Genomic DNA, 115,343 nt, shown 5'->3' with positions numbered 1-115,343 from the left:
CAAGATCGCGGTGGTCGGACTGCTGTCGCTCGCGGTCGGTCTGGCCACGAGCGCGGCCTGCTTCGCGCTGGGCCAGACGCTCCTCGGCGACGACGGCGTGGGCATCGGCGCACCCGGGGCGCTGCGGGCGGTTGTCGGGTGCGGGCTCTATCTGGCGCTGATCACCCTGCTCGCCGCCGGGCTCGCCGCTCTGCTGCGCAGTGCCCCGGCGGTCATGGGCATCCTCATCCCGTTCCTGCTGATGCTGTCGTTCGTCCTCGGTGACGTGTCGCAGGGCGGCGGCTGGGTCGACTTCCTGCCCGACAGGGCCGGGCAGCAGATCCTCCTCCAGGAGCCGGACGGCCCGCTGGGCCCCTGGACCGGTACCGGCGTCCTGGTGCTGTGGGTGGCGGCGGCCCTGTGGGCGGGCGGCCGGCGGCTGATGCGCCGGGACGCGTGAGGCGCTGGCCGATCACTCCAGCAGTGCGCCGTGAGCGGCCGTGTACGCGGCCATCCGCAGGCGGTACCCCTCGTCGAACCTGTCCGGCTCCCCGTCCGAGAGGAAGCCGGGCAGTTCTCCCTTGGGCGGGAGGCAGTCCGGTATGGCCCGGAACAGCTCGTCGGCCGCCGCGCCGTGCGCGCGTCCCCGGCGCCGGGCCCGGACCAGGTGGTCACCCGCCTCGCCCAGCATGCCCGGCAGCCACTTCAGCGGGCTGGTCCACACCTTGTCGTTCGGCCGCAACTCCTCCAGCTTCCGGTGGGCGGCGCCGAGAGCCTCCAGCGCCCGGAGGGTCGCGTACAGCTGGCCGCTGAGATGACCACGGCTCGGCGGAGCGTCGGGCATGTCCCCTCCCTCGCAAGGGCCCGGGCGATGCCCGCCGGGCGCCGTCAGTGACTACCCACGGCTGTGTCCGGCGAACCGGTGCCTGCCTGCGGGCCCAGTCCCTCCGGCAGACGCGGCGGGGTCCCCCGCGTCCACACGACGCGCAGGGCCGTCGCCGAGATGCGCCAGCCCTCCGCCGTCCTGACCAGCTCCGTCTCGGAGAGGCCGGCGGAGACGAAGACGTCCTCCGAGCCGTCCGCCAGGACGTGGGTGCTCAACTGCGGGCCGCGGGCCGTGGCCCGGTCGCCGTCGATCTCGATCACGGGGCTGCCGCCCAGGTGCACCGTCCGGTCGAACAGGGCCATGGCGCGGGCGACCGTCGCCCGCACGGCGTCGCGTCCGTGGACCGTGCCCACAGGCATCTCGGCGGTGACGTCCTCGGTGTGGAAGGCGCGGGCCCACTCCTCGTCGAGGACGTCCTCGTCCAGGGAGCGGAGGTAGCGGGCGAGGAGGTCGGTGATCTCGGCCCGGTCGGTCAGCGCGCGCAGCTCGAGCCGCATCTGGGTGATGTCCATGACCGCGATCCTGGTACCTCGAGCATGATTGAGGTCAAGGCCGGAGCCGGTGCTCTTCGTGGCGTGGGCGCGCCCGTCCCGCGTCCGGGCGGTCCTAGGACCAGGGACGGGGATTTGTTGCGGAGGGATGAAATCCGTTCCGGTCCGCGTTGGTGCCTTCCGGAAGATCAGATCGTCGGGATCAGCGAGATCCGAGTATGCGGACGGGGAGGCCCAGGTGGCTGCGGCGGCTCGAAAAGAGGACGGCTGGGCGCGGCGTCTGGCCGGTTACGCCTGGCGTTACCGGCGCAACGTGGTGCTCGCGCTCGGGTCCTCGCTCGGCGGCATGGCCGTCATGGCGCTCGTACCGCTCATCATCAAGGTCGTCATCGACGACGTCATCGGGGCGAAGTCCCTCCCTCAGACTTCGTCCGGGGGTGCCCCCAGACTCGCCGTGTGGACCGGTCTGCTGATCGCCGCGGCCCTCGCGGTATACGTCCTCACCTACATCCGCCGCTACTACGGCGGCCGGCTCGCGCTCGACGTCCAGCACGACCTGCGCACCGAGATGTACGGCACGATCACCCGGCTCGACGGGCGGCGCCAGGACGAGCTGTCGACCGGCCAGGTCGTCGGACGGGCGACCAGCGACCTCCAGCTCATCCAGGGCCTGCTCTTCATGCTGCCGATGACCATCGGCAACTTCCTGCTCTTCGCGATCTCCCTGGCCATCATGGCGTGGCTGTCCCTGCCGCTCACCCTGATCGCCCTCGCCGTCGCCCCCGCCCTGTGGATCATTGCCAAGCGCAGCCGTACCCGGCTCCATCCGGCCACCTGGTACGCGCAGAGCCAGGCCGGGGCCGTCGCCGGAGTCGTCGACGGGGCGGTGTCGGGCGTGCGGGTCGTGAAGGGGTTCGGGCAGGAGGAGCAGGAGACCGGGAAGCTGCGCGAGGCGAGCCGGAAGCTGTTCGCGGGCAGGCTGCGGACGATCCGGCTCAACGCGCGGTACACGCCCGCCCTGCAGGCCGTCCCGGCGCTCGGCCAGGTGGCCATGCTCGCGGTCGGCGGGTGGCTGGCGACGAAGGGCGAGATCACGCTCGGCACGTTCGTCGCCTTCTCGACGTACCTCGCGCAGCTCGTCGGACCGGTCCGGATGCTGGCCATGGTGCTCACCTTCGGTCAGCAGGCACGGGCCGGTGTGGAGCGGGTGCTGGAGCTCATCGACACCCGGCCGTCCCTCAGTGAGGGCACGAAGGAGCTGCCGGCGGACGCCGAGGCGAGCGTCGAGTTCGACGACGTGAGCTTCGCCTACGCGGACGGCAGGCCGGTCCTGGACGGCTTCTCGCTGGAGATCCGGCCCGGCGAGACCGTCGCGGTCGTCGGGGCGTCCGGCAGCGGCAAGTCCACCGTCTCGCTCCTGCTGCCGCGCTTCTACGACGTCACGCGCGGCGCCGTCCTCGTCGGTGGCCACGACGTGCGGGAGCTGACCTTCGACTCGCTGCGGTCCGCCATCGGAATCGTGCCCGAGGACAGCTTCCTGTTCTCCGACACCGTCCGCGCGAACATCGCGTACGGGAGGCCGGGCGCGACGCAGGACGAGATCGACCGGGCCGCCCGCGCCGCCCAGGCCGACCGGTTCATCGCCGAGCTGCCCGACGGCTACGACACCAAGGTCGGTGAGCACGGACTGACCCTCTCGGGCGGCCAGCGCCAGCGCGTCGCGCTGGCCCGCGCGATCCTCACCGACCCGCGCCTGCTCCTCCTGGACGACGCCACCTCCGCCGTCGACGCCCGCGTGGAGCACGAGATCCACGAAGCGCTGCGGCAGGTCATGGCGGGCCGGACGACCCTGCTCATCGCCCACCGCCGCTCCACTCTGGGCCTCGCCGACCGGATCGCCGTCCTGGACGGGGGCCGGCTCGCCGACATCGGCACGCACGAGGAGCTCCAGGAGCGCTCCGCGCTCTACCGCCGGCTGCTGACCGACCCCGACGAGCTCGGCGGCGTCTCGCCCGGCCACGTGCTTCCGCAGGCCCCGCCCGAGCCGGACGAGGACCGCACCGTGCGGGAGGAACTGGACGCGGAGTTCGACGCCGAGCGTGGCATCACCCGCCGGCTGTGGGTGCGCGACGAACGAGCCGAGGAGGCAAGGGAGGCCAAGGAGGACGCGAGCGCCACTCCCGAACTGCTCGCCCAGGTCGAGGCGCTTCCCCCGGCCACGGACACCCCCGACATCGACGAGGCACGGGCCGTACGGGCCGAACCGGCCGGCGACCGTGCGGGGGAGGGCGGCCGGCTCCGATCGCTCCTGCGCGGCTTCGGCCTGCCCCTGCTGGTCAGCCTGCTGCTCGTCGCCGTCGACGCGGGCATGGGCCTGCTGCTGCCCGTGCTGATCCGGCAGGGCATCGACGAGGGCGTCGAACAGCTCGCGCTCGGCGCGGTGTGGACGGCGTCCCTCCTCGCGCTCGGCACCGTCGTCGTCCAGTGGGCCGCCCAGACCGGCGAGATCCGCAAGACGGGACGCACCGGCGAGCGGGTCCTGTACGCCCTGCGCCTGAAGATCTTCGCCCAGCTCCAGCGGCTCGGCCTCGACTACTACGAGCGGGAGCTGACCGGCCGGATCATGACCCGGATGACGACGGACGTGGACGCGCTGTCCACGTTCCTGCAGACGGGACTGGTCACCGCGTTCGTCTCGGTGGTCACCTTCTTCGGCATCATGGTCGCGCTCGTCGTCATCGACGTGCAGCTGGCCCTCGTCGTGTTCGCCACCCTGCCGGTCCTGATCGTCGGCACGTACTTCTTCCGCAGGAAGAGCGTGAAGGCCTATGAGCTGGCCCGTGAGCGCATCAGCGTCGTCAACGCCGATCTCCAGGAGTCCGTCTCCGGGCTGCGGATCGTGCAGGCGTTCCGGCGCGAGCGCGACGGCGTGGCCGACTTCACGGCGCGCAGCGACAGCTACCGCGAGGCCCGTGTCCGCGGCCAGTGGCTGATCTCCGTCTACTTCCCCTTCGTCCAGCTGCTGTCGTCGGTGGCGGCCGCGGCCGTGCTGATCGTCGGCGCGGGGCGGGTGGAGGCCGGGACCCTCACCACGGGTGCGCTCGTCGCCTACCTCCTGTACATCGACCTCTTCTTCGCGCCCGTGCAGCAGCTCTCGCAGGTCTTCGACGGCTACCAGCAGGCCTCCGTGTCGCTGGGCCGGGTGCAGGAACTGCTGCGGGAGCCGACGTCGACGGCCACCGCGGAACGGCCGCGCGAGGTGCGCAAGCTGCGCGGCGACATCGCCTTCGAGAACGTGTCGTTCGCCTACGGTTCCGGCGGCGACGAGGAGGAGGCGCTGACCGGCATCGACCTGCGCATCCCGGCCGGGCAGACCGTCGCGTTCGTCGGGGAGACCGGTGCCGGCAAGTCCACGCTGGTCAAGCTCGTGGCCCGATTCTACGACCCGACCGACGGCCGCATCTCGGTCACTCTCGACGACTCCTCCCCGGGCGACCGGGGTGACGGCCCCGGGGGAGGCCACGACCTGCGCGAGCTGGACCTGACCGCCTACCGGCACCGGCTGGGCGTCGTCCCCCAGGAGGCGTACCTCTTCTCCGGCACGGTCCGCGACGCCATCGCCTACGGCCGGCCCGGAGCGAGCGACGCCGAGGTGGAGGCCGCGGCCAGGGCCGTCGGCGCGCACGACATGATCGCCACCCTCGACGGCGGCTACCTGCACGAGGTCTCCGAGCGCGGGCGCAATCTCTCGGCCGGACAGCGCCAGCTGATCGCCCTCGCCCGCGCCGAACTGGTCGACCCCGACGTGCTGCTGCTCGACGAGGCGACCGCCGCCCTGGACCTGGCGACCGAGGCACAGGTCACCCAGGCCACGGACCGGCTGACCGGCCGCCGCACCACGCTGGTGGTCGCGCACCGGCTCACCACCGCGGCCCGTGCGGACCGGGTCGTGGTGATGGACCACGGGCGGGTCGCCGAGGACGGCACGCACGACGAACTCCTCGCGCGCGACGGCCACTACGCCGCCCTGTGGCGCACCTTCATAGGGGAGGACGAGCCCGCGACCGTGTGACGGGCGGGTGCCGGGCACGTACAACCTTTCGGTACGGGCGGCTGTCTTGCGTACCGAACGCGTTCAACGGTGCGTTCGCGTCCGTTCACCGTCTTGTGCAGAGGGACCTCATGCCCACATCTCGTGCCCGCCGCCGTGCCGGCCTCGGCGCGGCGAGCGCCGTAGCCCTGATCGCCCTCGGTTCCGTGCCCGCCGCCGCGCAGGACGGCGAAGGACTCGTCCTGGGGCCGATCGCGCCCGTCGAGGGGGTGAAGCCCGGCAGCGGCTTCGAGCTGCCGGTCACCTTCCGGAACGAGGGCACCGAAGCGCTGGACAAGGTCTGGCTCACGTACGCCGTCACCCAGGGCCTCGCCCACACCGAGCTGCCCTCCAACTGCGTGCGCTACGACATCCCTTCGGCCGACGAGTCGCCGCGTAACTCCATGGCGCAGTGCGAGTACGTGCAGCCGATCGAGGCGGGTGCGGTGTACGCGCCCGAGAAGCCGCTCGCGCTGAACGCCCAGGACTGGGCGCTGCACGACGTGGTGCACGTGTCCGTCGCGCGCTACGGCGAGGGGCCCGGCGACAGCGGCGCCCAGCCCGTGCGGGGCACGGGACCGGCGCAGAAACTCGTCAAGCAGACCTCCGACGGGGCCGGCTTCTCGCAGCGCTTGGTCACCGTGCCGGTGAACGCGGACAGCACGGCCGACTTCCAGGTGACGGGTGCGCGGCTGAAGGCACGCGCGGGGGACACGGTCTCCGCCGAGCTGTCGTTCCGCAATGCCGGGCCCGGCTGGGTGCTGAGTGAGGCGGGCATCCCCGCGCACGAGGTCACCGTCACCCTCCCGGCCGGCACGAAGGCCGCGAGGGTCGCCGACCTGTGCAACGCCACCGACGATCCGCGGCGCTTCACCTGCGGCAGCTGGAACCACTGGGTGGAGGAGGACCGCGTCGAGCGGCTCACCTTCCGGCTGAAGGTGGAGAAGCTGATGCCCGGGGCCAAGGGCACGGTGGCGCTCACCGGCGGACCGCGGCCGTTCGACAAGAGCGCGGCGAACGACACGGCCGAGATCGTCGTCGAGGCGGCGGACGGGACGTCGGGCGGCGGATCGGCCACCGGCGGATCGGCCACGGGCGGCTCCGGCGGCAGCGGCGGCTCCGAGTCGGGCGGCGGCTCCGCGACGGGCGGCTCCGGCGGCGCGGGCGGTTCCTCCTCCTCGACGGGTGGCAGCACCGGATCGGCCTCGGCGGGCGGTTCCTCCTCGTCGACGGGCGGCGGCACCGGATCGGCCACGACCGGCGGCAACCTGGCCTCCACCGGCTCCGGTTCGGCCCTGCCGGTCGCGGCCGGCGCGGCAGCGGCTGTGGTCGCGGGCACCGGCGTCGTCGTCGCCATGCGCCGCCGCGCGGCCCGCACGCAGTAGCCCGCGCGAGGCCCGACGCGGCCCATCGCAACCAATCCCGCCATGTGTGCGTCGTACGCCTGTACGGAGCAGTGGCAGTGGGGAGCGGACGTGGTCGGTCGGGTGGGGAACGGGAACAAGCACGTACGGCGGGCCGCCCGGGCGCTCGCCGTGCTGACGGCCGCGTCCGCCATGGCGCTGGCGGGCCCAGGTCTCCAGACCGCCCAGGCGGCGGCGCCGTGCGCCGGACGCCTGGCGAAGTCCCTCTCCTTCGCCACCGGGGAGCTGAGGGTCTACCAGAACAGGCAGCAGGTCTGCGCCGTCACCCTCGCCAGGAACCCCGGCGCCAGGCGGCCCATGTCCGTCTCCCTCCAGGTGCGCGGCGACCGTGCGGAGACGGACAGCGGGAGCTTCAGGCGCCAGGCCGGGCCGGTCACCGTGCCGGCACGCGGCCGCTGCGTGAAGGCCACCGGTTCCGTCTCCGGCACCTCTCGCTCGACCGGCTGGATCCTGTGCTGAGCGCTCCTTGGTCAGCCACCCCGCGGCCAACTGGGGGTGGCGGGCCCGGTGTTGGCACCGCTAGGTTCACCGCGACCGTTTGATCTCAAGGGGAGATCTTCAGGGGAGGGTGAATGCGCAAGGCGTTCAGATGGCTGCTGTCGCTGGTGGTGCTCATAGGCACCGTGAGCGCGGCCGGAGCGACGGCCGGTGCGGCGACCGCCGCCGAGCCGACGGCCGGCACGGACATCAAGGACCGGATCCTGGCGATTCCGGGCATGAGTCTCATCGAGGAGAAGCCGTACCCGGGTTACCGGTTCTTCGTCCTCAACTACACACAGCCGGTCGACCACCGGCGCCCGGACAAGGGCACCTTCAAGCAGCGGATCACCCTGCTGCACAAGGACACCAATCGCCCCACCGTCTTCTTCACCTCCGGCTACAACGTGTCCACCACGCCGCGCCGCAGTGAGCCGACGACCATCATCGACGGCAACCAGGTCTCCCTGGAGTACCGTTTCTTCACGCCGTCGCGGCCCGCTCCCGCGGACTGGTCGACGCTGGACATCCGGCAGGCCGCCAGCGACCAGCACCGGGTCTTCGCAGAGCTGAAGAAGATCTACACCAAGAAGTGGCTGTCCACCGGCGGCTCCAAGGGCGGCATGACCGCCACGTACTACGAGCGCCACTACCCGCGCGACATGGACGGTGTCGTCGCCTACGTCGCACCCAACGACGTCGTCAACAACGAGGACAGCGCCTACGACCGCTTCTTCGAGAACGTCGGCACCAAGGAGTGCCGCGACAGGCTGAACGCGGTGCAGCGCGAGGCCCTCGTGCGCCGTGAGCCGCTGGAGGCCGTGTACGAGAAGTACGCGGCGGACAACAAGCTCACGTTCGACACCGTCGGCGGCCTGGACCGCGCCTTCGAGGCCGTCGTCCTCGACTACGTGTGGGCGTTCTGGCAGTACAGCCTGCTCGCCGACTGCGACACGATCCCGGCCGCGGCCACCGCCACGAACCAGGAGATCTGGGACAGCATCGACGCGATCTCGGGCTTCTCCGCCTACGCGGACCAGGGTCTTTCGACCTACACGCCGTACTACTACCAGGCGGGCACCGAGCTGGGCTCCCCCGACATCGAGCAGCCGCACCTCGACGGCCTGAGCCGCTACGGCTACCAGCCGCCGCGGAACTTCGTGCCGCGTGACATCCCGATGCGGTTCAAGCCGTGGGTCATGAAGGACGTCGACACCTGGGTGCGCCACAACGCCACCCGGATGATGTTCGTCAACGGCCAGAACGACCCGTGGAGCGCCGAACCGTTCCGTCTCGGTGCGGGCGCGCGCGACAGCTACGTCTACACCGCGCCGGGCGCCAACCACGGCGCAAGTGTCGCCCGTCTCGCCGCTGACGAGAAGGCGAAGGCCACCGCCACGATCCTGACATGGGCGGGCGTCGCCTCGGCCGCCGTCCAGGAGGACCCGGCGAAGGCCAGGCCGCTCGCGAAGGCGGATGCCAAGCTCGACAAGCGGGACACGGAGCGCACGCTGCGTCCGTGACCGCCGCGCGACGGGAGGGGCTGTGTCCGCGGTACGGCGGACACAGCCCCTTCGCGCGTCAGCTGTACGACAGCCCGTGGCCGATCGGGAACAGCACCCGCGACGGGTCGTCGGCGCGCTGTACCGGGACCGGCAGCCGGCCCTGCGGTACGGCCGCGCCCGCGACGACCCGGGCGGCGGCGCGGAGTTCGACGTCGGTCCACGAGTAGCTCGTGAGCGCCGCCTTCACCCCGCTGAGCCGGGCGATGTCGTACGGATTGCGGATCGCGAGCGCGACGACCGGCACCCCCGTGGCGACCAGCCGGTCCACCAGCGTGCGCTGCGAACTGGTCGCCGAGACGTTGTAGGTGCCCACGACGACGACGTCCTTGCCCTGTGCGGCGGCCACCGCCTCGGCGATCCTGGCGCTGCTGGGTGCGGTGCCCGTGGACAGAGCGCTCGCCCGGAAGCCCAGCTCGGTGAAGGCGTTGGCCAGCACGGTCGTCGGCGGGCCCGTCGTGCCGCTGGGGGACGCCGGGTCGGCGCCGACGACCAGCAGGTTCGGCCCGCTGCGGCGGCTGAGCGGCAGCAGCCCGTCCGGGTTGGTCAGCAGGGTGGTGGTGCCCTCGGCGATCCGGTCGGCGGCCGCCAGGTGCGGGGCCGTGCCGACGGCGAGGTCCACACCCCGGTGGGTGACGAACGGGTCGCGGAACAGCCCGAGCTTCTCCTTGAGCAGCAGGATCCGCAGGATCGATTCCTCGATGCGGGCGACGCCGAGCTCGCCGCTCCTGACCGCGCCCATCACGCCGTGCCAGGCGACCGCCAGGTCCGGCGGGTTGAGGAGCTGGTCCACGCCCGCGAGCAGTGCGAGCACCGGCACCCGGTGGTCGCCGTACTTGTCCCGCACGCCCTGCATGTTGAGCGCGTCCGTCACGACGACGCCGTCGTAGCCGAGCTCCTCGCGCAGGATGCCGGTGAGGATCGGGCGGGAGAGCGTGGCCGGATCGTTGCTCGGGTCCAGCGCGGGGAACTGGATGTGCGCCGTCATGATCGAGTCGATACCGGCGTCGATCGCCGCCCGGAAGGGCGGTGCGTCGATCCTCTCCCACTCCTCACGGGTGTGGGTGATGACCGGGATGCCGGTGTGGCTGTCCACGGTGGTGTCCCCGTGGCCCGGGAAGTGCTTGGCCGTCGCGGCGATGCCCGCTGCCTGATAGCCCGTCACCTGTGCGGCGGCCATCCGGGCGACGGCGGCCGGATCGGCGCCGAACGACCGTACGCCGATGACCGGGTTGGCCGGGTTCACGTTCACGTCGGCGTCGGGCGCGTAGTTCTGCACGATGCCCATGGCGGCGAGCTCGGTCCCGGCGATGTGCGCGGCGGTACGGGCCGCCGACCGCGAGCCGCCGGCCCCCAGCGCCATCGCGCCCGGCATCAGCGTGGCCGGCTTGCCGACGCGGGCGACGATCCCGTGCTCCTGGTCGGTGGAGATCAGCAGCGGCACGGGCGTGGGCTGGGCGAGCCCGGCCCGCTGGATCCCGTTCGACAGGTCCGCGATCTGGTGCGGGTCACGGGTGTTGTGCGCCCAGGCGAAGTAGATGATGCCGCCGACGTGGTAACGGGCGACGAGCTCGGCGGCCGTGCGGACACCGATCTCCTTGAGGTTCGCGTCGATGTCGGCCTGGTCGGGCGCGGTGGCGGAGTGCCCGTAGACGCGCATCACGAAGAGCTGGCCGACCTTCTCCTCCAGGCTCATCCGGGAGATGAGGCGCTTGAGGCGGTCTCGGGTGCCGGGGGCGGCGGGCGACGCGACGGCGGGCGACGCCACCGCCACCGTCCCGGCGGCGACCGCGGTCGCGGTGAGAAGGGTGCGTCTGGAGAGGTTCCGGTCGTGCACTGGTGCTCCTTCCGGCCTTGCTCGACAAGGGAGTTGCACAAGGGAGGTTGAAGGAAACTGCCAAGGTGCCACGGATATCCGGAAAGTAACTGCCAGGTCAAGGCCCCGCGCAGAACCGGCACGAATGGCGCCTTGGGCCGCGGCTGCACCGCCGGCGGCGGATCGCGCGGCTCCCGCCGCCCGGCCGGCTGATCACCCCTGGGCGGCGACCTGCGGCCACAACCGCTGCAACGTGCGGACCGTCTCCGTGATCGCGGGCCGCCTCGCCGCCCCCGCACGCCACAGCGCGCACAGCCGGCGTCTCGGCACCGGTTCCAGCCGTACGGCCGCCACCTGGGGCGTAAGCGGCCCGCGGCCGAGCCGTGGCACCAGTGCGATGCCGAGCCCGGCGGCCACCAGGGCGACCTGGGTGTGGTTCTCCTCTGCCTGATGGGCGATCAACGGCTCATGGCCCGCTGCCCGCAGGGTGCGCATCAGCCAGTCGTGGCAGACCGTGCCGGGCGGCTGGATGATCCACCGTTCGTCCGCGAGATCCGCACGGCGTACGGACTCCTCGGCGGCCAGCGGATGGCCCGCCGGGACGAGCACGTCGCACAGGTCGTCACCGATCAGGGCCTGCTCCACGCCGGGCGGGGCCGGCATCGGGGCGATGTCCCAGTCGTGCGCCACGGCCAGGTCGATGGCGCCGCGGGAGACGAGGTCGACCGACAGGTGCGGATCGAGCTCCTGCAGCCGCGCGTCCAGGGCGGGGTGACGGCGGGCGAGATCGGCGAGCGCGAGGGGCATCAGGCCCCGCGCCGCGCTGGCGAAACAGGCGACGGCGAGCCGCCCGGACGGCATGCCGCGCTGCTCCTCGAGGCGTACCTCGGCCTCCTCGACGAGGGACAGCAACTGCTGTGCCGTAGCGGCCAGTTGCTGTGCCTCGTCGGTCAGTCGCACGCCGCGGCCCTGCCGCTCCAGCAGCGTCGTACGGGTCTCCCGCTCCAGTTTGGCGATCTGCTGGGAGACCGCCGACGGCGTGTAGCCGAGCGCTGCCGCGGCAGCGCCGACCGAGCCGTGGACGGAGACGGCGTGCAGGGCGCGCAGTCGGCCGAGATCGAGCACAGCGCCTCCTCTCGTAAGCAGTGCTTCATCCAACCATGAAGAAATCCGCGCTGGTCCTGCACGGTCCCCGGCAGCGATGCTCGATGCCATGCCTCCCGCTCGGGTCATGCCTCCCGCCCACATCGCCCTCGCCGCCCTGGTCGCCGCCGTCTGGGGCGTCAACTTCGTCGTCATCGAGATCGGCCTCGACCACTTCCCGCCGCTCCTCTTCTCCGCGCTGCGCTTCCTCGCGGCGGCCCTGCCCGCGGTCTTCTTCGTCGGCCGGCCCAAGGTCGCCTGGAAGTGGATCATCGGCGTGGGACTGGTGCTGGGCGTGGCCAAGTTCGGCCTGCTCTTCACGGGCATGGATCAGGGAGCGCCGGCCGGTCTGTCGTCGCTGATCCTGCAGGTGCAGGCGGTCTTCACGGCCCTGTTCGCCTCTCTGGCCCTCGGCGAACGGCCGGGCCCCGTACGGACCGTCGGCATGGCCGTCGCTCTCGGCGGCATCGCGGTCGCGGCGGTCGACGAGGGCGCGTCGGGCCCGCTGCTGGGCTTCCTGCTCTGCATCGCCGCCGCCGCCTGCTGGGGCGTCTCCAACGTCATGACCCGCAAGGCGTCCCCGCCCGATGCCCTCAACTTCATGGTGTGGGTGAGCATCGTCCCGATCCTCCCGCTGCTCGGGCTCTCCCTGCTCATGGAGGGCGTGGAACGCGACATGGCGGCCCTCCGCTCCCTGGACTGGACCGGCGCCGGCGTCGTGATCTACGTCGCCTGGATCACCACGATCTTCGGCTTCGGCGCCTGGGGTTACCTGATGCGCCATCACCCGGCCTCCTCGGTCGCTCCGTTCTCCTTGCTGGTCCCGGTGTTCGGCATGTCGTCGGCGGCGCTGATCCTCGACGAGTCGGTCAGCCCGTTGCGCTGGTGCGCGGCGGCGCTGCTGGTGGGCGGTGTGGCCCTGACGTCGCTGTCCGGCGGCCGCAGGGCCGTGCAGTCGAGTCGGCAGGGGGAGGCGGAGCCGGATCCGGTCGCGGCCGGGCGGAGCTGAGGTTCTAAGGTGTCCTCCGGCTGACCAACCGGGGGAGTTCATCGTGTCCATGCCGCCGCCCCGCCATCAGGGCTTCGTCCAGCCGGGAGGAACCGGACCGGACGGCTGGCTCGCGCCCACGGACGTCGAACGCAGGCTGTACGAGGCGAAGATGCGGGGCGACTGGGCCGCGTTCTTCGACGTGCTCGCCGGGACGTATCTCTACTGGCCCGTGTCCCGTGCCGAGGCCGAGGCGGGCAGGACGCCGCACGCTCCGTTCCGCAGCCCGGTGACCGGCACCTGGTGCTTCGCCTACTACACCGAGGGCGTCCTGCCGGTACCGCAGCCCGACCCCGTGTTCGAGCCCCGGAGCTTCTCGTACGTGGTGCGCACCTGGGGCAACGACAACCGCTGGCTCGCCATCAACCCCGGTACACCGGGCGAGGCGTACTTCCCCGCGAACCCGCAGACGCTCCACCTGTGGCGGCAGCACGCGGAGCGCATTTCACCCGCCGAATGCGGCACGCTCCGGACCCTGCGGGTCGGCGGACCGCTCCAGGGGGCGGTTGCGCACGGACTGGGCTGCGGAGCCCTCTTCGCGGTGAAGAACGGCGAACTGTGGAATGCCTTGGCCTTCCACGGCTCCGGCTTCGTCGACGAGCGGAACTCGCTCGAGAAGTGGTGGGGGGTGAAGAGCCCCGAAGAGTGGCGGGAGACCCTGCACTCCCTCCTGAACGCGGAGTACGTCAGCCGGGTCTGGGAGTTCGCCCTGTCCGTCCGCCGGTCCCTCGCGCGGCAGTACGGCGGGACGGTCGACACCGCCCTGTGGCGGGAGGCCGCGGCCCACGTCATGCGCCGCAACGCGGAACCCGAGACGGTGCCCCAGTCGGCCCTCAACGGTGTGCAGCAGCTGATCGGCCGCATCACCCGCTACGAAGCCCGCTTCCGCGCGGACGGCCTGCTGCCGGAGGGCCGTCATGTCCGTTCCGTCCTGGCCTGGGACTACGGCCGGGCGGTCAGCATGGCCCGGTGGGGAGTGGCCGCCCGCTTCGGCGACGTGGCGGAGGCGGAAGCCGCCGTCCTGCGCGCCGGCCAGGCCGCCCAGGTCGCGTACCGCTCCTGGGAGGACTTCGGCGCCGGGTTCGTGCTGGGCAGATGCCTCCACTTCGACGAGGAGGAGTTCGGCCCCTGGTACAGGGAGGTCGCGGAGGGCTGCAAGGTGCTCACCTCCGACCCGGAGAGCCCCTGGCTCACGCTCCCGTGGCGATAGCCGACCCGGCACGCGGGTAACGCGCCCGCATCGCGTCGATGCACACGTCACGCGAGGTGGGGCCGCCGAAGCGGAGGCGGTCGTAGCCCGTGAACGCCGGCTCCAGCGTGTCCAGTTCGTCGATGAGCGCGTGCAGCCGGGCCGTCCACCCGGCCGAGCCCGCGTCCGGCGCGGACGGGGCCGCCGTGATGGCCGCCGTCAGACGTTCCTTGCGCCGGATCGTGGCCGGGCTCACCTCGTGCAGGCACACGTACTGCCCGCTCAGGTACGCCTCCCACTCCCGCCGTCCCGTCGCCCTGTCCGCCCAGTGCGCTGTGAACCACGCCTCCAGCCGCTCCGGTCCGCCGGCCCGCTCCGTCAGAGCGAACAGGTCCCGGGGGACCATCTGCGCGCCGTCGGAGCGCAGGTAGCCGGGCAGCGGCAGCAGCCCCGCCAGCATCGTCAGGCGTACGGTTCCCAGATCGCGGCCCTCGGTCGCGCACAGCTCGTCCAGCACGGCGAACTGCGCGGTGACATACGCGTCGTCCGCGGGTGTCATCGGATGGTCGCCGTTGATCCGCCGGAATCGGTCGGCTACTTCCTGCTCGTACATGGGACCTCGTTCCTCGGTGAGACGCCGTCCCCCACATGCTGGGCGCTCATCCCTTCGGCCCCGGCCGAACCGTCCTCGCGCCCCCTCGGATGAGTCCCTGCAGATGCTCCCGGCCCGCCGCGAGCAGCCCCGGCAGCTCGGCCGCCCCCTCGTACCAGCGCTTCTCGTACTCCCAGCACACCCAGCCGTCCGGGTCGGCCAAGGACAGGCACTCGGCGAGCGGAAGCAGACCGGCGCCGAGCGGGAGCGGGGTGAGGTCGCCGCGCGAGGCCACGTCCTTGACCTGGAGGTAGCCGAGGAACGGGCTCAGGCCGGCGTGCGTCGTCCGGGGATCCTCGCCGCCGAGCCACGGGTGCATCACGTCCCACAGCGCGCCCGCGTGCTTGTGGCCGACAGTGCCGAGGACGCGCGAGACATCGGCGCCCGTGCGGTGCGAGTCGTGCGTCTCCAGCAGGATCCGCACCCCCGCGCTCGCCGCGGTCTCCGCGGCCGCTCCCAGCCGACGCGCCGCGATCGCGTCGGCCTCCGACGGGTCCTGGTCGCCGCCGCCCGGGAACACCCGGACGAACGGGGCCCCCAGGTCGCCGGCCAGGCGGACCAACTGGTCCAGCTCCTGCAGGACGGGACCGTCGTCACCGGCCGCCGCGACCCGCGCATACCCGGCGACGGTCAGGATCTCGACACCCGCTTGCCCGAACTCCTTCACCACCGCCTGCCGTTCGGGCGTGGTGAGGCCCAGGTGCACCGGCTCCTCGGGGTGCGTGCGCAGCTCCACGCCCTGGTATCCGGTCGCGGCGGCGAGCGCGGCCACGTCCGCGACGGGCATACCGGGAACGCCGAGGGTCGAGAAAGCGAACTTCATGGGGTCTGTCCTTCCTGCAGGGGCGGTTCGCGCAGGGGCAGCCGCCAGTCCTGGCCGACCAGCTCCGCCCCGTACGAGCGATGCGGTTTCTCCGCGACGAGCGTGAAGCCCGCCCGCTGGTATATCCGGCGGGCGCTGTGCAGCACGTCGTTCGTCCACAACACCATGTCCCGATAACCGGCCCCCCGCGCGAAATCCACGGCTGTGCGCACGAGCCGGTCGCCCAGGCCGTGCTCGCGGGCCTCCGGCTCGACGAGCAGCAGGCGCAGCCGCGCGGTGTACGGGGCGTCGTCCCGTACACACATCACGGAACCCACCGGACGGCCGTCCAGCTCCGCTATCCACACCCGCTCCCGGCTCGGGTCACGGCCCTGCGCGAAGTCGGCGACGATCTTCGCGACGAGGCCCTCGAACTCGGTGTTCCACCCGTACTCCGCCGCGTACAGCGCGCCGTGACGCTGCACGATCCAGCCGAGATCGCCGGGGCCGGGATCGCGCAGCACGGGCTCTGGGACGCCGTCGGGCCGGGTGTCGGACAGCACCTCGCGGACCGTGCGCATCGCCTCGGCCAGCCGCTTGCGCTCCGGCTCCGGCACCCCGTCCAGCAGCGTCCCGACGGCCCGGCGCGACCGCTCGTCCAGCAGGGCCGCGGCCTCCCGTCCGCGCGGGGTGAGCGTGATCCGCTGCCGCCGCGGATCGGCCTCGGACGGCGCCCGCTCGACGAGCTCGTCGCGCTCGAACTTGCCGAGCAGCCGGCTCAGATATCCCGCGTCGAGCGACAGCTCCGCCCGCAGGTCGGCGGCGTCGGTGCGAGGGCTGTGGGCGAGCTCGTAGAGCACGCGGGACTCGGTGAGGGTGTACGGCGTGTAGAGGTGCTTGCCGTAGTCGAGGGCGCCGATGAGGTTCGTGTAGAAGCGGTTGAAGGCGCGGATTTCGTGGACGGACATGGCGGCCTCCGGAGGCATACCTTTGACTGAGTCAAAGCTATGTCCGTGCCGTGGCCGGCTGCAAGAGCCTGCGGGGGGTGCGGACGGGGCGCGCGAGTCACGGGGGCGGCTTGCGCTCGCCGCATGTGCGCGCCCCCCTGTGGCGCTGTTCCGGACGTGCAGGCATCCCCTGGGCCCCGATCCCGCCCCGGAACCTCCGTCCGCGCCTCACCCCGGGCCGCGGCCCTCACCCGCCGCCCCGCCTGAGTCCCCGGCCGGGGTGGGCCCGACTCGCCCGCCGTCAGCCCTCGCCCGTCGTCCGCCCCAGGCCCCCGCCCGGGCGGGCCGTCGACGCGCGCACCATCAGCTCCGCCGCGATCGTCGCGATGCCTCCCGGCGGCGGCGCCTCGTTCCCCATCGCCAGCCGCCCCGCGCGCGCCCCAGCCTCGAACAGCGGCAGCCGCACCGTCGTCAGCGCCGGCACCGCGTCGATCGAGAACGGCAGGTCGTCGAAGCCCGCCACCGAGATGTCGTCCGGGATGCGCAGCCCCTGGTCGCGCAGCGCCGCGCAGGCGCCCAGCGCCACCGTGTCGTTCGCGGCCACCACGGCCGTCAACGCGGGCTCCCGCCGTAGCAGTTCGAGCGTCGCCTCGTATCCCGAGCGCCGGTCGTACGGTCCGTGCACCGTCAGCCGGTCCTGTTCGGCCTCCCCGCCGGCCGGCCCCGCCGCGGCCATCGCCGCACGGTGCCCCTCCAGCCGGTGCCGGGTCGTCGTGCGCTCCACGGGCCCGGCGACGTATCCGATCCGCCGGTGCCCGAGCGAGATCAGGTGCTCGGTGAGGCGCCGCCCGCCGCCTCGGTTGTCGAAGGCGAGGGCCGCGAGGACCGCGTCGCTCCCGGGCAACGGGGGCCGCCCGCAGAGCACCACGCGCGTCCCGGCGTCCGCCAGCTTCGTCAGCTTGGCGCTCATCGCCGCGATGTGCTCCGGGTCCTCGATCGCCCCGCCGGTCAGGATCACCGCCGCGGCCCGCTGGCGCTGGAGAAGGGTCAGGTAGGTCAGTTCCCGCTCCGGGGAGCCGCCGGTGTTGCACACCACGGCCAGCTTCTCGCCGCCGGCCCGGCCCGAGCCCTCCTGTCCGCCGATCTCGGTCTGGGCCGCCCCGGCCATGATCCCGAAGAAGGGGTCGGCGATGTCGTTGACGAGGATGCCGACCAGGTCGGACGTCGCGGCGGCGAGCGAGCTCGCCGGGCCGTTCAGCACGTAGTCCAGTTCGTCGACGGCGCGCAGGACCCGCTCCCGGGTCGACGCCGCGACCGGGTAGTTGCCGTTCAACACGCGGGAGACGGTCGCCGGGGACACCCGGGCGCGCGCCGCCACATCCGCCAGGGTGACTGTCATCGCTTCCTCCGCAGGGATGAACCGGCCCCCCTTGTCCGGGCCGCTGTCGGCAGGCTAGCTTCATACCGCGTAGAAAGCGCTTGCTACGCTCAAATCGGGGATCTCGGGAAAACCGAGCGGAACATGGAGGTACCTTCGTGACACGCAGGACAGTGCGGATCGCCATGAACGGCGTCACCGGACGGATGGGCTACCGCCAGCACCTGGTCCGGTCCCTCCTCGCGATCCGCGAACAGGGCGGTCTCGACCTCGGGGACGGCGACGTCCTGTGGCCCGAGCCCGTCCTCGTCGGCCGCCGCGAGCACGCGCTGCGCGCCATCGCCGACCGGCACGGACTGACGGAGATCTCCACCGACCTCGACGCCGTACTCGCCGACGACACGATCGACGTCTACTTCGACGCCCAGGTCACCTCCGCCCGGGTGGAGGCGCTCAAGAAGGCCGTCGCCGCCGGCAAGCACCTCTACACGGAGAAGCCCACCGCCACCGACCTGGCGGGCGCCCTCGAACTGGCGCGTCTCGCCGCCGCCGCGGGCATCAAGCACGGCGTGGTCCAGGACAAGATCTTCCTGCCGGGCCTGCTGAAGCTGAAGCGCCTGATCGACGGCGGCTTCTTCGGCGAGATCCTGTCCGTGCGCGGCGAGTTCGGCTACTGGGTCTTCGAGGGTGACTGGCAGGAGGCGCAGCGCCCGAGCTGGAACTACCGCGCCGAGGACGGCGGGGGCATCGTCGTCGACATGTTCCCGCACTGGGAGTACGTCCTGCACGAGCTGTTCGGCCGGGTCACCTCCGTCACCGCGCAGGTCGCCACGCACATTCCGCGGCGCTGGGACGAGGACGGCAAGCCGTACGAGGCGACCGCCGACGACGCCGCGTACGGCATCTTCGGGCTGGAGGGCGGCGCGATCGCCCAGATCAACTCCTCCTGGGCGGTCCGCGTCAACCGGGACGAGCTGGTCGAGTTCCAGGTCGACGGCACCCACGGATCGGCGGTCGCGGGCCTGCGCAACTGCCGCGTCCAGCACCGTTCCACCACGCCGAAGCCGGTGTGGAACCCGGACCTGCCCGTCACCGAGTCCTTCCGCGACCAGTGGCAGGAGATCCCGGACAACGCCGAGTTCGACAACGGCTTCAAGGCCCAGTGGGAGCTGTTCCTGCGCCATGTCGCGCTGGACGAGCCGTACCACTGGGACCTGCTGGCCGGCGCGCGCGGCGTGCAGCTCGCCGAGCTCGGACTGCGCTCGTCCGCGGAGGGCCGCCGCATCGACGTTCCGGAGCTCGCGCTGTGACGATCCGGCTCCCGCACCCCGACGGCACGCTCCGCGCGTACGAACCCCGCACGGAGCCGCTGACCTTCACCACGGGCGCGCCTCTCACCTCCCGTACGGTCTTCTCCGCCGCCCACGTCGTGGCCGACCCGTACGCCGACACCACCCCCGACTCTCCCGCCGCCGTCGACTGGGACGCCACCCTCGCCTTCCGCCGCCACCTGTGGTCGCACGGTCTGGGCGTAGCGGAGGCGATGGACACCGCGCAGCGCGGGATGGGTTTGGACTGGTCGGGCGCGGCCGAGCTGATCCGCCGCTCGGCGGCCGAGGCCAAGGCGGTCGGCGGCACGATCGCATGCGGGGTGGGCACGGACCAGCTGACCGGGCCCGCGACGCTCGACGAGGTCCGCGCGGCGTACGAGGAACAGCTCGCCCTCGTCGAGTCCACCGGCGCACAGGCGATCCTGATGGCCTCCCGCGCGCTGGCCGCCGCGGCCCGGTCGGCCGACGACTACACCACCGTCTGCACGCACCTGCTGCGCCAGGCGTCGGAGCCGGTGATCCTGCACTGGCTGGGCCCCATGTTCGACCCGGCCCTGGAGGGCTACTGGGGGTCTTCGGACCTGGACGCGGCCACGTCGGTCTTCCTCGACGTGATCGCCGCCCACCCGGACAAGGTCGAGGGCATCAAGGTCTCCCTGCTGGACGCCCGGCGCGAGGTCGACCTGCGCCGCCGCCTTCCGCAGGGCGTGCGCTGCTACACGGGGGACGACTTCGACTACCCGGAACTGATCGCGGGCGACGAACAGGGCTTCAGTCACGCGCTGCTCGGCATCTTCGACCCGCTGGGCCCGCTGGCGGCGGAAGCGGTGCGGGCGCTGGACACGGGCGACGCCGCGGGCTTCCGCAATCTCCTCGACCCCACGGTCGAGCTGTCCCGCCACCTCTTCCAGGCGCCGACGCGCTTCTACAAGACGGGTGTTGTGTTCCTCGCCTGGCTGGCCGGCCACCAGACGCACTTCTCGATGGTGGGCGGCCTCCAGTCCGCGCGCTCGCTGCCGCACCTTGCACGGGCGTACGAACTGGCCGACGGCCTCGGTCTGTTCCCCGACCCCGCGACGGCGGAGTCCCGCATGAGGTCCCTGCTGACGGTCTACGGAGTCCCGCGGTGAATGCCCTCTCGCGCTTCAGCATCAACCAGATGACGGTGAAGCAGCTGTCGCTGCCGTCGCTCGTGGAGGCCTGCGCCCGCCTGGGGGTGACGGCCGTCGGCCTGTGGCGTGAGCCGGTCGCGGCGTACGGCCTGGAGGCGACGGCGAAGCTGGTACGCGACGCGGGCCTTATGGTCACGTCTTTGTGCCGCGGCGGCTTCCTCACCGCTCTGGACCCGGCGGAGCGCACTCGCGCCCTGGAGGACAACCGCGCGGCGATCGACGAGGCGGCCGCCCTGGGCACGGACACCCTGGTCCTGGTCTCGGGCGGCCTCCCGCCGGGCAGCCGCGACCTGGTCGCGGCGCGCGAACGGATCGCGGACGCGCTCTCGGTGCTGGCGCCCTACGCCGGCGACCGCGGCGTCCGCCTGGCGATCGAGCCGCTCCACCCGATGTACGCGGCGGACCGCTGCGTGGTCTCGACCCTGACCCAGGCCCTGGACCTCGCGGAACGCTTCCCGGCCACGCAGGTGGGCGTGGTCGTGGACACGTACCACATCTGGTGGGACGACCGGGCCCCCGACGAGGTCGCCCGCGCAGGCGCACAGGGCCGCATCCACTCCTTCCAACTGGCGGACTGGACGACCCCCCTCCCGGCGGGCGTCCTGAACGGCCGTGGCCAACTGGGCGACGGCGCGATCGACCTGCGTGAGTGGCGCGAGCGCGTGGAGGCGACAGGCTGGACGGGCCGCATCGAGGTGGAGCTGTTCAACGACGGGTTGTGGGTGCGGGACGGGGTGGAGGTGCTGGAGGAGACGGCGGCGAGGTTCGCGGGAGAGGTGTTCTGAGCGCCGGGACGCGGGGAAGCCGCACGGCCCGGCACGTGGTCGGCGGGTGCCCGGCCGGCTGTCGGCCGGTGAACAGAGTGTCGAGCGGCGCCGTGGCACTCACGCGCGCGTTCCCGCGAGCAGCGACGAACGACGGCACGGACCCCCGTGAACCGCACAGTTGTCCACAGGCCTCCCGCGCTGTCCGACCCCGGCGATACCGTCGCCTCATGTCCAACCAGGTCATGCCCCGCCTCGCCGTCCTCGAAGGCGTTCTCGAGCGGATCACGTACGCCAACGAGGAGAACGGCTACACGGTCGCCCGCGTCGACACCGGCCGGGGTGCCGGTGAGCTGCTCACCGTCGTCGGGTCGCTCCTCGGCGCGCAGGTCGGGGAGTCGCTGCGCATGGAGGGGCGTTGGGGCTCCCATCCGCAGTACGGCAAGCAGTTCACCGTGGAGAACTACACGACCGTCCTGCCCGCCACCGTCCAGGGCATACGGCGCTACCTCGGCTCCGGGCTGATCAAGGGGATCGGGCCGCGCATCGCCGAGCGGATCGTCGACCACTTCGGCGTCGACACCCTCGACGTCATCGAGCAGGAGCCGAAGCGGCTCGTCGAGGTGCCCGGTCTCGGGCCGAAGCGGACGAAGCTGATCGGGGCCGCCTGGGAGGAGCAGAAGGCCATCAAGGAGGTCATGGTCTTCCTCCAGGGCGTGGGCGTCTCGACGTCCATCGCCGTGCGCATCTACAAGAAGTACGAGGACGCCTCGATCTCCGTCGTCAAGAACCAGCCGTACCGCCTCGCCGCCGACGTGTGGGGCATCGGCTTCCTGACCGCGGACAAGATCGCGCAGGCGGTCGGCATCCCGCACGACAGTCCGGAGAGGGTCAAGGCTGGCCTGCAGTACGCGCTGTCCCAGTCCACGGATCAGGGGCACTGTTTCCTGCCGGAGGAGCAGTTGATCGCGGACGCGGTGAAGCTGCTCCAGGTGGACACGGGGCTGGTCATCGACTGTCTCGCGGAGCTCGCGGCCGACGAGGAAGGGGTCGTGCGGGAGCAGGTGCCCGGTCCCGACGGCGGTGAGCCGCTCACGGCGGTCTACCTGGTGCCCTTCCACCGGGCCGAGCTGTCCCTCGCCGGCCAGCTGCGCAGGCTGCTGCGCGCCGAGGAGGACCGGATGCCGGCCTTCCGGGACGTCGACTGGGGCAGGGCGCTGGCCTGGCTCGCGGAGCGTACGGGCGCCGAGCTGGCGCCCGAGCAGGAGGCCGCGGTCAGGCTGGCGCTCACGAGCCGGGTGGCCGTACTTACCGGCGGCCCGGGCTGCGGGAAGTCGTTCACGGTGCGGTCGATCGTGGAGCTCGCGCGGGCCAAGAAGGCGAAGGTCGTGCTGGCGGCGCCCACCGGCCGGGCGGCCAAGCGGCTCGCCGAGCTGACCGGGGCCGAGGCGTCGACGGTGCACCGGCTGCTGGAGCTGAGGCCCGGCGGGGACGCGGCGTACGACCGGGACCGGCCGCTCGACGCGGACCTGGTCGTCGTCGACGAGGCGTCGATGCTCGATCTGCTGCTCGCCAACAAGCTGGTCAAGGCGGTGGCGATGGGCGCGCACCTGCTGCTCGTCGGGGACGTGGACCAGCTGCCGAGCGTCGGCGCGGGCGAGGTGCTGCGCGATCTGCTGACGGACGGCGGGCCGGTGCCGAGCGTGCGGCTGACGCGCATCTTCCGGCAGGCCCAGCAGTCGGGCGTCGTCACCAACGCCCACCGGATCAACTCCGGTATGCAGCCGGTCACCTCGGGGATGACGGACTTCTTCCTCTTCGTGGCGGAGGAGACCGAGGACGCGGGCAGGCTGACCGTGGACGTGGCGGCGCGGCGGATTCCGGCCAAGTTCGGGCTCGACCCGCGGCGGGACGTGCAGGTCCTCGCGCCGATGCACCGCGGGCCGGCCGGCGCGGGCACGCTCAACGGACTGCTGCAGCAGGCCATCACCCCGGCCCGGCCGGACCTGCCGGAGAAGCGGTTCGGCGGGCGGGTGTTCCGCGTGGGCGACAAGGTGACCCAGATCCGCAACAACTACGACAAGGGGCGCAACGGCGTCTTCAACGGCACGGTCGGGGTCGTCACCTCGCTCCAGCCCGACGACCAGCGCCTGACTGTCCTGACGGACGAGGACGAGGAGGTGCCGTACGACTTCGACGAGCTCGACGAGCTGGCGCACGCGTACGCGGTCACGATCCACCGCTCCCAGGGCAGCGAGTACCCGGCCGTGGTGATCCCGGTCACCACCGGGGCCTGGATGATGCTCCAGCGGAACCTGCTCTACACGGCCGTCACCCGCGCCAGAAAGCTCGTCGTGCTGGTCGGCTCCCGGAAGGCGATAGGGCAGGCCGTGCGTACGGTTTCCGCAGGCAGGCGCTTCACCGCGCTGGACCACCGGCTGGTGGGCGGGCCGCCGGTCGGCTGAGCGGCCCGGCGGCGGTTCGGGTGACCTGCCCCGAGGGAAGGTGCCGGGGAGGGTGGGAAACACCACGCCTGCCCCGTCCCGGCTTTCAGAACCAGGGCGAAGGGGGCAAGATGAGCAGGTTGGCGGCACTGAGTGCCGCCGATGGGCCCAATGGTCGACCCCGAGTGCACTCTCCTGAGCCAAATGGGGGATGGTAGAGACAGTCAGGGCACCTCGAAGTAGAGGCACTACGTCGGTGAGGGATGACGTGAGCGACAACTCTGTAGTACTGCGGTACGCGGACGGTGAATACACCTACCCGGTGGTCGAGAGCACCGTCGGTGACAAGGGCTTCGACATCGGGAAGCTCCGAGCCCAGACCGGTCTGGTGACCCTGGACAGTGGATACGGCAATACCGCCGCCTACAAATCCGCGATCACCTACCTCGACGGCGAGCAGGGCATTCTGCGCTACCGCGGCTACCCGATCGAGCAGCTGGCCGAGCGTTCCACCTTCCTCGAGGTGGCGTACCTGCTGATCAACGGTGAGCTTCCCACGGTCGACCAGCTTGCGGGGTTCAGGGGCGAGATCACGCAGCACACCCTGCTGCACGAGGACGTCAAGCGGTTCTTCGACGGCTTCCCGCGCGACGCCCACCCGATGGCCATGCTCTCCTCCGTGGTCAGTGCGCTGTCGACGTTCTACCAGGACAGCCACAACCCGTTCGACGAGAAGCAGCGCCACCTGTCCACGATCCGGCTGCTGGCCAAGCTCCCGACGATCGCGGCCTACGCGTACAAGAAGTCGATCGGCCACCCCTTCGTCTACCCGCGCAACGACCTCGGGTACGTCGAGAACTTCCTGCGCATGACCTTCTCGGTCCCCGCCCAGGAGTACGAGCTGGACCCGGTCGTGGTCTCCGCGCTCGACAAGCTGCTGATCCTGCACGCGGACCACGAGCAGAACTGTTCCACCTCGACGGTGCGCCTCGTCGGCTCCTCGCAGGCGAACATGTTCGCCTCGATCTCCGCCGGCATCAGCGCCCTGTGGGGCCCGCTGCACGGTGGCGCCAACCAGTCCGTCCTGGAGATGCTCGAGGGCATCCAGGCAGGCGGCGGCGACGTCGACTCCTTCATCCGCAAGGTGAAGAACAGGGAGGACGGCGTCCGCCTGATGGGCTTCGGCCACCGCGTCTACAAGAGCTTCGACCCCCGGGCGAAGATCATCAAGGCGGCGGCGCACGACGTCCTCTCGGCCCTCGGCAAGTCGGACGAGCTGCTGGACATCGCCCTGAAGCTGGAGGAGCACGCGCTCTCCGACGAGTACTTCGTCTCGCGCAACCTCTACCCGAACGTGGACTTCTACACGGGTCTGATCTACCGCGCGATGGGCTTCCCGACGGAGATGTTCACCGTCCTCTTCGCCCTCGGCCGTCTGCCGGGCTGGATCGCCCAGTGGCACGAGATGATCAAGGAGCCCGGCTCCCGCATCGGTCGTCCGCGCCAGATCTACACCGGCGAGGTCCTGCGCGACTTCGTCCCCGTCGAGGCCCGCTAGACGCGCGAGGACCGGTCGCCGCGGCCGAACCTTCCCGGACCGGGCCCGGCCCGGTCCGGTGGGCTGCGCCCCGGTCCAGAGTCTGTTCCTCGGGCCCCGCTGCCCTCAGAAGGCCGGGTACCCGGACGAGCGAGCCACCAGGCCTGCAAGCGCGGAAAGCGCCCCGCTGCCGATCCCCCCACGGGTCGGCGACGGGGCGCTTCCCATATCCCCGAGCGGATTCCCCCCACGGGATCCGGCCGGGCGTCTGCTGGGCAGCAGAAGCTCCTTGCGCGGTCTGCCGGGGTACGTACGCACGGGAGGGCCGCTCAAAGCTCCCCGGGCACGTGCCCCGGCCAACGCTTGCCTGGAACGTCCCCCAAGACATTCCATGAACGTCCCCCAAGACGTTCTCGGCATCGCCCACTTAGACTCGCGAGGAGCCTTAATGGTTACCCCCAAATATCTGTGATCTAGGTCTCCTTGTGAAGGTCTTGTGACCTGTTTGTAGTCACGAGAAGGAGCGCAGGCGCAGGCTGTTGGTGACGACAAACACGGACGAAAAGGCCATGGCGAAACCCGCGATCATGGGGTTGAGCAGGCCGAACGCCGCCAGAGGCAGGGCCGCGACGTTGTAGCCGAAGGCCCAGTAAAGATTCCCTTTGATCGTCGCCAGAGTCCGACGGGCGAGACGGATCGCGTCCGCGGCGACCCGCAGATCACCCCGCACCAGGGTCAGGTCCCCGGCCTCGATCGCCGCGTCCGTGCCGGTGCCCATCGCCAGGCCGAGATCGGCGGTCGCGAGCGCTGCGGCGTCGTTCACGCCGTCGCCGACCATCGCGACGGTCCGGCCCTCGGCCCGCAGCCTTTCGACGACCCGCACCTTCTCCTCCGGCAGGACCTCCGCGTACACCTCGTCCACGCCCACCTCGGCGGCCACCGCCTCCGCCACGGCCCGCCCGTCGCCGGTCAGCAGCACCGGCGTGAGCCCGAGGGCCCGCAGCTCCCGTATCGCCTCGGCGCTGGTCTCCTTCACCGCGTCCGCGACGGTGAGCACCCCGAGCGCCTTGCCGTCCCGGGCGGCGTAGACGGCGGTACGGCCCCGGTCGCCGGCAGCGGCCGTCACGAGCGCCTCGGGCAGCTCCACACCGGCGTCCCGCAGCAGCGCCGCGCGCCCGACGAGCACCTCGTGGCCCTCGACCGTTCCGCGGACGCCGAGGCCGGGGACGTTCGCGAACGTCTCGGCGGCGGGCAGCGGGCCGATGCGCCCCTCGGCGCCCTCGGCGACGGCGCGCGCGATCGGGTGCTCGGAGGCGTGTTCCAAGGCGCCCGCGAAGCGCAGCAGTTCCGCCTCGTCGGCGTTCTCGGCGGGGTGCACGCCCTGAAGGGTCATCCGGCCGGTGGTGACCGTTCCGGTCTTGTCCAGGACGACCGTGTCGACCGTGCGGGTCGACTCGAGGACCTCCGGTCCCTTGATGAGGATCCCGAGCTGCGCGCCACGGCCGGTGCCCACCATCAGGGCCGTCGGGGTGGCGAGGCCGAGGGCGCAGGGGCACGCGATGATCAGTACCGCGACGGCGGCGGTGAAGGCGGCGGTCGCGTCGTCGGTCGCGAGCAGCCAGACCACGAGCGTCGTCAGCGCGATCAGCAGTACGACGGGCACGAAGACCGCCGACACCCGGTCCGCGAGACGCTGGACCTCGGCCTTGCCGTTCTGCGCGTCCTCGACGAGCTTCGCCATGCGGGCGAGGCGGGTGTCGGCGCCGACCCGGGTGGCCTCGACGACGAGCCGGCCGGCCGTGTTGAGGGTGGCGCCGGTGACCTGGTCGCCCGCGGTCACGTCCACCGGCAGGGACTCGCCGGTGAGCATCGAGACGTCCACGGCCGAGACCCCCTCGACGACCGTGCCGTCGGTGGCGATCTTCTCCCCGGGGCGTACGACGAAACGGTCGCCCACCGCCAGACGGTCGACCGGAACGCGTACCTCCGCGCCGTTCCGCAGCACGGCCACGTCCTTCGCGCCCAGCTCCATCAGCGCGCGCAGGGCGGCACCCGCCCGGCGCTTGGAGCGGGCCTCCAGGTAGCGGCCGAGCAGGATGAATGTGATCACCCCGGCGGCCACTTCGAGATAGATCGCCGAGCTCCCGTCCGTGCGGGAGACGGTCGGATCGAAGGCGTGACGCATGCCCGGCATGCCCGCCTGCCCGAAGAACAGCGCCCACAGGGACCAGCCGAAAGCGGCCAGTGTGCCGGTGGACACCAGCGTGTCCATGGTGGCCGCGCCGTGCCGCAGGTTCGTCCGGGCGGCGCGGTGGAAGGGCAGCCCGCCCCAGACGACGACGGGAGCGGCGAGGGTGAGCGAAAGCCACTGCCAGTTGTCGAACTGCAGGGCGCCGATCATCGACATGAGGACGACGGGCGCGGAGAGGGCGGCGGAGACGACGAGACGCTGCCACAGGGCGCGCTGCTCCGTGTCCGTCCCGGTTTCCTTCCCTTCGCCGGTCCCGGCCGACGGGGTCGCGTCCTGCGGTTCGGGGGCCGGAGGCGGCGGCTCTGCGGCGGTGTAGCCGGTCTTGACCACGGTGGCGATGAGGTCGGCGACAGGCATGTCCGGCGGATAGCTGACGTGAGCCTTCTCGGTCGCGTAATTGACCGTGGCGCTCACGCCGTCCATGCGGTTCAGCTTCTTCTCGACGCGGGCCGCGCAGGAGGCGCAGGTCATCCCGCCGATGGTGAGCTCCACCTGGGCTGTTTCCACGTTCGGGACTCCATGCGTACCGAGGACCGGGTCTTACCCGACCAGTATCGGACCGATCGGGAGGGACCCGGTCCCCGGTACGTACGGTGCGACGCGCCGACAGGTCCGGGCGCGCTCGGTTCCGGAGGCGTTCAGGCCCGGCCGACCAGCTCGTAGCCGGCCTCGTCGACGGCTGCGCGCACGGCGTCCTCGTCGAGCGGCGCGTCGGAGACCACGGTGACCGTGCCGGTGGCTGCGACGGCCTTCACCGAACTGACCCCCGCGATCTCGGAGATCTCGCTGCTGACCGCGCCTTCGCAGTGGCCGCAGGTCATGCCGGAGACCTGGTAGACCGCGGTGACACCGCCGGCCTGGGCGTCCGCCCCGGTGTCGTGGCAGGAGCCGTCGGCCGAGCAGCAGGAACCGGATCCCTGGACGGTCTCGATCTCGATCTTCGTCTCGGTGGTCATCGCGTTCTCCTCGTGAGCGGAACGTACAAGTGCATGATGCGCCAGGAGCCCACGGAAAGGCCGAGGCCCCTGACACCGAACACTTTATACCCCTAGGGGGTATGGGGCCAACAGGTGGGTGACGCCTCGCCGGGGAATCGGTGGGTCCGGGCTCCGCGCCGCATGCGGGAGCCTCACTTTGCGCGGCCTCTGTTCCCGGGCCTGTTGGCCACCCAGAGGCGGATGGTGTCGGCGAACCAGTACGGCTTGCCGGCCTCCACGTGGTCGGGGGGCGGAAGAAGGCCGTGCTTCCGATACGAACGGACCGTGTCCGTCTGCACCCTGATGTGCACGGCGATGTCCTTGTAGGACCAGAGCTTTCTGTCCGTCATGTGTCCGGCACCTCCCTGCGCGCAGCAGCGGCGGGCGGGATGCCGTCGGGGGAGCTGCCGCGCGGACGCTGGCGACGCTGAGCCTTTGCCCCGTGAACGACGGTGGGAGGAGGAGGGGGCAGGGCTGTCGACCACCTGTGACGCAACGCATGCGTCATGGCGACATGCGTGATGAGGCGGTGACAACCGTGACAGATGCGCAGCAGGCGCTCAGACGCCGCAGGACCGCAGGAATCCGCGCGTGCGTTCGGCGATCGGGAAGGGTTTGTCCGGCGGGCAGGGGTACATGTCCTGTTCGACGATGGCGAAGAGTTCGACGCCGAGAGCCGAGGCCGCGTTCAGGACGGGCTCCAGCGCGGGTACGCCGGCCGGGGGTTCGCACATGACACCGCGGCCGACCGCCGGGCCGAAGGGCACCTCGCCGGCCACCACTTCGGCGAGCACCGCGGGGTCGACCTGCTTGAGGTGGAGGTAGCCGATCCGCTCGCCGTACGTCTCGATGAGCTTCACGCTGTCACCGCCGCAGTAGGCGTAGTGGCCGGTGTCGAGGCAGAGGGAGACGAGGTCGGGGTCGGTGGCGTCGAGGAAGCGGCTGACGTTCTCCTCCGTGTCGATGTGCGTGTCCGCGTGCGGATGGACGACGATCTTCAGCCCGTGGCGTTCGCGCACCTCGCGGCCGAGGCGTTCGCTCTGGGCGGTGAGGTCGCGCCACTGCTGGGAGGTCAGCGTGCGGTCCTCCAGAATCCGGCCCGTCTTGTCGTCGCGCCAGAAGGAGGGGATGACGACCAGGTGCTCCGCGCCCATGGCGCGGGTGAGCGCGGCGATGTCCGAGACGTGGGCCCACGTCTGCTCCCAGACGGCGGGGCCGTGGTGCAGTCCGGTGAAGACGGTGCCGGCCGAGACCTTCAGCCCCCTTCGGGCGGTCTCCTCGGTGAGCCGCGCGGGGTCGCTCGGGAGATAGCCGTAGGGGCCGAGCTCGATCCATTCGTAGCCGGCCCGGGCGACCTCGTCGAGGAAGCGCTGCCAGGGGACCTGCTGGGGATCATCGGGGAACCACACCCCCCAGGAGTCGGGGGCCGAGCCGACCCGGATGCGGTTCAGGGCGGGGACGGAGGAGGTCATGCCGGCCAGCTTTCCGGCCGCCGGAGAAGGGTGTCAAGACTTGGTCCGAATGTCCGGACAAAACATTGACAGGCTTCATGGGTGGGGGCTAGACCTGAGGGCACCCCCTGACCGAAGGGACGCGCATGTCTTTGCCGTACGACGTGATCACGATGGGCCGGATCGGGGTGGACCTCTATCCACTGCGCACCGGGGTCCCATTGGCGCAGGTCGACACGTTCGGGAAGTTCCTCGGCGGCTCGGCGACGAACGTCGCGGTCGCGGCGGCCAGGCTGGGCCGGCGGACGGCCGTGATCACCCGGACCGGGCGGGACCCCTTCGGCGAGTATCTCCACCAGGCGCTGCGCGAGTTCGGCGTGGACGACCGGTGGGTGACGCCGGTCGAGGAGTACCCGACGCCGGTCACCTTCTGCGAGATGTTCCCGCCGGACGACTTCCCCCTCTACTTCTACCGGCAGCCCAAGGCGCCCGACCTGGAGATCCGGGAGAGCGAGCTGGAGCCGGAGCCGATCCGGGCGGCGCGGATCTTCTGGATGACCGGCACGGGACTGTGCGCGGAGCCCAGCCGGACGGCGACGCTGGCCGCGCTCGCGCACCGGGCGAAGTCGGGGACGACCGTGTTCGACCTCGACTGGCGGCCGATGTTCTGGGCCGACCCGCAGTCGGCCGGCCCGCACTACGCGAAGGCACTCGCCCTGGCGACCGTAGCCGTGGGCAACCTCGAGGAGTGCGCGATCGCGACCGGCGAGCGTGAGCCGGACGCGGCCGCCGAGGCGCTGCTGGCCGCCGGCGTCGAGCTCGCCGTCGTGAAGCAGGGCCCCAAGGGGGTGCTCGCCGTGCACCGGGACGGCACACGCGCCGAGGTGCCGCCCGTGCCCGTGGACGTGGTCAATGGGCTGGGGGCGGGGGACGCGTTCGGCGGGGCCCTGTGCCACGGGCTGCTCGCGGGCTGGGAGTTGGACCGCGTGATGCGCTTCGCCAACGCGGCGGGAGCGGTGGTAGCCGCGCGCCTCGCCTGCTCGACGGCCATGCCGTACGAGGAGGAGGTCCTCCGGGTCCTCGCGGGCGGCCCCGTCCCCCCGGACCCCAGCCACATCGACCGGACGCGGGGGATGTCGTGAGCCGCGTCGACATCGGCGAGCTCGTAGGGATCCGGACCCGGCACCCCGAGGCCGTCGCCGAGGCCGCCACGCGGCGGCGCAGACGCACGCGTCTCGTCGGCGACAGCGGACGGCTGATGATCATCGCGGCCGACCACCCCGCCCGCGGCACGTTCGCCGTCGGTGACCGCCCGCTCGCCATGGCCAACCGGCTCGACCTGCTGGAGCGGCTCTGCCTCGCCCTCTCGCGCCCCGGGGTCGACGGCGTCCTCGCCACCTCCGACATACTCGACGACCTGCTGCTCCTCGGCGCGCTCGACGACAAGGTCGTCATGGGCTCCATGAACCGCGGCGGGCTCGCGGGCGCGTCGTTCGAGCTCGACGACCGGTTCACCGGCTACCGCGCCCGCGATCTGGACCGGCTCGGCTTCGACGCGGGAAAGCTGCTGCTGCGCATCGACTACGACGACCCGGCCTCGCTCGACACCCTGGCCGCGGCCGCCCGCGCGGTCGACGAGATGGCCGAGCGTCAGCTTCCCGTCTTCGTGGAGCCGTTCCTGTGTCACCGGATCGACGGCCGGCTGCGCAACGATCTCGGAGCCGAGGCCGTGACCCGGTCCATCGCCATCGCCTCCGGGCTGGCCGGCACCTCCGCGTACACCTGGCTCAAGGTGCCCGTGACCGAGGACCCCGACGACATGCAATCCGTGATGGAGACCTCCACCCTCCCCGCGGTACTGCTCGGCGGCGACGCGGGCAAGGACCGGGACGGGGCGTACGAGAGGTGGCGCGCCGCCCTGCAACTGCCCACGGTCCAGGGGCTGGTGGCCGGCCGCGCGCTGCTCTATCCGGTCGACGGCGACGTGACGGGCGCGGTCGATACGGCCGTGGGCCTGCTGTAAGGGGTACGGAGAAGGCATGAGCCACGACCAACCGCACCAGGGCACACCCCACGAGGGCGCGCCCGGCGCCGGCGCCGCACCGCGCAACGGCACACCGCGCGGCGGCGGGGAGCCGGCCGGCAAGCTGCCCGGCCTGCACGTCCCCGCGGGCAGCGCCGCCCAGGGACCGTACGCCCTGAGCATCACTCCCGAGCAGGCCGGCTGGGGCTACTCCCAGTTGCGCGTGCTGGAGCTGGAGCCGGGCGGTTCGCATCCGCTCACCACCGGCGACAGCGAATGGATCGTGCTGCCCCTCAGCGGCGGTTGCACGGTGCAGACGCAAGGCGAGATCTTTGAACTGCAGGGGCGGGACGGCGTGTTCGGCGGAGTGAGCGACTTCGCGTACGTGCCGAGAGACGCCCATGCCCAGATCGCCTCCGGCGCGGGAGGCCGCTTCGCCCTGGCAGGAGCGAGGTGCGAGCGCCGACTCCCCGCTCGCTACGGCCCCGCGCCGGAGGTACCCGTCGAGGCCCGCGGCAGCGGGATCTCGGCCCGCGAAGTGCGCAACTTCGCGGCGGCCGGCGTGTTCGCCTGCGACCGGCTGATCGCCGTCGAGGTGATCACCCCCGGCGGCAACTGGTCCTCCTACCCGCCGCACAAGCACGACGAGCGCGTCCCCGGCGAGGAGAGCGAGCTCGAGGAGATCTACTACTTCGAGATCGACGGCGGCGGCGTCGGCTTCCAGCGGGTGTCGCCCTCGCGTCCCGGCGGCGCCGATGTGCTCGCCGAGGTCCGCAGCGGCGACGCCGTCCTCGTCCCCGACGGCTGGCACGGGCCGTCCGTCGCGGAGCCGGGCCACCCCATGTACTACCTCAACGTGATGGCGGGACCGGCCGCCGAGAGGGAATGGCTGATCCGCTTCCACCCCGACCACGCGGAGGGTTACCGATGACGCGGCTGACCACGGCCCAGGCTCTGGTGCGCTTCCTGTCCCACCAGTACACCGAGCGCGACGGCCGCCGCCGGCGACTGATCGCCGCCACCTGGGGCATCTTCGGACACGGCAACGTGGCAGGCATCGGCCAGGCCCTCGTCGAGTCCTTGGCGGACATGCCCTTCGTCCAGGGCCGCAACGAGCAGTCCATGGTGCACGCCGCCGTCGGCTACGCCCGTCAGTCCCGCAGGCTGTCCGCGCACGCGGTCACCACCTCCATCGGCCCCGGCGCCACGAACCTGGTCACCGGCGCCGCGCTCGCCACCGTCAACCACCTGCCCGTCCTCCTGCTGCCCGGCGACGTCTTCGCCACCCGCCCCGCCGACCCCGTGCTCCAGCAGCTCGAAGTGCCGTACGCGGGCGACGTGTCGGTCAACGACTGCCTGCGCCCCGTCTCCCGCTGGTTCGACCGGATCACCCGTCCCGAGGCCCTGGTGCCGGCCGCGCTCCAGGCGATGCGCGTCCTCAGCGACCCCGCGCAGACCGGCGCCGTCACGCTCGCGCTGCCGCAGGACGTGCAGGCGGAGGCGTACGACTGGCCGGAGGAGTTCTTCACCGACCGGGTGTGGCACGTGCGCCGCCCCCGCCCCGACACGGACGCGCTCGCGCAGGCCGCGGACGCCGTGCGCCGGGCACACCGGCCGCTGATCGTGGCGGGCGGCGGCGTCCGCCACAGCGAGGCCGAGCAGGCGCTGCGCGCGCTCGCCGACGCCACCGGCATCCCCGTCGCCTCCACCCAGGCGGGCAAGGGATCACTGCCGCACGACCATCCCTGCGACATCGGCGGCATCGGCCACACCGGCACTGCCACCGCCGACGACCTGGCCCGCACCGCCGACCTGGTGATCGGCGTCGGCACCCGCTGGACCGACTTCACCACCGCGTCCTCGACCCTCTTCGCCGCCCCCGACGTCCGCTTCGTCAACATCTCCGTCGCCGCCTTCGACGCGCACAAGATGTCCGGCCTCGCGCTCGTCGCCGACGCCCGCGCCGCACTCGGCGAGCTGGCCGCCGCCCTCGCGGGCCACCGCGTGGACGCGGCGTACGAGAAGGAGTACGCGCGGGGGAAGGAGCGCTGGGAGCACCGGGTCGACGCCGCGTACGCAGCGGGTGACGAGGACGCGGCGCCCACCCAGCCCCAGGTCCTCGGCGCCCTGGACGCCCTCGTGACCGGGGACGACATCCTGATCAACGCCGCCGGCTCCCTCCCGGGCGACCTGCACAAGCTGTGGCGCACCCGCTCCGCCGACCAGTACCACGTCGAATACGGCTACTCCTGCATGGGCTACGAGATCCCGGCCGCGATCGGCGTGGCGATGGCAGCACCGGGACGCCCGGTCTGGGCGCTGGTCGGCGACGGCACGTATCTGATGAACCCCACCGAGATCGTCACCGCCGTGCAGGAGGGCGTCCCGATCCGGATGGTGATCCTGCAGAACCACGGGTACGCCTCCATCGGAGGCCTGTCCGAGACGGTCGGCGCCGAGCGCTTCGGCACGGACTACCGGCAGCGGACCGGCCCCGGCCGCACGTACACCGGACCGCCGCTGCCCGTCGACCTGGCGGCGAACGCCGAGTCGCTGGGCATGCGGGTGATCCGCGCCAGGACCGTGCGTGACCTGCGCGAAGCGCTGGCCGATGCGCGCGCGGCGGACGCCCCCACATGTGTCTACGTGGAGACCGGAACGGCAGACATTGTGTCGGGCGCGCCCGGGGCACAGGCGTGGTGGGATGTTCCGGTGGCCGAGACCGCGACCCGCCCGTCGGCGGCCTGGGCCCGGGAGGAGTACGACCGGCAAGTCGCATCCCGACGCCGCCATCTCTGAAGGAGTTTTTCGCCATGACGAAGACCGTCAACCACTGGATCGGTGGCAAGACCGTCGAGGGTGCGTCCGGCAACTGGGGTCCGGTGACCGACCCGGCGACGGGAGAGGTCACGACCCGGGTCGCCCTGGCATCCGTGGAGGAGGTGGATGCGGCCGTCTCCGCGGCCAGGGAGGCGTACGCGACGTGGGGCACGTCGTCGCTGGCGCAGCGCACTGCGGTCCTCTTCCGCTACCGGGCGCTGCTCGACGCCCGCCGCGACGACATCGCCGCCCTGATCACCGCCGAGCACGGCAAAGTCCACTCGGACGCACTGGGCGAGGTGGCCCGCGGTCTGGAGATCGTCGAGCTGGCCTGCGGCATCACCACCCAGCTCAAGGGCGAGCTGTCGACCCAGGTCTCCAACCGTGTCGACGTCGCCGCCATCCGCCAGCCGCTCGGCGTCGTCGCCGGCATCACGCCGTTCAACTTCCCGGCCATGGTGCCGATGTGGATGTTCCCGCTGGCGATCGCCTGCGGAAACACCTTCGTCCTCAAGCCCAGCGAGAAGGACCCGTCCGCCGCGAACCTGCTCGCGGAGCTCGCCGCCGAGGCCGGCCTGCCCGACGGCGTGCTGAACGTCGTCCACGGCGACAAGGTCGCGGTCGACGCGCTGCTCGCGCACCCCGACGTGGCCGCGGTCTCCTTCGTCGGCTCCACCCCGATCGCCCGCTACATCCACACCACCGCCTCCGCCAACGGCAAGCGCGTCCAGGCGCTCGGCGGCGCGAAGAACCACATGCTGGTCCTGCCGGACGCGGACCTGGACGCGGCGGCCGACGCCGCGGTGTCGGCCGCGTACGGCTCGGCGGGCGAGCGCTGCATGGCGATCTCCGCGGTGGTCGCCGTCGGCGCGGTCGGCGACGAGCTGGTCGAGAAGATCCGCGAGCGCGCCGAGAAGATCAAGATCGGCCCCGGCAACGACCCCGCCTCGGAGATGGGCCCGCTCATCACCGCCGCCCACCGCGACAAGGTCGCCTCCTACGTCAAGGGCGCCGCCGACCAGGGCGCCGAGGTCGTCCTCGACGGCACGGGCCTGCGCGTGGACGGCTTCGAGGACGGGCACTGGATCGGCCTGTCCCTGCTCGACAAGGTCTCCACCGACTCCGACGCGTACCGCGACGAGATCTTCGGCCCGGTGCTGTGCGTGCTGCGCGCCGAGACGTACGAGGAGGGCGTGGCGCTGATCAACGCCTCGCCGTTCGGCAACGGCACCGCGATCTTCACCCGTGACGGCGGCGCGGCCCGGCGCTTCCAGCTGGAGATCGAGGCCGGCATGGTCGGCGTCAACGTGCCGATCCCGGTCCCCGTCGGCTACCACAGCTTCGGCGGCTGGAAGGACTCGCTCTTCGGCGACCACCACATCTACGGCAACGACGGCGTGCACTTCTACACCCGCGGCAAGGTCGTCACCACCCGCTGGCCGGACCCGGCCGACGCCCCGGCGGGCGTGGACCTGGGCTTCCCGCGCAACCACTGACGCACAGGACCGGGGGCGGGCCCGTCGCCGGGCCCGCCCTCGTGTCCGTACGGCTCGTTCCGGATGCCTAGAACAGCGAGTACAGCAGCTTGTTCGGGGAGCCCGTGAGCGCGTTCTGGACCTTGCCGCCGGTCGCGTTGGCGACCAGGGCGTCCCTGACCTGGGCCGGGGTCGCCGTGGGGTGGGTGGACAGGTAGAGCGCGGCCGCGCCCGCGGTGTGCGGGGCCGCCATCGACGTGCCCGAGATGGTGCTCGTGGCGGTGTCGTTGTCCTTCCACGCCGAGGTGATGGACACACCCGGTGCGAACAGGTCCAGGCAGGTGCCGTAGTTGGAGAACGACGCCCGGCGGTCCGCGTTGTCCGTCGCGCCGACCGTGATCGCCTCGGGGACGCGGGCGGGCGAGTAGTTGCAGGCGTCGGCCGGCAGGCCCAGGACGGGGAGGCCGTTGCCCGCGGCGATGGAGTAGCTGACGCCGGAGGCGATCGACTTCTTCACCGCGTTGTCGAGCGAGGTGTTCGCCGAGCCGCCGAGGCTCATGTTGGCGACGGCCGGCTTCCTGGCGTTGGCGGTCACCCAGTCGACGCCCGCGATCACACCGGCGGTGGTGCCGGAGCCGTTGCAGTCCAGGACGCGTACGGCGACCAGGTTGACGTTCTTGGCGACGCCGTAGGTCTTGCCGCCGACGGTGCCCGCCACGTGCGTGCCGTGGCCCTGGCAGTCCTGGCCGTTCTGGCCGCCGCCCACCGTGTCCGTGCCGACGCGTGCGCGTCCGCCGAACTCGCTGTGCGAGGTGCGGATTCCCGTGTCGATGATGTACGCGTTCACGGTGGACGCGGTCGTGTTGTACGTGTATGTCTTCGACAGCGGCAGGCTGCGCTGGTCGATGCGGTCGATGCCCCAGGTGGCGTTCGGCTGGGTCTCGTTGAGGCGGACGATCGAGTTCTGCTCGACGTACGCCACCCGGGGGTCGGCCGCGAGCTCCTTGGCCTTCTGTGTGGACATGGAGGCGGAGAAACCGCTCAGGACGCTGCGGTAGGTGTGCTTGGGCGTGACACCGAGATCGGCGGCACGTGTGCTGCCGTCCTTCAGGACGACGATCCAGCTGTTGTGTACGGCGGTTGCAGTGGGGGCGAGACGAAGATCGCCGAGGGTCACGCTCTGCGCGGTGGGGGATATGGCGAACTGGAGACCGGTCGCGACGGCGACTGCTGATATCAGCGCCGCCGCGCGACGGGCAGTGGGTCCCATCTCGTGCACCTGTACCTTTCGTTGACCTGTTACGGGCAAGTACGGGCGTGCATGGTGCCAGGACGTGCGGTTCTGTCCACCAGAGTCGTGTGATGTGACCTGCGACACAAGGGGGCGGGATGTGGATGGTCCCCGCTTGAACAAAGGGATCTGACTACCAGTCAGTAAGTGTGGGTCTTGTGTACCCCTGTCGCGTGCCCGGAATGTCCGGTGCTCGTACCGCGTCCGGTGTACGCGGCCCCAGCGGCGTACTCCTCAGGAAGGTCCGTGAGTTCCGCCTGGCGGCAGCCGAGCTCGACAGGCTGTCCGCTTAGGGTTTTCCCCATGGAGATCCGACTTCCCCGGTCCCTGGGCCGGCTCAGGACCGGACCACGCGGCCGATGGCTCGCCGGTGTCGCGGCCTTCGCCGTCCTCGCGGGCGCGGGCACCTGGACCGCGGTCGCCGACGACGGCCCGCCCGCCGTGCACCGCGAGGACCGGGCGCTGGACATGCCCGGGGCGCAGATCGACACCTCGTACTTCACCGCAGGCGGCGACGGGCGCCGGCCCGCCGTGCTCATCGGCCACGGCTTCGGAGGCAGCAAGGAGGACGTACGCGCCCAGGCGGAGAAGCTGGCCCAGGACGGGTACGCCGTCCTGACCTGGTCGGCACGCGGCTTCGGGAAGTCCACCGGACGCATCGGCCTCAACGACCCCGAGAGGGAGGTCAAGGACGTCTCCCGGCTGATCGACTGGCTGGCACGGCGGCCCGAGGTGCGGCTCGACGAGGACGGCGATCCGCGCGTCGGCATCACCGGCTCCTCGTACGGCGGCGCGATCTCGCTCCTCGGCGCCGGGTACGACAAGCGCGTCGACGCCATCGCCCCCCGGATCACGTACTGGAACCTCGCCGAGGCCCTGTTCCCCGACGACGTCTTCAAGAAGTTGTGGGCCGGCATCTTCTTCTCGACCGGCTCGGCACCCGACACCGGCCGGCGAGTGGCCCCGCCGCCCGCCGGTGAGGCCCCCGCGGGCGAGGCCGCCGAGCAGGGCGCCGCGGACGCCCCCGGCGGCCGCACCGACGCCGGCCCCGTGAACCCGGCCGGCTGCGGCCGCTTCGAGCCGCGGCTGTGCGCCATGTACGAGCGCATCGCCGTCGCCGGAAAGCCCGACGCCGAGGCCCGGGCGCTCCTCGAGGAGCGCAGCCCCTCGGCGGTGGCGGACCGGATCGCGGTTCCCGCGCTCATCGTCCAGGGCCAGTCCGACTCGCTCTTCACGCTGTCCCAGGCCGACGCCATGGCCCGGGCCGTCAGCGGCAACGGCGCACCCGTCGCGGTCGACTGGACCGCCGGCGGGCACGACGGCGGAGACCGTGAGACGAGCCGCGTGGAAGCGCGGATCACCGCCTGGTTCGACCGGTACCTGGGGCAGGACAAGGGCGCGGACACCGGGCCCGCCTTCCGCGTCAGCCGCACAGGAGGCGTCGACTCGACCGACGGGCAGGCACTGCTGCGCGGCGCGACCGCGGACCGCTACCCGGGCCTCGCGAGCGGCCCCCGCACGTTCCCGCTCGCCGGACCCGAACAGCGCATCGCCAACCCGGCGGGTGCCAACCCGCCCGCCATCTCCGCCGTCCCCGGCCTCGGCGGCGGGGCCGGATCGCTGTCGTCGCTGGGCGTCGGCCTCTCCCTCGACTTCCCCGGCCAGTTCGCGAGCTTCACCTCCGCGCCGCTGGGCCGCGCCACCCGGATCACCGGCTCCCCGCAGGTCACCGTCGAGGTGGCCGCCGACCGGGGCGACGCCGTGCTGTTCGGGAAGGTGTACGACGTCGGGCCCGACGGCAGGCAGCAGGTGCTGCCCGCCCAGCTCGTCGCGCCCGTCCGGGTCGAGGACGCCGCGCGGGCGCAGAAGGTGACCCTCACACTGCCCGCCGTGGACCACGAGGTCGACGCGGGACACCGGCTGCGTCTCGTCCTGTCCGCGACCGACCTCGGCTACGCCTCCCCGGGCGAACCGGCCACGTACACCGTCTCCCTCGCCGGAGCGCTCACCGTGCCCACCGCCCCCGCCGTGCGCACCCAGGCCGCCGGACTGCCCTGGTGGGTGTGGGCGCTGCCGGCCGCCGGAGCCCTTGTCGCGGCCGCCCTGCTGTTCACCGCCCGCCGCCGGGCCGTCGCACCGGCGCCCGACCCGGAGCGCGCCGGCGTACCGCTGGAGATCACCGGACTGACCAAGCGCTACGCGAAGTCCGCGGACCGGTACGCCGTACGGGATCTCTCCTTCCGCGTCGAGAAGGGCCAGGTGCTCGGACTGCTCGGCCCCAACGGCGCCGGCAAGACGACCACCCTGCGCATGCTGATGGGCCTGATCCGGCCCGACGACGGCGAGATCCGCGTCTTCGGCCACGCCATCAGGCCCGGTGCCCCCGTGCTCTCCCGGGTCGGCGCGTTCGTCGAGGGCGCGGGTTTCCTGCCGCACCTGTCGGGCCGCGAGAATCTGGAGCTGTACTGGAGGGCGACCGGCCGCCCGGCCGCCGACGCGCACATCGAGGAGGCGCTGGAGATCGCCGGCCTCGGTGACGCGCTGGCCCGCGCCGTACGCACCTACTCCCAGGGCATGCGACAGCGTCTCGCCATCGCCCAGGCCATGCTCGGCCTGCCGGACCTGCTGATCCTCGACGAGCCGACCAACGGGCTGGACCCGCCGCAGATCCGCGAGATGCGGGATGTGATGATCCGGTACGCGGCCGGGGGCCGGACCGTCATCGTCTCCAGCCACCTCCTGTCGGAGGTCGAGCAGTCCTGCACCCACCTCGTCGTCATGGACCGCGGCCGGCTCGTACAGGCCGGTCCCGTCGCCGAGATCACCGGCGAGAGCGACACCCTTCTCGTCACCACGGCGGGCGAGGTGCCCGAACCGGTCGTCGAGAAGATCGCCGCGCTGCCGGGCATCGGCTCGGCCGTGCGCACCGACGAGGGCCTGCTGGTACGGCTGGACGGCGCGAGCGCCACCGCGATGATCACCGAACTGGTCCGTCTGGACGTGCCGTTGACGGGCGTCGGACCGCACCGCCGCCTGGAGGACGCGTTCCTCACCCTGATCGGAGGCTCGGCATGAGCGCGCCCGTGCAAGACGCCACGCCCGTCGGGTCGGCCCCCGGCTACCGGGCCGGACACACCCTGCCCCTGACGGTGGAGGCGGTCCGGCAGCTGAGGCGGCGCCGGACCCTGGTGATGGCCGGGATCCTGGCCGCGCTGCCGTTCGTCCTCATCGCGGCGTTCGCGATCGGCGGCACCCCGGACGGCCGCGACAACGGCCGCATCACCCTGATGGACACGGCCACCGCGTCCGGCGCCAACTTCGCCGCCACCTGCCTGTTCGTCTCGGCGGGCTTCCTGCTGGTGGTGCCCGTGGCGCTGTTCCACGGCGACACCGTCGCCTCGGAGGCGAGCTGGTCGTCGCTGCGCTACCTGCTCGCCGCGCCCGTGCCCCGGACGCGTCTGCTGTGGTCCAAGCTCGCCGTGGCGCTCGGCTTCAGCGCGGCGGCGATGGTGCTGCTGCCGCTGGTGGCGCTGGTGGCGGGCACGGTCGCCTACGGCTGGGGGCCCCTCGAACTGCCCACGGGCGGATCGCTCGGCGCCGGGACGTCACTGGGACGGCTGGGGCTCGTGGTGGCGTTCGTCTTCGTCTCCCAACTGGTCACGGCAGGCCTGGCGTTCTGGCTCTCCACCAAGACCGACGCACCGCTCGGCGCGGTCGGCGGCGCGGTCGGGCTGACCATCATCGGCAATGTGCTGGACGCCGTCACGGCGCTGGGCGGCTGGCGCGAAGTGCTCCCCGCGCACTGGCAGTTCGCCTGGATCGACGCGCTCCAGCCGCAGCTGGAGTGGACGGGCATGGTGAAGGGGGCGTCCGTGTCGGTCACGTACGCGCTGGTGCTGTTCGCGCTCGCCTTCAGGAACTTCTCCCGCAAGGACATCGTGTCGTAGGGGTCGGCCGGCCCTGCGCCGTTGCCGCATCGAGATCCTTCCGCAACCCCTTCGTCTGCTCCTTCCGGCGGTCTCGGACGTCACATTCACAAGTGCCGTTCGATGCGAGGGGGAGAACCGGATGACGTTCAGTTCATGGGGGAGAAGGGGCGGACGGGCGGCCAGGACGGCGGCGGCCGCCGCTCTGGCCGGCGGCATGCTGCTGACGTCGGCCTGCTCGGGCTCCGAGAACATCGCCACCGATCAGACCGACAGCCGAAGGCCGGACGGCGCGCTGCCCGCCCCGGCCGTCCCCGACGGGGGCGCGCCGGGCGAGGGAGCCGCCAAAGGCGAGGCCGACAAGGCACGCGAGTCCGCACCGCCCGCGGACTACCTGTCCACGTTCGCCCTCGACGTCGACACCGCCTCCTACGGCTACGCCCGCCGCACCCTGAAGGAGGGGCGGCTGCCGCAGGCGCACGAGGTGCGGCCCGAGGAGTTCGTCAACAGCTTCCGCCAGGACTACGAACGCCCCGAGGGCAACGGTTTCTCCGTCACCGTCGACGGCGCGCGGCCGCAGGCCCCGGAGGGAGAGGTGCACGGGGACGGCGGCGGCGAGGACTGGTCGCTGGTCCGCGTGGGACTGTCCACGGCCGCGCCCGCGCGCACGAAACGGCCGCCCGCCGCGCTCACGTTCGTCATCGACATCTCCGGATCGATGTCCGAGCCCGGCCGCCTGGACCTCGTCAAGAAGTCGCTCGGCACCCTGACCGACCAGCTGCGCGACGACGACTCGATCGCCGTCGTCACCTTCAGCGACGAGGCGGAGACCCGGCTGCCCATGACGCGGCTGGACGGCAACCGCGACCGGATCCACGACATCGTCGACGACCTGGAGCCCACCGATTCGACCAACGTGGAGGCCGGGGTCACCACGGGCTACGAGGAGGCCGTCGAAGGCCGAAGGAAGGGCGCCACCAACCGGGTCGTGCTGCTCTCCGACGCGCTCGCCAACACGGGGCGGACGGAGGCCGACGCGATCCTCGACCGCATCGACGACGCCCGCCGCGAGCACGGCATCACCCTCTTCGGCGTCGGCGTCGGCAGCGACTACGGCGACGCGCTGATGGAACGCCTCGCCGACAAGGGCGACGGGCACACGACGTACGTCTCCGACGAGGAGGAGGCGAGGAAGGTCTTCGTCGACCAGCTGCCCGCGCACGTGGAGCTGCGCGCCCGCGACGCCAAGGCCCAGGTCGCCTTCGACCCGCAGACCGTCAAGCAGTTCCGGCTCATCGGCTACGAGAACCGGGCCGTCGCGGACGAGGACTTCCGCGACGACCGCGTCGACGGCGGCGAGGTCGGCCCCGGCCACACGGTGACCGCGCTGTACGCCGTACGCCTCCGGGAGGGCGCGAGCGGCCATGTCGCCACGGCGACCGTGCGCTGGCTCGACCCCGCGACACGGGCGCCGCACGAGCGGTCGGGCTCGGTGGAGGCCGGCGCGATCGACGGGGCGCTGTGGGACACGGCGTCCAAGCGGCTCCAGGTGACGGCGGTGGCGGCGTACTTCGCCGACGAACTGCGCGACGGCTCCGTGCCGGGCTCACCCGGCCTCGCCGAACTGCGCGACCGGGCACGGGCACTGGCGGACTCGACGGAGGACACGGCCGTGCGTGACCTGGCCGACGCGATCGGCCGGGCAGTGCGCCTGACGGGCTGACGGCGGAGCGCCTGAAGGGCTGAGGGGAGGGGCGGCGGGCCGGCGAGGGGCGCGGGAGCGTCAACTCGGCTGCACCGCCACGCCCGCCGCGCCATGATGTGGCCCATGCCGACCCTCCTGCTCGCCCTCGCCGTCATCTCCACCGGTCTGTACGCGGGCTTCATGCTCATCTTCCTGACCGGCATCATGCCCGGCTTCGCCCGGTTGTCCGACGAGCAGTTCGTGGGCGCGATGCGCCGTGTCAACGAGACCGTGCCGCGGGCCGTCTTCCTCCTCGTCTTCGTCGCGATCGTCGCCTTCCCGGCCGCCGCGCTCGCCGTCCCCGTCCAGGGCCGCACCGCCACCGAGCGGTGGCTGATCGTCGCCGGGCTCGTCTGCGCCGTCCTCAACCACCTCGTCACCGTCGTCGGCAACATCCCCCTCAACAACGCGCTCGCCGCATCCGAGAACGCCACCCCGCCCGTGTCCGACACCAGGGTCCGCGCGGCTTTCGAGAGCCGGTGGAACCGGCTGCACCTGGTCCGTACGCTCCTGACGCTGGCGGCCTTCGTCCTGCTCGTGTGCGCCGCACTCCCGTAGCCGTCGGCTCCGACGCCGCGGAAGCCGGCCGGCCCGGAGTCCGTCCCGCCCCTGACCGGGGACCGGCGATGCCGCGGCCGGGACCGCGCGGTAGAAAGAGGACATGAACCAACCAGCGCGGTCCGCAGGGGACATGGACGACGTCGACGCCGTGACCCGCGCGGTGCTCACCGCGTCCAGGCTCCTCGTCGCGGTCTCCGCCCGCTCGCTGGCCGCCGTGGAGGACCGGGTCACGCTGCCCCAGTTCCGGCTCCTGGTCGTGCTGTCCACGGAGGGGCCCGCCAAGCTGGTCGTCCTGGCCGAGCGGCTCGGGGTGAACCCGTCGACCGCGCTGCGGATGATGGACCGGCTGATCGCCGCCGGTCTGGCGGACCGGCAGGTCAACCCCGACAACCGCCGCGAGACCGTGCTGCGGCTGACCGACGAGGGCCGGCGCATCGTCGAGGACGTCACCGGCCGCCGCCGCGAGGAGATCGCCGCGATCGTGTCCCGGCTCGACCCGCAGCAGCGAGCGGCACTCGTCGACGCACTGGGGGCGTTCACCGAGGCGGGCGCGGAACCTGCCGTCGGGGGCCGCGAGGCGGAGCTGTATCCGCTGGGCTGGTCGGACATGCCCCAGGGCGGCCACCGCTGACGCCGGCCGTCGGCCGCCCGTCGCCACGGCGGCGGCGCCCCGCGCGGGCCACACCTGTGGCGGTGAGCGCGTTGACGAACGCCGCCGCCACCAGCAAGGCGCTCACCCACAGGGGTGAGCGGAAGCCGGCCCCGAGCGCGGCCCCGCCGAGCGAAGCGCCGAGCGCGGCGCCCATGTTGAAGGCCGCGGTCGCGCAGGCGCCGTCCGGTGCGGGAACGGTCACCGGACGCGTCCAGCGGATATCCAAGGGCCGGCCCCGCCGCCCAGACGAGCCGCTCCGCCCTCGCGGGTGTGTGGCACGGCACGGCGTGCCGCCTCCGCGCCACGGCGCCCGCCGGGCCACCACCAGCGGCGCCTCCGGCGCTTACGCGTCCTCTACGCCCTACCCGCTACCGTCCCCTGACCAGCAAAAAGGCCCTCCTGGTCGGAGGGCCTTGCGGTGGTGCGGACGATGCGCCCCCGGCAGGACTCGAACCTGGGGCCAAGCGCTTGGAAGGCGCTTGGCCGCAGAGGTGCTCAGCCTGGCTGACCTGCTCCTCTCCTCTCGCATACACCCGGTATCTCGGAACTTCGACCCGGATTCGACTAGGCGCGCTCTGAGCTAGGCCCTGGGCGCATCCAGCCGGTGGCATGTACCGAATGGCTGGCCGGGGCGTACGGGATTCCCGAGGGGGCGGAACAACGTAGCGCCCGGATCCGCGCCGGGACCGACCGTGACGGGCTCGGCGGATGCTTCTCCGACCTGCGCCCACCCGGGGGACATCTGATGCCCGCTTGCCCAATTCCGCGGTAAGCGCCTTCCGGCTCGCCGCACGGATGAGTGACGGTCGGCCAGCTCAACATTTTTCATGCATTCTTTGATGCATATTGATTGATTCCGGCGACATCACCTGGGGGAATCGCAATGGGGGTTGGGTGTCTGCTTAATATGCCGCCGACAGGCGAGGCGATTCCGTTCGACGAGGAACGTCCGGACGTCACCACCCCCCAGGAGTTGGCTCCTCGATGACACTGAATATTCCCGATGCGCCGCATCGGCGCACAATGACGGCTTGGATCGCGGGGGTACTCACCCTGCTGGTCGCCTTTGCCGTGGTCGCAGTGACGCCTACACGGGCGAATGCAGCAACACCTGTAGATCTGGGTACCGCGGAAAGCTTCGCGGTACTGGCCGGCGCGGAGGTCACCAACACCGGGCCCTCAGTGGTCACTGGAGACGTCGGAGTGCATCCGGGGACGTCCATCAGCGGGTTCCCGCCCGGTACGGTCAACGGGACTTTGCACTCTGGGGACACTGTGGCTGAACAAGCCAAGACCGACCTGGTCGCGGCGTACAACGACGCCGCCGGACAGGCATCCAATGGCGCCCTTCCTCCGGATGCCGGCGGCTTGACGCTGGTTCCGGGCGTCTACACCGCCTCTTCCAGTCTCGGGCTCACCGGCACCCTCACCCTGGATGCCCAGGGCGACCCGAACGCCGTGTGGGTGTTCCAGGTCGGTTCCACGCTGACGACGGCAAGCAACAGCAGCGTGTCCCTCATCAACGGCGCATCGCCGTGCAATGTGTTCTGGCAGATCGGCAGCTCGGCCACCCTCGGCACCGGCACCACCTTCGTGGGCACGATCATGGCCAAGGCAGCGATCACCGTAACGACGGGAGCGACCATCGACGGCCGCGCGCTGGCCGAGGTCGAGGCCGTGACGCTGGACACCAACCGGATCACCAGGCCTGAGTGTGCGGGCACCACGACCACAACAACTACCGGTGACGCTGCGACCACGACGACGACGGGTGACGCTGCGACCACGACGACGACGGGTGACGCTGCGACGGGTGACGCTGCGACGGGTGATGCCGCGACGGGTGACGCTGCGACGGGTGATGCCGCCACGGGCGATGCCGCGACGGGTGATGCCGCCACGGGCGATGCCGCGACGGGTGATGCCGCCACGGGCGATGCCGCGACGGGTGATGCCGCCACGGGCGATGCCGCGACGGGTGATGCCGCCACGGGCGATGCCGCGACGGGTGATGCCGCCACGGGCGATGCCGCGACGGGTGATGCCGCCACGGGCGATGCCGCGACGGGTGATGCCGCCACGGGCGATGCCGCGACGGGTGATGCCGCCACGGGCGATGCCGCGACGGGTGATGCCGCCACGGGCGATGCCGCGACGGGTGATGCCGCCACGGGCGATGCCGCGACGGGTGATGCCGCCACGGGCGATGCCGCGACGGGTGATGCCGCCACGGGCGATGCCGCGACGGGTGATGCCGCCACGGGCGATGCCGCGACGGGTGATGCCGCCACGGGCGATGCCGCGACGGGTGATGCCGCCACGGGCGATGCCGCGACGGGTGATGCCGCCACGGGCGATGCCGCGACGGGTGATGCCGCCACGGGCGATGCCGCGACGGGTGATGCCGCCACGGGCGATGCCGCGACGGGTGATGCCGCCACGGGCGATGCCGCGACGGGTGATGCCGCCACGGGCGATGCCGCGACGGGTGACGCCGCGACGGGCGATGCTGCAACCGGCCACGACGGCGGTTACCACGACGGCGGTTACCACGACGGCGGTTACCACGACGGCGGTTACCACGACGGCGGTTACCACGACGGCGGTTACCACGACGGCGGTTACCACGACGGCGGTTACCACGACGGCGGTTACCACGACGGCGGTTACCACGACGGCGGTTACCACGACGGCGGTTACCACGACGGCGGTTACCACGACGGCGGTTACCACGACGGCGGTTACCACGACGGCGGTTACCACGACGGCGGTTACCACGACGGCGGTTACCACGACGGCGGTTACCACGACGGCGGTTACCACGACGGCGGTTACCACGACGGCGGTTACCACGACGGCGGTTACCACGACGGCGGTTACCACGACGGCGGTTACCACGACGGCGGTTACCACGACGGCGGTTACCACGACGGCGGTTACCACGACGGCGGTTACCACGACGGCGGTTACCACGACGGCGGTTACCACGACGGCGGTTACCACGACGGCGGTTACCACGACGGCGGTTACCACGACGGCGGTTACCACGACGGCGGTTACCACGACGGCGGTTACCACGACGGCGGTTACCACGACGGCGGTTACCACGACGGCGATACGGCGAGAAGCCCGGGAATCGCGGCAAGCCCGAGGGAAAGCGCAGGGTGCACAAATGCACGTTCAACGCTGAGCGAGCTGTTCCCCCGTCTGTCGGCGGGACCAGTGAGTCCCGTGTGGGCACTCTCGGCGGAGTGCGCGCACGGGTAGTCGACCTCACACACGAGTGGGACGGATGGCGCGCGTCGGATCGTCATCGATTCCGTCGCGCGCCCGCCCGCGGAAGCAGGAGAAGCAGGTGCGAGCAGTCGGGATGGGAAGGGCCGGGTGGGGCCGTGCTGGGCGGCGTTGAGTCGACGAATGTGAAGGAATCGCGGCGGACCGACGCTGAGCCGGCAGCACAGGACGGTGGCCGGGGACCGCGTACGACTCGTGACCTTTCAGGGCCACCCCGCCTGCTGACCGCAGGAACGGGAGCCGCGGTGGCCCTCTGCCTTGCAGTGGCTCTGGCCCATGTGCTCCTGGTGTTTCTGCACGTGGCGCCTCCGAATGCAATCTCGAAGGCGTACAGCCGACAGATCGACGCCTGGGTCCGGCCCGTGTTTGAGCAGAACTGGCGGCTCTTCGCTCCGAATCCGCAGTGGGTCAACCGGCAGATTTCGGCGAGGACCAAGCGGACAGCGCCGGACGGCACCACACGGGTGAGCGACTGGATCGATCTGACCGCCAGGGACAATTCCGCTGTCAAGCACAACGTCTTCCCGAGCCATACGGCACAGAACATGCTGCGCCAGGCTTGGAATTCCTACCTCAAGACGCACGGCGGCGACAACCATCCGCGCTCGGACCGGGCTGTGATGATCCAGAAGTATCTGCGCAACATTGCAGTGGACCGTGTCGCCGCCCAAGGTGGCGGCACCTTCGACTCCATCCAACTGCGGGTCATCACGCAGCCCATCCCCGCGCCCCGCGCAGCGGGCGGTTTCCGGCCGGCCGCCGCGGCATCGGCGCGTGCTGAAACCCGGTATCTGCCTTGGTGGAAGGTGTCCTCGCATGGAACGGACTGAGCAGCCACCGGTCGCAGCGCCCCCACGTACCACCGAGCCAGCGGCCGTGCGAATGCCGCAGCGCGTACTCGACCGGGTCCATGCGTTCCTCGTCCTCCTGACCGAGCGGCCGGTCTCCTTGTACGCGGCGGCGATGCTGCGCATCGGGTACGGGCTGCTCTATCTCGTTTTTCTGCTCCGCGAGTTTCCACACCGCGATGAGATGTGGGGGCCCGGTTCACCGTGGACGCCTGCGCTGGCCAGGCAGATGTTCGACCAGAGCGGGTGGGTCAGCGTCCTCACCCTGTCCGACAGTCGGGTGTACTTCGAGGTCTGCTACGCCGTTGCTCTCGTCACGTGTGCGCTGTTCCTATTGGGCTGGCGGACCCGGGCGGTGTCCGTGCTGTTCGCGGTCGTGGTGGTGTCGTTCCACGCCAGGGCGATCTTCATGGCGGACGGCGGGGACAATCTCATGGTCCTCATGGCCGTCTACCTCGTCTTCACCGCGTGCGGCCGGCGCTGGTCCCTCGACGCGCGAAGGACCCGGTTCCAGGCGTCGGCGGGCAAGACGGCAGGCCGGCTCGGCGGCGGTCTCCGGCACCAGCTCGGTGACATCCGCAGCATCTTGATCACTGTGCTGCACAACTGCGGCATGTTCGTCATCGCCGCCCAGGTCTGCTTCCTCTACGGATGCGCGGGCCTGTACAAGGTGCAGGGCGTCAAGTGGGGCGATGGCACCGCCCTCCACTACATCCTGAACATCGACCTGTTCCGGCCCTGGCCTGCGTTGTCCCAGATGATCGACGGCCATCACGTGCTGATTGCAGTCATTGGCTATCTGACGGTGCTGGTGCAGGTCGCCTTTCCGTTTGTCCTGTTCGGCAGGCTCAAATACCCCGTCCTGGTCCTGTTGCTGGGCATGCACGTGAATATCGCGGTGGTCATGGGACTGCCGATCTTCTCGGGCGCGATGATCGTCGCGGACGCCGTGTTCCTGCCGGACCGCTTCTACCGCGCCGTGGGACGGCTGTGGCGGCGCACCGTACAGCGCACAGGCGTCACGGGAGCGGGAGCCTCGCCCGGGACAGCACCCGCCGCGGTACCGCCGCAGCCCCGACCCGCCAGCTGAGGCAAAGCGGCGTCATGTCGAATTTTCGCGAGACCTGCGAGGTTCCCCGCTTCGCCACCGCAGGAGCTTGATCAGAGCTTCATTCTCACGTCGGTGTTCGGCCGGCGGAGCCGGGGCCGTCTTGATCCACGACAGTGCACTCCGGCGCAGAGGTCGGTGGAACGGCTTTGGCCGGTGGCCTGCCTGGTTTGGGGTCGTGCGTGATCAGGGGGCCGTACGCTTGCCGGCTACTCGGGCAGGCTTGTCCCCTGCCCGCAATGTGTCCGAGTGGCCCCCTGGTCTTGCTCGACGTGCGTCGTTGCGGCGTGTGGCAGGAGGTCGGGACTGGCGCTGGTTGACGTGACGGACTGATCCTTGACACTCGCTCACCAGCTCTGCCGTGAACGCCGTGCGCGACACCGACCTGATCAGGTGCCTGAACCCGAGTGGCAGTGGGTGTGCGCCCAGGACCGTGGTACTGCGTGAAAGCGTGGCCCTATATGGGAGAAGTGTTCGTCATGCCCTGGACGCGCGCGATGAGCAGGGCGACATCATCGTGGTCGTACGGTTGTCGGAGCGCTTGCAGGAGCCGGTCACAGGTTTTCTCCAACGGCCGGTCGGGGTCGTCCAGGAGCCGGAGGAGGAGATTGAGGCGGTCGTCGAGGGGCTCGTGGCGGGTTTCGACCAGGCCGTCGGTGTAGAGCACGAGCTGGTCTCCGGGGCCGAACTCGACTATGGCGCTGTGGAAGGGCACACCGCCGACGCCGAGCGGTGCGCCCGTGGGCAAGTCGAGCAGCTCCGCAGGCCCACCGGCGCGCACCAGAGCGGGCGGCAGGTGTCCGGCGCAGGCGATACAGCATTGCCGGTGGTGGGGGTCGTAGACGGCGTAGATGCAGGTGGCGATGTAGTGACCCAGACCGGCTGTGATCTTGTCGAGGTGCTCGAGCAGACGGGCGGGTTCGAGGTCTAGTGAAGCCAGGGTGCTGGTGGCGGTGCGCAGCCGGCCCATGGTGGTGGCGGCGTCGATACCGCTGCCCATCACATCGCCCACGACAAGCGCGGTCTTGTCGCCTTCCAGGGGTATGACGTCGAACCAGTCACCGCCGACCTCAATCGCGGCTCCAGCCGGCTGGTAGCGCGAGGCAACGGACAAGCCCACCGTGCAGGGCGGATGCTCCGGCAGCAGGCTGCGCTGGAGGGTGACGGCGGTATTGCGCGCGCTTTGGTACCAGCGGGCATTGTCGATCTGCACCGCTGCGCGGGCGCCCAGCTCACGGGCCAGGACCATGTCGTCGTGGTCGAAAGGCAGGGGGTTGCTGGTGCGTTTGAGGTCCAAGGCGCCGAGCACTTCGCCGCGGGCGGTCAACGGCACCGCGAGATAGGAGTGGACGCCCGCCCGGGCCAGGAGCACGGCCTCGTCGGGGTCACGGGCGATGCGTGGCAGATCCCCCTCGCCCACATGGCGCACCATGACCGGGCGGCCGGTGTGCACGCACTGGGTGACCAGGCGGTCGGCGGCGTACTGGGCGATGTGCCCGGGGGCGTCGGCTGCTTGGAGGGCTTCGGTGGGGTGGGCGGCCTTGACGGCGAGGGCCCGGATGACCGCCGGGCCGGTGGGCGAGAGCTCACTGCGGCGGCCTTCCAGGACGGAGTCCAATACGTCCACTGCTGCGATGTCGGCGAGCTCGGGGACAGCGACATCGGCCAGTTCGCGGGCGGTCCGGTCCAGTTCCAGGGTGGTGCCGATGCGGGCGGAGGCGTCGGCGATGAGGGCCAGTCGCCGACGGGCGCGCTCTGCCTCGGTGGCCGCCCGGTGCCGTTCGGTGACATCCACCACCGAGGTGGCCACACCCAGAATCCGCCCGCCGGGATCCTCCAGCCGGAAGAAGGAGACCGACCAGGCGCGGTCATGGTCCGGGTCTGCCGGGGTGCGGCCGACGGCGTGCTGGTTGACTTGGGGGATCCCGGTGTCCAGCACCTGGCGCAGGGCGGCTTCGATCTCGTCGACGTTCGGGAACGACAACACGTCGTGGAAGGCGCGGCCGAGGTGTTCGTCGGCGGGTATGCCGTGGATCAGCTCCAGCGCCGGGTTGACGGACAGGTACCGCAGATCGGAGTCCAGGACGGCCAGGCCGATCGGGGACTGGGAGACCAACTGTACGGACAGGGCCTGGTCCCTCTCCACCTGGCGCAAGGCCGCCTGATCCGTGGCGATGCCCAGAGCGTAGAAGTCTCCGCGGTCATCCAGGAGCCGCATGTTGCGGAACTCCACGAGCCGGGTACTGCCGTCCTTGTGCCGGATGGGGAAGGCTCCGGCCCAGCGTCGGCCGGTGTCCATCACCTCGCCGAACAGTTTGATGATCATGTCGAGGTGCTGCTCGCGGACCACGAGCCGAGCGGCGTACTGGCCCAGCGCCTCCTCAGCGGTGTAGCCGAACAGCTCCTCGGCCTCGGGGCTCCACAGCACGATCCGCCCCTGCGCGTCGAGCACCACGGCCGCCACACCCAGCACATCCAGCAGCCCACTCGGCTGGGACACGGCGAAGGCCGTCTCGTCGCCGTTCGTCTTGACGGTTCGGGCTGCGCTCATCCCGGATTCCCTCCGCCTCTCACCCACAGCCTACGGCCCGGCGCCGAGAGCGCAGCTCGCGGAGTTTTTACACAAAGTAGCCACCTTTTCACCCGCGCGGGCATGTACACCTCCAGTCATGTAGTGCCGAAACGTCCTGGCTCCGGGGATGTAGCGGAAGTGCAGCACCGGGTCATGCCCGGCCGGAGCGCCAAGGACATGCGGATTTACCAGGACGTCATCGTCAAAGCGGTAGATGGAGTTGTAGAGGATCGTGTCGTGTAGCCGAAGCTCGACGCCAGGGGTCTTGGTTGCGGGTTCGAGGTAGCGACGGGTGATGCGCGCTCGGGCTGCAAGGTCACTGCCGATGCCTTCTTCGTTACCGCGCTGATGGACCATCTCTGAGTCCGGGTCACCGAGAAGTATGCGGATCTGGGCGCCCGCCTGGGCCTTGTCCGCGAGCTGGTCCGGCAGGTCCGGGTGGCTGTCGAACAGAAAGAGACCTGCGTACACGAGGATCTCGACGTGGTTCGTGGCTTGGTCGATGAGCGAGGACCAGAGGGCAGTCGGCACTGCTCCCCGGCGCGGGTAGTACCTTGTAGGCCAGAATCTTGTAGATCCGGACGTCAAAAGTCGTGTCCATCAGGCCGCGTCCTCCCGACCGTCGAGCCAATGGTCGAGTTCGGTCCGACGGACCCGTAGGTCACCGTTCGGGAGCTTGATGCAGCGCGGAGCACGCTTCTTCGCACGCCAGTCGTAGAACGTCGATCGCGAGATCCTCAGCTCATTGCAGACCTCAGCAAGGGTGGGCATCCCGTTCGATCGGGTTGCTGTCGTCACGTCACACCCTCTCCCCAGCGCCATGGCTTCGCGGGTGGTTTCTCGGTTGATGCGGATGTCTTCAGCGATGGAGGCGGCGAGGGCGGATTCGCCGGGGGTGTGGCCGTGGCCGGCGTAGCGCCAGTCGGCGAGCACGAGGGTGGTTTCGGGTTCTGGCAGGCCGAGGGCTTGGCGTTGCTCGGCGCGGACTTGGCGCCGTTCGGTGAAGGTGGAGGAGTAGCGGCGCGACTTGGTGCTGGAGACCTGCTTTTCCCAGGGGAGAACGGGACATCCTGTCCGGCTCGGTATTCCGCCGCGCCTGGCGGACCGCTCGAAAGGAAGTCCTACTGCCCGAGGAATTCGCCTCGCCCCTCGGTAAGCGCGTTTACGACCTCCGCCACACCTGCCTGACGACGTGGCTCAACGCGGGTATACCGCCGGCGCAGGTCGCCGAGTGGGCAGGCAACAGCGTCCCCGTCCTGCTCGCCACGTACGCCCGGTGCATCTCCGGTCAGCTCAGGGATCACCAGAGGCGGATCGAGGCCGGGGGAGACCTCCCCGACCTGACGGAAGATCGCTGAGCCACCCCCGAAAACTTCGACGCGTATTCGACAGGGCCACCCGCAGAAACCCGGCATCAGCCGGACAGCGCCGGATCTCCCTCGTGATCATCCGAGGGTGGTCCGGCGCTCACGTCTCCTCTACGCCCCGCCCGTTAGAGTGCCGCTGACCAGCAAAAAGGCCCTCCCGGTGGGAGGGCCTTGCGGTGGTGCGGACGGTGCGCCCCCGGCAGGACTCGAACCTGCGGCCAAGCGCTTAGAAGGCGCCTGCTCTATCCACTGAGCTACGGGGGCCGGAAGCGGCCTTGCGGGCAGAGCCCCAATCGGGTCGTCCGACCTGCCGGGGTCAAGGATAGGGCTCCGATCACCTTGGCCCGGTTGCCTCACCTGCGTGGCACGATGTGGAGGTTCGGTGAAGCGAACCGATAATCGCAGGCAGGTGCGATTCGTGCACCGCTTTTGACGCCTGGCGTCGCGGGTGTTGTGCACTCGTTATGCCTGCGTCCCACTCGCCCCATGTGTTCCGTCTGTCCTACCGGCGCGCAGAGAGGCCCATACGCTTCAAAAAGTCGATCAAATTGGGCATTCTTCGCATGTGGTGACCTTGGATGCACGGCCTCAGCTGATCGACGCACTTTCCGCCCTGCGCGACCGTGTCGCCGCCGTGCGTCTGCCGCTCCCTCTTCCCGGCGCGCCCCGCGCCCGGCAGACGCGTGTCGAGCTGCTCGCGCAGCTCGACGACTATCTGGTGCCCCGCCTCAAGGACCCGGACGCCCCGCTGCTCGCCGTGATCGGCGGATCCACCGGTGCCGGGAAGTCCACCCTCGTCAACTCCCTTGCGGGCAGGAAGGTCAGCGAGGCCGGGGTGCTGCGGCCCACCACGCGGACCCCTGTCCTCGTCTGCCACCCCGACGACCACCACTGGTTCGCCGGTTTGCGGGTGCTCCCGGAGCTCACCCGCGTCTGGATGCCCCCCGCCGAGGAGCAGGGGGAGCGGGACGGGCCCGGGCGGCAGGGCAGGACCGGGAATCAGCCCGCGAACGAGAAGGCGCTGCGGATCGAGACCGCGTCCACCCTCCCGCGCGGCCTCGCCCTCCTCGACGCGCCCGACGTCGACTCGCTCGTCGTGGAGAACCGTCTGCTGGCCGCCGAGTTGATCTGCGCCGCCGACGTATGGGTCATGGTGACCACCGCCTCGCGGTACGCGGACGCCGTTCCGTGGCATCTGCTGCGTACGGCGAAGGAGTACGACGCCACGCTGATCACCGTGCTGGACCGGGTGCCGCACCAGGTCGTCGACGAGGTCTCGCGCCAGTACGCGGCGCTGCTGACCAAGGCGGGGCTCGGCCATGTGCCGCGGTTCACCATCCCCGAGCTGCCCGAGTCCGCGGGCGCCGGCAACGGGCTGCTGCCCACCACCGCCGTCGCGCCCCTGCTGTCCTGGCTGGCCCACCGGGCGCAGGACCCGGCCGCCCGCCAGCAGGCGCTCGGGCGCACCGCGGGCGGCGTTCTCGCCTCCCTGGACGCGCGGATGCCGGAGCTCGCGAGCGCTGTCGCGGCTCAGTACGCGGCGGCCGTACGGCTCACGGGCGCCGTGGAGGAGGCGTACGAGAAGCAGCGCGAGCGCGTGCGGGAGCAGCTGCGTGCCGGTGCTGTGCTCTCCGGGGACGCGCGCACCCGCTGGCGCGGCTATCCCCGCGACAGCACGGCGGCCGAACTGCTCGACGCACTCGTCGCCAGCCTGTCCGCGCTCCTGCAGTGCGCCGTGGCCGCCGCCGACGAGCAGGTGCACAGCGCCTGGCGGCGCGAGCCGGCCGCGGCGGCCGTCACCCCGCACCGCCGCGTCGATCTGGAGGCGAGCGAGCGGATCGGGATGGCCGTGCGCCGCTGGCGGCGGGTGCTCGAGGAGATCGCCGAGGAGGAGGTACGGGGGATGGAGCGCAACGCCGCCCCCGACGCCGAGACCGTCGCCGCGCTGCTCGCCACCGCGCTGCTCGGCGGCCGCCGCGCCCGCGGTGCGGGGGAGCGGCTGGCCGAACGGATGGGCGCCCAGGGCGCGCTGAGGCTGCGCGACAAGGGCGGTGAGCTGGTCTCGACGTCCATCGACGCCGTACTGCACGGCGAACGGGACCGCCGCCTGGCGCCCCTGGACGCCCTGGAAGTGACCCCCGAGCCGCAGGCCGAGCTGATCGCCGCGCTGTCCCTACTGCAGAAGGAGAGGTGAGCGCGGGTGACCGCCGTCACCGACGACCACAACGAGACGGGGAACGAGGCCGTCGCCGGAACCCCGAACGGGGCTGTGCACGAGAAGGCGGGCAGCGCTGCGGAGGGGGCAGGCGGCAAGGAGGCCGGTGGCCGCTGGGACGACGGGCTCATCGCACGCCGTGCCGAGCCGAGGTCCGACGGACCCGACCCGGACGACGCGGAACCCGGCGAGGACGAGCCCGGTCACCGTGGCGGTGCCGCCTCGGAGGACGGGCACGACCACCTGCCGATCGGCGGAGCCTACGGCGGACCGCTGCGCGACCGACTGAACGCGCTGCGTGAACTTCTGGGGCTGTCCCAGACCCGCCTGGACGGCCGCACCCTCGCGGAGGCAGGCCGGGTCCTCGACGAGGCCGCCGCCCGCCAGCGGCTCTCCTCCCGTCACACGGTGGTCGCCATCGCCGGCGCGACGGGCAGCGGCAAGTCGACCCTCTTCAACGCGCTCGCCGGAGTGCGCATCGCGGAGACCGGGCTGCGCAGGCCGACCACGTCGGCGCCCATCGCCTGCACATGGTCGGACGGCGCCGCCGGGCTGCTGGACCGGCTCGCCATCCCGGGCCGGCTGCGCCGAAGGCCGCTCGCGGGCGGCGACGGCGACGAGCAGTTGCACGGGCTGGTGCTGATCGACCTGCCCGACCACGACTCGGCCCTCGTGCAGCACCGGGAGCAGGTCGACCGGGTGCTCGCGCTCGTCGACGCCGTGATCTGGGTCGTCGACCCCGAGAAGTACGCGGATGCTGCCCTGCACGAGCGCTACCTGAGGCCGCTCGCCGGGCACGCCGAGATCACGTTCGTGGTGCTCAACCAGATCGACCGGCTCCCCGGCGAGGCCGCCGACCAGGTCCTCGACGACCTGCGGCGGCTCCTGGACGAGGACGGCGTGGCTCTGGGAGAGCACGGTGAACCGGGCGCCAGGGTTCTGCCGCTGTCCGCGCTGACGGGCGAGGGCGTGGGCGAACTGCGCGAGATGATCGGCGAGTTCGTGCAGGGGCGCGAGGCGGCGGCGCTGCGGTTGTCCGCGGACGTGGACGCGGCGGCGGCGAAGCTGCGCCCCGTGTACGTCGCCGACGGCCGGACGGGTCTGGGCGAGCGCGCCCGCGACGACTTCTCGGCCCGGCTCGCGGACGCGATCGGCGCGACGGCGGCCGGGGAGGCCGCGGAGCGGGAGTGGCGCAGGAACGCGTCGCGGGCGTGCGGGACGCCCTGGCTGCGGCTGTGGCGCTGGTACGAGCGCAAGCGCATGCCGGGGGCGGCCCTGGAGCCGCGTGCCACTCCGGTGGAGGAGGAGCCGACCGCGCGCCAGCGGGTCGAGCAGGCGGTCCGCACGGTCGCCGGCGAGGCGTCGCGCGGGCTGCCCGCCCCGTGGGCGCAGGCGGTGCGGGAGGCGGCGGTACGGGGCGCGCAGGGGTTGCCCGAGGCACTGGACGAGCTGGCGACGCGCGAGGCCGCGGCGACGAGCGGACGGCCGCAGCGCCCGGCGTGGTGGCCGGCCGCGGTGCTGGCCCAGGCGTCGATGACGCTGCTTCAGATCTTCGGCGGTCTGTGGCTGGTGGGCCAGATCGTCGGCGTGCTGGAGCCGGGGCTGATCCCGCCGGTGCTGGTGATGCTCGCGGGCATCGTGGGCGGCCCGCTGGTGGAGTGGGCGTGTGCGGCGGCCGCCAAGGGGCCGGCCAGGAGATACGGCCAGGACGTCAGACGCGCGCTGCAGGAGGCGGCCGCGGGCTGCGGCAGGGCCAAGGTGCTCGACCCGATCTCGGCGGAGCTCATGCGCTACCGCGAGGTGCGGGAGCAGTACGCGACGGTGTCGGGGACGACACGGCCGGGTGCGGGGCACGGAAGGGTGCGTACCCGCATCGGGTGACGGGGTTGTCCACAACGGGACGCCCGTCCACAGGCGTCCGCGGGTCTTCTCCGTCCGGTCCAGCATGGAGCCCGGAAGACAGCGATCGGGCAATGCGACCGGACGGGGAGGTGACCGTCATGAACGACACCACGGTGACGGTGGTCGGGAATGTGGCCACGAATGTGGAGTACCGGGAAACGGCCACGGGAGGGATGGCGCGGTTCCGTTTCGCGGTGCCGTCGCGGCGGTGGGACCGGCAGAACGGCACCTGGACGGACGGGCCGACGAGCTTCTACACCGTCTTCGCCTGGCGGTCGCTCGCGGCGAATCTGGCAGGTTCCGTCTCGGTGGGTGAACCGCTCGTGGTGCACGGCAGGTTGAAGGTGCGCGAGGAGGACGGGGACGGCAGGCGGCGGACGTTCGTGGACATCGACGCGCTGGCGGCGGGGCACGACCTGACGCGCGGGACGGCGGCGTTCCGGCGGGTGGCGAGGGGCGAGTCGGTGCCGGCGGCCCGGGGCGGGGGGCCGGGCGAGCCGAAGGAGCCGGGCACGCCCCGGCGGGCGAGGGAGCCGGTTGCCGTCACCTGAAAGGGAGTTGAGGGCGGGCCGACTACGCCGCGCAGTGGGCGCGGCCCGGTAAAACGGGTGATCAGGGGGTGAATTGACCGACCGTGATAACGATTACGAGTCGGAATGGTTATCTGATGACATGACGGGGGACCGGGCTGCGCGCCGTCCATAGGATTCCCGCGTACTCACGGGGCACTTGAGTTAGTTGGCGAGACACTTCCCCCACGCGTCACACGCGAAGTTCTCGCCCAGAGGGGAATTCTGCTGTGTTTGCTGTGTTCTCTGCGTCCGCTGTACGCAGGCGGCGCGCCGCGCGTCTTGCCGCGGCGGCCCTCGTATCGGGCCTGATCGCCACAGGCTCCCTCGCCGGCGCGGGCATGGCCGCCGCCGACGACGGCACCCAGCACCAGGGGGGCGCCGTCGCCACCCTCGACGGGCTGAAGACGTTCGACAAGGCGCTTCTGCACAACGACGGCAAGAACGAGGAGATCTCCGCCGGGCTCTTCGAGATGACCGTCGACGGCGGCGGTCAGCTCAAGACGTACTGCATCGACATCCACAACCCGACCCAGTCCCAGGCCAAGTACCTGGAGACTCCCTGGGACCAGACGTCGCTCCGCACCAACAAGGACGCGGGCAAGATCCGCTGGATCCTGCAGCACTCCTACCCGCAGGTCGACGACCTGGCCGTGCTGGCCAAGGGTGCGCAGGCCGGTTCGCTGACCGCCGAGACCGCGGCGGCTGGCACCCAGGTCGCCATCTGGCGCTTCTCGGACGGCGCCGATGTCACGGCGGTCGACCCCGAGGCCGAGAAGCTGGCCGACTGGCTGGAGAAGTCCGCCGAGGACCTCGCCGAGCCCACGGCCTCGCTGAGCCTCGAGCCGAACGCGGTCTCCGGCAAGGCGGGCAGCAGGCTCGGCCCGGTGACGGTGCGTACCGACGCCGGTCAGGTCACCGTCACGCCGCCGGTCGACGCCGCCGCCAGCGGCGTCAAGATCACGGACGAGGCGGGCAAGCCGCTCACCTCCGCGGTCGACGGCAGCAAGCTGTACTTCGACGTTCCCGCGGGCGCGGCCGACGGGACGGCCTCGCTGACCGCCCAGGCGACCATGTCGGTTCCGGTGGGACGCGCGTTCGCCAGCGCGAGCAAGAGCCAGACCCAGATCCTGGCCGGGTCCAGCCAGTCCACGGTCTCCGCGACCGCGACCGCGACGTGGGCGAAGACGGGCGCCATCCCGTCCGTCACCGCGGAGAAGAACTGCGCCAAGGGCGGCGTGGACATCACGGCGGGCAACAAGGGCGACTCCCCGTTCACCTTCGAGCTGGCCGGCATCAAGCACACCATCCCGGCCGGGGAGTCCCGGACCGTGACCGTGCCGGTCGCCGAGGACCAGGCGTACGACTTCACGATCACCGGCCCCGGTGGCTTCGAGAAGAACTTCAAGGGCGTCCTGGACTGCAAGACCACGGGCACGCCGCAGCCGGGCACCGAGACCCCGTCGTCCCAGCCCAGCCCGGCGTCGGCCGGCGGCACGTCCGCGGGCTCCGAGGGCCCCGAGGGTGACCTCGCGGAGACCGGCGGCTCGAGCGCCACGCCGATGATCGCGGGCATCGCGATCGTGCTGGTGCTGATCGGCGGCGGTGCGGTGTTCTTCCTCCGCAAGAAGGCGTCGGCCGCCGGCGAGTGAGTGAACGACCGCGCAGTGTGACACAGCGCTGAGGGAGGGGCCCGGCACGGGAGACGTGCCGGGCCCCTCGCGCGTCGCGTGCGGGGGCCGTCTCCCGTCGCGTGCGGGGGCCCTCCCGCGTCGGCCGGGGCGCGGTTTCCGTCCGGGGGGCGGCGTACGGCAAGATGGGTGTATCTGCCCACCCACTGCTTGCCGGACGGTTTCTCTTGGCTGAGTACATCTACACGATGCGCAAGACGCGCAAGGCGCACGGCGACAAGGTCATCCTCGATGACGTGACGCTGAGCTTCCTGCCCGGTGCGAAGATCGGTGTGGTCGGCCCCAACGGCGCCGGTAAGTCCACCGTGCTGAAGATCATGGCGGGTCTGGAGCAGCCGTCCAACGGTGACGCCTTCCTCTCGCCCGGCTACTCCGTCGGCATCCTCCTGCAGGAGCCGCCGCTCGACGAGTCCAAGACCGTCCTGGAGAACGTCCAGCAGGGCGTCGCCGAGGTCAAGGGCAAGCTCGACCGCTTCAACGAGATCGCCGAGCAGATGGCGACCGACTACACGGACGAGCTGATGGAGGAGATGGGCAAGCTCCAGGAGGAGCTGGACCACGCAAACGCGTGGGACCTCGATGCCCAGCTCGAGCAGGCCATGGACGCCCTGGGCTGCCCGCCCGCCGACTGGCCCGTCACCAACCTCTCCGGTGGTGAGAAGCGCCGCGTCGCCCTGTGCAAGCTTCTCCTCGAGGCCCCCGACCTGCTGCTCCTCGACGAGCCCACCAACCACCTCGACGCCGAGTCGGTGCAGTGGCTGGAGGCGCACCTCGCCAAGTACGCCGGCACCGTCGTCGCCATCACCCACGACCGCTACTTCCTCGACAACGTCGCCGAGTGGATCCTCGAGCTGGACCGCGGCCGCGCCCACCCGTACGAGGGCAACTACTCCACGTACCTGGAGAACAAGGCCTCCCGCCTCAAGGTCGAGGGCCAGAAGGACGCCAAGCGGCAGAAGCGCCTCAAGGAAGAGCTGGAGTGGGTCCGCTCCAACGCGAAGGGGCGGCAGGCCAAGTCCAAGGCGCGTCTGGCGCGTTACGAGGAGATGGCCGCCGAGGCCGACAAGATGCGGAAGCTGGACTTCGAGGAGATCCAGATTCCGCCGGGCCCGCGTCTGGGCTCCGTCGTCGTCGAGGTCGAGAACCTGAACAAGGCGTTCGGCGACAAGGTCCTCATCGACGACCTGTCCTTCACGCTCCCGCGCAACGGCATCGTCGGCGTGATCGGCCCGAACGGCGCCGGCAAGACGACCCTGTTCAAGATGATCCAGGGCCTGGAGAAGCCGGACTCGGGCACGATCAAGGTCGGCGAGACCGTCAAGATCTCGTACGTCGACCAGAGCCGCGCCAACATCGACGCCAAGAAGACGCTGTGGGCCGTCGTCTCCGACGAGCTGGACTACATCAACGTCGGCCAGGTCGAGATGCCGTCCCGCGCCTACGTGAGCGCCTTCGGCTTCAAGGGCCCGGACCAGCAGAAGCCGGCCGGGGTCCTCTCCGGCGGTGAGCGCAACCGCCTGAACCTCGCGCTCACCCTCAAGCAGGGCGGCAACCTGCTCCTCCTCGACGAGCCGACCAACGACCTCGACGTGGAGACCCTGTCCTCCCTGGAGAACGCGCTGCTGGAGTTCCCCGGTGCGGCCGTGGTCGTCTCCCACGACCGCTGGTTCCTCGACCGCGTCGCCACGCACATCCTGGCGTACGAGGGCGATTCCAAGTGGTTCTGGTTCGAGGGCAACTTCGAGTCGTACGAGAAGAACAAGATCGAGCGTCTCGGCCCGGACGCGGCTCGTCCGCACCGTGCCACCTACAAGAAGCTCACCCGGGGCTGAGGCAGCGCATGGCTCGCCACATCTACCGCTGCCCCCTGCGCTGGTCGGACATGGACGCCTTCGGGCACGTCAACAACGTCGTCTTCCTGCGGTATCTGGAAGAGGCGCGGATCGACTTCATGTTCCGGCTGGCGCCGGGGGACGGTTCGCCGTCCTTCTCCGGCGGATCGGTCGTCGCCCGCCACGAGATCGACTACGTGCGGCCGCTGGTCCACCGCCACGAGCCGGTTGTCATCGAGTCGTGGGTCACCAAGATCGCCGCGGCGTCGCTGACCATCGCCTACGAGGTGAAGGAGGCGGACGACCCCGCGCAGGTGTACGTGCGGGCCTCGACCGTCGTCGTCCCCTTCAACCTGGCCGAGGGCAGGCCGCGCCGGATCAGCGCGGAGGAGAAGTCGTTCCTCCAGAAGTACCTCGACGACGGCGCCCGCAGCGGCGCCGCCGGGGACGCTCGGGACGAGAAGCCCGAGGACGCCCTCGTCGTATGACCGTGCCCATGTCCGTACCCGTGCAGAGCCTGCACCTCGCCGACGCGAGGGAGGCGGACGATCTCGCCGCCTTCCTCGCCCGGCTGATCCACTACGACCGCGCCGCCGCGGTCAGGCTGCAGGCCGGCAGCGGTGCACTCGCCGTCTTCGGACGCCCGCCCTCCTTCGAGGTGCTCGCGATCCGTACGGCGCGGCTGGCCGAGCCCGTCGAGCTCGATGTCACCGTGTCGGCGGGGGAGCTGCTGGAGTCGCTGGGCGGCGCGGAGTTCACGGTGCCCGGCGCGGTGACCGGGCCGCCCTGGGCCGGCGTGCTGCCGCCGCGCGGCGGCTGGCGCGAGCTGGCGGGGCTGCCGGACGTGCAGGCGATGCGGGGCGCGGTGGCCGCGGCCGTCGCGGAGTTCCGCGCGCGGGACGAGGCACTGCCGGCGGAGCGGCGCACGCGCGCCGAGCGGGACCGCATCGGCCGCGAGATCTGGTCGCGGACGGTGGGCGGCACGGGCCTGACGCTGCGCGCCGTGCACGCGGCGCAGGCGCTCGGGTTCCTGCGCCCGGGAGTGCCGGTGGCGCTGCTGTCGGCGGGCACGTGGCTGAGGCTGCGGACGCCGTTCGGGTCGGTGGCGGTGCGGACGAACGGGCTGGGCGGGTTGAGTGTGACGCCGGTGCGGCCGACGGCCTGACGACGGGGCGTCCCTGCGGGACCCGGGGGCTTGGCTCGGCCCCCGTGACCCCTCGGCGGGCCGTTGCGTGGTGCGTGGGCTGGCCTGGGGCGCTGTGTGGTGCGTGTGGTTTCCCCCGCCCCGCCCCTTCCCGAAACCCTGACGGGACCCGGGGGCTTGGCCCCCGTGACTCCCGGCGCGCCGGCTTCGCGGCGCGTGGGCTGCCCCGGACGGGGCGTTCTGTTCGGGGGGCTGCGCCGTGCGCAACCCTGCGGGGACCCGAGGGCTTCGCCCGTAACTCCCGGTGCGGCCGCTTCGCGGCGCGTGGGCAGGCCCTGGACGGGCGTTCCAGCGAGGCCGCTGTGCGGCCCGCCCCGCGCGCCGGCTTCGCGGCGCGTGAGGGGCCCGGGGTGGGCCCTTCCCGCGTGCCCGCTGTGCCGACGGGGCGCGCCCCCCGCGCTGCCCCGCGCCCCCCGCGCCCACTGCGCGGCGCGTGTGCGTCAGGGGGTTGGCGTCGTGTCGTCCGGCCGGATGGCGATGTGGTCCGGTTCGAGTTCCAGGGCCACGCGGTCCGCCATGCCCAGCGCCGACGTGTACTCCGCGGGGAGCTGGAGGCGGCCGGCGCGGTCCAGCATCGCGTACTCGCGGGCCACCACCGATTCCTGGCCCGTCGCCGCGTCGACCTCCGTGCGGCGCAGCACCTCGGAGGAGGTGCGGCCGTCGCGTATGGCGACCGTGCGGCGGACCTCGCTCGCGACCGCCTGGTCGTGGGTGACGATCACGATCGTCGTGCCCAGCTCCTCGTTCGCGCGGCGGAACGCGGCGAAGACCTGTTCGCCGGTCGCCGAGTCGAGCTCGCCCGTGGGCTCGTCCGCGAGCAGGACCGAGGGGGAGTTCGCGAGCGCGACAGCGATCGCGACACGCTGCTGCTGGCCGCCGGACAGGTGTTGCGGACGGCGGTCCGCGCAGTCGGCGGCGCCCAGCATCGTCAGCAACTCCTGGACGCGCTCCGCCTTGTGCCGGCTCCGGCCCCGCAACTGCATCGGCAGGGCTACATTCTGGGCCGCCGTCAGGTACGGCAGCAGGTTGCGGGCCGTCTGCTGCCACACGAAGCCCACCACCTCGCGGCGGTAGCGCAGCCGGGCCCCGGCGTCCATCGCGAGCAGGTCGCAGCCCGCGACGCGCGCCGCGCCCGCGGTGGGCACGTCGAGACCGGCGAGGATGTTCATCAGGGTCGACTTGCCGCTGCCCGACGCGCCGACCAGGGCCATCAACTCGCCCTCCTTCACCAGGAGGTCGAGCCCCTGCAGGGCCTGCACCTCGACGCCGTCCGCGGAGAACACCCGGACCAGCCGGTCGCAGGTGATCAGCGCGTCGTGCCCGTACGAGGGCCTCTCGCGCCGGGTCGCGACCCGGCGCTCGAGCTCCTCCAGGGTCGTGTCGGTCATCGCATGTCTCCTGCCCTGAGTTCGTTGACGGATCCGCGGCGCCCCGTCCACCAGGCCTGCGCCCCGGTGACCGCCGCGGTCAGCAGCACCACACCGGCCGCGGGCAGAGCCAGCGACCAGGCGTCGGCCCGCAGCGTGGCGCCGTCCACCGGCGCGACGTCCGGTGCGGCGGCCAGCGCCAGGCGGACCAGGTCGACGCCGGGAGCGAGCAGCCGGATCGTGGCCAGGCCGACGAGTACGCCGCCGGACGCGGCGAGCAGCGCCGGGGGGAGCGCTTCGAGGCCCAGCAGCTGCCGCCCCTGCCGAGTGGTCAGCCCCATGGTGCGCAGCCGGGCGAGGAGCGTGGTGCGTTCCGGTGCCGACTGCAGCAGCGACAGCAGCAGCGCGAGGACGGCGTACCCCGCGCCCGCGCCGATCGCGGCCGCGTAGATGCGTTCCGCGCCCGACTGCAGGGGCGAGTCCGTGAAGGAGGCCCGTGCCTCGGCGCGCAGCCGTACGGTGAGGTCCTTGTCCAGGTCGCGCACGGCGGCCCGCAGCGCCCGTCCGTCCACCGCGTCGCCGGTGGCGAGCAGGGCGGTGGGCGCGCGGTGGGTCAGCCGGGAGCCGTCGACGATCAGGAAGTCCGCCGACGACACGGCCGGCGTGCGCTCCCGTACGGCCGCGACCTCCACCGTGAACTCGCCCGCCAGCGAGCTGATCCGGTGCGGTCCCCTGCCCAGCCACTCGGCGACGCCCGGCGAGGCGACGGCCCGCAGTACGGGCGACGCGCTGCCGGTGGCGCGCAGCGTGTCCGCAGGGAACGGGCCGAGGTCCAGCCCGCGGGAGAGCGCCGCGTACGCCTTCGGCTCCACGCCGACGAGCGACGCGGCGGGCGGGGTCGTCAGGGCGTCGTCCCTGGCCGGCAGCCTGAGCGCGTGCTCGATCTGCACGGTGGTCACCGTCCGCACGCCGGACACCTCGCGCACGGCCCGCGTCGCGCCCTCCGGCAGCGCCACCGCGTCGCCGTCCCCGGAGATCCGGGCGTCCGCGCCGGTGGCCAGCAGCGCCGCCCGCGCCCGCGCGTCGTCGACACCCGCGAGCACCGAACCGCCGAAGCCCGCCGTCGTCAGTGCCACCAGCAGCGCGAGCAGCGGAAGCGCGCCGATCGCCGACGAACGTCCCGCACGGGCCAGCGACAGGAACCCGACCGCGCCGCGCAGCCGCGCGGCGGGGCGCGCGGCCCAGCGCAGCGGCAGCGGATACAGCCGTACGAGAACGAGCGCGGCGATCAGGGCGACCAGGACCGGCGCGGCACTGACCAGGTGGTCGCCCGCGTCGGAGGTGCCGCGGCGGCGCAGCGCGACCACCGCGCCCACCGCCAGGACGAGCAGGGTCACCTCGGCAACCTTGCGGCGGCCGGAGGGCCGTGCCAGCATCAGGTCGTCGCGTCCCCGGTGGGCGCGCGCCACCCGGTGCTGCGCCATCGCGCGGACGGGGAGGGCGGCGCAGGCGACCAGGGCGACGGCCCCGGAGCCGAGCGCGGCGTACGGCAGGCGGGCGTCGTCCACCGCGAGGACCGCGGCCAGGAGACCGGCGGCCGCGGCGGGCACGGTGACGACGGCGGTCTCGGCGAGCAGTCGGCCGCCGATGCCCCGCAGCGATCCGCCGCGCGAGCGCAGCAGGGCGATCTCACCGCGTCGGCGGGCGGCGAACAGCCCGCCCGTCATGAGGACCACGACCGTGGCGACGGCGCCGACGCCGATCGCGGCGACGGCGACCACCGGCGCGATGGCGGACCGCATCGAGCCGTAGGACGCGAGGACGCCGTCCAGGTCCGTCGTCAGCTCGGCGTTCTCGTCCACGGCCTCCTTGAGTCTCAGCAGATCGGGGCCGTCCTCCAGGGAGGCGACACGGCTGGTCAGCCGGGGCACGTCGGCGGCGGTGAGATGGGCGGTGGCGGGCGCGATCCGCCAGTAGGGCTGTGGATTCCCGGTGGTGCCGAGCAGCGCGGGCGCCGCCTCGGGGGCGATCAGGAGCGCGCCCTTCCAGTAGACCTGGGGCAGGGTGGTCGGCGTGGAGTCGAGTCCGGGGGTGCGCAGCAGCGAGTCGTGGGACCAGTAACCGCCCCCGGGCTCGCGGGGTTCGACGATTCCGGTCACCCGTGCCGACAGGACCGTCCCGGCCGGGTCGCCGAGGTGGACGACCGAACCGGTCCTGATGTTCAGCGTCTTCGCCGTCCGGGCCGTGACGACCGCCTCGACCTCCCTCGTCGCGGAGGTCACCTTCCCCGTGACGCGTGGCAGCCGGCCCTCGCTCACGGTGGCGTGCTCGGCGAGGCCGCTGTGCGCGGCCAGCGTGAACTCCGGGTCCTTGGTGTCGGGGCGCGGCAGCCACCGGTCGCGGGCGACCAGGGACTTCGTGGTCCGCACCCCGTACGCCGACTGGCCGGGATCGGCGCGCAGCGGCTCGGGGAGCAGACCGAGCACCCGGCGGTGGAGGGGGCCGAGCCGCGCGGGCAGCAGTGAGGCCTCCCGCGCGGCCTCGGGCCGTTCGATGGGAGGCGGCGGAGTGGTCAGTTCCAGTCCGCTCCGGGACGGCGCGGCCGCGGTGACGTCATGGCGCAGCCCGCTGTTCTCGTAGGCGTCCACGGCACGGGGGAACGCGGCGGCCAGGAACGACGTGAGCAGTACGAGGAGACCGAAGGCGAGAGCCGCGCCGGGCGCCGTGCGCAGCCGGGTCCTGACCCAGGGGGCGACGAAGCGGCGGTGCGCGCCCACGGGGGATGTCTCCTTCGCTTGCGTACCGGGCCGGCGGCCGGCGGGGTTCGTGGCCATGTCAGTTGTCCCCCTGGTGGCGCAGCGTCACCGCGGGATCGGCGCGGCGCAGGGCGATGACGGCGACCGTCACCAGCGGCAGCGCGGCGACGGCGGCGAGCAGCAGACCCACCCGGTCCGCCGGCAGCTCCACCAGGACCCGCGGAACCGGCTGCGTGGCCTGCCCGGTCAGGACCAGAAGGGGCACCACCGCCCGGGTCAGCACCGTGCCGAGGGCCAGGCCCACCAGCAGCGCGATGCCGATCAGCACGCTCTGTTCGGCGGCCACCAGCCGGGCCAGCCGGCGCCGCGGCGTGCCGAGTGCGCGGAGCACGGCGAACTCCGCCGCCCGCTCGCGCAGCGACCCCGCCGCGCTCACCGCGAAACCGACCGCGGCCAGCGCCACCGCCACCACGGCGACCGCGAGCAGCGCTGAGCGCGGCCCGGCCCCGAGCGGGTCGCCCAGCAGGTCACCGGCCGTCTCGTCGCGTACCAGCACCTGGTCCGGCTCCGCGTCGGGGCGGGCCCGCAGCTCCGCGGCCGCCGGGGCGGCCTTGCCGACGGCGGTGCTCAGCCACCACTCGGTGGGCCGCAGCGATGTGCCCGAGAGCCGGGCGAGGGCCTCGTTGACCGTACGGAGGTCGAGCAGCAGCCCGCCGCCGTCCGCGGCCTGGTCACCGTCCTGCCCGGACGGGACCCGGCCGCCGGCCGTCACGGCCGCGGGCCCGGTCGTCGGCAGCTGCCGCACGGCCCGGACGATCGTCACGCGGACTTCCTCACCGCCCAGGGCGACGTCGACGCTGTCGCCGCGTTTCGCACCCGACGCGTCGAGGAAGGCGTCCGTCGCCACCGCCGGGATCCGCTGCGGCGCCGCCGGGCGCACCGCGGCGACCTGGACGGCGAATTCGGCCGCGGGACTCCACGGGTCGTCGGTCACAACCGGCGCCGGACCGGCCTCGTACCCCACGCTCAGCGGTTTCGCCCCCGGCTCGTCGGCGCGCACCGGAACCGGCTTCTGCGCCTCGCGGCCCCAAGTCTCGGTGTACGTGCCCGCCCAGCGCAGCCCCGAGGGAACCTCGACGGGGCGGAAGCCCCCCTCCGGGCCCGCCGCCAGGACCCGTTCGACGCTCAGGCGGTGCCGCTCGGCCTTCGTCGGGACCGGGGCGTCGAGCAGCCGCAGGCCGGTCAGCGCGAGAGGCCCGGCGGGAGCGGCCCGTCCGCCCGATGCGGTCCCGTCCAGGTCCAGGGTCACCGGATGGACGCGGCCGTCGACGGGCAGTTCGCCGGCGGACGTCCGGTGGGCCGTCCCATGACGGTCCTCGAAGACCGCGACGGCCCTGAGCGAGAGACCGCCGGGCGACGGCCCGGACCGCGTGCCCTCGTTCGTGAGATGCACGTCCAGCGTGACGCGGCGGGTGTCGTCCGGCAGGAGCAGGCCCGCCCTGGCGCTCTTCGCCGGGGCGAGGGCGGCCAGCAGCGCGGCCGGTTCCTCCAATGCCAGGTCGCCGCGCATCAACAGCCCTTCGTCCGCGTCGGCCGTGTCCAGCGCGAGGACGGTGGCCGTGCGGTCGCCGGACAGCGGGAGCGCCGCCCGGTGCGCCGGAGCGGCCGTACGCACACCGGCCAGGGATGCGTACAGGCCGGCGTCCCCCGGCCCGCCCGTCCCGTCGTCCGTCACACGGACCGACGCGCCCGCCCTGAAGTCGGCCTGGTCGCGCTGCGAACGGTCCCACGACGCGCTCTGCCCGACCGCCAGCATGCCCATCGCGACCGCCAGCACCAGCAGCAGGACCGGGCCCGCGCCGCGCAGTGGCCTGCGGCTGAACTGCCAGCCCGCCAGCGCCACGGACAGACCCCGGCCGCCGGCCGCCCGGCGTTCGGCGAGCTTCGCCACGGGCGGCAGCAGACGCAGCGTCAGCACCGTGCCCGCGAGGAGCGCGAGGGCGGGCGCCGCCACCAGCAGGGGGTCGACGCCGAGGTCGCCCTCGCGGTCGCCGCTGAGCGCGCCCCCGCCGGTGGCGCCGGTCCGGCGGTCGAGCTGCCAGTACGCCACCACCGCGACGGCCAGCAGCGCCACATCGGCTCCGGCCCTGACCGGCGCGGGCAGGGCGCGGCCGCGCCCGCGCCGCGGCCCGTCACCCGTCGCGGCCAGAGCGGGTGCCACCACCGCCGCGGCACAGCACACCGCGACCGCACCGGCCACCAGCCAGACCTGCGCGGTCGGCGCCTCGCCGAGGCGCAGTCCGGCACGCGTCAGCGCCGAGTGCTCGGCCAGCAGCCGCGTCAGGGGGCCCGCCAGCAGCGGCGCGCAGACCGCGGCGGGCAGCGCCAGCAGCGCCGCCTCGATCGCGGCGAGCGCCGCGATCCGGCCCCGGGACGCGCCCCGGGCGCGCAACAGGCCGGTCTCGCCCGCGCGTTCGCTGCTCAGCATCCGGGCCACCAGCAGCAGGGTGTACGCGGCGAGCACCACCAGCTGCACGGCGACGATCAGCAGGGTGGAACGCGCCACCAGCAGTGCGCGCTCGCTCTGTGCCAGAACGGTCGGCAGCTTTGTCCGCACGGTCGGCGCGCCCCCGAACGCCGGGTCACGGGCGAGCTGTTCGGGTCCGCGCCCTGCCGCCGAGCGCAGGGCACCGATCCGGTCGGTGCCGACCGTGCGGAAGTCCGCGGTGGCCAGCCACGCCGTCTCCCCGGCGGTGGCGCGGCCCGAGGCGAGCACCGACGGATCGGCGAGCAGGGGCCCGTAGGTGGTGAAGACGACGGTGCGCACGCCGCGCCCGCCGAGCGAGTCGAGCTGCCAGTACGGATCGGCCGGGTCCGTTGCCCGGTACACGCCGGTGACCCTGACCTTCAGCGGCTTCTCCGTGAGCCGGTCGGTGAGGGTGAGCAGCGCCTCCGGCCGCACATCCAGCAGCTCGGCGGCCGTCTCGGGCAGCGCCACCGGGACGGGGCCGTCACCGGCGGGGCCGGGCAGCGCCCCGGCCACCGTCCTGACGCGGGTCGCGTCGAGGGCGGCGAAGTGCGTCAGGTCCGGTTCGCCCTTGCGGGCCTCGGGCGCCTGGAGCGAGCGCGGCAGCGCGTACGGCCCCGAACGCTCCAGCTTCCGTACGGTCACCGGCAGGCCGCCGAACGACGTCCGCGCGCCGCGGACGACGGCCTCGTGGGCGGACGCGCGCCGTTCGCCGGGGACCTGGGCGGTGACGACGAGCGAGGCGTTCGCCGCTTCCCGGCCGCCGAGCGTGTGGCGCAGCGCGGCGTCGCCGACCGAGCCGGAGAACGCGGTGAGCGCGGCGAGGACGCAGGTCGTCAGGACGACCGCGAGCAGGGCCGCGGCGAGAAGCAGACGGTGTGCTCCGACGCGCAGTAGTACGAACCCCGTCACACGTCCCCCACCCAGCCGGATTCCCCCGAAGCACCCTTGGCGAAATGCTTTCAGAGGACACCGGCGCGTGGAAACCGCTTGCAGCCCGACCTTGATCTGATCGTGACCGTTATCCGGCGACGGACGATCGGATTCCGCGCGGAAGGGGCGCCCTGGTGGCTCGGTGAGTTACTGGTCCGGCGTGTTGACCATGGAGGCCGCGGCGTAGGCGAGGTAGTCCCAGAGCTGCTGCTCGTGCTCCTCGGACAGGCCGAGCTCGTCGACCGCCACCCGCATGTGCCGCAGCCACGCGTCGTGCGCCGCCCGGTCGACGGTGAACGGCGCGTGCCGCATCCGCAGCCGGGGATGGCCGCGGTTGTCGCTGTAGGTGCGCGGCCCGCCCCAGTACTGGATCAGGAAGAGCGCGAGCCGTTCCTCGGCGGGACCGAGGTCCTCCTCCGGGTACATCGGGCGCAGCAGCGGGTCCTCGGCGACACCCTGGTAGAACCGGTGGACGAGGCGCCGGAAGGTCTCCTCGCCGCCGACCTGCTCGTAGAAGGTCTGCTCCTGAAGCGTCCCGCGCGGAATCTCGTTCACCTGGATGAGCCTCGCAATGTGTCTCTGGCACGCCCCGAGTGGTGTCTGCCGGGGGCCGGGGGGCCGTCCCCCGGAGAATGCGGCACCGTCCATGCTCTCAGACGCACCGGCCGAGGACGGAGGCCCTAGGTCCGCCCCCTCCGGGCCCCGCTCGACCGTGCCGGACCCGCCACGGCCCGACCGTGCCGGGGGCGCGGCGGTCCGGTCCTTCCGGGCTGGGCCCGCGAACGCGCCGGGTCCGCGACGCCGCGCCCGGCCGGGACGCTCGCCTCGCCGCCACGGGCGCAGGAGAGTGGAGGCATGGCTGCACACGCGGACCGATTCGCCGAGCCGGGCGCCGAGGCGCGCTCCGCTCTCGTGCGCCGCATCGTGGCCGCCGGCGAGCTGACCGATCCCGCCTGGCGGACCGCGTTCGAGCAGGTGCCCCGGCATCTGTTCGTGCCGTACTACTTCATCGGCCGGACCGGCACGTACGAACGCCTGTGGTGCGAGGACCCCGACCCCGAGCAGCAGGCCCGCTGGCTCCGCGGGGCCTACGCGGACCAGCCGCTCGCCACCCGGGTCCGGGACGGCGAACTGGTCTCCTCCTCCAGCCAGCCCTCGCTGATGGCCGAGATGCTCCAGGCCCTCGGCGTACGCGACGGGGACAGGGCCCTGGAGATCGGCGCGGGCACCGGCTACAACGCCGCCCTGCTCGCGCACCGCCTCGGCGACGAGGCGGTCACCACCGTCGACCTGGACCCCGAGATCACCGAGGCCGCCCGCACGCATCTGGCCGCGGCCGGCTACCGGCCCACCGTGGTTACCGGCGACGGAGCGAGGGGGTGCCCGGAGCGCGCGCCCTTCGACTGCGTCATCGCGACCTGCACGCTGCCGTCGGTGCCGCGCGAGTGGCTGCCGCAGTGCAACCCCGGCGCCCGGATCGTCGCTCCGCTGTCGACCGGGGTCATCAGGCTTCGGGTGCGCGAAGGTCCGGAGGGGCGCAGCGCCGAGGGGCGCTTCCTGCGGACCTCGGCCTTCTTCGTACCGTTGCGCGGCGGGGCGCCGCCGCCGGAGACGCGAGCGGGCGGACTGCCCCGGCGCGCGATCGAGAACGACCTGTTCCGCTTCCTGCTCAGTCTGACCGCGAACAGCCTGGACCCCCGCGAGGTCATGTCGCTGTGGGAGCGCGAACGCCGCCCCGAGCGCAACCGCTTCGGGGTCACCGTCACCGCCGACCACCAGTGGGCCTGGCTGGACGACCCCGAGGGCCCGTACGTCTGGCCGCTCGGCCCGTCCGCCTGACGGCGGGGGGCGGGGGACCGGCAGCACGTGGGCCGCCCCCGGACCGGTGGCCCGGTCGGGGGCGGGGGACTTCAGCCGCGGTGGACAGTGATCGTCGTCCAGGCGCCGACGTGGACCCGGTCACCGTCGTTCAGCGGGACAGGGACATAGGGCTGGATCGGGTCCTCGGCGCCGTTGAGCGTCGTGCCGTTCGTCGAGTTCTGGTCGACGACGGCCCAGGAGCCGTCCGGCTGCTGGACCAGCACCGCGTGCTGGTGCGAGACGCCCGGGTCCTCCGGCGGCACGGACAGGTCGATGTCCGGGGACTCGCCCGTCGAGTGCCTGCGGCGGCCGATGGTGACCTGCGTGCCGGTGAGCGGCAGGCGCTGCTCGGGGGAGTACGCGGGCAGGTTGAGCCCCGTGGCCTCCGGGCCGCTGCGCTGCATCATCGCCATGAAGTACTCGCGGTCGGGCCCGATCACGGCCGTCCAGCCCATCGGGGCCGGCCCGCCCGGGAACAGCGGAGACTGCCCGCCCTGCTGCTGGAATGGCGCCGGTGCCTGTGGCCCTTGGGGTGCCTGCGGGCTCTGGGGCGCCGGCGGCGGGGGCGACTGCGTGCGCGACGGCGGCGGCAGCATCCAGTCGTCGTCCCCGCCCGTGTGCTGAGGCTGCGGCGGCGCGGGCGGAGCGGGGGGACCGGACTGCTGGAAGGCGGGCGGAGCGGGAGGACCGGACTGCTGGAACGCGGGCGGCGGGGGCGGCGGACCGCCCTGCTGGAACGCCTGCGGAGGCAGCTGCGGCCCGGACGGCTCCTGGCCCAGCGGCTCGGCGGGCCGGTTCATCTGCGACGGCCGCGAGCCCTGGTACTCGAACGGGTCACGCTGCTGCTGCGGAGGGGGCGGCCCCTGGTGGGGCGGCGGGCCGGGCGGCGGTCCTTGATGCGGCGGCGGTCCCTGGTGCGGCGGCGGGCCGGGCGGCGGTCCTTGATGCGGCGGCGGTCCCTGGTGCGGCGGCGGGCCGGGCGGCGGTCCTTGATGCGGCGGCGGTCCCTGGTGCGGCGGCGGGCCGTGGTGCGGCGGCGGGCCGTGGTGCGGCGGCGGCGAGGGCGGCCCGGGCTGTGCCTGGAAGCCCGGCGGGAGGTTCAGGCTGGGCTGCTGAGGCGGCGACAGCGGCGTGTACGACGTGGCCGTGTTCGTGAGGAAGTTGTACCGGCACTCCTCGCAGAACGGGGCCATGGCCTCACGGGGCGTACGGCACTGAGGGCAGAGCTCGGCCTGGGCCGTGGCGTTCGGATCGCCGCCCGGGCGCGGGTAGCCGTAGGACGGCGGAGGCGGTGGCGGAACGGCTCCCGGGGGAGCGCCAGGACCGGCCATGCGGTGGCCACAGACCTCGCACCAGTCGTCGGAACCCGACTGGTGTCCGTTCGGGCAGGTCGGCATGTCGGCGCGTCCCCCTCTCCTTCTCCGGCCCCAGGGCCGATCACGTCTGCTCGGGCGTGCTGTTCGTGTCTACTTCTTCACGCGAACCGTCTTGGTGGAGCGCGTCTCGAGAGTCATCTCGTCCGCCTCCGCGACCTTCGCCTTCAGTCGCACAGTACCCGTCGCCGCATCGACGACGTCCACCACCTTCGAAAGCAGTTTCGCAGTGTCCTCGTTTCCCGAATGCGCCGCGAGCTGCACGGCACGCCCCAGTTTGGCCGTCGCGCCGTCGACGTCGCCCGCCTTGCGGGCGTCCAGACCCTGCTGGATGACCTGGGCCAGTTCCGCCTGGCCGGTGTAGTGCGCGACCTGCGGGTTGATCGAGGTCGACGCCGCCATGTCGTCCGTCCAGACCGCCCGTACGAGCCCATGGGACAGGACCTCGGGAGCGCCGCCGTCCGCCGCCGGGACGATCAGCGAGACGCGGGCCGCCAGCATCTCCTGGCCGATTCCCGCCTCCGGGACTCTCACGCACACGTGGTAGTCGCGCGACTCGTCGCCCCAGGAACCGGTCGGATAGTCGCCGGCCCGGGGCCCGGCCTCGGTACGCCGCCCGGTGAGGTCCTCCACCGTCGGCGCGACCTGCTTGACGAAAGCGATCTCCACGCCGACGGGCGTCCACAGCCGCAGCGCCACGTCCGCGACCCCCTTGCCCATCGCGTTCTCGATCATCCGCGTGAAGTCGGCGGTCAGGCCGCTGGGATCGGCGACGATGTCGGCCGTGCCGAGCAGCGCGGAGGCGATGCCGGTGACCTCTTTGACCTCCCAGTCCGTGCCGACTCCGCGGGCGTCGCAGGTGAACCGTCCCGCGTACGCCTCCAGCGCGGCCCGCAGATCCTGGGGCGACTCGTGCTCGTTGCGGCCGTCGGTGAGCAGGATGCCGTGGCGGATGGCCAGGTCCGCGGAGGAGAGCAGGCGGTCGGTCAGCTGCAGCCAGGTGCCGATCGCGGTGCCGCCGCCCGCGCTCAGCCGGCGCAGCGCGTCCTTGGCCTGGGCCCGGGTGGCCGGATCGGCGACGGCGAGCCGCCCCCCGCCCGGATAGACATCGACCGCCTTGTGGGTGCCCGCGACCACGGCGAACGCGACGCCGTCGCGCAGCGTGTCGACGGCGGCGGCCGTGGCGTCGCGGGCGTTGCGCATCTTCGTCGGCGGGTAGTCCATGGAGCCGGAGCAGTCCACCATGATCACGACCCCGGCGGCCGGCGCCGCCCGGTCCGGTACGGACGAGGGCGTCGGCGTCGCCCGGGGCAGCGGCACGCCGCCGGTGGTGCCGCCGCCGGTCGCGGTCACGGTGACGATCGCGTTGACCTCGCGGCCGCCCTCCGGAAGGTATTCGTTCTGGTAGACGTCGACCGAGAACTGCGGCACCTGGGACTTGGAGAAAACGGCCATCTGTATCGGCTCCTCGGGGGCTCCACCTGGGCAGAGAGTCGGGACAGGTCAGGACGGTCGGGACAGGTCGGGGCGGGGCGCGCGGCGCGGCCCGGTGGACCGTTGCGGCCCGGTCGTGAGGACGGGTCGGTCGGGGCGGTCCGGGCGTGGAGCGGTCAGGGCGTGGTCGACAAAGGAGCGGGCAGGGCCCGGGCGGCCACCGCTCAGGCCGGTGCCGCCCCTTCGGCCGGGACCGCGAACGGCAGCACCGCCACGGTGACGTTGTCGTGGCCACCGCCGTCGAGGGCGTGGCCGACCAGCACCTGGGCGCTGTGCAACGGCCGTTCGGCCGCGTCGGCGGGGACGGCCCGGGCCATCTCCTCCGCACCCTCCGCGTAGTTCCACAGGCCGTCCGTGCAGACCACGACCACGCCGGAGCGGTCCGGCTTGAACGACGCGGTGTGCGGCTCCAGTTCGTACGCGTCGGCGCCCAGCCAGCCCGTGATCGCGTGCGCGCGCTCGTCCGCGTACGCCTCGGCCTCGTTCATCAGGCCGGCGGCGACCATCTGCGCCGCCCACGAGTCGTCCTCGGTGAGCCGCGCGGGCGGGCCGCTGCGGTCGTCGGGCACCCAGTAGGCGCGGCTGTCGCCGACCCAGCCGACGACCAGCAGTTCGCCGGCCGCGACGGCGCTGACGATCGTGCACGCCGGGGCGTTCTGCCGGCTGCCCTGGTCGGGCTCCTCGCTTCCGGCGTCCGCGGCAAGGGAGTTGACCGCCGTGGCGGCGGCGACGATCGCCTCGTGCATGGCCTGCTGCGGGTGGGTGCCGCGCGGCAGCGCGTCGAGCAGCTGCTCGCTGGCCGCGTGGGCGGCCGCCGCCGACGCCTCGTCGGGTCGGGTCGCCGACGAGACGCCGTCGCAGACGACCGCGACGACGGCGGGCGAACCGTCCGGCAGGGAGGTGGCGGAGACCGCGAACGCGTCCTCGTTGCGGTGGTGGCGCAGGCCGCGGTCGCTGACGGCGGCGACCGACTCGAGCTCCTGCTCCATGTGGTCGCGTTCACGCGGCTGGGCGTGGCCGCAGTGCTCGCAGTAGCCGTCGGGATCGACGTGACCCGACCGGCAGGCCACGCACAGCTTGCCGCCCGACACCCCCGACGCCCCCGGGGTCCCCGAGGCCGGCGGGAGCTCGGCGGCGCGCGGGTCGGCCGGCGCGGCCATGGCGGGCTCCGGGGCCGCCAGCTCGAAGTCGCCCGAGGGCGGGGTGTCGTAGCGGACGCCGGGGCCCGACAGCTCACCGCCGTCGGAGTCGGTGCCGGGCAGGTCCCCGGGCTGCTGTGTGCGCGGCGACATGCCCGACGTGTCGGCGCCGGTGGCGGCCGGCCACTCCACGGGTGCCCCGATGGCCAGGGTGGGGCGGTCCGGCGACGGTACGGGAACGGCCGACAGGTCGTACCCGCAGGCTCCGCAGAACCGGTCGCCGGGCTCCACCGGCTCCTCGCAGCTGGGGCAGGCCGTGCCGTCGGCCGGCTGGTGCATCTGCGCCATCAATCACACCCACGTCCGGGGGCGGTAGCGGTTGGCCCGCTCCACCAGCTCTATCCGCTCCTCACCGCGCTGGGCGAGCCGGGCCAGGACCCGGTAGGAGCGCTCCAGGCCGAAGCGCAGGCCGCGCTCGTCCAGTTCGCTGCCGAGCAGCACGGTCGGTGTGCTCGCGCTCGGCGCGGGGGGTGCGGTCGGAACGGACGGCAGGGCTCCGGGACTTCCGGAGAGTACCCAGTCGAGCGCCGTCCCGAGCACCTCGGTGGCCAGCTTCTCGCGTCGCACCGGGTCGAGACCGAAGCCTCCCAGGGCCTCCACCTGCGCGGCGGCCGCCGACAGGTCACCCAGAAGCGGCTCGTGCGCGGCGCGTCGGCGCAGTCTGGCCCGCACGGCGGCCACCCGCGCCGCCGTGTAGTGGATGGACACCTCGGGCACCGACTCCAGAGTCCGTACGGCCCCGGCACGGTCGCCCGCGGCGACCTGCACACGGGCGAGCCCGAACGCGGCGCTGACGAAGCTCGGATCCGTGGTCCACACCAGGCGGTAGTACTCCGCGGCGTTGTCGAGCTGGCCGAGCACCTCGGCGCACAGGCCGAGTGCGAGCTTGGGCGCGCTCTCGCCCGGGAACGCGTCGTAGACCGCGTCGAACGACAGCGCCGCCGCCTCGTGGTCGCCCGTCACCAGCGAGGTGACGCCCCGGTACCAGACGACGCGCCAGTCGTCCGGCCGCGCGCCCTCCAGGGTGGCGAGCGTCCCGGCCGCCGATGCGACATCGCCCATCTCCAGCCGGGCGCGCAGCTCCCGCAGCAGCGTCTCCGGCGAACTCGCCGCGGCCGCGTGCAGCGCGGCGATCAGCTCGGCGGGGGCCGAGGCCATCAGACCGGCGAGGAAGCCCGCGTTCGGGTCGTTGGGGTCGACCCGGGGGACCGGCAGTGCGAGGGCAGCCGCGCGCGTGTCGAGCACGGCGAGGTGCGGGGCGAGCGCCGGAAGCGCGGTCGCGCCGTCCGGTGTGCGCGGGGCGGGCACCGGGGCAGGGGCCGCGGGGGAGGGGAGGCCGGCCGGCGGCGGGGGCGCGCCGGGCAGTGAGGGCGTCGGTGGTGCTCCGGGCGGCACAGCGGCGGCTGCCGGAGAGCTCCCGTGCGCCGTGGCATTCGGGCGGCGCGCGCCCGGGGCGGGACGGGTGCCGAGCACGGAGACGTCCTCGTCGAGCTCCGCGAACAGCTCGGTGTCGGTCACGCGCACTTCGGGCCCGAACAGCGTCGACAGCGCCGGGCGGGGGCGGCCCGTCTGCATCGCGACGACCTCCCGCAGCACCCCGGTCAGCTGCTCGGCCATCTCCTGGGCCGAGGCGAACCGGCGCCCCGGATCCGGGTCGGTGGCGCGCACCAGCAGCCGGTAGAACGACTCGTAGGTGCGGAAGACCTGGATGTGCTCCGGGTCGGGCAGGGAGTCCACGAACAGGTTCGTGTAGCCCTGGAAGTCGAAGGTCAGCACCGCGAGCGTGCGCGCGACCGTGTACAGGTCGGAGGCCACCGACGGGCCGACCTCCGCGACCTCGGGGGCCTGGTAGCCGACGGTCCCGTAGATGGCGGACTCGTCGTCGTCCATCCTGCGGACCGCGCCCATGTCGATCAGCTTGAGCTGGTCCTGCTGCTGGATGGCGTTGTCGACCTTGAAGTCGCAGTAGAGCAGGTTCCTGCTGTGCAGGTGGCCGAGCGCCTCCAGCGCCTCGATGCCGTACGCGCACGCCTGCTCGACCGGCAGCGGGTCGCGCCGGCCGTCCGGGCCGCGGCGCTCGTTGGCGATCTCCTTCAGCGACTTGCCGCCCACGTACTCCATGACGATGTAGCCGTCCAGGGAGCCGGTGCGCTGGTCGAGGTGCTCGACGAAGTTGTAGATGCGGACGATGTTGGAGTGCTCGATCTCGGCGAGGAAGCGGCGCTCCGAGATCGCCGCGGCCATCGCGTCCTGGTCGCCTGTGTCCAGCAGGCCCTTGAGGACCACCCACCGGTCGGACACCGCACGGTCCACCGCCAGGTACACCCAGCCGAGACCGCCGTGCGCCAGGCAGCCCACGACCTCGTACTGGCCGTGCACGATGTCGCCGCCCTTGAGCTTGGGCACGAAGGAGTACGGGTGGCCGCACTTGGTGCAGAAGCCCTCCGTGCGCCCGGGGCGGTCACCGCGCGCGCGGCCGACCGGCGCCCCGCAGTCCGAGCGCGAGCAGAACCGCTTCCGCTCCGGCACCTCGGGGTCGGCCATCACCGCCGTACGCGGGTCCGGCCGCGGCACCTCCGGCACGGCGACCAGGCCGGCGCCCAGCCTGCCGCGTCCCGAGGAGCCGGTGGACGAACCCGAGCTGCGCACCGAGACGGAGCGCGACGACGTGCTGCTGCCGGTCAGCGACCGCGACAGCCTGCCCGACACCGAACGGCGCGAGGACGACGACCGCGACGAGGCCCGTGAGGAACGCGAACCGCTGCGCGCCGACGAGGAGTCCCGGCCGCCCCCGGCGATGCCGGTGGGCTGCGAGCCGACCATGCCGGTGGGGGACACGACGGGCGCGAGACCGCACGTGTCGCAGTACATCTCACCGCCGCCCATGTCCTCGTACGAGCCCTCGCAGCCGGGCCGCTGGCAGTTCGTCGTCCCGCTCATGAATCCCCCCTGCGGTCCTCGGGCTCCGCTCGGCCCTGTCTCGGCACCAGCACCTCGGCGGCGGCCTGCTGGTAGCGCAGCACCGCCTGCTCGGCGGCCCGCAGATCGCACGGCGCGCTCCACAGCATCCGCCGGGCCGCGTCGTACCGCTCGATCAGCAGCGGGTCCTCCGCCATCCCGTGACGGGCGACCTTGGCCTTGTACGCGTCGAGCCGGCCACGCAGCTCGGCGCGCACGGCCAGCGGCGCTGTGACGGCCGTCAACGACTCCCTGGCCCGGTGCAGTTCGTCCTCGGCCTCGCGCTCCAGCGACTCCAGCAGCGGCGACAGCCGGTGCCACTGGGAGTGCCGCCGGTACTCGGCGGCCGTGGCCAGCCGCTCCTGGAGCGCCGTGGGCGGCCCGCTGACCGCGGGCACCTCGGACGCGGCGATCTTCGCCAGCACCTCGCCGCGCGCCGAGCGGGCCTCGGTCAGCGTCCGGTCGGCGCGCGAGAGCACGTCGCGCAGCCTCAGCAGCCGCTCCTCCGAGTCCTGCCGGACCTGGAGGACGGCCTCGAGCTCCCGGCGCACGTCCTCCAGGGCGCGCGCCGCACGGTCGTAGCGGTCGGTGTCCGGGCGGCCGCCGCCCGGCGCCGAACTGCCGGGTGCGGGCCGCCAGAAGGCGAGCGGGTCGGACACCACCTGGGCACGCAGCGCGGACAGCTCGTGGGTGATGTCCTCCAGGTCGTCCCCGGAGGGGTGCTCCCCGGGCCGGACGCCCACGGAACGGGCGAGCGAACGGGTGCGCTGCAGCTCGGCGGAGAGCAGGTCGATCCGGGCGGGCAGCGCCGACCACACCGCGTCCGCGGCGACGACCATGTCGAGCGCGGCCGCGTACAGCTCGTTCATCCGGGCGACCAGCTCCTCGAGCGTGAACTGCTCGGAGAGTCTGGCGGGGCCGGTGAGCGACGGAGCCGGCGCCGCGGCCTGGCCGGCCACCGTCACGCTGCGGCCGCGCAGCCGCTCGGTGAGCTCGGCCAGGTCCTCGCGACTGGACCAGCGGCGGCGTGCGCGCAGTTCACGGATGTCCGTCAGTGCGGCGGTGTACGCGTCGAAGTAGTTCCACAGCAGCGTGATCGACTGCTCGGCGGCCGCCCAGCGCTCCTTGGTGACGCCGGTCAGCTCGGCCCCTTCGAGGAGCCGTCGCCCGGCGTGGTCCTGGAGGGCGAGGAGCGAGGTCTCGACCGCCTCGTGCTCCGCGCCGAGCCGCGCCAGCGCACGGTCCACCTCGTCCCGGTCCATCACCGGCCCGTGCGGCGTCCCCGCCGAGCCGGGGAAGGGTCCCGCGACGCCCATCGATCACCTCTCCGTTCGTCTCCGAACTGTTCCGAACTGTTGCGAACCGGTCCGCGACGCGTCCCGGACCGTGCCCGTCCTGCTGCTGGTGCCGTCGTGCCCGGCTCGTCCACCGGGGCCTACGCCCGGCGCTCGTCACCGGCGCCGGCCTACTCCGCCCGGTACTTCGGCTCCGGCGGCGCCGTTATGCCGGGCAGATCGGCGGCCAGCCACTTGTTGTACGACTGCATCCAGGGTCCCTTGCGGTAGTCGACGAGCACCTGGTTCACCCGGCGCACGAGGTCGTCCTTGCCCAGCTTGGTGGCCACGCCGTAGTACTCGGTGGTGAACGGCTTGCCGCCCTTGAGCTCGACCGCCGGGTCCTGGGCGGCCTGGCCCGCCGCCAGGGCGTTGTCCGTGACGATCGCGTCGACCAGGCCCTGCTGGAGCCTGACGAGGCAGTCCAGCTGGTTCGGCACGGTGTACAGGTCCTCGTCGGCGGGCTGCCCGTCGTGGGCGTCCTGGAACGTGGCGCCGAAGCTGTTCCTCTCCAGCGCCTCGTACGCCGTCGAGCCCTCGGCCGAGCACACCCGCTTGCCGGCCAGGGACGTGTCGTACCCGGTGATCGGCGAGCTCTTCGGCGCGAGGACCTGCTGTCCCGCCTGGAAGTACGCCGTGGAGAACGCGACCTGCTCGATCCGGGCGCAGTTGATCGTCATGGTGCGCACGACGATGTCCACCGCGCCGCTGTCGAGCGCGGCGATGCGCTGGTTGGTCGGGATCGCCCGGAAGATGACGGCGTCCTTGCTGCCGAGGATGTTCTCGGCGATGGCGCGGGCGAGGTCGATGTCGAAGCCCTCCAGGACGCCGCCGGTCCGACTGCCGGAGCCCTCTGAGCCGTCGGAGCCGTCGCCCGCCGGACCGTCCGCGTCCTCCTGGTCGCCGCCCGGGTTGCGGTAGCCCCAGCGGTAGCTGTTCTGGTCGACGCCGACGATCAGCTTGCCCCGCTTCTTGATCGCGTCGATGTTCGGTCCGCCGGCCGTGGACGGGCGCAGCGACGCCTCCGGGTCCTCGCAGTCGTCCGCCTTGCCGGAAACCGCCATGCCCTGACCGGCGGGGTGCGGGCTGAGGACGTCCGCGCCGCCATGGGCCAGCGGCAGCAGTGTGACGGCCGCGGTCAGCGCGCACGCGGCGGCCATGCCCGCGACACCGCCCCAGCCGCGCAGGCTGCTCGGGCGCCGCGTGCGCCTCGGACGCGAGCCCGGCCTGGTGTCCGTCATCTCTCCCCCTCTCACCGGTACTCCGAAAGCCTGCGGTTGATGCCCAGGATCGCGGCCACGGCCCCGAGCAGGGCCAGCAGCGCCGCCCCGGCCGGCAGTCCGCCGAGCGCCTCGCGCCCGGCCTCCGCGGCCTCGGTGAACTCCCGCTGCTCGTGCGCCAGCGCCTTCTCCAGCGCCTTGTCCACCTGGTCGAACGACTCGTCCGTGGAGCCCTTGCCGCCGATGACCTTGTGCACCGCGCCGTCGTAGTCGCCCGCCCTGTCGGTGGCGGTCACGTCCTTGTGGCGGGTCTGCCACTGCGACACGCTCCGCACGGCGTCCTCGACCGGACCGCGCCCCTCGCCGTCGTCGGCCATCCGCTGCGCACGGCCCAGCTGCTCGCCGAGCCGTGCCATGCCGCCGGCGTACTCCGTCTCGTACTTGTCGCTCTTGCCGTCGTCGGTCAGCACCGCGCCGCGGGCGACCAGCGTCAGGTTCTCGTTGGCCCGGGCCTTCAGGGAGTTGATGCGGGCGTCGCCCAGGACCTTGAGGGACTGCTGGCCGTGCGCCTTGGCGTCGTTCAGCTGGGCGCGGGCCACCGTGTGTCCGACCGTCAGCCAGAGCAGCAGCACGGTGGACGCGGCGGTGGCGGCGAGAAGCCCGTGGTTGAAGACCCGGTTCGTGCGGCGGTAGTTGCGCCGCTGGGCCCACACCAGCACGGCGAGGGCGGCCGCACCGGCCGCGAGCGAGAGCACCGGCCAAAAGCGGGCGTCCTCGTCGTCCTGCTCAAGCCGCGCCGTCTCCGCGTCGTACAGACGCTGGGCGGCGGGCAGGAGCTGCTTGGTCATCAGCTCGTTGGCGAAGCGCAGATACGCGCCGCCGAGCGGCCTGCCGAGCCTGTTGTTCGCGCGGGCGGTCTCTATCAGTCCCGTGTACCGCGGGAGCTGCTCGTTCAGCTCGGCGATCTGACGGCCCGACTCGCTCGAACTGTCGGTGTTCGTCGCGGCCTTGACCAGCAGCCGTGACGCGAGCGCGATGTCCTTCTCGTACCTCTGGTGGACGTCGCGCGGCTCCTCGGCGCCTGCCAGGAAGCCGCTGGACGCCGCCGTGTCCGCATCGGCCAGCGAGCGGTAGATGGAAGCGGCGTCCGCGCTGAGCGGCTGGCTCCGGCTCACCACGTCGTCGGCGGAGGCGGCCCGGTCGGAGACCTCCAGCGCCGTCACCGCGCCGAACAGCACCACCAGCCCCGCGAGCACGGCCCCGATGATCTGCAGCCGCCCCGGCTCGGTCGTCGCCGCCGCCCGCAGCCGTCGCCTTCCTTCGGCCCAGGCGCCGCCGTGCGCCGGTCCTGCCGGAGGCCGTGCGGGCACGGGCGCCGCGGCCGGCCGGGGCGCGGTGCGCACATTCGGCGGGTGTGTCACGTGACCTCCCCCTCGGTCGCCGACGGCCCGCCCCCCGGCGGGTCCTGGGACAACTCCCGGCCAGCAGTATGGCCGCAGGGGACTGCTTCACACCACAATTGACTGGATCTTGTTCGACTCTTCGCGCCCCGGGCCCTCCGTCGGCGTCGTGCCAGGCCCGTCCCCACCCTTGTCCCCCCAGTGAATACGCTTCCCGGCCCGGCCCGGTTCCCACCGAACGAGTGAACGTGCGGCCGCCTGGCCGGGCCCACGGCCGAAAATGTGTGCGTCGCCCGTCCCGGCCAGGGGAGCGGACGGCGCGCATGCCCGCCGAGTGTCTCAACCCCCGTACCGGGCCCGCAGCGTGCGATGCGCCTCGGGCGGTGCGGCGACATGGTCGAGTCCGAGCAGCGCCGCTCCCAGCACCGGCGCCGCCGTCACCACGCGCACCACTGCCTTGGGCGCCTTGACGGCCAGCAGTTCGGCGAGGTCCGCGTCGAGTTGGGGGTGCCGGGCCGCCAGCACGCTGCCGCCCAGCACCAGCGGCGCCTCCTCGTCCAGAAGGTCCAGCCGTCCCAGCGCCACCGCGGCCATGGCGACCACCTCCTCCGCGAGCCGGCGCACCAGACCGCGCGCCACCGGGTCGCCGTCCGCGCCGGCCGCGAACAGCAGCGGAGTCAGCTCGTGTTTGCGCACGGCCGCGATACGGCCCAGGTGCAGCGCCTCGATCAGCGCGTACATGGAGTCGAGGCCGAAGTGCGCGGGAAGCGTGCGCGCCAGCGCCGTCGGCTCGCCCCGCCCGTCCTCGGCGCGCGCCGCGAACCACAGAGCCTCGTCGGCGAGTCCCGCACCGCCGCCCCAGTCACCCGAGAGCTTCCCGATGGCGGGGAAGCGTGCGGTGCGGCCGTCCGGCAGCATCCCCACGCAGTTGATGCCCGCGCCGCACACCACGGCGACGCCCCGCGGCTCGTCGACCCCGGCGCGCAGAACGGCGAAGGTGTCGTTGAGCACCTGCGTCGTGCGTCCCCATCCGCGCTCGTGCAGGGCCGCCGTCAACTGCGCCTCCTCCACGGGCAGATCGGCGTTGGCGAGGCAGGCCGAGACGTGCTCGGCGGCGTCGATCGGCGTGCCGCGGGCCCGAGCGGCGGCGAGCGCCTCGCCGACCGTCGACGCGAGCGTGTCGACAGCCGCGGCGACGCCGACCCTCGGCGGCTGGAACCCGGGCCCCCTGGCCGATGCCAGGACGGCCCCGTCGGTGCCGACGCAGGCGACGTCGGTCTTGCTGTTTCCCGCGTCGATGGCGAGGACCACCCCGCGGGGTCCACGGGAGCTCCCCCAGGCCCGTCCGGTGGACGGGGTCCCCGACGGGCCCGCGGGACCGGGGCGGCTTACGGGGATGCCGGTCACGCCCACGCCAGGTGCTCCCGGTTGTGCGCGATCAGCTGGTCGGTGAGCTTCTCCGCGTAGGCGTACTGGCCGATCAGCGGGTGGGCCAGCAGGGCCTTGAAGACCCGGTCGCGTCCGCCGCGCAGCGCGGCCTCCAGCGCCAGGTCCTCGTACGCCGTCACATCGGCGATCAATCCCGCGTACAGCGGATCGAGGTCGGGCACGGCCAGCGGTGCGGCGCCCTCCGTGCCCACGCGGGCCTGCACCTCGATGACCGCGTCGTCCGGCAGGAACGGCAGCGTGCCCTTGTTCCAGGTGTTCACCACCTGCACCGGGCTGCCCGCACCGCCCAGCAGCGACGCGGCGAGATCGACGGCGGCCTCGGAGTAGAAGGCGCCACCGCGCTTGGCGAGCAGCTCCGGCTTCTCGTCGAGCGCCGGGTCGCCGTACATCTCCAGCAGTCGGCGCTCCATCTCCGCGACCTCCGCCGCCCGCGACGGCTTGGTGCGCAGCTCCCGCACGACTTCGTCGTGGGCGTAGAAGTAGCGGAGGTAGTACGAGGGGACGACGCCGAGCCGGTCCAGCAGGGGGCGTGGCAGCCGCAGATCGTCGGCGATGGCGTCGCCGTGCTCGGCGAGCAGCTTGGGCAGCATGTCGGCGCCGTCGGGGCCGCCGAGGCGCACACCGGTCTCCCAGGTGAGGTGGTTGAGCCCCACGTGGTCGAGGTGGACGCCGGCCGGGGCCACGTCGAGGAGTCTCGCGAACTTGCGCTGGAGCCCGATGGCGACGTTGCACAGGCCCACGGCCCGGTGACCGGCCTGGAGCAGTGCCCGCGTCACGATGCCGACCGGATTGGTGAAGTCGATGATCCACGCGTTGGGGCCGGCCCGGCGGACGCGCTCGGCGATGTCGAGCACCACCGGAACGGTGCGCAGCGCCTTGGCGAGGCCGCCCGCGCCCGTCGTCTCCTGGCCGACGCAGCCGCACTCCAGGGGCCAGGTCTCGTCCTGTTGGCGGGCGGCCTGACCGCCGACGCGCAGCTGCAGCAGGACCGCGTCCGCGTCGGCGACGCCCGCGTCCAGGTCGGAGGTGGTGACGATGCGTCCGTCGTGGCCCTTCTTGGCGAAGATCCGTCGGGCCAGGCCGCCGACGAGGTCGAGCCGGTCGGCGGCGGGGTCGATCAGCACGAGTTCGGAGACCGGCAGCGTGTCGCGCATCCGCGCGAAGCCGTCGATCAGCTCGGGGGTGTAGGTGGAACCGCCCCCCACAACAGCGAGTTTCATGGATCAGCCCTTTACTCCGGTCAGGGTGACGCCCTCGATGAAGGCCTTTTGTGCGAAGAAGAAGACCACGATCACCGGTGCCATGATCAGCACCGTGGCCGCCATGGTGAGGTTCCAGTCGGTCTGGTGGGCGCCCTTGAAGGACTCCAGGCCGTAGCTCAGGGTCCAGGCGGCCGGGTTCTCGGAGGCGTAGATCTGCGGTCCGAAGTAGTCGTTCCAGCAGAAGAAGAAGTGGAACAGCGCGGCCGCGGCGATCGCCGGCCTGGCCATCGGCAGCACCACGCGGACCATCGCGCGGAATTCCCCGCAGCCGTCGATCCTGGCCGCCTCGGTGTACTCGCGGGGGATCGTCAGCAGGAACTGCCGCAGCAGGAAGATCGTGAACGCGTTGCCGAAGGCGGACGGGACGATCAGCGGCCACAGCGTGCCCGCGAGATCCATCTGCTTCGCCCAGAACAGGTACATCGGCACGACGATCACCTGCGGCGGCAGCATCATCGCCGCGATCACCAGCATCATCATCACGTTGCGCCCGCGGAAGCGGAATCTGGCGAGCGCGTACGCCACCGGGAGGCTGCTGGCCACGGCGAGTACCGTCCCGAGCCCCGCGTACAGCAGTGTGTTGCGCCACCAGGTCAGGAACCCGGGGGTGTTCCACACGGTGGCGAAGTTGCCCCACTCCCAGGTGCGCGGCCACAGATCGCGGGTCAGCGCCTGGTCGTCGCTCATCACGGCGGTCAGGAACACGAAGACGAACGGGAGCACGAAGAACAGCGCGGCGGCGATGCCGAGCGCGTGGACGGCGACCCATCCCAGGGCCGCCCTGCGGCGCGCGGTGCGCCGGGCAGCGGTGCCCGCCGCGGTCACGGCCGCCGGCGGGACGGGCGGGCGCACGGTTGTTGTCGTCCGGGTCATCGCTCAGTCCTCCGGCGACATGAAGCCGCTGCGCCGGCGCATCAGGAACGCCGTGAACACCATGGCCAGGGCGAACAGCACCAGCGCGACCACGCACGCCGCTCCGGTGTCGAAGCGCTGGAAGCCCAGGTTGTAGACGACCTGCGGGACGGTGAGCGTGGACTTGTCCGGGTAGCCAGGTTCGAAGTGCTGCCCCGAGCCGCCGATCACACCGCTGGCGACCTTCGCGGCCACCAGGGGCTCGGTGTAGTACTGCATGGTCGCGATCACTCCGGTGATCACCGCGAAGAGCACGATCGGCGAGATGGTGGGCAGCGTCACGAAGCGGAAGCGCTGCCAGGTGCTCGCGCCGTCGAGCGCGGCCGCTTCGTACTGCTCCTTGGGCACGTCCAGCAGCGACGCCATGAACAGGACCATCAGGTCTCCGATGCCCCACAGCGCGAGCAGCGTGAGCGAGGGCTTCGACCAGGCCGGGTCGGTGAACCACTCGGGCTGCCCGAGCCCGAGCGCGCCGAGGACGGTGTTGGCCGGGCCCGTGCCGGGGTTGAGCAGGAAGACGAACGACATCGTCGCCGCGACCGGCGGGGCCAGGTAGGGCAGGTAGAACAGGGTGCGGAAGACTCCCGCGCCCGTTCTGATCCGGGTGACGAGCAGTCCGATGCCGAGCCCGAAGGCGACGCGGAGCGTCACCATCACCAGGACGAGCCACAGGGTGTTGGCCAGGGCGGGCCACAGATGCGGGTTGTCCCGGAAGACGTACACCCAGTTCTTCAGGCCCACGAAGGCGGGCGGGGCGAACCCGTCGTACTCCATGAAGGAGAAGTAGACGGTCGCGATCAGCGGGTAGGCGAAGAAGACGCCGAACCCGACGAGCCAGGGGGACAGGAAGCCGAGGGTGCGCAGCGCGGAGCGGCGGCGCTTGGACCTCAGTCCCGGTGCGAGGCGGGCCGTGGTCATCAGCGGGCCTGCTCGTTGTCCTTGTCGACCTGGATGTCGTTCTTCTTCAGCAGGGCGTCCAGATCCTTCTCGGTGCCCTTCTCGTACGTCTGGGCGTAGTCCTGGAGGGTGAGCAGGAAGGCGCCGCCGTTGACGGACGAGGGTGCGTGCGAGCTCTTGGGGTGCTGCGCGATGTCGACGAACGTGCGGTACAGAGGGTCGTCGCTCAGCTTCGGCGACTTCAGGGCCGCCACGGTGGAGGGCACGTTGTGGATGGCGTTGGCGAAGGAGACGACCGCGTCGGTGTCGGTGGACAGATACTTCACGAGCTCCCACGCGGCGTTCTTGCGCGGGCTGTTGCTCGCGATGCCGAGGACCGTGCCGGAGAGGTAGCCCTTGCCGTAGTCGGCCGCCTGGTCGTCGGGGACGGGGAAGGGCGCCGCGCCGATCTCGAAGGGGAGCTTCGCGTCGGAGGCCATCTTGCCGCGCCACTCGCCGTCGAGCTGCATGGCGACCTGGCCGGTGTGGAACGGGTGCTTGGGGCCCCACTCGTCCCCGAGCGCCGTGCGGAACCGGTTGAGCTTCGCGAAGCCGCCGAGGTCGTCCACGAGCTTCTTCTGCCAGGTCAGCATCGCCTTGACGGCCGGGTCCTTGGCCGTGTTCGACTTTCCGTCGGCGTCGACGTACTGGATGCCGAACTGGCCGCCGTAGTGCTCGACCGTGGTCTCGTAGCCGAGGTACAGGGGCATGAAGCCGAGCCGTTCGAAGCCGTCGCCCTTGGGCCTGGTGAGCTTCTTGACCGCCGCGTCGAACTCGGACAGCGTCTTCGGCGGGGCCTTGATGCCGGCCTCCTCGAACGCGGTCCTGTTGTAGTAGAGGCCGTACGCGTCTCCCAGCAGCGGCACGGTGCAGCGGGTGCCGTCGTGCTCGGTGTACTCGGCCATCTGCGGCAGGAACGTCTTGCGCGGGTCGATCCCGGACGTGTCCAGGAACGGCTTCAGGTCGGTGAGTGCCTTGGAGGAGCAGAACCGCCCGACGTTGTCGGTGGTGAAGGACGAGACGACGTCGGGGGCGCTGGAACCGCCCGCGCGCAGGCCCTGGTTGAGCTTGTCGTCGGTGATGCCCTTGACGACCTCGACCGTGATGCCTGGGTGCTTGTCCTCGAAGGCCTTGATGTTGGCCTCGATCGCCGCGACCTCGGCGGGTGCGGACCAGCCGTGCCAGAAGGTCAGCGTGGTCCTCGCGTCCGGGTCGTCGGCGGCGCCGTTCCCGGCCGAGCCGGTGCAGGCCGACGCGAGGAGCGATATCGCGGCCGCCGCCGCGAGCGCGGCGGCCGTGGTCCGGCGGTCTCTGGGCATGGCGGTGTCTCCCTGTGACGAGGACGGAGTCGGGGCGAAGGGGAGAAGCGGAGACGAGGGTTCAGCGGGAGGTGTCGAAGACCTCGTCGCGGGTCGTGGCCAGGGCGCTTTCCAGCGCGCCCCGCAGCACCGGGCTGCGGCGCACCGAGCCGAGCACCAGCCGGGGCCGGGAGGCCGCCAGTTCGGTGAGCTCGGCCTGGACTCGCTCGCGCAGCGGCTCCCCGCCCGCGACGATCGCCTCGCCGGACAGGACGACGAGCTCCGGGTCGAGCACGGCGACCATGGACGCGAGCCCGGTCGCGAGCCCGGTCGCGTACGCGTCGAGCAGCTGACGGTACGGCCCCGAGCCCGCCTCGGCGGCACGGGCGACCAGCGCGGTGGCGACCTCGGTGTGCGGGCCGCTGCCGACACCCTCGATGCCGAGCTCCCGCGCGAGCCGGGGCAGCGCCTGGGCGCCGGCCAGTTCCTGGAAGCCGCCGCTGTTCGCCTTGGTCACCTGGCGGACCAGCGGCGTCCCGGGCACGGGCAGGAAGCCGACCTCGCCGGCGCCGCCCGTGAAGCCGCGGTGCAGCCGGCCGCCGATGACGACGGCGGCGCCGAGGCCCTCCTCGTTCCACAGCAGGACGAAGTCCTCGTGGCCGTGGGCGGCGCCGCCGCGCTGCTCGGCGACGGCGACGAGGTTGACGTCGTTCTCGTACTCGACGGGCATCGGCAGCGCCGCGGCGAGTTCGCCCAGCAGGGTGGGGGAGTGCCAGCCGGGCAGGTGGGAGGCGTAGCGCAGGCGGCCCGTCGAGGGGTCGAAGGCGCCGGGCGTGCCGACGACCATGCGGTGGACGTCGGCACGGGTGACGCCGGCGGCCTTGACGGCGCCGTCGAGCGCGCCGGTGACCTGCCGGACGACGCTCTCCGCGCGCCGCCCGGGGGTGGGCAGCTCGAACTCGCCGACGGTTGCGCCCGTGATGTCGGCGACGGCGGCGCGGATGCGCTGCGGGGTGACGTCGAGCCCGGCGGCGTAGGCGGCGCGGGCGTTGACGGCGTACAGCTGGGCGCTCGGGCCCGGCCGCCCCGCGGTGGTGCCCGTCGCGACGACGAGGCCCGCGGCCTCCAGCCGGGCCAGCAGCTGGGAGGCGGTGGGCTTGGACAGTCCGGTCAGCTTGCCGATCCGGGTACGGGAGAGCGGGCCGTGCTCCAGCAGCAGATCGAGTGCGGCACGGTCGTTCATGGCGCGCAGCACACGCGGGGTTCCGGGCGTCGTTCCGGCCACGACGGTTGCACCTGCCCTTGCTCTGGACTGTTAGGAAACTTTCCTATTCTGTAGAGGAAAGTAGGCCGCCCTCGGCGGGTCGTCAATGGCAAACGCCCCCTGGGCAACCAAAGCGTTACCGAGGGGGCGCTGCGAGCGGTGCGGCCGGGCGTCCGGGGCCCGGCGGGCGGCTACTTCGTCAGGTTGGCGGGCGGCGGGATCGGGGACGCGGCCAGCGACTGCGGCGACGTCGTCGACGCATAGGCGGACGGCGGCGCCATGCCGGCGGCCGGGTCGGCGGCCGCCTCCGTCGCCTGCTGCGGCAGACCGCCGACGATCCGGATGCCCGCGGCGTCGAAGGCCCGCTTGATCCGCCAGCGCAGCTCGCGCTCCACGCCGAACGACTTGCCCGGCATGGTCTTCGCCGACACGCGGAAGGTCATCGACTCCAGCAGCACCTCGGTCAGGCCCAGGACCTCGACCGGGCCCCAGAGCTGCTCGTTCCACGGCTCGTCCTTGGCGAGGTCGTCCGCCACCTCCCCGATCACGGCCTTGACCTGGTCCAAGTCCTCGGACGAGCGGACGGTGACGTCGACGCCGGCGGTCGCCCAGCCCTGGCTGAGGTTGCCGATCCGCTTGATCTCGCCGTTGCGGACGTACCAGATCTCGCCGTTGTCGCCGCGCAGCTTCGTGACGCGCAGGCCGACCTCGATCACCTCGCCGGAGGCGACGCCCGCGTCGACCGAGTCCCCGACGCCGTACTGGTCCTCCATGATCATGAAGACACCGGAGAGGAAGTCGGTGACGAGGTTGCGCGCACCGAAACCGATCGCGACACCGGCGACACCGGCGGAGGCGAGCAGCGGCGCGAGGTCGATCTTGAACGCCCCGAGGATCATCAGGAACGCGGTGCCGAGGATGACGAACGACGCGATCGAGCGGAGCACCGAGCCGATGGCCTCCGAGCGCTGCCGGCGCCGCTCCGCGTTGACCAGCAGACCGCCGAGCGTCGTGCCCTCCACCGCCTGCGCGGAGCGGTTCATCCGCTCTATCAGCTTGGTCAGGGCCCGGCGCACGAGCATGCGCAGGACAAGGGCCACGACCAGGATCAGCGCGATGCGCAGCCCGGTGTTCAGCCAGGTCGACCAGTTCTCCTCGACCCAGCCGGCGGCGTCGCCGGCCTGCTTGGCGGCCTCGTCGAGCGTGACGGGTGCGGGCGAGGGATCGGCGTCCGTGCGGACGGCGGACCAGAACGCGGTCACAGGGGAGAACCTCCAGGGAGCGATGAGACCAACCACCCTAACGGGGGACGAAGGCTGTCACCCCGTGGTCGGCCGAGGGAGAGACAAGGCTCACCCGGGGGAAGAAAAGGGGAGGAACGTCCCGAGGCCTGTGGCGGAAAACACCTCCAGCCCGTTACGCGCACGTGGTGGCGCCGGGACCGGCCATGAGGACAAACTGAAGACAGATCGTCCCGGCGCGAGCCACGCGCCGCCGGCGTACAAGGAGGCATCCACCGTGCCGCATGTCCTGGTCCTCAACGCGTCGTACGAGCCGCTCGGCGTCGTACCGCTCCGCCGCGCGCTCGTCCTCGTCCTGGAGAACAAGGCAACCTGCCTCGAGGAATCCGGCGCCTTCATGCACAGTGCGACCCGTGTCGTCGCCGCTCCCAGCGTGGTGCGGCTCAAACGGTTCGTGCGGGTCCCTTACCGGGGGCCCGTTCCTCTCACCCGCAAAGCGCTCTTCGCCCGCGACGGCGGGCGCTGTATGTACTGCGGTGGCGTCGCAACCAGCGTCGACCATGTCGTTCCGCGCAGTCGCGGGGGACAGCACGCCTGGGACAACGTGGTGGCCGCCTGCCGCCGCTGCAACCACGTCAAGGCCGACCGGCACCTGCGCGAACTGGGATGGCGCCTGCGCCACCAGCCCGCGCCGCCGAGCGGACTGGCCTGGCGCATCATCGGGACCGGACATAGGGACCCGCGCTGGCTGCCCTACCTGCAGCCGTACGGCGCGGACGACGCGATGGCCCGGATCGACGGCATTTCCGCCTGACGACCGAAGGCCATTTTTTGTGCACCTCCCCGCGCGAGCGGGGAGGGCGCCGCGCACTCCCGCGCCGTCGGCCGCATGCCACTTTGCGGCCGTGCCCGGGCCTCACTCCGCGACCGCGTAGGTCTCCACCGAGAACAGCGAGTACCCGAACTCGGTGACCCGCTCGTCGCCCTGCACACGGACGAAGCGGGTGCCCCTGGCGTCCATGCGGACCGCCTCGCGTCCGCCCCTGCCGTCCGTGACCGTCGCCGCCGTGCGCCAGACCCGGCCGTCCGCCGAGACCTGGACGCGGTACCTCGTCGCGTACGCCTCCTGCCAGTGCAGCACCACCAGGCCCACCCGCTCCGGCCGGGGCAGCTCCAGCTGCCACCAGGCCGTCGGGCCGAGCGTCGAGGACCAGCGGCTTCGCGGGTCGCCGTCGACGGCCGCCGCGGCCGGGTAGTCCGCGGTCTCGTCGCCGGACGAGGAGGCGCGCACGCCGGCGCCGCGCGCGAGGTCCGTGGTGCCCGTCCTCGGGAAGGCGCGCACCGTCAGCGTGCTCTCCTGCCCCGCGAAGGACAGCGGCACGCGGTACTCGCCCGCCGGCGTGTCCTCGGGGACCGTCACCTCCACCGGGACCGTGGTCCGCAGCCCGCGAGGCACCGTCGTCTCCTTGGGCACCTTCACCTCGATGCCCGCCGGCGCCTTCGCGGTGAGCGCGCCGCGCACCTCCCCGGGCCGCTGCGCCGTCAGGCGCACCCCGGCACGCTGCGGAGCACCGCCGATCTCGGCGTTGGTCTGGGTGCGGACGAGGTCGAGCCCCGCCGCGGGCTCGTCCGCGAACCACGGCACCACCGAACGGACCGGGACCGGCTCGTCCCCGTCCGGCGACACCCGCAGCGCGTCGACCTTCACGCCCCTGGCGTCGGTCTGCGTCCAGCCCCCGGCCGACAGCGGCGCCAGCGCACGCCAGCCCTCGCCGGGCACGTGCACCTCGAGACGCCCGCGCGGGGAGGCGGTGGGCTGGGTCATCGCCGTGACCGCCGTCAGCGGACGCGGCCGCTCCAGCCAGACGGTGTTCTCGCCCTCCCTGACCCGGTCGGCGCCCGTCCACGCCCGCGACTCCTTCACCACGCGGTCGAGGAACGGGCCGAGCACGCCCTTGCCGACGGTGGCCCGGCTCGCCCGCAGTTCCTTGTGCCGCGCCTCCAGGTCGAGAGACGCCCGCCAGGCTGCCTGCCCGTCCCCGCGCGCCTGGGCCTGCAGCATGTCGACCGCCAGCTCGCCGGCCCGGCCGTAACGGGCCAACTGGTCCAGCCACGGCCGCACTTCGTGGGCCAGTCGCCCGTCGGCCGTGTGCTCGAGCCGCTCGGGCGCGAGGCGCATCACCGTGAACGCCGAACGCAGCGCCGCCGCCGCCCGGTCCCGCGCCCCGGCGTCCGTCGTGGTGCGGGAGCTCCAGAACGCGTCCATCAGCGGCCGCAGGTACGCCGACTCGCTCTCGGGGCTGAGGATCGACGACGAGTCGTTCCCGGCCAGGACCGCCAGCGCCTCCCGCGTGCGCGGGTCGCCTCCCGCGAGGTCGTCCAGCGCGGCCTGCCAGGACTGCTCGGGGCGGTAGCCCTTGGGGTTCCAGGCGTAGTCGGCCGCGGTGAACAGGGGGATGCGGGAGGCGGACGCCTGCTCCATCGCGTTGGCCAGCAGAGCCGCCGAGCCGGTCGCGACCGCCGGCTCCCGGCCTGTGTACGGGCCGAGGAACAGCCGGTCCTGCGCGTAGTCGTTGACCGGGTAGTTGTCCATCGTGACCAGCGGATGGTCGAACGCGTCCCGCGCGCCCGCCAGTTCACGTCCCGTGATCGTGCGCGGCACGACGCCGACACCGGTCCACGCCACGCGCACCGCCCCGTCGAGCTCCCTCGCGAGCGCCGTGCGGTACTCCGTGGCCCCCTCCTGGTAGAACTCGGTCGGCATCACCGACAGCGCCTCGGCGCCCGGGTGGCGGTCGGCCAGGTGCCGCGAGACGGCGTCCGCGACCCGTGCCTGTGCCTTCGCCGCGGCCTCGGGACCCGACCCGTACGTCTCCGCGTCCTTGTCGCAGTGCCACTCGCTGTAGCTCACGTCCTGGAACTGCAGCTGGAAGGCGCGCACCCCCAGCGCCCACATCGCGTCGATCTTGCGGGTCAGCGCCCGTACGTCCCCGTCGTCGGCCAGGCACATGGACTGCGCGGGTGCGACGGCCCAGGCGAGCGTGACGTGGTTGCGGCGCGCCCGCTCGGCCAGTTCGCGGAACTCGGCGCGCTGCGCCGCCGGGTACGGCTCGCGCCACATCGACTGCCGGTAGGGGTCGTCACCGGCGGCGTACAGGTAGCGGTTCTGCTTGGTGCGCCCCATGAAGTCGAGCTGCGCGAGCCGCTGTTCGTGCGACCAGGGCTCGCCGTAGAAGCCCTCCGTCAGGCCCCGCACGGCTGTTCCGGGCCAGTCGCGCACGACGACGCCCGCGACGCTGCCGTCCGTCACGAGCTGCCGCAGCGTCTGTACCGCGTGGAACAGGCCGTCGCCGCCCACGCCGTCGAGCGCGACCGTGTCGCGGCCGCCGGTGCGGCCCGCCGCCAGGCGGTAGCCGCCCGCCGGCAGGTCGGCGCGCTCCGCCGCGCGCAGGGCGCGCAGCGCCTCGTGCGCGCCCTGGCCTGCGACCCGGAACACCGGCCCGCGGCCGGGCAGTGCGGTGTGCACCGTCCGTACACCGGCCTCGCGCAGCAGGTCCTTCAGCAGCCCTACCGCGTGCGGGTCGGCGGCCGGGTCCGCGACGACGGTCGCCTCGTCGCCGAGCGGGACGGCGCCGCCCGTGGCCCGCAGCGACTGGGGGCGCGGCCACACGGAGGGCGCCGCCGCGGCGCCCTCGGGGTCCTGCGCGGAGCCCGCCGGTGCGCCGGGGTCCGCGGGGGCCGCGACGGCCCCCGGCGCCCCGCCCAGCAGACCGCCGATGACGGCGACGGCGACGGCCGCCGCTGTACGTCTTCCGCCCCCGAGCCGCACGCCGGTCTCCCCTCGGTCTCCCCTGCCGTTCCGGTCGGTTTCGAGCCCACCACCCCCACCGCGGGAGTGTCAATGCACCTGGCCGTTGTGTGCCTTTTGCCTGGCGTGGTGGACGATCGGGACGAGTCTGCGGACCTCCGGAGCGGCTCGGCGCGTCGCCGTGGCCGACTGCCGGAAGGGCAACACCATGTGACCCGGAACACGTTGGCCGGTCGTTTACGTCTGCGGTCGTGCCCACGGGGTAGGGCTGCTGTGACCCGTTCACGACCGTTCACGCCCGCTTGGAGTGATTTACCGTGGCCGCATCCGCGCACCTGCTGCTCTCCGCCTTGTCCAAACAGGTCCCGGCGCAGCCGGCGCATGCCCCGGCAGGCTGCCCGCTCACTCACGAGGCACAGCTCACCGGCGAGCCCTCGCTCGCCCACGACGTGCCGCTCACGAGCGAGCCCCCGCTCGCTCACGCCGCCCCTCTCACCAGCGAGCCCCCGCTCGCCGACATCGCGCCCCTGACGAGCGAGCCGACCGCCCACGGCACGGCGGGCGGCGCGGAGTCACCAGGGGCCTGAAGGAGTCCGCATGGGCCTTGCCCGGCTCGCCGCGCTGCACGGAGTCGCCACCGCCTTCCAGCCCTCCGAGGGCGTGACCGTGGCGGTCCCCGACGCCACCGTCGTCGCCGTCCTCGCCGCGCTCGGCATCGACGCGTCCACCCCGCGGGCGGTCAGCGCCGCCCTGGACCGTGCGGACCGCGCCGCGGCGGCGCGGCTGCTGCCGCAGACGGTCGTCGTCTGGCAGGACGGCGCGCGGACGCAGCCGCCGTCCGCGCTCGGTGACCTGCCCGGCGGCACCCGGCTGCGCGTCGAGACGGAGGACGGCGGGGAGGTCGTCCCCGGGACGGGACGGCCCGGCGGCTGGGACCGCATGCCCCACGGCGTGCACCGGCTCTGTGCCGAGACCCCCGACGGCCGCACCGCCGCCGCCACTCTCGTCGTCGCGCCCCGTGAGGCGCCCCGGCCCGAGGGCCGGTCGTACGGCTTCCTGGTGCAGCTGTACTCCCTGCTGTCCGCGCGGTCCTGGGGCATGGGGGATCTGGGAGACCTCGCCGAACTCGCCACCTGGTCCGGCCGCGCGCTGGGCGCGTCCTTCGTCCAGGTGAATCCGTTGCACGCTTCGGTGCCGGGCGCCCCCGCCGACCCCTCCCCGTACCGCCCCTCGTCGCGCCGCTTCCCCGACCCCGTCCATCTGCGCGTCGAGGACGTCCCGGAGTACGCGTACGCGGACCCCGCGCGGCGCGCACGGCTGGAGGAGCTGCGGGACAAGGGCGCCGAGCTGCGTGAATCCGTCCTTGCCAAGGGCGCGCTGATCGACCGGGACGCCGTGTGGGAGCTGAAGCGCGAGGCCCTGGAGATCCTGCACGCCGTCCCGCTCGGGCCAGGCCGCCACGCCGCCTACTGCGCCTTCCTCGCCGAGCAGGGCCGGGCCCTGGAGGACCACGCGACCTGGTGCGCGCTCGCCGAGGTGCACGGCTCCGCGTGGCACAGCTGGCCGGCCGCGCTGCGCGACCCCCGTTCCCCCGAGACCGCGCGGGCGAGGAGCGAGCTGATGGACCGGGTCGACTTCCACAGCCGCCTCGTGTGGCTGACCGACACACAACTCGCCGCCGCGGGCCGGGCGGCGCGCGAGGCGGGCATGGGCGTCGGCGTCGTGCACGACCTGGCCGTCGGAGTGCACCCCGGCGGCGCCGACGCGTGGGCCCTGCAGGACGTCTTCGCCGCCGGGATGTCGGTCGGCGCCCCGCCCGACGCGTTCAACGCCCGCGGCCAGGACTGGGGCCTGCCGCCCTGGCGCCCCGACGCGCTGGCCGCCACCGGGTTCGCGCCGTACCGCGGTCTGCTGCGGAGCATCCTGCGCAACGCGGGCGCGCTGCGCATCGACCATGTGATGGGCCTGTTCCGGCTGTGGTGGGTGCCGCAGGGCGCCCCGCCCACCGAGGGCACGTACGTCCGCTACGACGCCGAGGCGATGCTGGCGGTCCTCGTCCTGGAGGCGCACCGCGCGGGCGCCGTCGTCGTGGGGGAGGACCTGGGCACGGTCGAGCCGGGTGTGCGGGAGGCGCTCGCCGACCGTGGCGTGCTGGGCACCTCCGTGCTCTGGTTCGAGCGGGACTGGGCGGGCGACGGCCGGCCGCTGCCGCCGGGGCGGTGGCGGGAGGGATGCGTCGCCACCGCCACCACCCACGACCTGCCGTCCACCGCGGCCCGGCTCGGCGGCAGTCACGTGGAGCTGCGCCACCGGCTCGGGCTGCTGACCGGGGGCCTGGAGCAGGAGCGGACCGAGGACGCGGCCGATGTGCAGGAGTGGCTGGGGCTGCTGGAGACCCTCGGCCTGCTGCCCGAGGGCGCGGGCGACGAGGAGGCCGGCATCCGGGCGGTCTACCGCTTCCTGCTGCGCACGCCGGCGCGCATGGTCGGGGTGTGGCTGCCGGACGCGGTCGGCGACCTCCGCCCGCAGAACCTGCCGGGCACCTGGGACGAGTACCCGAACTGGCGCCTGCCCGTCGCGGACGGCGAGGGCCGGCCGGCGTCCCTGGAGGACCTCGCCGCCTCGCCCCGCCTGCACCGGCTGATGAAGGTCTTCGCACCTCCGGGGAACCGCGAGGCCCCGCGTACGGCACCGCCAAACGGCTCCGGGTCCCGTACGGCACCCCCGCCAAACGGCTCCGGGTCCCGTACGGCACCCCCGCCAACCGGCTCCCGGTCCCGTACGGCACCCCCGCCAACCGGCTCCCGGTCCCGTACGGCACCCCCGGGCGCGCGGCCCTGAAAGGCGTTCGCTACGTTGGCACCGTGGACAAGAAGAACGCCTTGCGCGCCGGCGCCGTCGCAGCCGGTACGACGCTGATGATGCTGCTGATGTCGTCCCCCGCGCTTGCGCTCACCCCGGACGACGGCGACGACCCGGGTCCCGGTCTGAGCGTGGCCGAGACCCTCGGCCTGTATGTCGTGGCGCCGATCGCCCTGTTCGTGGTGATCGCCGGCCTGGTGATGGTGCTCGACAAGTCCAGGAAGCAGAGCTGACTCCGCGCTGAACCCAGCCTTCGAGGCGCCCCGGACGCTGATGCGTCCGGGGCGCCTTTGTCGTGCGGGGAGCCGATCGTTCAGATCTGCTGAAAAGAATCGTCGTAAGTATGCGATGGACCTGACGAGTCTTCCCGGGTGACGGTGGACGCACCGGCCCACTCGACAGGAAGGCACAGGATGACCGTGACGGCCCCGGAGCACGCCCGCACCACCGGGAGGACGACCGCCGCGCGATGGGCGCGGCGCGGAGCGGCGCCGGGACTGCTGTTCGCGGCGGCGGCGACCGTCGTCTGGTCCGGCAGCTTCGTCACCTCACGGGCCCTGCACGACTCCGTGCCGCCGGTGCAGGCCGCCTTCTGGCGCTGGATCGTGGCCGTCGTCGCGGTGGCGCCCTTCGCGGTGGGCGCCGCCTGGCGGCAGCGCGCGCTGATCCGCCGCCATCCGCGCTTCCTGCTCGCCGCCTCCCTGCTCGGCGTCACCGTCTACAACACCCTCGTCAACCAGGCCGGACTCACCACGTCCGCCGGCAACATGGGCATGATCATGGCCGCCTCGCCCGTGGTGATGGCGCTGTACGAGAGGCTGGGCGGGGCACGGCTCGGCGCGCGCCGCACCACGGGGATGCTGGTCGCCTGCGGAGGTGTGCTGCTGCTGGTCGGCGACGGCTCCCTGTCGGTGGACTTCTCCGCCGGAGACCTGTGGATGTTCGCCGCGGCGCTCAGCTTCGCCTCGTACAGCGCGCTGCTGCGACGGCGTCCCGCCGGGATCGACGGGCTGGTCCTGCTCTTCGTCACCTTCGTGCTGGGCGCGCTGCTGCTCGCGCCCGTCTTCGCCGTCAGTCTCGCCCTCCAGGGCGGCTTCGCCCCGACGGCGGGAACGGTGGGTCCGCTGGTGTACGTCGGCGTCTTCTCCTCGGCGGTCGCCTTCTTCGCCTGGAACCGCGCCATCGCCCTGATCGGCGCCGCACGCGCGGGAGCCGTCTACTACCTGCAGCCCGTGTGCGTGGCCCTGCTGTCGTACGCCGTGCTGGGCGAGTCGATGGGGCCGGCGCAGTTCGTGAGCATGGGGCTGATCCTCGGCGGAGTGATGCTCGCGGCGGCGAGAGGCGCGACGGCCGCCACCGCCGGGGGAAGGGCCGCGCCGCACCAGGAAGCGGTGGCCGCGCCCGGCCCGGATAGCGTGCGGGCATGACCGGTACGCGGGAGTGGGACATCAGGAAGCTGCGGATCCTGCGCACGCTCAGCGAGCGGGGGACCGTGACGGCGACGGCCGAGGCGCTGCTGATGACGCCCTCGGCGGTCTCGCAGCAGCTGTCGAACCTGGCCTCGCAGCTCGGCGTCCCGCTCCTCGAGGCGCACGGCCGCCGGGTCCGGCTCACCGACGCCGCCCACCTGGTGCTGCGTCACGCCGAGTCGGTGTTCGCCCAGTTGGAGCGCGCGGACGCCGAATTGGCCGGGTACCTGCGGGGTGAGACGGGGACGGTGCGCGTCGGGGCGTTCTCGACGGCGGTGCCCGCGCTGGTCGTTCCCGCCGTACGGCGGCTGCGGGCCGCGTATCCGGGGCTCGAGGTCCGCGTCAGGGAGGCGGAGGCGGCCGAGGCGTACGACCTGCTGTCCTCGGGCCGGGTGGACCTGGCGCTCTCGTTGGCCGCCCAGGCGCCGACGGCCCGCGATCCCCGGTTCGCCCTGGTGCCCCTGCTCGCCGACCCGCTGGACGTGGCGCTGCCGGCGGACCACCCGCTGGTGGGGCGTGACGGGCTGCGGCTGGCCGACCTGTCGGAGGAGCCCTGGATCTTCGGCGGCAGCGGTCCCTGGTCGGAGATCACCCTCGCGGCCTGCGAGAGCGCCGGTTTCGTCCCGGAACAGGCGCACAGCGCGGCCGGCTGGACCGCCATCCTGGCGATGGTCGAGGCCGGCATGGGCGTCGCGCTGGTGCCGCGCATGGCGGCGGAGCGCCGGGGCGGCGTGGTGATGCGCGTGCTGGAGCGGGACCAGCCGCGCCGTCACGTCCTGGCGGCGGTACGGCGCGGCTCGGAGACGTCCCCGGGCATCGCGCGGGTGCTGTCGGCCCGTCGCAAAGGCCAGCCGTCGTCCACGACACACCGGGCCAGACGCAGCCTGCCGGTCGGCGTCAGCGGGGCATTACGGTGGGACACGAGGGCCTCCTGCGGTCGGGCGTAGATGTCGCAATCCACACCGAACCCAGAAGGCCCTCACCTGTTCAAGCACCCAGCAGGCGTGTCACCAACGTCCCGGGACAGCACACCTAGGGCCTCTCGTTTGGATCATGCCGGGCTCGCGGGCCCTGGCACGCACGCTCGCCGCGTTGTCGTCGGTCGCCATGGCTCCGCCATTGTCTCCCTCCTCCGCCTTGCGATCGCACGCACCAGATCCCGCTCGCTGATCCGGCCTGATCCAAACGAAAGACCCTAGGCTGCACGCGCGGCGTGCCGCCCGTGGACGGTGGGGACGGCGCCGGGCACGAGGTCCCACCACCAGGCGATGGCGGGGATGTTTAGCGGCTCGTGGCGGTCGTCCGTCGGGGTGTCGCCGAAGACGGGCGGCGGGTTCGCCGGGTCGTCGGGGGTGGTGTGGCGCACGGAGCTGACGCCCCAGTCCTGGGCACCGCGTATGAAGCTGGACAGGCTGCGCAGGTACTGGCGCAGCTGGGGGCTGCCCTGCTCGGACAACTGCCCGCACAGGCGCATGTACAGGCACATCACACGGTCCCGCTGGGCTATCGCGGTCGTGAGCGCCTGTTCGGTGCTCATGCCCTGCTGCTCCAGCACGCGCAGGGCGTCGAGGTAGTAGCCGGGGGCCCTGCGCTCCCTGCGGTGGGAGAAGATGTCGTTGTCCCAGGTGATGACGAACGACGCCATCTCGGCCGCGGCGCGCACCGCGGTCCGGTCCCGCTCGTGGGGCTGGAGCTCGTAGCCGTGGCCCATTTCGAGCATGGGCAGGACGACCGAGGTCGCGCCGTCGTACAGCCGCATCAGGGTGTAGTCGTTGAGGTCGGGCACGGTGCCGGCCCGGCGGTGGGCGGCCTCCCACACCACCGAGAAGAAGTATTCGCGCAGGGCGTCCACCCAGCGGGCCGCCTGGCCCGCCGTGCCGTACCGGTCGACGCGCGTCCGCAGGTCCCGCAGGCCCGCGGCCAGCGGGTCGTCCTGCATCATCGGCGCCTCTGGGTTCTGCGCCACCCGGATCAGGCGGTGCAGCAGGCCGGCCAGGTCGCCGGGCCGGTGGCCCAGTTCGCCCTCCTCGCAGTGACCGTCGTCGACTCCGAAGAGCCACAGGACGAAGTCCGCGAGGAGCGAGACGACCTCCTCGCGGCCCTCGGGCAGGATCCGCGCCGAGAACGTGCCGATGTCCTGCATCACCAGCCTGGCGCGCAGCGCCTCGGATCCGATGCGGTACGTCTCGGCCCAGGCCGCGGTCTGGACGTCTATGTCCGCGTGCCGCGGGTGTATCGCCGGTGGAATGGGCGAGAAGATCGGGGGAACGGTCAGCTCGGACTCCACTGCGGCCTGCCTCTCGATGCGGGTGCGGCGCGTCAACTCCGTTGTCACACGCGCAACTTGCACCTCAGAGTGATCATCTAGGCGCATCGTACTCAGGCGGATTGGCTGATCCAACGGGGCGAATCCCCGGCATACCGGAGCGCAACGGTCCATCGGTGGCCGGATCCGAGGCGTGAAGACCACCACCGGCGGCCGCCTGCGCGAGACCCTCGCCGGCCCCGGCCGCACGGGACCGGCGACCGGTCAGGACGCCGCCTGGGCCTGGGCCAGGGACTGCAGGTAACGCATCAGGGCCATCAGGACGTCCCGGCTGGACGCGCGCTGCCGCGCGTCGCACAGCACGATCGGCACCGACTCGGGCAGGTCCAGCGCGGCGCGCAGCTCCTCCAGCGGGTAATCCGGAGCGTCCGGGAAGGAGTTGACCGCGACCACGAACGGGACGCCGCGCTCCTCCAGCCGCCCGATGACGTCGAAGCTGACCTCCAGCCGGCGGGTGTCGATGAGCACCACCGCGCCGAGCGCGCCCTCGAACAGCCCGCGCCACAGGAACCAGAAGCGCTCCTGACCGGGAGTGCCGAACAGGTACAGCACCAGTTCCTCGTTGATGCTGATGCGGCCGAAGTCCATCGCGACGGTCGTCGCCGTCTTGCGTTCCACGCCCTGGGTGTCGTCCACGCCCACCCCGGCCTGCGTCATCGTCTCCTCGGTCGTCAGCGGCCTGATCTCGCTGACCGAACCGACCAGGGTCGTCTTGCCGACACCGAAGCCACCCACGATGACCACCTTGACGGCGGCCGTGGCGGTCGACGGCAGCACGTCCTCGCTCCGCGGGCCGAGAGCCTGCTCAGAGCTTCTGAAGTCCATCGATCACTGCCTCAATCAAAGCGCGGTCGGGGAGGTGAGCGGCCCGGACGGGTGCGCGTGCCAGCACCTTGTCCTCGGCCAACAGGTCGCTGAGCAACACGGTGATCACACTCACCGGCAGGCCCAGATAGGCGGATATCTCGGCCACCGAGAGCGGCGCCTGGCAGATGCGGATGATGGCCGCGTGCTCCGGCTGCATTCCGGGTTTGGGGCCCGACCTGGCCACGATCAGTGTGACCAGGTCTAAGGCGGTCGGCGCGAAGGAACCGCTGCGGCCGCCGGTGATGACGTACAGCCGCTCCGGACTGCTCGGTTCCCAGTCCTCGTCCGCTTCGCTCACGCGGTCTGCCCCTCGTGCCGCGGCGGCGTGCTCAGGTGCTCTCCGATCCGCAGCACGAGGTCCCGCATGCGCTGGCCCATCAGCCCGGCGTCCACGCCCTCGTCGGCGAGCACCGCGAGGTAGGCGCCCGCGCCGGCCGCCATCAGGTAGAAGAAGCCGCCGTTCATCTCGATGACGACGAGCCGCATCTGGCCGTCGCCGTTCGGGAGTTCGGAGGCGACCGCGGCCGCGAGGCTCTGCAGTCCGGCGCAGGCGGCGGCCAGCCGGTCGGCCGTGTCCGTGTCCGCGCCGTACTGTGCCATGCGCAGTCCGTCGGCGGACAGCACGACGACGTTTCGGGTCTGCGGTACGCCCTCTGCCAGGTCCTTGAGCATCCAGTCCATGTTGCTCTGGTGGGACTGCCGCTGAATCATGGCTGCTCGTTTCCGTTGTTCGTCGGGGGGGTGTCGCCGGACAGGCCGCTCTGGAAGGCGGCCAGCCACATGCCGGGCTGCACCGCCGGTGCGGCGTCCGCCGCGGCGCCCGGCCGGATCGCGGGAGCCGCCGGGGTCGTCGCCGCCCCGGCCGCGGGGACGGCGGGAGCGGTCACCCGGTTCTTGCGGCGCCGCTGGGGCAGGCCGTTCGCCGTCCGCTCGGTCACCTGCGGTGCGTCCTCCGCGGGCAGGGGCGCCGAGGGGCCGGTGACCGGCCGCGGCAGCCGCTCGTGGGTGTCGGAGCCTGCGAGGCGGGGGCCGGAGGCGGCGCCGATGCCGTGCGCCAGACCGGTCGCCGAAGCGGACGTGGTGATCAGCGCCTGGGGGACGACGAGGACGGCGCGCACGCCGCCGTACGCGGAGGAGCGCAGCGAGACCTGGAAGCCGTACGCCTGCGAGAGCCGGCCGACCACGGCGAGGCCGAGGCGCGGGGTCTCGCCCAGGTCGTTGACATCGATGCCCTGCTGCGCCTGGCGCAGCATCCGCTCGGCGCGCCTGCGCGCCTCCTCGCTCATGCTGACGCCGCCGTCCTCGATCTCGATGGCGATGCCCGACTGCACGTCCACCGCGGTCATATGGACCTTCGTCTGCGGCGGCGAGTAGCGGGTGGCGTTGTCCAGCAGCTCGGACAGGGCGTGGATCAGTGGTTCGACGGCGGTGCCGACGACGGCGACCTCGGAGACCGAGTGCAGTTCCACACGCTGGTAGTCGATGATCCGGGACATGGCGCCGCGCATCACGCTGTAGAGCGGGACGGCCTTGCTCCACTGGCGGCCCGGGCGGGCACCGCCGAGGACGGCGATGGAGTCGGCGAGCCGGCCGATCAGCGCGGTGCCGTGGTCGATGCGCAGCAGGTCGCCGAAGACCTCCGGGGACCCGCCGTGCCGGTCCTCCATCTCCCGCAGCTCCTGGGCCTGCTGGTGGACGATGGCCTGTACGCGGCGGGCGATGTTCACGAAGGCGCGCTGCGCGGACTCGCGCAGGTCCTCCTCGGCGCTGACCGCGTCGACGACGGAGCGGAGCACCGCGTGGTGCTCGGCCGGCGCGTCGACGGCGGCGAGCACGTCCTCGGGAAAGCCGCCCTTGCGCAGCGCCTCGACCACCTGGGGCAGCAGCTCGCCCGCGAGGCGGCCGGTCTCGGCCGCGCGGCGGGCGAGCAGCGCGTCCTGGGCCGCGACCCGCTCGCGCAGCTCGGCCACCAGTCTGTTCCGGCGCGCCACCACGGCGCAGGCCACGGCGACCATGGCGACGGCCACGGCGGAGACGATCAGTACGGGGGTGCGAGCCGACGCGGAGACCAGGAACGCGGCCGCGATCGCGGCCACGGTGGTCACGGCGACGGGCAGCTGCCAGACGAGGCTCGCCCTCGGCCGCGGACTTCCGGTCGACGTTCCCTGTCGAACCATCAGCATCCTCAGAGTCGAACGGGAAAGATCACATGAAGCGACGGGCGGGAGCATATCCCGGTCGCAGCACGGTTGTTGACTCAGGGTTCCGGTCTGGCGCGTTGTCGACGACCGAAAATACAAGGAGGCGCGCCGGGCCGAACGGGCCCCGGCGCGCCGCCACTTGCAGAGGTTCTACTCCTCTTGTGTCACTCCGCTGCCGCGTCCGCCGCCTGCGCCTTCAGCGCACGCTCGACGCCCGCACGCGACTCCGAGACGAGCCTGCGCAGCGCCGCGTTGGGCTCGGCCGCCTTCAGCCAGGAGTCGGTCGCGTCCAGGGTGTCCTGCGAGACCTGGAGCGAGGGGTAGAGGCCGACGGCGACCTGCTGCGCCATCTCGTGGCTGCGGGACTCCCACACGCCCTTGACCGCCTCGAAGTACTTCTCCGTGTAGGGAGCGAGCAGCTCGCGCTGGTCGGTCTGGACGAAGCCGCCGATCACGGCCTCCTGCACGGCGTTCGGCAGCGCTGTCCCCGCATCGGACGCAGCGGACTCGACGACCGACGCCCATGCCTCCGCCTTGGCCTGCGGCGTCGGACGCGCGGCCCGCGCGGTGGCCGCGTGCCGCTCACCGGCCGCGGTCCTGTCCCGCTCGTACTCGCCGGCGATCTCGTCCTCGTCGAAGACGCCCGTCGCCGCCAGCCGCTCCACGAACGCCCAGCGCAGCTCGGTGTCGACGGCCAGGCCCTCGATCGTCTCGGTGCCGTCGAGCAGCGCCTGGAGCAGGTCCAGCTGCTGCGGTGTGCGCGCGGTCGCGGCGAACGCCCGTGCCCAGGCCAGCTGGTGGTCGCTGCCCGGCTCCGCCGCCCGCAGGTGCGCCAGCGTCGCGTCCGTCCACTGGTTCAGGCCGGTCTCGCGCCAGGCGGGCGCCGCGTACAGGTCGATGGCCAGCTTGACCTGGCGGTGCAGCGACTGGACCACACCGATGTCGGACTCCTTGCCGATCCCGGACAGGACCAGCGCCAGGTAGTCGCGGGCGGCGAGCTCGCCGTCGCGGGTCATGTCCCAGGCCGAGGCCCAGCACAGCGCGCGCGGCAGGGACTCGGTGAAGTCGCCCAGGTGCTGGGTGACGTTCCGCAGGGACTCCTCGTCGAGGCGGACCTTCGCGTACGACAGGTCGTCGTCGTTGAGCAGGACGACGGCGGGGCGGGTCCTGCCCACCAGCTCCGGGACCTCGGTCAGCCCGCCGTCGACATCGAGCTCGACCCGCTCGCGGCGCACCAGCTTGCCCGCGTCGTCCAGGTCGTACATGCCGATCGCGATGCGGTGCGGGCGCAGCGTCGGCTCGCCCTTCGCGCCCGCCGGCAGCGCCGGGGCCTCCTGCCTCACGGCGAAGGAGGTGATGACACCGGAGTCGTTCGTGCCGATCTCCGGGCGCAGGATGTTGATGCCGGCCGTCTCCAGCCACGCCCTCGACCAGGTCTTCAGGTCCCGGCCGCTGGTCTCCTCCAGCGCGCCCAGCAGGTCCGACAGCCGCGTGTTGCCGAAGGCGTGCGTCTTGAAGTACGCCTGCACGCCCCGGAAGAACTCGTCCATGCCGACGTAGGCGACGAGCTGCTTGAGAACCGACGCACCCTTGGCGTACGTGATGCCGTCGAAGTTCACGAGAACGTCATCGAGGTCGCGGATCTCGGCCATGATCGGGTGCGTCGACGGCAGCTGGTCCTGCCGGTACGCCCAGGTCTTCATCGAGTTCGCGAACGTGGTCCACGAGTGCGGCCACTTCGAGCCCGGCGCGTACGCCTGGCACGCGATCGAGGTGTAGGTGGCGAACGACTCGTTCAGCCACAGGTCGTTCCACCACTCCATGGTGACGAGGTCGCCGAACCACATGTGGGCGAGCTCGTGCAGGATCGTCTCCGCCCGCACCTCGTACGCCGCGTCCGTCACCTTCGAACGGAAGACGTACTGGTCGCGGATGGTCACCGCGCCCGCGTTCTCCATCGCGCCCGCGTTGAACTCCGGCACGAAGAGCTGGTCGTACTTCGCGAACGGGTAGGCGTAGTCGAACTTCTCCTGGAACCAGTCGAAGCCCTGCCGCGTGACCTCGAAGATCTCGTCGGCGTCCAGGAACTCGGCCAGCGAGGGGCGGCAGTAGATGCCGAGCGGGACGGACTGCCCGTCCTTCTCGTACGAGCTGTGCACGCTGTGGTACGGGCCGGCGATCAGGGCCGTGATGTACGTCGAGATGCGCGGCGTCGGCTCGAAGCGCCAGACGTTGTCCTGCGGCTGCGGCGTCGGCGAATTGGAGATCACGGTCCAGCCCTCGGGCGCCTTCACGGTGAACCGGAAGGTCGCCTTGAGGTCGGGCTGCTCGAAGCTGGCGAAGACGCGGCGCGCGTCCGGCACCTCGAATTGGGTGTAGAGGTAGGCCTGCTCGTCGACGGGGTCGACGAAGCGGTGCAGGCCCTCGCCCGTGTTGGTGTACGAGCAGTCGGCGACGACCCTCAGCTCGTTGTCGCCCGCCTGCAGGTGCTTCAGCGTGATCCGCGAGTCCCGGAACACCGCGGCGACGTCCAGCGACTTCCCGTTCAGCACGACCTCGTGCACGGCGGGGGCGACCAGGTCGATGAAGGTCTCCGCACCGTCCTCGGCGGACGCGAAGCGCACGGTGGTCTCGGACCGGTAGGTCCCGCCGTCCTGCGCCCCGGAGAGATCGAGATCGATCTCGTACGAGTCAACGGTGAGCAGGCGCGCTCGCTGCTGCGCCTCTTCACGGGTCAGGTTTGTGCCAGGCACCCGGTCATCTCCTCGGTCTGCGATGTTTGCGGCCATCCTTCCACGCGCCGAAGGGGCTCCGCCCGGCAGATTTCGACCCGGTCACCGCACAGCCGCACAGGTGCCGGCGGTCGGCGGTGATCTCCCGGCTCCGCCCGCGCCCGGCTGTTGACCAGGGACGTCGCGGCGGCAGCCCGCCATGGCACGCACAAGGGGGCGATCACCTTCCGGTGATTGCCCCCTCGGCTCCGTCAGGGCCTTCAGCCGCGCAGCTCGTCCGCGACCAGCTCCGCGATCTGCACCGCGTTCAGCGCCGCGCCCTTGCGCAGGTTGTCGTTGGACACGAACAGCGCCAGGCCGTTGTCCACCGTCTCGTCCACGCGGATGCGGCCCACGTACGAGGCGTCCTGGCCGGCCGCCTGCAGCGGGGTCGGGATCTCGGAGAGCTCCACGCCCGGCGCGTCCTTCAGCAGCTCGTACGCGCGCTCCACGCCGATCGCACGCTCGAAGCGGACGTTGACCTGAAGCGAGTGGCCCGAGAAGACCGGCACGCGCACACAGGTGCCCGAGACCTTGAGCTCAGGGATCTCCAGGATCTTGCGGGACTCGTTGCGGAGCTTCTGCTCCTCGTCCGTCTCGTGGGAGCCGTCGTCCACGAGGTTGCCGGCGAGCGGCAGGACGTTGAAGGCGATGGTGCGCTTGTAGACGCCCGGCTCGGGGAAGACGACGGCCTCGCCGTCGTGCGTCAGCTCGGCGGCACGGTCGGCGACCGCCTTGACCTGGTCGTCCAGCTCCGCGACGCCCGCGAGACCGGACCCGGAAACGGCCTGGTAGGTGGTCGCGACCATCGAGACGAGGCCGGCCTCCTGGTGCAGCGGCTTGAGGACCGGCATCGCGGCCATCGTGGTGCAGTTCGGATTGGCGATGATCCCCTTGGGGCGGTCCTTGATCGCGTGCGGGTTCACCTCGGACACGACGAGCGGCACCTCGGGGTCGCGGCGCCAGGCCGAGGAGTTGTCGATCACGACCGCGCCCTGCGAGGCGACCTTCTCGGCGAGCGCCTTGGAGGTCGCGCCGCCGGCCGAGAACAGGACGATGTCCAGTCCGGTGTAGTCCGCCGTGGAGGCGTCCTCGACCGTGATGTCGCGGCCCTCCCACGCGATGGTGGAGCCCGCCGAACGGGCGGAGGCGAAGAGCCTGAGCTCGTCGACCGGGAACTTCCGCTCGGCAAGGATCTTGCGCATGACCGTGCCGACCTGCCCGGTGGCTCCGACGATTCCGACCTTCACGGGGACTCCTCCGTACGTTTGTGCACCATCTTGCGGCATGGGGTGCCGCTCCATGATGCGTATGTCCACGGCCGCCTTGTCCAATCGATTGTCCGCGGAACGGGACGCACGCCACACACGCGGAAGGGCGGGCACCCCTAGGATGCCCGCCCTCCCTGCGCATCACACCGTTATGGTGTGACCTTCCCGATCACGACGCTGCCGGTGCCCGCGGCCGTGCCGCGCGCGTTCAGCAGCCGCACCTCGCCGAAGAACTGCCGTCCCTCGGGAGCCGCGCTGTTCACCAGGACCTCGGCGGTGACCTGCGCGGTCGCGCCGTTGGCGAGCTTCACGGGGTCCGCGCCGACCTTGACCTGGCCGAGCGAGGGCGCGAAGTAGACGTCGCGGTAGTCGTACGTCGTGGTCTTGGCCGGGACCGAGTAGCCGTCGACCTCGATGGTGTACGTACCGGCCGCCGGCTTCACCAGGCTGACCGCCTCCTCCGAGTCGCCGTCCGCGGACGAGCCGACCGTCACGCCGTCCTTCTTGACCGCGAGGTCCAGGTCGGCGGCCTTGTCGGAGACGTTGCCGATGGCGACGTCGAAGCGCTCGACGCCCTCGCCGATGACGACCGTGGTCGTCTGCATCTCGCGGTGGGCGATCGTCGGCTTGGTGACCTTCGAGGAGCCGAGCGAGCCGCCGGCCAGCTTGCCGTCGATGGCGGCGAAGCCGTTGGTCACGTTCCACCGCACCGCGGCCGGGGTGCCGATCTTCGCCTCGGCCAGGGTCTGGACGGCCGGGTCGAAGGAGGCGCCGAGCACGGCGACGTCCAGCTGGTACGGGTTGTCGAGCAGCGGCGACGTACGGCGCGACTCGACCTCGACCTCCCAGACGCCCGGCTGCGGGTTCGCGTACGACCGCAGGTCGGGGCGGCAGGTGTTCGCCGGGTTGGTGTAGTTCGGGTAGCAGTTCACCGTCGACGTCGGGTCCGACGGCACACCGTACGGGTGGATGGAGACGAACCGGGTCTGGCTGCCCGCCGCGAGACCGCCGAGCGCGATCTCCAGGCTCTTCGCACCCTTCGGAACGGTGACGAAGTAGGACTTGTGGCTGTTGCGCTGCACCGAGCCGGACGCGGACAGCGTGTACGAGGGCTGCGCCAGCTCGTGCGAGGCGACCACCGTGGTGAGGACCTGCTTGTCGATGCCCTCGGTCCGGTGGTCGTCGACCTCCAGGATCGCGCTGTGCACACCGGCGGACCGGGGCCCCGCGGCGACCTTGACGGTGACCGGCCGGTTCAGCGGGAGCGCCACCTCGTCGTCACCGACGATCCGGAACGTGCCGTCGTTGTTCTCGAAGTGCAGCTCGTGCCGCACCGGACGGTCCGGGCCCGTGGTGCGGGTGACGACGACGTCGTACGTCTTCTTCCCGCCGGCCTTGAGGCCGCCCTCGCGGTCGTACAGGCCGGTGCCGAAGCCCGGGGTCTTCAGGAACTGGTCGATCGCGGTGTCGACCGGGGCCTTGACGCTGTACTCGTGGGCGGTCGCACCGTCCTCGATGGCGTCCCAGGCGTCCACGATGTTGATCAGGCCGGCGCCTTCCTCGTGCGCCTGCGTGCCGCGGATGTGGTCGGCGGTGCTGACGAGCGCCGTGCGCAGCTTCGCCGGGGTCAGCTCGACATCGTTCTGCTTGGCCGCCGAGATCAGCAGCGCGGCCGCGCCCGCGGCCTGCGGGGAGGCCATCGAGGTGCCCTGGAGCATCGAGTAGCCCGGCGGGAGCTGGTAGCCCGCCTCGGCGACCGGGCCGCCGGGCGCCCAGGTCTGCGTGGTGTTGATGGCGGCGCCGGGCGCGCTCAGAGTCGGCGTGAAACCGCCGTCCTCACGCGGACCGCGGGAGGAGAAGGGCAGCATCGCGTACTTCTTCGCCACGACGGAGCCGTAGTTCGCCGCCCAGGTCTCGCGGGAGATGGTGGCGCCGACGCTGATGACCTTGTCGGCCAGGGACGGGTCGCCGATGGTGTTGACGCCGGGGCCGCTGTTGCCGGCCGAGACGACCAGCTGGACGCCGTAGGTGTCGATCAGGCGGGTGTAGAGCTCCGCGCGGGCGTTGTTGCCGTCGTTGAGCGCGGGCAGGCCCCCTATGGACATGTTGACGATGTCCACGCCGCGGTTGATGACCAGGTCGGCCATGCCCTCGGTCAGGGCCACGTTGGTGCAGCCGCCGGACCAGGTGCACGCGCGCGAGGAGACGAGCTTGGCGCCGGGCGCGGCGCCGTTCATCTCGCCGCCGAAGAGGCCGTTGGCGGCGGTGATGCCGGCGACGTGGGTGCCGTGCGAGCCCTCGATCACGCCGATGCTGACGTAGTCGGCCTTGGCGCCGGCGGCGTTGTGGACGACGTCCTTGCGGACCTCGATCACGAACGGGATGCGCTCGGCGACGTCGGTCGCGGGGTTGTCGGTGCCGAAGTAGCCGACCTGGAAGCCGTTCTTGTACGGCTTCATGACGGTGTCGTTGGTGAAGTCGCCGTCGTTGTTCAGGTCCACCCGGGCGGTGCGGGTGCCCGCGTCGTACAGCACACCCCACTTGTCCGTGGTGTCGCCGTCACGGTTGAGGTCTCCGGCCATGTCGCCGCCACGGGTGGCGGACTCGGCGAAGGTCTGGAAGCCGTAGGACCCGGCCGGGCCGGACCAGGTGCGGCCGCCGGCGGTGAACGTCGGGCCGCTGACGGCGGTGTCCATCCGCAGCCAGGTGCCGTCGCCGTCGGCCACCGGGTCGGTCGCCGTGACCCAGTCGACGATCTTGCGCTCGCCGGTGGTGGTCTTCTGCAGCGCCGGGTGCCCGAGGTCGACGCCCGAGTCCAGGATGCCGATGGTGACCCCTCGGCCGTCGGCCTCGGGATTGTCCTCGACGAACTCGACCGCGCCCGTCTCGAAGGACGGGTTGTACGGGTTCTCGGCGGGCGTGTCCTTGCCGGGAGCCGGGTAGATTCCCTCGGCCGCGGTGGCCGCTCCCCCGGCGCGGTCGCCGGCCGGCGTCGGGTCGTCCAGCTCGATCTCGTGCTTGAGGTCGATGCCGTGGACGCTGGAGAGCTTGGCCACTGCCGTCAGGGCGTCCTCGGCCTCGGCGGTGGGCAGTGTCGCACGGACGTAGCCGAGCTTGTCGAACGTCCTGCCGACCGTGGCGCCCTCGACCGCGTCGAGCCGGCCGGCGACCTGCTCGGTCTCCCCGGGGGCGGTGGCGACCATGACGGTCACGGTCTTGCGGCCGTCGGCCTCGGCCTCGGCGAGCAGTTCGGCGTCGGCCGTGCCGAGCTTGTCCGTCGGGGACGCCGCGGTCCTGAGGCCCTTGGTGGCCGATGGGTCGTCGACGGGCGCCGAGGCGACGGCCGGGACGGCGCCCGCCGCGGCCAGTGCGGCCACGAGCGAGGCGGCCGCCGCCACCCGGGCAGCGCGTCTGTGCCCGGGTACGGAGCGCTCTGTGCTGGAGCTCTGGGGCTGGGGGGTCATCTGCATCCCTGTTCGTGGAAGAGAGGGTCCGGAATTCGGTACCGGATGACCGCTCAGCCTTTCGTAAAGAACAGCGGTTTGTGGAGACTTGATCGAGTCGTGAAGCCGACGTGGCGGAGACCCGCCAGCGCGCTGGATGCGTCAGCGCGGTCAAATCAGGCCATGTCGCCCGCTGTTCACCCCTCGCGGGTCCGCGCGTAATGGCGCGAGGCCTTCGCCCGGTTGCCGCACAGGGCCATGGAGCACCAGCGGCGGGTGCCGTTGCGCGACGTGTCGAAGAAGTGCAGGACGCAGGCGTCGTGCGCGCAGGCGCGGATCCGGTCGGGCGCGGTGCTCAGCAGGTCGAGGTGGCCGCGGGCCGCGATCCAGCCCGGCCCCCAGGCCGGGTCGGTGAACTCCGCCTCCTCGCCGGGTCCTTCGTCCGTCAGCGTGGCGCGGATGCGGCCGTGTGCGAGGACGGCGTCGACGCCTGCGGCGGCCTGCGCGTCCGTGCGGTCGACCAGCGCGGCCAGCGCGTCCCGGGCGACGAGGGTGTTCTCCAGCGTGGCCGCGTCGGCGGCGAACCGGTCCGCGAGGCCGTTCGTCCGCAGCCAGATCTCCAGGCCGCCGGTGTCCTCGAGCAGGTCCTGGAGCTCGCCGTCGTGCATCCAGCGGGTGTTGAGGAGGTCGAGCGAGACCGGCTCGCCGAGGAGGGGGCGTGGGTCGGCGGCGGTCATGCGTGTTCCTTCGCTCCGTTGCGTCTAACCCCTCAAGCGTACGTGACCGGTTGCACCTCTCGCATCTAACCGCTAAATTGAATGTGAGCGGTTAGCCATCGAGGCGGAACCGCACGACGCAGAGAGGTCTTCCATGACGTCCAGCAGCGCGCTTGCCAGCGGCCACATCGGCCTCAACGTGACCGACCTCGGCCGGTCGCTCCCCTTCTACGCCGGCACCCTCGGCTTCGAGGTCATCGGCGAGGGCAAGGAGGACGGCCGGCGCTTCGCCTTCCTCGGCCGCGACGGCACCCTCGTCCTCACCCTGTGGCAGCAGGCCGAATCCGCCTTCGAGGCCACCCGCGCGGGGCTGCACCACCTCGCCTTCGAGGCGGCGTCCATCGACGAGGTCCGTGCGGCCGAGGCACGCCTGAAGGGCCTCGGCGTCGACTTCGTCCACGACGGCGTCGTCGCCCACCGCGAAGGCGCGGCGTCCGGCGGCATCTTCTTCCACGACCCCGACGGCACCCGCCTGGAGATCTACGCGCCCTCAGGCGCCGAGGAGTCGCCCGCACCCAGCGCCGCAGCGCCCACCTGCGGCTTCTTCTAGGCCGTCCGCGGCCTGCCTCAGGAGCTGACTCCCATGGAGCTCGCACCGGTCCCCTACCACCACGGCTCCCTCGCCGTGCAGCGCCGCGTCGGCGTGCGGGAGCAGGCCGCGCACGTCGGCCGCTCGATCGGCTCCGGCATCAAGCCGGTCGCCGCGGCCTTCCTCGGCCTGCAGCCCATGCTCGTGCTCGGCGCGGCGGACGAGGCCGGCCGGATGTGGGCCTCGCTGCTCACCGGCCCGCCCGGGTTCCTGCGGGCCACGGGAGCGCACCACGTCTCGATCGCCGGGAGCGTGCCCGGCCACGACCCGCTCGCCGGGACACTGGCAGGTCCTCCCGTGGCGGCCGGCGCGATCGTCCTGGACCCGCGCACACGCCGGCGGATGCGGATGGGCGGCACGGTCCGCCCGTCCGCCCGCGGGCTGCTCGTCGAGACCGAGCGGGTCTTCGCCAACTGCCCCAAGTACCTCCAGAAGAGGGAGCTGTACGAGACCGGCGCGGACGCGCCCCCGGCCGGTGCCGTGCGGCGCGGCGCACGCCTCGACCCGGATCAGACGGCCTTCGTCCGCGCGGCCGACACCTTCTTCGTCGCCACGGGCACACCCGACGGGGCCGACGCGAGCCACCGCGGCGGGAACCCGGGCTTCCTCCGGGTCGTCTCGCCGACCGAGCTGAGCTGGGAGGACTATCCCGGCAACGCGATGTTCCTGACCCTCGGCAACCTGGAGCGCGACCCGCGCGCCGGACTGCTGCTGCTCGACTGGAGCACCGGGACCACGCTCCAGCTCACCGGCACGGCCCGCACTGAGCACATACCGGACGGCGGCCGCACCGTCCGCTTCACGGTGTCCGGCGTCGTGCACGCCGAGGCGGCGTCACCGCTGCGCTGGTCCGGCCCCGAGTTCTCCCCGGCGAACCCGCCCGTCCCCGAGGACCCGCCGATAACCTCACCGGATGAACAGGGAGCTGAGGGTCGCGGCGTACGCCGTGTGCATACGGGATGAACAGATCCTGCTCGCCCGCTGGGTGGCGGGTGACGGCACCAGGAAGTGGACGCTGCCCGGCGGCGGAATGGACCACGGTGAGGACCCCCTGGACACCGTCGTCCGCGAGGTCGAGGAAGAGACCGGCTACGCGGCGGAGATGACCGCCCTGCTCGGCATCGACTCGATGCGCCGTCGCTACCCGCGCAAACTCGGCATGTTCGCCGACTTCCAGGGCCTGAGGATCGTCTACGAGGGCCGCGTCACGGGTGGTGGACTGCGGTCCGAGACGAACGGGTCGACCGATCTGGCCGCATGGCACGCCCTGGG

84 protein-coding genes, 1 tRNA gene and 3 pseudogenes (2 of these 88 only partly in view) are annotated in these 115,343 nt (G+C 72.3%); 42 read left to right on the top strand and 46 right to left on the bottom strand.

The genetic code is table 11. The features are described from left to right. Positions 1-439: the 3' portion of an ABC transporter permease gene (locus tag HW130_RS19600; protein ID WP_177150924.1), read on the top strand. Its footprint begins 359 nt before the window's first position; 439 of the gene's 798 nt are visible here — the last part of the coding sequence; its start codon lies off the left edge, out of view; the stop codon is at positions 437-439. A 12-nt stretch (positions 440-451) separates the two neighbouring features. On the opposite strand, the gene HW130_RS19595 is transcribed toward HW130_RS19600, so the two are convergent. Both HW130_RS19595 and HW130_RS19590 read right to left on the bottom strand, forming a co-directional pair. Then, positions 452-823 carry a hypothetical protein gene (locus tag HW130_RS19595; RefSeq protein WP_177150923.1) on the bottom strand — a complete coding sequence of 124 codons (372 nt, stop codon included), beginning with the start codon at positions 821-823 and terminating at the stop codon, positions 452-454. Between the two features lie 44 nt (positions 824-867). Beyond that, entirely contained in the window at positions 868-1,377 is a 510-nt protein-coding gene (locus tag HW130_RS19590; RefSeq protein WP_177150922.1) for a nuclear transport factor 2 family protein, read from the bottom strand. 127 nt (positions 1,378-1,504) lie between these two features. Between HW130_RS19590 and HW130_RS19585 the strand changes: the two genes are divergently transcribed. From HW130_RS19585 to HW130_RS19570, 4 genes are all read left to right on the top strand, one after another. After that, positions 1,505-5,428, top strand: a complete 3,924-nt coding sequence (locus tag HW130_RS19585; RefSeq protein ID WP_375256553.1) for an ABC transporter ATP-binding protein — start codon at positions 1,505-1,507, stop codon at positions 5,426-5,428. A 110-nt stretch (positions 5,429-5,538) separates the two neighbouring features. Further along, positions 5,539-6,831, top strand: coding sequence for a hypothetical protein (locus HW130_RS19580; protein ID WP_177150920.1), 1,293 nt, complete (start codon positions 5,539-5,541; stop codon positions 6,829-6,831). A gap of 171 nt (positions 6,832-7,002) precedes the next feature. Further along, positions 7,003-7,329: a hypothetical protein gene (locus HW130_RS19575; RefSeq protein ID WP_177150965.1), complete on the top strand. Its 327-nt coding sequence runs from the start codon at positions 7,003-7,005 to the stop codon at positions 7,327-7,329. Between the two features lie 113 nt (positions 7,330-7,442). Next, on the top strand, positions 7,443-8,870 hold the full coding sequence (locus HW130_RS19570; RefSeq protein WP_177150919.1) for a S28 family serine protease: 1,428 nt from the start codon (positions 7,443-7,445) through the stop codon (positions 8,868-8,870). 58 nt (positions 8,871-8,928) lie between these two features. Here the strand turns inward: HW130_RS19570 and HW130_RS19565 are convergent, their stop codons facing one another. Beyond that, positions 8,929-10,746 carry a glycoside hydrolase family 3 protein gene (locus HW130_RS19565; RefSeq protein WP_177150918.1) on the bottom strand — a complete coding sequence of 606 codons (1,818 nt, stop codon included), beginning with the start codon at positions 10,744-10,746 and terminating at the stop codon, positions 8,929-8,931. Positions 10,747-10,938: 192 nt separating this feature from the next. Then, positions 10,939-11,850: a LysR family transcriptional regulator gene (locus HW130_RS19560; RefSeq protein WP_177150917.1), complete on the bottom strand. Its 912-nt coding sequence runs from the start codon at positions 11,848-11,850 to the stop codon at positions 10,939-10,941. 106 nt (positions 11,851-11,956) lie between these two features. Here HW130_RS19560 and HW130_RS19555 point away from each other — a divergent pair, with 106 nt between their 5' ends. Both HW130_RS19555 and HW130_RS19550 read left to right on the top strand, forming a co-directional pair. Next, positions 11,957-12,877, top strand: a complete 921-nt coding sequence (locus HW130_RS19555; RefSeq protein ID WP_177150964.1) for an EamA family transporter — start codon at positions 11,957-11,959, stop codon at positions 12,875-12,877. A gap of 49 nt (positions 12,878-12,926) precedes the next feature. Continuing rightward, positions 12,927-14,126, top strand: a complete 1,200-nt coding sequence (locus tag HW130_RS19550) for a DUF1266 domain-containing protein (protein WP_177150963.1) — start codon at positions 12,927-12,929, stop codon at positions 14,124-14,126. Here the strand turns inward: HW130_RS19550 and HW130_RS19545 are convergent. The 4 genes from HW130_RS19545 to HW130_RS19530 all read right to left on the bottom strand — a co-directional run bounded on the left by HW130_RS19545 (position 14,107) and on the right by HW130_RS19530 (position 17,905). Next, the gene (locus tag HW130_RS19545) at positions 14,107-14,718 is read right to left on the bottom strand and encodes a DUF6058 family natural product biosynthesis protein (protein WP_177150916.1); all 612 of its coding nucleotides are present in this window, start codon (positions 14,716-14,718) and stop codon (positions 14,107-14,109) included. The genes HW130_RS19550 and HW130_RS19545 overlap by 20 nt on opposite strands. A 46-nt stretch (positions 14,719-14,764) precedes the next feature. Beyond that, positions 14,765-15,580 (bottom strand): sugar phosphate isomerase/epimerase, encoded by an 816-nt coding sequence (locus HW130_RS19540; RefSeq protein ID WP_177150915.1) that lies wholly within the window; start codon positions 15,578-15,580, stop codon positions 14,765-14,767. Further along, positions 15,577-16,527, bottom strand: a complete 951-nt coding sequence (locus HW130_RS19535; RefSeq protein ID WP_177150914.1) for a bifunctional helix-turn-helix transcriptional regulator/GNAT family N-acetyltransferase — start codon at positions 16,525-16,527, stop codon at positions 15,577-15,579. Before HW130_RS19535 ends, HW130_RS19540 begins: the two co-directional genes overlap by 4 nt. A 280-nt stretch (positions 16,528-16,807) precedes the next feature. Continuing rightward, complete coding sequence (locus HW130_RS19530) at positions 16,808-17,905, bottom strand: LacI family DNA-binding transcriptional regulator (RefSeq protein ID WP_177150913.1); 1,098 nt, start codon at positions 17,903-17,905, stop codon at positions 16,808-16,810. A 137-nt stretch (positions 17,906-18,042) separates the two neighbouring features. Here HW130_RS19530 and HW130_RS19525 point away from each other — a divergent pair, with 137 nt between their 5' ends. From HW130_RS19525 to HW130_RS19505, 5 genes are all read left to right on the top strand, one after another. Then, complete coding sequence (locus HW130_RS19525; RefSeq protein ID WP_177150912.1) at positions 18,043-19,194, top strand: Gfo/Idh/MocA family protein; 1,152 nt, start codon at positions 18,043-18,045, stop codon at positions 19,192-19,194. Then, positions 19,191-20,345, top strand: a complete 1,155-nt coding sequence (locus HW130_RS19520; protein ID WP_177150911.1) for a dihydrodipicolinate synthase family protein — start codon at positions 19,191-19,193, stop codon at positions 20,343-20,345. Before HW130_RS19525 ends, HW130_RS19520 begins: the two co-directional genes overlap by 4 nt. Continuing rightward, positions 20,342-21,172, top strand: a complete 831-nt coding sequence (locus HW130_RS19515; protein ID WP_309140485.1) for a sugar phosphate isomerase/epimerase family protein — start codon at positions 20,342-20,344, stop codon at positions 21,170-21,172. Before HW130_RS19520 ends, HW130_RS19515 begins: the two co-directional genes overlap by 4 nt. 224 nt (positions 21,173-21,396) lie before the next feature. Further along, positions 21,397-23,616, top strand: coding sequence for an ATP-dependent RecD-like DNA helicase (locus HW130_RS19510; protein WP_177150961.1), 2,220 nt, complete (start codon positions 21,397-21,399; stop codon positions 23,614-23,616). A 247-nt stretch (positions 23,617-23,863) separates the two neighbouring features. Next, positions 23,864-25,153: a citrate synthase gene (locus HW130_RS19505; RefSeq protein WP_177150910.1), complete on the top strand. Its 1,290-nt coding sequence runs from the start codon at positions 23,864-23,866 to the stop codon at positions 25,151-25,153. 490 nt (positions 25,154-25,643) lie between these two features. Here HW130_RS19505 and HW130_RS19500 read toward each other — a convergent pair whose 3' ends face one another. The 4 genes from HW130_RS19500 to HW130_RS19485 form a co-directional block, all read right to left on the bottom strand. Continuing rightward, complete coding sequence (locus HW130_RS19500) at positions 25,644-27,854, bottom strand: heavy metal translocating P-type ATPase (protein ID WP_177150960.1); 2,211 nt, start codon at positions 27,852-27,854, stop codon at positions 25,644-25,646. 167 nt (positions 27,855-28,021) lie between these two features. Further along, positions 28,022-28,339 (bottom strand): heavy-metal-associated domain-containing protein, encoded by a 318-nt coding sequence (locus HW130_RS19495; protein ID WP_177150909.1) that lies wholly within the window; start codon positions 28,337-28,339, stop codon positions 28,022-28,024. A 173-nt stretch (positions 28,340-28,512) separates the two neighbouring features. Continuing rightward, the gene (locus HW130_RS19490) at positions 28,513-28,710 is read right to left on the bottom strand and encodes an AlpA family transcriptional regulator (protein WP_177150908.1); all 198 of its coding nucleotides are present in this window, start codon (positions 28,708-28,710) and stop codon (positions 28,513-28,515) included. A gap of 210 nt (positions 28,711-28,920) precedes the next feature. Further along, on the bottom strand, positions 28,921-29,832 hold the full coding sequence (locus HW130_RS19485) for a sugar phosphate isomerase/epimerase (protein ID WP_177150907.1): 912 nt from the start codon (positions 29,830-29,832) through the stop codon (positions 28,921-28,923). Positions 29,833-29,957: 125 nt separating this feature from the next. Here HW130_RS19485 and iolC point away from each other — a divergent pair, with 125 nt between their 5' ends. Genes iolC through mmsA form a run of 5 tightly spaced genes read left to right on the top strand, consistent with a single transcriptional unit; the run spans position 29,958 to position 36,150 of the window. Continuing rightward, a complete protein-coding gene (gene iolC, locus HW130_RS19480; RefSeq protein ID WP_177150906.1) occupies positions 29,958-30,953 on the top strand; it encodes a 5-dehydro-2-deoxygluconokinase in 996 nt (331 codons plus the stop codon). Then, the gene (locus tag HW130_RS19475; RefSeq protein ID WP_177150905.1) at positions 30,950-31,834 is read left to right on the top strand and encodes a deoxyribose-phosphate aldolase; all 885 of its coding nucleotides are present in this window, start codon (positions 30,950-30,952) and stop codon (positions 31,832-31,834) included. Before iolC ends, HW130_RS19475 begins: the two co-directional genes overlap by 4 nt. A gap of 16 nt (positions 31,835-31,850) precedes the next feature. Next, the gene (iolB, locus tag HW130_RS19470) at positions 31,851-32,765 is read left to right on the top strand and encodes a 5-deoxy-glucuronate isomerase (protein ID WP_177150904.1); all 915 of its coding nucleotides are present in this window, start codon (positions 31,851-31,853) and stop codon (positions 32,763-32,765) included. Further along, the gene (iolD, locus tag HW130_RS19465; RefSeq protein ID WP_256356184.1) at positions 32,762-34,633 is read left to right on the top strand and encodes a 3D-(3,5/4)-trihydroxycyclohexane-1,2-dione acylhydrolase (decyclizing); all 1,872 of its coding nucleotides are present in this window, start codon (positions 32,762-32,764) and stop codon (positions 34,631-34,633) included. The genes iolB and iolD overlap by 4 nt, the downstream gene beginning before the upstream one ends. 14 nt (positions 34,634-34,647) lie before the next feature. Beyond that, positions 34,648-36,150: a CoA-acylating methylmalonate-semialdehyde dehydrogenase gene (gene mmsA, locus HW130_RS19460; protein WP_177150902.1), complete on the top strand. Its 1,503-nt coding sequence runs from the start codon at positions 34,648-34,650 to the stop codon at positions 36,148-36,150. 67 nt (positions 36,151-36,217) lie between these two features. Here the strand turns inward: mmsA and HW130_RS19455 are convergent, their stop codons facing one another. Then, the gene (locus tag HW130_RS19455; RefSeq protein WP_375256552.1) at positions 36,218-37,408 is read right to left on the bottom strand and encodes a S8 family peptidase; all 1,191 of its coding nucleotides are present in this window, start codon (positions 37,406-37,408) and stop codon (positions 36,218-36,220) included. A 315-nt stretch (positions 37,409-37,723) separates the two neighbouring features. Here HW130_RS19455 and HW130_RS19450 point away from each other — a divergent pair, with 315 nt between their 5' ends. The 8 genes from HW130_RS19450 to HW130_RS19415 all read left to right on the top strand — a co-directional run bounded on the left by HW130_RS19450 (position 37,724) and on the right by HW130_RS19415 (position 49,535). After that, positions 37,724-40,495 (top strand): alpha/beta fold hydrolase, encoded by a 2,772-nt coding sequence (locus HW130_RS19450; RefSeq protein WP_177150900.1) that lies wholly within the window; start codon positions 37,724-37,726, stop codon positions 40,493-40,495. Beyond that, positions 40,492-41,367 (top strand): ABC transporter permease, encoded by an 876-nt coding sequence (locus HW130_RS19445; RefSeq protein WP_177150899.1) that lies wholly within the window; start codon positions 40,492-40,494, stop codon positions 41,365-41,367. The genes HW130_RS19450 and HW130_RS19445 overlap by 4 nt, the downstream gene beginning before the upstream one ends. Before the next feature lie 121 nt (positions 41,368-41,488). After that, positions 41,489-43,069 (top strand): von Willebrand factor type A domain-containing protein, encoded by a 1,581-nt coding sequence (locus HW130_RS19440; RefSeq protein WP_177150898.1) that lies wholly within the window; start codon positions 41,489-41,491, stop codon positions 43,067-43,069. Between the two features lie 105 nt (positions 43,070-43,174). Then, positions 43,175-43,648, top strand: a complete 474-nt coding sequence (locus tag HW130_RS19435) for a DUF1772 domain-containing protein (protein WP_177150897.1) — start codon at positions 43,175-43,177, stop codon at positions 43,646-43,648. A 103-nt stretch (positions 43,649-43,751) separates the two neighbouring features. Further along, complete coding sequence (locus HW130_RS19430; protein ID WP_256356183.1) at positions 43,752-44,282, top strand: MarR family winged helix-turn-helix transcriptional regulator; 531 nt, start codon at positions 43,752-43,754, stop codon at positions 44,280-44,282. A 1,005-nt stretch (positions 44,283-45,287) separates the two neighbouring features. Next, positions 45,288-47,570 (top strand): ice-binding family protein, encoded by a 2,283-nt coding sequence (locus HW130_RS36755; RefSeq protein WP_177150896.1) that lies wholly within the window; start codon positions 45,288-45,290, stop codon positions 47,568-47,570. A 272-nt stretch (positions 47,571-47,842) separates the two neighbouring features. After that, the gene (locus HW130_RS19420; protein ID WP_177150895.1) at positions 47,843-48,427 is read left to right on the top strand and encodes a DUF5819 family protein; all 585 of its coding nucleotides are present in this window, start codon (positions 47,843-47,845) and stop codon (positions 48,425-48,427) included. A 52-nt stretch (positions 48,428-48,479) separates the two neighbouring features. Further along, the gene (locus HW130_RS19415) at positions 48,480-49,535 is read left to right on the top strand and encodes an HTTM domain-containing protein (RefSeq protein WP_177150958.1); all 1,056 of its coding nucleotides are present in this window, start codon (positions 48,480-48,482) and stop codon (positions 49,533-49,535) included. Between the two features lie 475 nt (positions 49,536-50,010). Here the strand turns inward: HW130_RS19415 and HW130_RS19410 are convergent, their stop codons facing one another. The 5 genes and pseudogenes from HW130_RS19410 to HW130_RS19390 form a co-directional block, all read right to left on the bottom strand. Beyond that, positions 50,011-52,104, bottom strand: a complete 2,094-nt coding sequence (locus HW130_RS19410) for a SpoIIE family protein phosphatase (RefSeq protein WP_177150894.1) — start codon at positions 52,102-52,104, stop codon at positions 50,011-50,013. Between the two features lie 30 nt (positions 52,105-52,134). Continuing rightward, on the bottom strand, positions 52,135-52,656 hold the full coding sequence (locus HW130_RS19405) for a hypothetical protein (RefSeq protein WP_256356182.1): 522 nt from the start codon (positions 52,654-52,656) through the stop codon (positions 52,135-52,137). Positions 52,657-52,725: 69 nt separating this feature from the next. After that, a pseudogene (locus tag HW130_RS19400) lies at positions 52,726-52,878 on the bottom strand (helix-turn-helix transcriptional regulator); the annotation flags it as partial. 66 nt (positions 52,879-52,944) lie between these two features. After that, positions 52,945-53,160 (bottom strand): annotated as a pseudogene (locus HW130_RS19395) (replication initiator); the annotation flags it as partial. A 523-nt stretch (positions 53,161-53,683) separates the two neighbouring features. Then, positions 53,684-53,756, bottom strand: a tRNA-Arg gene (locus HW130_RS19390). Positions 53,757-54,066: 310 nt separating this feature from the next. Between HW130_RS19390 and HW130_RS19385 the strand changes: the two genes are divergently transcribed. The 7 genes from HW130_RS19385 (at position 54,067) to HW130_RS19355 (ending at position 62,866) form a co-directional block, all read left to right on the top strand. After that, positions 54,067-55,686 carry a dynamin family protein gene (locus HW130_RS19385; protein WP_177150893.1) on the top strand — a complete coding sequence of 540 codons (1,620 nt, stop codon included), beginning with the start codon at positions 54,067-54,069 and terminating at the stop codon, positions 55,684-55,686. A 6-nt stretch (positions 55,687-55,692) separates the two neighbouring features. Next, positions 55,693-57,588 (top strand): GTP-binding protein, encoded by a 1,896-nt coding sequence (locus tag HW130_RS19380; RefSeq protein WP_375256551.1) that lies wholly within the window; start codon positions 55,693-55,695, stop codon positions 57,586-57,588. A gap of 119 nt (positions 57,589-57,707) precedes the next feature. Continuing rightward, entirely contained in the window at positions 57,708-58,160 is a 453-nt protein-coding gene (locus tag HW130_RS19375) for a single-stranded DNA-binding protein (RefSeq protein WP_256356181.1), read from the top strand. 257 nt (positions 58,161-58,417) lie between these two features. Then, positions 58,418-59,830, top strand: coding sequence for an LAETG motif-containing sortase-dependent surface protein (locus HW130_RS19370; RefSeq protein WP_309140482.1), 1,413 nt, complete (start codon positions 58,418-58,420; stop codon positions 59,828-59,830). 206 nt (positions 59,831-60,036) lie between these two features. Then, positions 60,037-61,701, top strand: coding sequence for an energy-dependent translational throttle protein EttA (gene ettA / locus HW130_RS19365; protein WP_177150892.1), 1,665 nt, complete (start codon positions 60,037-60,039; stop codon positions 61,699-61,701). A gap of 8 nt (positions 61,702-61,709) precedes the next feature. Continuing rightward, positions 61,710-62,189, top strand: a complete 480-nt coding sequence (locus tag HW130_RS19360; protein WP_177150891.1) for a thioesterase family protein — start codon at positions 61,710-61,712, stop codon at positions 62,187-62,189. An 8-nt stretch (positions 62,190-62,197) separates the two neighbouring features. Further along, the gene (locus HW130_RS19355) at positions 62,198-62,866 is read left to right on the top strand and encodes a hypothetical protein (RefSeq protein WP_177150954.1); all 669 of its coding nucleotides are present in this window, start codon (positions 62,198-62,200) and stop codon (positions 62,864-62,866) included. A 479-nt stretch (positions 62,867-63,345) separates the two neighbouring features. Here the strand turns inward: HW130_RS19355 and HW130_RS19350 are convergent, their stop codons facing one another. From HW130_RS19350 to HW130_RS19335, 4 genes are all read right to left on the bottom strand, one after another. Beyond that, positions 63,346-64,293, bottom strand: a complete 948-nt coding sequence (locus HW130_RS19350; RefSeq protein WP_177150890.1) for an ABC transporter ATP-binding protein — start codon at positions 64,291-64,293, stop codon at positions 63,346-63,348. After that, positions 64,290-67,106 (bottom strand): ABC transporter permease, encoded by a 2,817-nt coding sequence (locus HW130_RS19345; protein ID WP_256356180.1) that lies wholly within the window; start codon positions 67,104-67,106, stop codon positions 64,290-64,292. The genes HW130_RS19350 and HW130_RS19345 overlap by 4 nt, the downstream gene beginning before the upstream one ends. 1 nt (position 67,107) lies before the next feature. Then, entirely contained in the window at positions 67,108-70,467 is a 3,360-nt protein-coding gene (locus HW130_RS19340) for an ABC transporter permease (protein WP_177150888.1), read from the bottom strand. 168 nt (positions 70,468-70,635) lie between these two features. Next, positions 70,636-71,043 carry a globin gene (locus tag HW130_RS19335; RefSeq protein ID WP_177150887.1) on the bottom strand — a complete coding sequence of 136 codons (408 nt, stop codon included), beginning with the start codon at positions 71,041-71,043 and terminating at the stop codon, positions 70,636-70,638. Positions 71,044-71,343: 300 nt separating this feature from the next. Between HW130_RS19335 and HW130_RS19330 the strand changes: the two genes are divergently transcribed. Beyond that, positions 71,344-72,327, top strand: coding sequence for a methyltransferase domain-containing protein (locus HW130_RS19330; RefSeq protein ID WP_177150886.1), 984 nt, complete (start codon positions 71,344-71,346; stop codon positions 72,325-72,327). A gap of 71 nt (positions 72,328-72,398) precedes the next feature. Here HW130_RS19330 and HW130_RS19325 read toward each other — a convergent pair whose 3' ends face one another. The 14 genes from HW130_RS19325 to HW130_RS19260 form a co-directional block, all read right to left on the bottom strand. Next, positions 72,399-73,745, bottom strand: a complete 1,347-nt coding sequence (locus HW130_RS19325) for an FHA domain-containing protein (RefSeq protein WP_177150885.1) — start codon at positions 73,743-73,745, stop codon at positions 72,399-72,401. Between the two features lie 69 nt (positions 73,746-73,814). Continuing rightward, complete coding sequence (locus HW130_RS19320; protein WP_177150884.1) at positions 73,815-75,176, bottom strand: VWA domain-containing protein; 1,362 nt, start codon at positions 75,174-75,176, stop codon at positions 73,815-73,817. Positions 75,177-75,379: 203 nt separating this feature from the next. Then, the gene (locus tag HW130_RS19315) at positions 75,380-76,702 is read right to left on the bottom strand and encodes a PP2C family serine/threonine-protein phosphatase (RefSeq protein ID WP_177150883.1); all 1,323 of its coding nucleotides are present in this window, start codon (positions 76,700-76,702) and stop codon (positions 75,380-75,382) included. Between the two features lie 3 nt (positions 76,703-76,705). Then, positions 76,706-79,354, bottom strand: coding sequence for a serine/threonine-protein kinase (locus HW130_RS19310; RefSeq protein ID WP_177150882.1), 2,649 nt, complete (start codon positions 79,352-79,354; stop codon positions 76,706-76,708). Further along, complete coding sequence (locus HW130_RS19305) at positions 79,351-80,688, bottom strand: hypothetical protein (RefSeq protein ID WP_177150881.1); 1,338 nt, start codon at positions 80,686-80,688, stop codon at positions 79,351-79,353. Before HW130_RS19305 ends, HW130_RS19310 begins: the two co-directional genes overlap by 4 nt. 149 nt (positions 80,689-80,837) lie before the next feature. Continuing rightward, complete coding sequence (locus tag HW130_RS19300) at positions 80,838-81,947, bottom strand: glutamate ABC transporter substrate-binding protein (protein ID WP_177150880.1); 1,110 nt, start codon at positions 81,945-81,947, stop codon at positions 80,838-80,840. An 11-nt stretch (positions 81,948-81,958) separates the two neighbouring features. Next, positions 81,959-83,347 carry a hypothetical protein gene (locus tag HW130_RS19295; protein WP_375256550.1) on the bottom strand — a complete coding sequence of 463 codons (1,389 nt, stop codon included), beginning with the start codon at positions 83,345-83,347 and terminating at the stop codon, positions 81,959-81,961. A 318-nt stretch (positions 83,348-83,665) separates the two neighbouring features. After that, positions 83,666-84,637, bottom strand: a complete 972-nt coding sequence (locus HW130_RS19290; RefSeq protein WP_177150879.1) for a BadF/BadG/BcrA/BcrD ATPase family protein — start codon at positions 84,635-84,637, stop codon at positions 83,666-83,668. Positions 84,638-84,729: 92 nt separating this feature from the next. After that, positions 84,730-85,995, bottom strand: coding sequence for a 6-phospho-beta-glucosidase (locus HW130_RS19285; protein WP_177150878.1), 1,266 nt, complete (start codon positions 85,993-85,995; stop codon positions 84,730-84,732). Positions 85,996-85,998: 3 nt separating this feature from the next. Beyond that, positions 85,999-86,910, bottom strand: a complete 912-nt coding sequence (locus HW130_RS19280; protein ID WP_177150877.1) for a carbohydrate ABC transporter permease — start codon at positions 86,908-86,910, stop codon at positions 85,999-86,001. A 3-nt stretch (positions 86,911-86,913) separates the two neighbouring features. After that, positions 86,914-87,867 (bottom strand): carbohydrate ABC transporter permease, encoded by a 954-nt coding sequence (locus HW130_RS19275; RefSeq protein WP_177150876.1) that lies wholly within the window; start codon positions 87,865-87,867, stop codon positions 86,914-86,916. After that, complete coding sequence (locus tag HW130_RS19270) at positions 87,867-89,204, bottom strand: ABC transporter substrate-binding protein (protein ID WP_177150875.1); 1,338 nt, start codon at positions 89,202-89,204, stop codon at positions 87,867-87,869. Before HW130_RS19270 ends, HW130_RS19275 begins: the two co-directional genes overlap by 1 nt. Before the next feature lie 61 nt (positions 89,205-89,265). Next, positions 89,266-90,426 carry an ROK family transcriptional regulator gene (locus HW130_RS19265; protein ID WP_177150952.1) on the bottom strand — a complete coding sequence of 387 codons (1,161 nt, stop codon included), beginning with the start codon at positions 90,424-90,426 and terminating at the stop codon, positions 89,266-89,268. Between the two features lie 212 nt (positions 90,427-90,638). After that, positions 90,639-91,709, bottom strand: coding sequence for a mechanosensitive ion channel family protein (locus tag HW130_RS19260; RefSeq protein ID WP_177150874.1), 1,071 nt, complete (start codon positions 91,707-91,709; stop codon positions 90,639-90,641). A gap of 256 nt (positions 91,710-91,965) precedes the next feature. Between HW130_RS19260 and HW130_RS19255 the strand changes: the two genes are divergently transcribed. Beyond that, complete coding sequence (locus HW130_RS19255; RefSeq protein WP_177150873.1) at positions 91,966-92,502, top strand: HNH endonuclease; 537 nt, start codon at positions 91,966-91,968, stop codon at positions 92,500-92,502. Positions 92,503-92,604: 102 nt separating this feature from the next. Here HW130_RS19255 and HW130_RS19250 read toward each other — a convergent pair whose 3' ends face one another. Further along, positions 92,605-95,517, bottom strand: a complete 2,913-nt coding sequence (locus HW130_RS19250; RefSeq protein ID WP_177150872.1) for a beta-N-acetylglucosaminidase domain-containing protein — start codon at positions 95,515-95,517, stop codon at positions 92,605-92,607. 296 nt (positions 95,518-95,813) lie between these two features. Here HW130_RS19250 and HW130_RS19245 point away from each other — a divergent pair, with 296 nt between their 5' ends. The 5 genes and pseudogenes from HW130_RS19245 to HW130_RS19225 all read left to right on the top strand — a co-directional run. After that, positions 95,814-96,083 (top strand): hypothetical protein, encoded by a 270-nt coding sequence (locus HW130_RS19245; protein WP_177150871.1) that lies wholly within the window; start codon positions 95,814-95,816, stop codon positions 96,081-96,083. A gap of 10 nt (positions 96,084-96,093) precedes the next feature. Beyond that, positions 96,094-98,337 (top strand): 4-alpha-glucanotransferase, encoded by a 2,244-nt coding sequence (gene malQ / locus HW130_RS19240; protein WP_177150870.1) that lies wholly within the window; start codon positions 96,094-96,096, stop codon positions 98,335-98,337. Between the two features lie 23 nt (positions 98,338-98,360). Further along, positions 98,361-98,591 carry a hypothetical protein gene (locus HW130_RS19235; RefSeq protein WP_177150869.1) on the top strand — a complete coding sequence of 77 codons (231 nt, stop codon included), beginning with the start codon at positions 98,361-98,363 and terminating at the stop codon, positions 98,589-98,591. Positions 98,592-98,771: 180 nt separating this feature from the next. Continuing rightward, positions 98,772-99,785, top strand: a complete 1,014-nt coding sequence (locus HW130_RS19230; protein ID WP_177150868.1) for a DMT family transporter — start codon at positions 98,772-98,774, stop codon at positions 99,783-99,785. Further along, a pseudogene (locus HW130_RS19225) lies at positions 99,782-100,663 on the top strand (LysR family transcriptional regulator); the annotation flags it as partial. The gene HW130_RS19230 and the pseudogene HW130_RS19225, both read left to right, overlap by 4 nt. 359 nt (positions 100,664-101,022) lie before the next feature. Here the strand turns inward: HW130_RS19225 and HW130_RS19220 are convergent. From HW130_RS19220 to HW130_RS19180, 9 genes are all read right to left on the bottom strand, one after another. Next, positions 101,023-102,114 (bottom strand): selina-4(15),7(11)-diene synthase, encoded by a 1,092-nt coding sequence (locus HW130_RS19220; protein ID WP_177150951.1) that lies wholly within the window; start codon positions 102,112-102,114, stop codon positions 101,023-101,025. Between the two features lie 243 nt (positions 102,115-102,357). Continuing rightward, a complete protein-coding gene (locus HW130_RS19215) occupies positions 102,358-102,978 on the bottom strand; it encodes an ATP/GTP-binding protein (RefSeq protein ID WP_177150867.1) in 621 nt (206 codons plus the stop codon). Continuing rightward, the gene (locus HW130_RS19210) at positions 102,959-103,318 is read right to left on the bottom strand and encodes a DUF742 domain-containing protein (RefSeq protein ID WP_177150866.1); all 360 of its coding nucleotides are present in this window, start codon (positions 103,316-103,318) and stop codon (positions 102,959-102,961) included. The genes HW130_RS19215 and HW130_RS19210 overlap by 20 nt, the downstream gene beginning before the upstream one ends. Beyond that, positions 103,315-103,731, bottom strand: a complete 417-nt coding sequence (locus HW130_RS19205; RefSeq protein WP_177150865.1) for a roadblock/LC7 domain-containing protein — start codon at positions 103,729-103,731, stop codon at positions 103,315-103,317. Before HW130_RS19205 ends, HW130_RS19210 begins: the two co-directional genes overlap by 4 nt. Next, the gene (locus HW130_RS19200) at positions 103,728-105,197 is read right to left on the bottom strand and encodes a sensor histidine kinase KdpD (RefSeq protein WP_177150864.1); all 1,470 of its coding nucleotides are present in this window, start codon (positions 105,195-105,197) and stop codon (positions 103,728-103,730) included. The genes HW130_RS19205 and HW130_RS19200 overlap by 4 nt, the downstream gene beginning before the upstream one ends. A gap of 188 nt (positions 105,198-105,385) precedes the next feature. Then, positions 105,386-107,974: an aminopeptidase N gene (gene pepN, locus HW130_RS19195; RefSeq protein WP_177150863.1), complete on the bottom strand. Its 2,589-nt coding sequence runs from the start codon at positions 107,972-107,974 to the stop codon at positions 105,386-105,388. Positions 107,975-108,213: 239 nt separating this feature from the next. Next, on the bottom strand, positions 108,214-109,242 hold the full coding sequence (locus HW130_RS19190) for an aspartate-semialdehyde dehydrogenase (protein WP_177150862.1): 1,029 nt from the start codon (positions 109,240-109,242) through the stop codon (positions 108,214-108,216). Between the two features lie 170 nt (positions 109,243-109,412). Further along, positions 109,413-112,727: a S8 family serine peptidase gene (locus HW130_RS19185; protein WP_177150861.1), complete on the bottom strand. Its 3,315-nt coding sequence runs from the start codon at positions 112,725-112,727 to the stop codon at positions 109,413-109,415. A gap of 176 nt (positions 112,728-112,903) precedes the next feature. Then, on the bottom strand, positions 112,904-113,443 hold the full coding sequence (locus HW130_RS19180) for a CGNR zinc finger domain-containing protein (RefSeq protein WP_177150860.1): 540 nt from the start codon (positions 113,441-113,443) through the stop codon (positions 112,904-112,906). 133 nt (positions 113,444-113,576) lie between these two features. Here HW130_RS19180 and HW130_RS19175 point away from each other — a divergent pair, with 133 nt between their 5' ends. The 3 genes in view from HW130_RS19175 to HW130_RS19165 are tightly spaced (at most 33 nt apart) and all read left to right on the top strand, a layout consistent with a single transcriptional unit that may run on beyond the window. Beyond that, complete coding sequence (locus HW130_RS19175; protein ID WP_177150859.1) at positions 113,577-114,032, top strand: VOC family protein; 456 nt, start codon at positions 113,577-113,579, stop codon at positions 114,030-114,032. Positions 114,033-114,065: 33 nt separating this feature from the next. Further along, positions 114,066-115,034: a pyridoxamine 5'-phosphate oxidase family protein gene (locus tag HW130_RS19170; protein ID WP_177150858.1), complete on the top strand. Its 969-nt coding sequence runs from the start codon at positions 114,066-114,068 to the stop codon at positions 115,032-115,034. Further along, positions 114,985-115,343 carry the 5' portion of an NUDIX hydrolase gene (locus tag HW130_RS19165; RefSeq protein WP_177150857.1) on the top strand. It continues 109 nt past the right edge of the window, so only the first 359 of its 468 coding nucleotides appear in the window; the start codon lies at positions 114,985-114,987; the stop codon falls past the right edge of the window. Before HW130_RS19170 ends, HW130_RS19165 begins: the two co-directional genes overlap by 50 nt.

Source organism: Streptomyces sp. PKU-EA00015 (assembly GCF_013387495.1).
Lineage (GTDB): Bacteria > Actinomycetota > Actinomycetes > Streptomycetales > Streptomycetaceae > Streptomyces.
The sequence above is the reverse complement of the archived record's forward strand: the minus strand, read 5'-3'. Positions and strand labels throughout refer to the sequence as shown.

Coding starts and splice junctions, on each gene's coding strand:
- HW130_RS19595 (WP_177150923.1), bottom strand. CDS start 823: ATGCCCGACGCTCCGCCGAGCCGTGGTCATCTCAGCGGCCAGCTGTAC.
- HW130_RS19590 (WP_177150922.1), bottom strand. CDS start 1,377: ATGGACATCACCCAGATGCGGCTCGAGCTGCGCGCGCTGACCGACCGG.
- HW130_RS19585 (WP_375256553.1), top strand. CDS start 1,505: ATGAAATCCGTTCCGGTCCGCGTTGGTGCCTTCCGGAAGATCAGATCG.
- HW130_RS19580 (WP_177150920.1), top strand. CDS start 5,539: ATGCCCACATCTCGTGCCCGCCGCCGTGCCGGCCTCGGCGCGGCGAGC.
- HW130_RS19575 (WP_177150965.1), top strand. CDS start 7,003: ATGGCGCTGGCGGGCCCAGGTCTCCAGACCGCCCAGGCGGCGGCGCCG.
- HW130_RS19570 (WP_177150919.1), top strand. CDS start 7,443: ATGCGCAAGGCGTTCAGATGGCTGCTGTCGCTGGTGGTGCTCATAGGC.
- HW130_RS19555 (WP_177150964.1), top strand. CDS start 11,957: ATGCCTCCCGCCCACATCGCCCTCGCCGCCCTGGTCGCCGCCGTCTGG.
- HW130_RS19550 (WP_177150963.1), top strand. CDS start 12,927: ATGCCGCCGCCCCGCCATCAGGGCTTCGTCCAGCCGGGAGGAACCGGA.
- HW130_RS19545 (WP_177150916.1), bottom strand. CDS start 14,718: ATGTACGAGCAGGAAGTAGCCGACCGATTCCGGCGGATCAACGGCGAC.
- HW130_RS19540 (WP_177150915.1), bottom strand. CDS start 15,580: ATGAAGTTCGCTTTCTCGACCCTCGGCGTTCCCGGTATGCCCGTCGCG.
- HW130_RS19535 (WP_177150914.1), bottom strand. CDS start 16,527: ATGTCCGTCCACGAAATCCGCGCCTTCAACCGCTTCTACACGAACCTC.
- HW130_RS19530 (WP_177150913.1), bottom strand. CDS start 17,905: ATGACAGTCACCCTGGCGGATGTGGCGGCGCGCGCCCGGGTGTCCCCG.
- HW130_RS19510 (WP_177150961.1), top strand. CDS start 21,397: ATGCCCCGCCTCGCCGTCCTCGAAGGCGTTCTCGAGCGGATCACGTAC.
- HW130_RS19500 (WP_177150960.1), bottom strand. CDS start 27,854: ATGACCTGCGCCTCCTGCGCGGCCCGCGTCGAGAAGAAGCTGAACCGC.
- HW130_RS19495 (WP_177150909.1), bottom strand. CDS start 28,339: ATGACCACCGAGACGAAGATCGAGATCGAGACCGTCCAGGGATCCGGT.
- HW130_RS19490 (WP_177150908.1), bottom strand. CDS start 28,710: ATGACGGACAGAAAGCTCTGGTCCTACAAGGACATCGCCGTGCACATC.
- HW130_RS19485 (WP_177150907.1), bottom strand. CDS start 29,832: ATGACCTCCTCCGTCCCCGCCCTGAACCGCATCCGGGTCGGCTCGGCC.
- iolC (WP_177150906.1), top strand. CDS start 29,958: ATGTCTTTGCCGTACGACGTGATCACGATGGGCCGGATCGGGGTGGAC.
- iolB (WP_177150904.1), top strand. CDS start 31,851: ATGAGCCACGACCAACCGCACCAGGGCACACCCCACGAGGGCGCGCCC.
- iolD (WP_256356184.1), top strand. CDS start 32,762: ATGACGCGGCTGACCACGGCCCAGGCTCTGGTGCGCTTCCTGTCCCAC.
- mmsA (WP_177150902.1), top strand. CDS start 34,648: ATGACGAAGACCGTCAACCACTGGATCGGTGGCAAGACCGTCGAGGGT.
- HW130_RS19450 (WP_177150900.1), top strand. CDS start 37,724: ATGGAGATCCGACTTCCCCGGTCCCTGGGCCGGCTCAGGACCGGACCA.
- HW130_RS19445 (WP_177150899.1), top strand. CDS start 40,492: ATGAGCGCGCCCGTGCAAGACGCCACGCCCGTCGGGTCGGCCCCCGGC.
- HW130_RS19440 (WP_177150898.1), top strand. CDS start 41,489: ATGACGTTCAGTTCATGGGGGAGAAGGGGCGGACGGGCGGCCAGGACG.
- HW130_RS19435 (WP_177150897.1), top strand. CDS start 43,175: ATGCCGACCCTCCTGCTCGCCCTCGCCGTCATCTCCACCGGTCTGTAC.
- HW130_RS19430 (WP_256356183.1), top strand. CDS start 43,752: ATGAACCAACCAGCGCGGTCCGCAGGGGACATGGACGACGTCGACGCC.
- HW130_RS36755 (WP_177150896.1), top strand. CDS start 45,288: ATGACACTGAATATTCCCGATGCGCCGCATCGGCGCACAATGACGGCT.
- HW130_RS19415 (WP_177150958.1), top strand. CDS start 48,480: ATGCCGCAGCGCGTACTCGACCGGGTCCATGCGTTCCTCGTCCTCCTG.
- HW130_RS19410 (WP_177150894.1), bottom strand. CDS start 52,104: ATGAGCGCAGCCCGAACCGTCAAGACGAACGGCGACGAGACGGCCTTC.
- HW130_RS19375 (WP_256356181.1), top strand. CDS start 57,708: ATGAACGACACCACGGTGACGGTGGTCGGGAATGTGGCCACGAATGTG.
- HW130_RS19360 (WP_177150891.1), top strand. CDS start 61,710: ATGGCTCGCCACATCTACCGCTGCCCCCTGCGCTGGTCGGACATGGAC.
- HW130_RS19355 (WP_177150954.1), top strand. CDS start 62,198: ATGTCCGTACCCGTGCAGAGCCTGCACCTCGCCGACGCGAGGGAGGCG.
- HW130_RS19350 (WP_177150890.1), bottom strand. CDS start 64,293: ATGACCGACACGACCCTGGAGGAGCTCGAGCGCCGGGTCGCGACCCGG.
- HW130_RS19345 (WP_256356180.1), bottom strand. CDS start 67,106: ATGGCCACGAACCCCGCCGGCCGCCGGCCCGGTACGCAAGCGAAGGAG.
- HW130_RS19330 (WP_177150886.1), top strand. CDS start 71,344: ATGGCTGCACACGCGGACCGATTCGCCGAGCCGGGCGCCGAGGCGCGC.
- HW130_RS19325 (WP_177150885.1), bottom strand. CDS start 73,745: ATGCCGACCTGCCCGAACGGACACCAGTCGGGTTCCGACGACTGGTGC.
- HW130_RS19320 (WP_177150884.1), bottom strand. CDS start 75,176: ATGGCCGTTTTCTCCAAGTCCCAGGTGCCGCAGTTCTCGGTCGACGTC.
- HW130_RS19315 (WP_177150883.1), bottom strand. CDS start 76,702: ATGGCGCAGATGCACCAGCCGGCCGACGGCACGGCCTGCCCCAGCTGC.
- HW130_RS19310 (WP_177150882.1), bottom strand. CDS start 79,354: ATGAGCGGGACGACGAACTGCCAGCGGCCCGGCTGCGAGGGCTCGTAC.
- HW130_RS19305 (WP_177150881.1), bottom strand. CDS start 80,688: ATGGGCGTCGCGGGACCCTTCCCCGGCTCGGCGGGGACGCCGCACGGG.
- HW130_RS19300 (WP_177150880.1), bottom strand. CDS start 81,947: ATGACGGACACCAGGCCGGGCTCGCGTCCGAGGCGCACGCGGCGCCCG.
- HW130_RS19285 (WP_177150878.1), bottom strand. CDS start 85,995: ATGAAACTCGCTGTTGTGGGGGGCGGTTCCACCTACACCCCCGAGCTG.
- HW130_RS19280 (WP_177150877.1), bottom strand. CDS start 86,910: ATGACCCGGACGACAACAACCGTGCGCCCGCCCGTCCCGCCGGCGGCC.
- HW130_RS19275 (WP_177150876.1), bottom strand. CDS start 87,867: ATGACCACGGCCCGCCTCGCACCGGGACTGAGGTCCAAGCGCCGCCGC.
- HW130_RS19270 (WP_177150875.1), bottom strand. CDS start 89,204: ATGCCCAGAGACCGCCGGACCACGGCCGCCGCGCTCGCGGCGGCGGCC.
- HW130_RS19265 (WP_177150952.1), bottom strand. CDS start 90,426: ATGAACGACCGTGCCGCACTCGATCTGCTGCTGGAGCACGGCCCGCTC.
- malQ (WP_177150870.1), top strand. CDS start 96,094: ATGGGCCTTGCCCGGCTCGCCGCGCTGCACGGAGTCGCCACCGCCTTC.
- HW130_RS19230 (WP_177150868.1), top strand. CDS start 98,772: ATGACCGTGACGGCCCCGGAGCACGCCCGCACCACCGGGAGGACGACC.
- HW130_RS19215 (WP_177150867.1), bottom strand. CDS start 102,978: ATGGACTTCAGAAGCTCTGAGCAGGCTCTCGGCCCGCGGAGCGAGGAC.
- HW130_RS19205 (WP_177150865.1), bottom strand. CDS start 103,731: ATGATTCAGCGGCAGTCCCACCAGAGCAACATGGACTGGATGCTCAAG.
- HW130_RS19200 (WP_177150864.1), bottom strand. CDS start 105,197: ATGGTTCGACAGGGAACGTCGACCGGAAGTCCGCGGCCGAGGGCGAGC.
- HW130_RS19185 (WP_177150861.1), bottom strand. CDS start 112,727: ATGACCCCCCAGCCCCAGAGCTCCAGCACAGAGCGCTCCGTACCCGGG.
- HW130_RS19180 (WP_177150860.1), bottom strand. CDS start 113,443: ATGACCGCCGCCGACCCACGCCCCCTCCTCGGCGAGCCGGTCTCGCTC.
- HW130_RS19175 (WP_177150859.1), top strand. CDS start 113,577: ATGACGTCCAGCAGCGCGCTTGCCAGCGGCCACATCGGCCTCAACGTG.
- HW130_RS19170 (WP_177150858.1), top strand. CDS start 114,066: ATGGAGCTCGCACCGGTCCCCTACCACCACGGCTCCCTCGCCGTGCAG.